Origin of the sequence: Dyadobacter beijingensis DSM 21582 (genome assembly GCF_000382205.1) — a bacterium.
Classification (GTDB): domain Bacteria; phylum Bacteroidota; class Bacteroidia; order Cytophagales; family Spirosomataceae; genus Dyadobacter; species Dyadobacter beijingensis.
Window position 1 is genome coordinate 1 of record NZ_KB907792.1, and the last position, 115343, is coordinate 115343.

Here is a 115343-nt window from a genome sequence, read left to right on the forward strand (position 1 = left end):
CTTTTTGCGGTCCGCCGCCGCGGTTCCAGTTAAAAAAGGTGGCTTGGGAAACTCCCAGCTGTCGGCATATCTCCTCGACTCGGGTGCCTGTCTCTGATTGTCGAAGCGCAAATGCTATTTGTGCTTAGGTGAATTTCGCGGACGCCGCGCGGACTTTTTCATAGTGACAAATTACAATTTTGACCTGTTTTTCCCACCGAAGATCTCTAGTTTTCAGCTGTCTCGTTTGATGGGGGGAGGTCACTCACCAACATATTGGAATATCTGACCGTTTTGGCATCCGGTTGGAAGAAAAAAAGCCTGCAAATCAGCGATTTGCAGGCTTTGATGTTTTTTGTTATTGATTTCTGCAGAGAGAGGATTTGAAACCAGGTGATTAACGAGCTGATAAACAGTAAGTTATAGGGTTTCAAAAATTACTTCCACGATTCACGATGTTAGCTCAAAAAGCCTCGCAAAAACTTATCTAACTGGCTGGTTTTCAATTCGTAACAAACCGTATTGTGTCCAAAGTTAAGAAATCTCTGTTTAAGGGCAAAAAATGGTTTGATTTCTTCTGCACTTTAGGTTCGAATCCCTCGTATCCGAGGGTTCGAATCCATTATTTCGGCAGACTAGCGATTATGCATCACATTCTAACTCCTCGTAAAGAGTAGGCTCGCGCCGTACACGGAGGGTACCGCCGATACAATGGGACAAAAAAGCTCAGGTTTATACTTTTAGTATAAAAGGATAGGAGGTGATTGGACCGGTAATGTCAGAAAAATAGCGTTTTTTGCCAGTCTCTATCATATGAAATTGACGCTTTGATATTTCATCATATGGTATTTGATATCTCGGCGGAGATTGACAATGTCCTTAATGTCCGTGGTGGTGGCAATGTTTACCGATTCCAGTTGCCATTTTGAGATCTTCGCATGCAAGAGATGCATTATTGCGAAAGGAACCAAATAGAACTTTCGGTTTGCAATCGTAATTTGAGGCCTTCTTTCCGGCTGGGATTTGTTGAATTTGGCATCATTAAATTTCAGCTTTTCTTTCGTTTTTTCAAACAAGCGCTCATAATATTTGACATCGGATATTTCAGAAAACCGGTTGCACTCTTCTGGTGAGAAAAATATCAAAAGTTCGGCATAGATGGCAGATATATCCTCTGACGGCCAGGAACCGTTATCTCCGCCTTGCATTGCGTCTATACCAAATCGTTTCGGATTTTTCAAAGCCCCCGACATTTGTTGGAGCACTTTTTTAATGGCCTGCGGATAAGACCCGGGTGACACAGGTTCGGCTTTAAGCCATGAACAAATTTCGTCACAATTTCGCCCGCGTAGTTCTACGAGGCTATTCAGCGTAAATTGCACAGCGGTCAACTCGCGGATATCGAGCCAGGTGCCTTCGAGAGGAGCGGGCTTTTTGGGTGACGTTGGGTTTTTAACAGGTTTGGCTGAGTTGGTTTGGGCTGCGATATTCAAAGGCAACTGTTCGTATCCTTCAAGTTCAAAAACAGCGGCGTTCGTTCCATCGCTGCGCCCATCCAGGGTAAACTCTTCTTTATATTTGGCAGACAACGTAAAACGAACAGCCTGATTTCCATTTGTAAGGTGGATTTCCTGCTGGCCCCGCAGCATATCCTTCCAAAGCGCCACAGTGTGACTGGCGGGTTCTCCCTGGCTTTGATCGATGTACAGGTCATTAGTTAGCCTCTTGCATCTCTTAACCATACCCAACGAGGTCAATGACAACACGGCGGTTCCCGGGTCGTCCGCGAGCACGTTCGCGTAACGGGCCGACCACCGGCTATTCAATTGTGGGCCATCACTTAGCAGGGCCATCAAAAATGTAGGTCCTATCCCTCTGATAATAGCCGATACGGGTTCCAGTTGCGCCAAATCTTCGCATATAAGCGCCGTGAGGGCAAGCCAACCCGTCGGAGCGAGGATAGTCAGACGGCGCTGGGCCACGGATATATGCTCAAACCACCTCCTTTCCGAAGGTAATTTCCCCGCCAGCCAATATTGTACAAGCTGGTTGCGGTTCAAATGCCACCGGTGATGCTTACGCTGGGCGACATCATACCATTTGCCTGCAAAAAAAGTAGCCATTCTGACTTCATTGTGAGAAGGATGATCCGTGACTCCGTCATAATAGTTATGAGGTTGGTTTGACAATTTTGAGTTTTCACTTTCCTTTGAAATTCCCGCGACAATCAAGGGTAAATGGTAAAGCCGGCCTGCATTTTCTTCCTTGCAGCTTGAATCAATGAGCCGTTCATATAATTTGTTTTTCAAGTGTGTATATTGCTCTTCTGACAAAGATGACTCGGGGAAAACCAGGATGTGAATCTGATCCAATTTCTCGTTCTGACGCCACACAAGGTCAATCACTTCGTCCAGGTAGGCATATGCGTCTTTCTGTCCAGCCTCCATCGTCGCGCGGTAAGAAAAGTATTGAACAGACTGGAACCGTTCGCTTCTCGGCTCAAAATTGTCCTCCGAGATATTAAATGGAAACGGAACGGCGATTACATTTATACTTTTCTGATGGTGATTGTACCAGGGAATGGTTCTCCACATAACCTCTACCTCCGACGTATGGAAGGTCAGGTGGTGTGACAGCGAGCGGGTGGTTATTCCGCCTTGCGGAGTGCGCATCTTAGGCAGTACTGCCCCATGGAATTTCGGTAAGGTGCTCAACGAACCGGTTGCCGTCAGCAAGAGATTTGCCAGGCAATGCACTATCTCCGTTGGAGCAGACGACTCACTGGCGACCTTCTCCAACAAGCCTATACCCGCGCATGCGGAATCTGCAATGGCCAGCAACTGAAGCAGCGCCTCGGTTAGCTTGCGATACGGAGCCATCTCATCGTTGGGCATTTTAGTTCCACCCTTCACTTGCACATCGTTGATGGTCCTGAGTACTTCGAGGTCCACAAAAGACTTTGTTTTAGGATCGACCCCGTTCCAAAAGTCTTCAATTGTATCTATAATCCCCTTGAACTTTTCAATGGATTTCGTATAAAAATGCCAGCCGTTCTCAGGGATTTTGGTATCCTCTTGCTTAAAGGGAGTTGTAAAGTAATTTGCAGATACCGTTCTATCCGATTTAGCCTCTACCAACTCGGTAGTCTTGCGAAGCCAATGCCTGGCGGCAAATCGAACTTGTTGTGAATATTCTGGTGTGCGCGACCACTGATAATCTATCAGGCAGTGCCGGTAGCAGCCGGTACGTTCCATGATGATCGAAACCAGTGCAAATGTGTCGGGGGGCCAGCAAAGCCAGTCTGTTGTAAAATCCCATCCAGGTCTGAGGCTTTTGGCTAGATCTGCGATTGTTAATTGCGGGTATTCGTTCAAATCTGGTTGCTGTCCCATAGCATATTCATAATGAGGGAGGTGAACGTATGTATGTAAACGTTTTTGTGTTTTTGGTGCGGGGATACCAAGTCACTTCAACAGTTACGCAACGAGTGATTCTATATCCAATCCGTCACTCCGTTTTTTTTGCTTCGGAATTGGCCTTTTTGGCGGCGACGAAGTTACTAGGGAACCGGTACCCAATAGTAAAAAACAACTCAGGGACCCATACTTTGGTGTGCAAAGCATCAAAATTGAGGTTGGTCTTAACAATGTCGCCTTCCTTGTACTCTCCATTCAATTTGTGCTTTTGTATCATCACGATGCCGCTGCTTAGGATAATGTTCTGGCCGACGATCATCGAAAGGCCTGCATGCCCCGACACCTCTAATCCTGCGCTGAGACCAAACCCACCCGTGAAGCCACCGTCAAAATCTCTCGAATCTCCATGAAATGGATAGGTAAAATTGATCGTCGCGGAAATATTGTCCCAAGGCTTCGGTCCGTTTTTGTTTTCTTTTTTAATGGTGTATTTGTTCGTGGCATTTGTGTCTGCCAATGCATAGTATTTTGAGAACCGGCTGATGGCATTAGGGGCATACGTTAATCCATAGTGGATAAGCCAACGGTCCCTTTGCGGTGTTTCAAAAATATAGGTTCGGGTATCGATTAATTTTTCATCGAGACCCAGTCGCTCGACTGTCAACGTAATGACTTCGTTGTAGGACAGCCGCCCTCCATAAGGAAAGTCCAGTGGCGCCCGGGTGTAAGATATCTCCTTAAGAAGATCGGTTTTACAAAGTCCGTCAGCCAGTGTTGGCAGAATTTGGTTTGCCTTTGTAACAAATTCCTTTACCTCCTTCTCATTTTTCGCATTTACCAGTCCATCTATGATGTCCTCCACATCCTCATTGCTACAACTGGTATCTGCTGCGGCCTGCCCTCCACCTTTTAGTGCGTCTATTGAAAATGCAGTGTTGTCTCTTCTACTCTTTTGCCATGAAATTTTATAATTGACTCTCTTCTTTTTATTTATTATTACAAACGATTTTGTGTTGAGGTCGATTTGCTGTCCTTTATAGTTATCATCTCCCAAATCGACGAATACTGTATCAGATCCTTGTGAAAGAGCATTGAGGGACAACCCGCACATTAGAATCAATCCGAAAAATAGAAAAGGAGTTTTCATATAAGTGTATTTAAATTGTGAAGAAAAGAATCAGTATTAAATCTGGGTATATTTATTTTTAATCTTTTATCCGTTAATCCATCGAGTCGACTTATCGCGGACATTATTATTTTGTGCTTTTCACTTCCTATATGATTGTAAATACAGGCCAAAAATCCGGAAAGGATTGCGCTCGCGCTGGATGTTCCGTTGGAGTTTTTTGTCTGAAAATCTGAATAATAGTTGCTTACTGGAAGTGCCACACTTGTTCCGGGCCAATAATTCGACTGCCTGTTCAATTCATTTCCAGAACTAATATATCCTGTAACAGAAATTACGTTTTCATACGATGCAGGAAATACGTCACGAGTTCTCACTCTTTCATTTCCACAAGAGGCAATGAGCAGACATCCATTTTTGACTAACTCATTAATTTTTTGTTGCAGCTTTTTTGCATCTGGTTCAGTAGGCATAAAAGTGGGTTCGCTACATGCAAAACTCATATTGATAACTTTTACGCCTTGTTGATTCAATGCATCCAAGGCCACTAGTAAATCATTTGCAGTGATTTTGCAAATTCCTTCCTGTATATTGAGAAAGTAAGAATATATTCCAGACACTTTTGGCGCAACCCCTACTTTACCATTTGCTTCATCCAGGGAACCAATAATGCAAGCCATTGTAGTTCCATGGCCGACGTCCGATAGGGGCGGGTGATCGTTCATATGTTTTACAATATTTCCGAGCGAAGGAATGTGAACCCCATTATCTATGATGCCAATCTTTACATCTTCGCCCATCGATATCTTCCACAATTCGGGTATTTTTAAGGCATTAAAAAGCGGGCTATTGCTTGTGTTGGCAACGGATATAGGCATATTCGACAGCTCCCGGCTTTTAACAAACCCTTCCTCACTCAGAAATTCGTTCTCCTCTGTGAGAATCCACTTACTATTGTGGTTGACTGTGTCCCCTATGACGCGGGCTCTGGCCTTTACTGTCTTTCCTGGGCTTAGGAAAGCAGGATTTTCGGCATTAACGGACGGCCTTCCCAGTCTTACGTTTACGAAATCATTGGCTGTGAGTATCATCCTATTCTTCGTAGAGGTGAAACCGAATCTGTGTTTTCCGTTGAATCCGTCGGCTGCTTCTGTGAGGTACGAAGCTGCATAACCTTATTAAGTAAATCAAACCAGAATGGAGCGCCCAGTGAGATTGCGATGGCAGTAATGAAAAAGCCCCAAAAATGTTTAAAGAACAATGCTAAAAACGCGCAAAGCTTTGTTTGAAAATCAAAATTGATAGGCTTACTTATTGGTTTTTTCAAATATTCCGATGGTATTAATGCTTCATCTACGTGTGGATGGTAGGATCGCGTTCGTGTTTTGGGATCATATTTGATATAAACCCTGTCCGGGAGCCAGCTACCTACTCCCAGAATATTGTTTGCTTTTTGAACATCTATATCCAACTTACTTTTTATTGCTAGCAATGTGTCAATAGACTGTTGTTGTTTTAGATATTGTTCTTGTGAACCGGCAGGATTGCTTTTATTCTGAATGTATGCTTCCGCCATGTTAACCAGCTGTTCCCTGGCATCTTTATCTATCGTGAGCTTGTTGATGATGGTGAAGGTGCCAGCATTGAATATCCATGCCATGAAAAAACCTACGGTAAAGAGTACTAGTTGTATTTTCCTTTTGTACCATTCAGTAGATTGCTCCATAGTTCGGTCGAACCAGGCTTCCAAATGAGTTCGGAATTTCCGTAGATCGCCGTTGGAGTCGTAGAAAAGACTTAAAACGAAATGGGCCGATTGTACATCCAGCGTTTGGTCATCCGCATTGGCTACACCTTGTTTTTCGGAGCCGGAATTGTCGAATTGAGTTAGCCGTTTGAGCTCTTCTTCTATTCGATTTGCATTTAGATGGCCACTGCCATTTAACTCATATAACAGCGTTCGAGAAAAACTCGTGGCCTTGAATGTCGAAGGCGTGCTGAAAATTCCCGTACTGCCCAAGTATTTGATTTCCGGATTATTGTAGAATTTTTCTATAATTCTGTTTTTGGGATTTTTCAGAATGTTAAGAGAATCTTTAAATCTGGGCCAGAACGTTTCGGGCTCGCTATCTACAAGCATTCGATTGACTGCTTCTTTTAGATTTAGCGCCCTTATTCCAAGATACTTTGAAATTATTTCGCCTATTACGGTCGCTAGCAGACTATAAAGAAGATATATGAATATCAAGCCAATTACGACATTGATTGCAACATTATCAGCCATAATTATCAGGTTTAGGAGTTCGAGAGAGGAAGGAAGTTTAAATCAGATACGCGGAAGCACTTAATGAATCCCGGGAATATTCAGCGTTCCAGCAAACCTGAGTAAATCGACAATCCTGAACGAATTCGGATCGCCATCAGTCACACCAAATCGTGGTCGCCAGTCAGGGTCGTTTAAGAATGAATCTTTGCTTTGTTTCAGGAGCCGAATGAATACTTCGCCCACAATTGAACCCCCAACCGGTCCCAGCTGATTTCCCTGGTTCATAACCTCTGCTTCTTTCAACACGTAATACCAGAGCGGCGTCCTTTTTAAAAGGAGGTTGTTGTTGGAGCGGAGAATTTCAGTGGTGCGTTCGTGAAGTTGCACCTGGTTCGGGGTTGGGTTTGCAAAAGGTGACCTCAGCAATTCCTCGTCAGTCAGCGGTGTAATCCCCAATTTCTTTGCAATCGCTTTTCCTGTACCTACTTTCAGGGCGATACTTCTAACCAGGTTTCTGGAAGACAAGGTTGCAAAGAATGAACCTCCCGGTGCGGAGCCGGGCAATTGCCCCATGCTGAACGCAACCCTCGTGTCTATTTTGCGCGCCATATTTTCCGCGGGTATACCATCGACGGTAAAGAAACTTCGCCAGTTGATGATCCAGTCGCTTGGCACGGTTCTCCCTGTGAATGTAAATGCCCAAAAAAACTCTGAATTATTAAAAACCTGGTTAAAGCGATAATTGTCGCGTATTTGGCTATGTCCAAACCGATATGCTGCAACGGAAAACTCAACCGGCATAAAAAACTTCTTGTTAGCCGGCATCAGCTTCGGCCCGCTCGCCAGCAGTTCGTCAACGCTTCCCGAGCCGATGATTTTTTTGAGATAATCGTGCATCAAAACCCATTGGTAATGCCGCCGAACTTCTGTTTGTGCTTTAACAAAGAGTTTGTCGGGGGCGAGTGCTGGTTCTTCCAGGCGAATTGCATCAACAACTGCATTGTGGAACTTGATAATGCTCATATGCATCTGTGCGACGAAAAGGTTTTCATCGTTGCGCGGATCGCCTATAATTGCTTTACCGTTGATGTTTCTCTGCAAATCAAAAGGCATAATCGGAATCGTGTTATCCGCTCCGCCCGGTACAGTATCGGCAACCAGAAGCTTAACACCTTCTGAATCATACAGAAATGAATCTACGCCCGGGCCGTCTCCGTACACGCTGTCCAGCTCGAGATTCGGCGTCCTGTAATTAATCAAGCTTCGCGCGTCTCTGGCGACATCAATATCTGAATCGACATCCAGGGTAATGTCGTGGTCAACAAATTGCCCGAAATAGGTGTAACCTGATTCGATCGTACTATTTTCAGTCCCGGCAGTTGCCGGGTCTTCAAGCATATTCAGGCCCAAATCTTCCAATAACTTTCGATTTTCGGGAGTGTAGCTAATACTCGACCTCGAATCAAACAGATAGCCGAATCGGTCGGCCCTGCTGTTTTCGACAAAGGATGGCGAGAAGCCAAACATTGTTCTTCGAAATCCGTGCGCCAATCGTTTTATTTTTACTTCGGGGACGTCTGGTTGTGTAGTTTCCACGATGGATTTTTTTTAGGGTGAATACCGATTTCAATTCGTCCGGCATTTCAAAGGTCGGCAGAGTCGATGGCCATTTAAATCCCTGATTAATACTATTTTGTATCCTAAAATTTAAGGATGACAAACTTTGTGAGAGGAGCATAACTTGTTATTTTTACTTAAATGACCTCCTCTATGAAAAAGCTGTTGTTCGCCTTAATTTTTTTGCCGTATACCGGATATTCCCAAACGTCGGTGATTGACAGTCTGAAAAGGTCGTTGCAGACAATAGGCGGCCTGCCAGAGGGGTATGCGAAGGATACAGCGTATTGCTCGGCGCTGAAAGCGGTGATACGTGCATATGTTGATATAGACATTGATTCCGCTTCGCATTATAACATGCATTTGATCCAGATGTCGGAAAGGCAGGGACTACAGAAGGATTTGATTTACGCTTATCAGTACGCAGGATATCTATACCAGGTGCGGGGAGATTATCACCAAAGTATCAGGTATCATTTCAAGGCGCTTCCTCTCGCTGAGAAATTGAAGCAATACACCCGTATGGCCGCGTCGTACGGATGGCTGGCACACGCCTACACGAGTTTGGGGGAATTTAACAGAGCTATCAGGTTTTGCGAACTAGGCCTGACAACGCTAAAACTGCATCCCGATTCATATGTGCAGTGCTCGATCCTCAATGTGCAGGGAGCAGTGCTTCGGCAGCAAGGAAAACTGGATCAGGCATTGAAGGTAAACCGGCAGTTGTACGACCTCGCCAGAAAGGATAATCATGCCTGGTACGAAGCTCAGGGATTGCATGCAATCGGATGGGTGTACAAGGAAATGAACAATATACCACTGGGACTTATCTACTTCCGGGATGCGCTGGTTCTCGCACAGAAAATGGGGGTCGTAGATCTGCAAGGGAGTATTTTGTTGAATATGAGTGACCTCTATTCAAAGCAGAAGGATTGGGAAAACGCGCTCCAATATTGTAATATGGCCAAGATCGCAGCTGTAAAAGTCAAGAACAGCAGCATTGAAGCGGAAGCATTTGAAAATTTTTATAAAATATACAAGCAAATAGACCAGCCGGCGAACGCATTGAATGCTTATGAAAAGTTTATCACATTAAAAGACAGTCTCTCCAAAGAAAAAACGGATCATCGGATAGAGACGTTACAGGCACAATATGATAATGTTCAGAAAACGAACGACCTCAATAATAAAGAAACGGAGCTGCTGGCCCATCGGAGAACGCGTAACGAACTGCTGGCCGGTATCATATTTATTTTGGTGATCGCCGGCATGCTTTTTCTGAACAATACGCGTCTACAAGCAAAGAACAAGCAAATTGACGGACAAAAGAAGCTCATTGAAATCGCCAGGGAAGAACTTTCGAATATTAACAAGACGCTTGAAAGCCGGGTTGAGGAACGTACTCACGAGCTCCTTCACGCAAACCAGGAGCTGATACGGAAGAACGAGGATATTAAGAATGCTCTGTATAAAGGCCAGGCGATTGAGCGTAAGCGGGTGGCCATCGAATTGCACGATAACCTCAGCAGCCTGCTCAGCGCAGTTAATATGAGTATTCAGCATATCAACTTTGAACATTTGTCTAAAACGGAGCAGACCAGCTACCAAACTATCAAGCACCTTGTAAAGAATGCCTATGCCGAGGTTCGGAATATTTCCCACAATATTTTACCCGCCGATTTAGAAAAAAAAGGGCTTGTCACCACCTTGGCGACGTTTGTAGCTAACCTGAATCAGAGTTCTCCAATACAATTTTCCCTGATGATCTACGGTCTGGACCAGCGTCTGCCGATAGAAATCGAATTCAACGCGTATAGTATTGTTCTTGAGTTGATAAACAACGCAATTAAGCACGCCAGCGCCTCATCGGTAGTGATCAGCTTGAAACGCACGGATTGCGAAATTGAACTGGCCGTAACCGACGACGGCATCGGGCTAATTGACAGCAATGCAAAAAGGGGAGTGGGCCTGCAAAACATTCAAGCCCGACTGGAGCATTTAGGAGGTGCTTTCACGAGTTCGCAGCAGGAGGAAAGGGGAACGAGGTTTGAAATAAAAATTCCCGTTGAAACGAAATTTTTCACCGGGAATCTACCGAGCGTCTGATATCAGCTGAGTTGTTAAGGTTTCGGAGGGCCTGTTGGATTCATATTAGGCATCGTTTCAGGAGTAGGTTCCCAGGCATTATCCCACGTCAGTTCAGGTTGGATTATATCCCAAAGCGGTTGATAACGATCGAAATCCTTCCTATTAAACTGAACGAGCATATCAATATTCAAAAACCTAAGGGGGGGATTTGTATCAGATGCAGGTGTTTTGGGAGTTTCCTGATTTGAAGGGACCGAGCCCTTGGCTGTACCGGGAATGAAAGAAAAGAAAATTGGCTCAACACCTGGCAGAGGTACACGTTCCGGCTGGCACATATGCAGCGTTAATCTTCCATCATCGGCTATTCCGAGATTAGCATTGCCCTGAAGGCGAACATACTTTACTGTTTCTGTCGACATCTGATTTTTGGATTAGGTGGAAAGGTTTATTTAAATCAAGTTGTACTTTATCGCGTACTTCACCAGCCCGACCGTGGTTTGAACGCCTAACTTTTGCATAAGATGCTTCCTATGCGTTTCCACAGTGGTAGAGCTGATAAAGAGCTTCTCGGCTATCTGAGTACCAGAATACTCCTGGGCAATCAATTTCAGGACGTCCAGCTCGCGAGGTGTGATTGCAATCTTCTGGGGCTTATCTGTCTCCGGTGAAAACTCAATTCCAGTGTCTTTTGCCAGCAGCATAAGGACCTCGGGGCTGTAAAACTTGTTACCCTGAACAATTGTGTGCAGAGCGGTTTCAAGTTCACTTTTTTCAGCGCTCTTTAAAACATAACCATCGGCCCCTGCTAAAATTGCTTCCTTCACGGCCTCTGGCCGGTCAGCCACCGTGAGCAGGCAGATCCTTACATCGGGAAACTGCTGCCTCATCTGCAGCGCCAGTTCGATACCACCCATGATGGGCATCTGCAGGTCTGAAACGACAATGTCTATGTCCTGCGTTGTTTCAAGGGCTACCAGTACTTGCCGACCATTTGTATGTGTCGACACGACTTCCACATCTTTTATGCTTGACATCAAAAGTGCCAGACTTTCCAGTAATATCTTGTGGTCTTCCGCAATAAGTATTCGCATAATGGGATGTTTAATGGCAACGTTTAACATTACGCTCTGGCAGCTGCTAAACGGCAGTGCGGCTTTAACTATTGACCGGGCGCCTCATTTCCCTTTCAGACAATACAAAGGTCGGTAATAGCATCTCCGATCAAAATCCCCTGTTCTCACGATTTTGCATCCTAGAATCCAAGGATATCGTTTACAACGTACTCAAAAAATCCAATAAAGCATATTTCTCATTAATAGCTTGGAAAGCAGCAAGCCTTATGAGGAGTAACCCATGTTTATATACGTGTGTGGTCAGGATGCATTACATCGCGGCTGTTCGGTTTGCCGGTAGTGTCATTTGGACCAATGTACCCGCGCCCTGTTTGCTTTCAATACTGAATTGAGCGCCGATAAGGTTTGCACGATAATGCATTGTGTGAGTGCCGACCCCCATTTTTTGTCGATCGGTTCCATTCAGCTTGGAAGCATCGAAGCCTTGTCCATCGTCTCTGATACGGAGGACGGTCTCCTGGGGGAAGTACATCAATGCTATTGAAATCGTATGGGCATCGGCGTGCTTTAATATATTGTTTAAAGCTTCCTGGACGATCCGGAAAACTATGACCTTTACGCCGGGCTCAAATTCCGTTTCCTCTCCATGCAATTCCAGGCTCACGCGGTGGATACCGGCAGCCTCAATCAAATTCAAATGTAGTCGCAGAGAGTTCGAGAAGGGTTGCTGACCCACGAATTCCGCATTGAGCCTTCTGGACAAGCCTCTAAGCCCGCTTGTCGCGTCATCGAGCAACTTTTTGGTGACGGTTACTACATCGCTATCCACATGCTTAACTTCGCCTATCATACTCAGGTTGATACGAACGATGGTCAGCAGTTGCCCGATATTGTCGTGGATCTCTTCTGAAATGTACCGGAAAGTCTGCTCTTGCATTTCAAGCTGTGCTTTTAGAATCTCCCGCTGGTATTGGTTGGTGATGTCGCTTACCTCCTGCATATGCGATCTCTGTCTGTTTTGATATTTCACAATGGCGATGATTACGACCAACGCAAGCAAAACCATCAAGAGAGCGCTTGACACTACAGCAATATATATTTCTTCATCCGTTGTGAGCATAGGAAGGCTATGATAAAGCTGAAATACAGAAAATAATTTAACCCCTTTATAATCAATGTAAAGAGCTGTGTTGCCAACACGGAGTTCATGGCCTGAATGTGCCTGAATGCACTATTGAAGAAAAAAATGCCGGAATGAAAGACCAGCACTCCGACTGCTATCCAGAAGATCGGCGTTGCAGCAATCGAGAAATTCATCACAGGCTGAATGCTCAACAAAGCGATGACGCTCCATGTAATAAGCAATGTCCCTGACAGGTTGAAATTCAAGCCCGGATGCTCCGTTACGGGGACGAGATAAATGGATAAGCAAATGCTGGCAAATAGATACAATGGAACTGAATAGGCAATGCAGGTGCGGACTTTTCGGTTATTGATGTTTAAATAGTAAAAATAGGCCAGTATCGCATACTCTATCGGGATATAGACATGGTAAACAATGTTATATTCCTTTTTTAGGTCCATAACAAAATACATGGCATCCACACAGATCTCCGTGAATAGTGAAGTGCCCAGTAAGTACGGAAATACCCGAAGGCTTATATGGGATTTCCAGCAGTAAATACTGGTTAAAAGGCTGACCGATAAAAGTAGGAGGTAGAATAGCTGATATATAGTCATGCATAAACCGGGCTACGGAATCCGTAGCCCAATTTACTATTTTTCCCCTTTTGTATGGTCTTGTACTTGCCCGTTACTTTTTGTCCAGGCTTGACTATGAATAAACTCGCGCAGCTCGGCACCATAGGCACTCGACATGTCTGAGTAAGCATCCCATAAGGAGGTGAACTTGTTTGGCCCTCCAACTTCGATTATAGCAGAACCCTCGGGTCCGAAAACAGCCGGTGCCTGCACCGCCGATCTTTTTGTATCATCCGTCTGAATCACTGATCCATTTGCAGACGTAGCTCCCAAATCGCTATTATATTGGTCGACTCCCACAAGCGCCAAAGAACGCTCTCCTTTGTGGTTTTTGCAGAAATAAAACTTTATTCCTTCGCAATGCTGTTGAGCGAGCAACCAATTTATGACTTCTCTACTGAAAATAACATGGCCATCAGCTGCTGTCAACGCGGATTTCAGAATAGCCTCCCATCCAGGTGCCAGATTCCCGGGTACGACATTTTCCTTGTCGGTGTCGTCCGTATCCTGAGCGTTCGCCGAATCGGGCGGCGTTAGTATAGGAGCTATTACGTCGTGCCAGTAGTTTCTTACCATCACATTGGCCGCTACCTGCGTGATGTGGGTGCCATACGGGTCATGATCATTACCACCATTTCCAGGATCTTTTGGCTCGTGCCTGTTTATGTAAACTTCAAGTTCTCTTTCCCGAAATCCATCCAGGGAGAAATAGTCCAGGCCGTTTGTTTTATAGCTAAACGGAAGGCTTTTTTCAACGTAAGCTTCATTTTGCTTTGCAATGTTCGAATCAGATTGAGGTTGGTCCATGATTTAGAGGTTTAAATGTTCAACTTACTTTGCGGTAACATAAGGCAGTAGAAAACTTTTTTACTGGTGGAGATATTAACCGTTAAATAAGTAGCTTAACAAGTATCTAACAGGGGATTGATTCGCAATGAGGATGTTGCCAATTAGTGCTTTTGCTTTCCACATGCCAGAGGATGAAAACGCTTCGAAAAGGAGAGGACTCAATTCGTTGACCATAATAGTCCTGCAAAAATTATTGGATATTAAATGCTTTACTCATGTGCTACGACCGGCAGCACTCGATTTTCATTCTCGCATTTCGGATGATTCTCAAACTTCTCCATAATTTCCAGCGCCATTGGTTGTATGGGTATCCTGGACGGAATGTCAGTCTTCTAGCACGTGAACAAGTTGCCAAACAGTTAGTTAAGTGCTTATGTATAGAAGTTTTTTTGAGATTTTCTTACTTCCACGAAACGCTACTGTTTTATCGGAGATTTGAATATTTTGGTACAGCTTAAAAACGTACAAAGCCCATTTAATGCGTTTAAATGGGGTTTGTGAATGCTTCGACATCATGTCCAGCAGAGTTTTTAGCGAGGGATTGGAACAAATGGCTCAAGTTGTTGTCCGTGAGGATGTTTGTCCTAAGTATACCTGTTCATCCATGTTTTGCGATCTTTACACTACCTTGCTAGAGCAGCTCAAACGGTCAGGTATAAGTGGACAACTAGGTGTCCGATGTTTCCCATTGGAAACTTATTATTAAGCAGATACTCTCCAAGCTACGTCAAGATATCTTCCCAAGAACAATTCCGCAGCAAGAGCCTCAAAATTAAGCCACAAAGCAAGCAACGCTGTCACAGTAGCTTAATATTTCGATCACTTCAGGCATTTTACGCATCGTAACCTTTCCCGCCGCCGGTCGGTGTCAGTAACTCTCGTGAAAGCTCTCGACACTACGCGATAAATTGAATCTCTGGAGTCGCGTATTACAGAGCTTTTAGATTTTTGATGTTGATCTCCTCGTAATGACCACTACTTTTCAAGTTCCGTACTCTCAGGCATTTCTCACGCAGATCCTCTAATTTACCATTAATTAAAAGATAGCGATCCATAGCGGCACCAAAATGGTATGCGGCATCATTCAAGTCGTCTTCCAAATAGACTATGTCATGTATTGATTTTTTGTAATCGTCGCCCGCTGAATGTAATTTGTTAGCCTTGTCGTACAGTAGCGCCGCCAATTCGTAATTATAATCCTTATCAAATAACGTATAGGACTTTTTTTCAATCGAATATTTATCCAACACCGTATTCTTTATATTTTCTGCCTGAACACGTTTAATACCAAATTTGTTAATTCCCCTGCCAGTCTCAAATGTAAAGTACTCGGCTAGCCTGTAATGATGATAAGCTAAAAAGCTATTTCCTACAACATAGTCATTGTCATAGACTTCCATAATTTGAATGATGCTGATTAATGCATGGAGATATGCGACACTATGCTCAAAACTGGTAAGCTCATCATACTGATTAGAGACTTCCAAATTCTTCTCATATAATTTGGCAGCATACGTCAACTCAAGGAGTCGTTGATATTGCGTAGCTACCGGATATCCAGGCATGATAATCCCATTAACTAAAGTTTCGTTTTCTTCTCCCAAGAGTCGTAGTTTGATATGTGCCAAGAGAATGATTGCTTCGCGAGTGTCCGGTGCATTGGACAAGCTGTTCCGAATCTTCCAGTTCTTAACAAGCTTTTCGCCGAATTCTTCTTTTTCGATGTCATTACGACCTGTTAAGTTTTCCTTGACCGCCTCGGCTTCCTCGACTGCCGATCCTTTAAGTTCCTGAACAGAGTGCTTGTCCGCAAGTTTGTCCTTAAACTTATGGAAGTCATGGATATCAGAGAACTCAGATGTTTGTGAGGCGAGATCGAGTATTCGCCTGACGATGCTTTTTTCCAAGGTAGTTACCAAATATTGGCTATGCTCTGCGTTTTCCTGGTTTTCGCTGATAACAAGCCTAACCAAATACAAAATTTTTCTCAGCTGAAAACTATGGCTTCGAGGCCTGCTACACAGATTGAAATAGTACCCGGACAAATAATAGAAACTTACTATACTATGAAAAGAAATCATCTCCTCTAGTTCCCTCCTAAGCGCCCAAAGTCTTTCGAAATTATCGCTTTTATTTTCGTAAAGTGCGTCTTTGACGACATCAATCATCTGGCTTATATCAGGCACGGTTTCATCTTTGTGATCGATACTAAGCTTTTCATATTGAAGCCTTATCCATTGACTATCTGTAACGAACTCACGTTGCCTTTCTCGAAATACCTTGCTAATCTCGTACGCCTTCATACCCGTCGCTAACTTCTCAAGCTGAGTGACATCCAGAACGTCTGCAATTTGAAAGCCATCCGATTTTGTTTTTAAATGCTTTAGCATGCTCAGCATGCAGTCGCCGATATGTGAAAAGTATATGGCAATATACTTATAGTGAATCTTGGATAGGGAGTTTTGGAAAGGTCTGATGGCTTCTGGTTTTAGAATATTTACAATTTTTTCTAAATTTAGGCCTACCAGTTTTTCTTGGAAAGACCCATCTTTAACGCGACCTTCCAATACATACTTTAGGCCCAGAATATAGGTTTGAATAGCCATAAGAGGAATTCTGTGATTACTCGCTAAAGCCGTTTTATATGGTTTAAGATTCTGCTCATTAAACGCTTTATTTAAATCATCAAAATACGGCTGCGGGATAAACCTTGGCCCTTTCCAATTCATCCATTCAAAGCCTTTAACGCTATTCTTTAAATACAACAAATTTCCTATAGCCAGGTAGAAATTAGAGATTATCGTATCGTTCCGACCAACGATTTTACCGATACCCTCTGCAAGCTGAAGAAATCCTCCAATCGTAATCCCACTTTTGATAGCTGTTATACCCTCGACACCCATCTTCTCTTGTAACACCATCTCAGACAAAAATGCCTGATTAACTACCTGCAATACATCGCTCAACGCCGAATTGACCGAAGTTGGAAAAAATGACTTTGGGCCCTCCAACCGCGTATGGACGTTAGACGCTTTATGATGTTTTGCCAAGGAGCCATTTAATGTCTCACGAACAAATGCCTTTGAATCCGCAACAGCGCCCGAATAAAGTGCTAGCGACTCTTCAAATGAATTAATTTTCTCGTATGTTAAGCCAAGCTTGAGTTTGAATTTTTGAAGCAATAGAAAACTCTGTAAATCGAGCTTGTTAAAATCGCCGTGAGGGATTGCTTCAATCGCATCAGAATATGCAATGATTGCGTCATCATATTCTTGATCGAAGAAATGCAGGTCGCCCAACATTCCATTCAAGAAGTTAATTGATGAAATAATTCTGTTCGAATTACCTCCATCAGTCAGTTTTCCATATGCATCTCTTAACTCCTTCAACTTAGCCCTCACCTGATGTTTGATGACGAACGACTCATCTAGGGTAAAGTTGAAAGCTGCTGACTCCTCTTCAAAGGTTTTTGACAGGAATACGATTTCATTTACTGTTTTACTATAAAATTTGTACTCGAATAGGCCGACCTCCGTCTCTTTTATGTGGTTTATAGATAAGTAGTCGATAATTTTCTTAATGTGATCCCGCAAAGCGGGGGTCTTATTTGCCGACAACACCTCGGGCATCAGTTCTAGATGAGATCTGGAAAATGCAAACGGGTGAAATTTAAAAATGTGATCGAAAAGATACGATGTAGAAACAACAAGATTATCACTATACTGTTTAAAACTATTCCCATACTTCACTAAGAACGGCCTGTATAGATAGCTGATAAAACCAATTCGTTGTTGTTGACGGTAATCGAAGTACAAATAGTTCTTTTTTTCAGTAATGGTAGCTTCTGGACTTGACTGATGTCGGATCAATATTCTTTTGTCATCGAAATCAAGTTGCTTAACTCTGATAAACTCATGTATCAATTTAATTAATTTTTTGGGAGACCCGTTACTCCGGTAAGTCAGATAAATAACAAAATTTTGCAATAAAATATTGATTTTGAGAGCTGCATCAGATTTTTTCAGTGCATCATTATAATTGTCAAAATGTGGTTTGTAAAGGTCTCTCTCACCATTATCCGCCAGCCAAGTATCCGTCTCAGGATTGATGAGATCAAGGAGATATTGCTCGATCCCAGCGCTAAGGGAAGATGTTCCAGGAATGTCTTCTTTTAGCAAACTTTCAATATAAAAAACATAGCTAAAGATACTACCTATTGAAGACTGCCGGTCGGCCACGTCAGCAAGCGAGGCCTCATACATTTCCCGTCCCGCAATAAAAACAAAAACTGACTTGGTAGTAGTAAGAAAATTTTTCAAACCTGCTATGATTTGCTGAATAGCACGTTTACGAGCACGAAGTTCATCGTAATAGGCACTATCATTGCTGTGCGACGAAGTGGATGCAAGATTATGGTCTACCATCTGACCTTCACCTGGAATATCAACTTTATCCAGTTCGTCAAACACGAAAACGAACTTCATATCCTCAATTAATTCAATAATTTGACTTAATTCCTTCTCGATTTCCTTAGAAGAAGCAATTTGATACACCTCAGTTTTCCTTTTCCCAGAAAATCCAATTTTTGTACTAAGCGACTCTAAACTGATTTCCTGTGCATCATTTTGTTCAAATGAGGTGGAAGCGTAACACCTTTTGAAAAGTTCGTCTATGCGACTCCAAGCGACCGGCAGTTCAAGCCAATCATACGCCAACACACAGATAACGAGCACAATTAAAAGAAGCACAAAGAAGCTCAAAAGTATTTTTAAAAGCAATACGGAGATTATCGATAACTCTCCCCCTTGCCGAGACGTGTGAAGAATGTCTTTTGCATCTTTAATATAATAGACGAAAAAGAGAAACAATCCTAAAAATGATATGCTCGAAATTTTTAAAAATGTACCAAGTAGAGACTTTATCTTTGACTTTTTTTCCAGGCCATAAAACTCCTGGCATTTTTCTCTCACTCCCGCAACCATTAAGATTAAAATATCGATTTCCCTCGGCTGTTTCTGGGCAATTGTGATTTTGATCTCGTTCAATTTGTCTTTCTTATAGTGAGCATTATTGAACATTTTCAATGTCCTGTTAACGAAACTTGTCTTACCCATCCCACGATAGCCCGTAACCAGAAAGACTCCCTTACCCGCTTCCAGCATTTGGACAAATTTATCGTGAAGCTCACCTCTACCGATATAAGGTTTGTAAAAATTTTTATCCTCACTACCGGCATGCGGGAGATTGTCAAATGTAAATTTGGAATGCATCTCGATAGCAACATCCAATATGTAGGTGGACGGCGGGGAGTTTTCAAGGGATTTCTGCATAGTTAAGAGGAAGTTCGAAGGGTTAAAGTGTTCATCCAATTTAACCGATACTTTCTTTCAAGAAATTTTGCGTACGCAGAACTTATTAAGCGGTACAAAGAAATTCTGTCTAGCTTGACGGCAATCGTTTTTGGTAAGCAAAAACATTTGTACATTCCGTAAGTCCCTACAAAAGTCTTGGAGCTTTTTCTAATGATTTCATGATTGAAAGTTTTTGAAGTTACGAGCCCGGCTTTGTGCTCAGGGCAATCGCCTTCTTCAATCGAAGAAAAAGTGACGGGGCATCGCCCCTTGGGTGCAAAGTCGGGAGGCGGTTTAAGGAGCGGCGACAAGCCGCGGTAAATAGCCGGAGACTTTGCATCCGTCACTTTTTGCTTCGTAACTTTCGTTGCACTGACTGACACGTGTGTGCGTGGTTTTGAATTCAGGAATGCATATCAACAGCTGCCTGTCTATTTCAAATGGTTAGATACTTAATCCCAGTCGCTTTCGACGAGACTTTTTCTTCTTTTTAACAGGCATTAAAGCTTGTGACATCTCCATACCCATTCGCTTTTCAATATTCTGCAATGAATAGTCTTTACCCAGGTCAGAGCCTTTCACTTTCATACGATTCTGTATATTGAAAAAAGCTACACCTCTTCCTCTATACGTTTTGAAACCATGGGCGAGCATTTGGTTAGCGAAGTCATCAAATGCGGATACCTTTGCCAGCGTTTGGTCGACGAGCTTCCTAAGGTTAATGATGGCAGTATCTTGTGTCGGAACCTGCTGTTTTACTTTCTGATTTAGGCTCATGTCAGGAGTAATTGTAAGCCCGAGCTCCATCTCCATTCGCCTTGAAAACTCTCCGGTCCGTGCATAGTTTTTGAAATGGTCAGCGGTGTTTTTGCCATTGTAATTGATACGGTTTGCCACGATGTGGACATGTTTATGTTTCGTGTCGTTGTGCCGGAATACAAGCATTTGATTTTCCGAGAAACCAAATTCCTTTGCAAACTCCTGAGCCAGCGTAGTCAATTTCTCTGTGGGCGGATCTTCGCCTGGTGGAAAGCTGAACGACTGATGCCATACATATTTATTAAGGTTTCTGTTCTTGTCCCTATTATCCAACATCTGCTTTGCCAGGTAATCCAAATCTAGTCTGCCGTCCTTCAACGTGCTGATGCCAAGATGCTGGATATAGATGAGCTCTCCCCGAACGTCGTCGTGCGTCATTTCCTTCGCTTGTTTTGCCGACAATTCTTTTTCATAGTAGCAATAGCTCAGTATTCCTTTTGCGAAATTTCCCAGTCCGACTTTTCCTATCATGCATCGAGACGTTTAAGCATTGCCGTAATCTTTTCTTCAATCATCCGATGTACTAGATCCGGATTGCTTGATGCATCGGATTTCCATGACGTCAGTAGGGCAGTGATTTCCGCCGGTTGGTAATGATTCTCATATTTTGCCAGCAGCTCCTTGGCACTACGAAACAGATTCGCGGTCGTATCCATAATGCTGGTTTTGTTATGAGAGTCCGGCAACACGCGGCGGATGTATAACCCCAGCTGACGCATCCATTCCTGAACCTTGTTGAGCGTCTTGGAAAATGCCCTGATCTCAAAGTCTTCAAATACCCATAAGGTTATGATTTGTGATAGTAGCCGCACGTACCGACTGCTTTGCATCCATTGTTGACTTTGCATTTGATGATCTTTCGTTTTCAAAACAGCAAGCGACAAAATGCCGCTGAGCTGTTCGAGTGTCTTGATCATTTCTGCCGTCCTGGCGGGAAGTGTCTTTTTTTGCGGTCGTTTGATGGGAGTATCCAATGCGAGTGTGAGAAAGAACTGACTTGCTGAAAGTCCGCTCTTCTCGATCAATTGGTTGATCCGCGCTTTTTCATCTTTGGTAACCCATACAGAAAAGTGGTCCCTTCTCACAATCTTCTCCTCTTTCATTGGTCTTCCTTTTCTTTTGCTTTCCATATTGTCTTTCAGATTAAGCTATGAGCCGCGAGGCGAATAGCAGGGGTCCAGGGGTTTTCCCATGGCCAGCCGCCGGGGAGTCGCTTTTTGCGACGTACCGGCGATAGCTGGCTGTGGAAAAACCACCGTGGTTCCCGAAAATGTTTGAGTTTGTTTGTCTTTGTTTGAAAATATTCGAAAGTCTGATCTCAGACACACAATGCGTTACTTCCGTCCAAGCGGAACAAGCATCTCCTTGCTCTTCTTGTCAAAAATATACTCTCGCCCGATCAGCAAATCCCCCTTATTCGCCTGAGGCCGAAGCTTCAAATAGTTGCTGCCATCTTTCTGCAAGATCTCTCCGTTCTCCATTAACAGTCGATAATTTGGTGCATTCTTGTAGGCCTCGACAATTCTGCGAAGCTCTCGATATTCCTCGCCGATTGATATCAGCCAGGAAAACAAACACAACGAAACAATAGCGACAACAGACCACGGAAGACTCACTGCCAAGCCATGCCAGAAAGCTAGCTTTTTGTCAGAAAAATGTACCGGACGTTGATTGCTTTTAATTGCAGCAGCCGCTTTGTCAATTGCGTCTATGGATTTATCCAGATCTGACTTCATGCGGTCAAAGTTTTCCTCGACCTCAGCAAGCAACAAGGCAGACCAATCATCGATTTCCTGCGCATACTTTTGTACGTACCTTCCTTTGATATGATTCAACTCAGTTCTATCAGTCATGGCAAAAGTTTTCACGGATTTCTTTTTTTAGCCTCAATTTTGCCCCGGGGCCGTAACTCTCCAACGGAAAGCCTTTCCTGATGCCATCTAAAATCTGGCTACCCAGCAACGAGTTGGCCTCGAAGTCGCCAAACCTTACATGCTCCAACCCTAGCATCGCACAGTTGGCGGCTAATTCATCGGAAAGCTTCGGGAATTGTCTGAAACTAAAAACATTTTCCCACACCAGGATTCGAAACTTTCCTCCTAGCACCTCGATCATTTTTTGTAGGTATTCGACACTTGGCCGGTACGCTCCACCGCCCCCTATCACGATATGAAAAATCGCTTCGGCGTCAACTTCCTCGCACCATTCCTCGAAATCCAGGTCGCGCGAAATTAGTGCAGGAAATTGTTCACTCTCAGGTGCTCCAAAATCAAAGTAGATTTCATTGCAGGGTGCGTCCATCAAGCTCTCGATATACCCGACAAAAATATCCCGGACAAGCATATCGCGGTTGTCAATCAATGACACGGTTTCTAACCGCTGATCGCCCAAAAAGGCTAGCTGTCTTGTTGATGTTTGTGTAGAACTGTCGAGGTCGACAAAAAGTGAAGTTTTGTCCTTTTCAGACAAGGCTCGCAGATAGGTGTGCAGGCTTTTCCCGACACCACCCTTTGCTTGAAGTATTAAATTGAATTTACGTCTCATTTTTCTTACCTAGTTTGGTTCCCCTAAAAAAATTGTCTTGCATATCCATCGTCTCACCATCCGACCATACCGCCTTGGATAAGTCTTTAACTCTTTCATGAGTAACCAGCTGCTCTCGTTTAGGAGCTGGTGAAGAATGAAGCCGCTCCTCTCTCATCGGAGCACTTGAGCGCGTCTCTGATTTTTTGCGGAAATAGAATCGACAATACCGCACGTCATCAGCATCGACCAGCTCAGGTTTTCCCAAATCTGAACAGATCATCTCGGCGACGTAATAAGATGAAAGTGATGTCATAACTAGCTCCGCATAGAACTCATACAGAATCTTCCGCCGTTTTTTGTCCTTTCGTTCGAAAAGATCGATGAGGATATCCTTATTGACTTTCACAGCGCAGACCCCGTTTGAATAAATGACGGCATTGGCTTGCCAGCGATATCCCCGGTTCGGTGATGGGCAAATAAATCGATCTCGTATCTTCACGATTGACACCTGGGATCCTCAAGTAGAAGATTAATTCGAATTTGTTTCCTCTCATAACATTTGTTGTTTAGAGGAACAAAAATCGAATTGATATTATTGAAAATCAAGATGTTCACCTGGTGGACAGGTTGTGTGAGCGATAGTTGGTCTCTATCTTAAAGGCATTCCTGCAAACAATTCTCGTAAGCAGCTTTTGGGATGACAGCTCTGGAAATCTGAATTAGTTTCTATTCTAAAACCCTTGTGTCAACAATGTAGGGTTCACGGAGTGTCAGGCCGATGAAACAAGATATCCAAAGGTTACAAATGCAATAGTTCAACTCAAAATTTGTGTGCTTTGTCGTATATTGCCTCAATAGGCAGCTACCTGATCAATATCATTTCAAATACTAGTGAGCCAGCCCAACCGAGCATAAATCAACCCTCGTTAGCTATTCAGGAAATATTCACCAATGTCATTCAACGAAAATTCACGCGTCAAAATCCCAGCAATACTTCACCTCGTGAAGTTGGGATACGAATATATCCCCCTCAGTCAGCACCATAGAAGGATCGATACCAACATCTTTGAAAGTATCTTCATCGAAAGCGTCTTCAAGATCAACGGAGGCGAAATCAGCAGGGAAGAAATTGTGCGAGTGTTGGATGAGCTGAGTCTGGAATTGGATTATGAAGACCTTGGTCAGAAATTCTATGATCGGATCACCGCGAAATCAGGCATTAAACTGATCGACTTCGAAAATTTCGATAACAACAGCTTTCATGTGACTGCTGAGTTAACCGCCCAAAACGGCGATGAGGAGTTCCGGCCGGACATTACCATTTTAATCAATGGTATGCCCCTCGCATTTGTCGAAGTTAAAAAGCCGCACAACAAAGAGGGCGTATTAGCCGAGCGGAGCCGCATTAATTCTCGTTTCAAAAACAAACGGTTTCGCCGCTTTGCCAACATTACACAGTTAATGGTATTCTCCAACAATATGGAGTATGAGGACGGGATCGTGGAACCGGTGTTTGGTGCGTTTTATGCTACATCCGCCTATGCTGACCTGAATTTCAACTATTTCCGGGAGGACGAGGATTTTCCTGTTCGTCAGAAGCTTCTCAACATTGATGAACAGCTTGAAAACAGCGTGTTGAAAGACAATAACCTGCAAGTGATCAAGCATAGCCCCGAATTTAAAACCAACAAGGAGCTAAATACGCCTACCAACCGTATTCTAACCAGCCTTTTCAGTCGGGAGCGTCTACAATTCATTTTACAATATGGCATCGCTTACGTGAAAGAAGAAACCGTTCCACAGAAGCACATTATGCGCTATCCGCAACTCTTTGCCACAATGGCTATTTCGGCGAGGCTAAGCGAGGGAAAGCGGAAAGGGATTGTCTGGCACACGCAAGGTTCTGGGAAAACGGCCTTGGCTTATTACAATGTGAAGCATCTGACTGACTATTATCAGCGCCAGCAAATCATTCCCAAGTTCTACTTCGTGGTGGACCGTCTGGATTTGCTCATTCAGGCCAGCACCGAGTTCTCCAATCGTGGGTTGAAGGTGAACCAAGTCAATTCAAAGGCCGACTTTATTGCTGATTTGCAAATCATTGGCGCGATTAAAAATCACAGCGGGCGGGCGGAAATCACGGTCGTGAACATTCAGAAGTTTAGCGAAGACGCCATAGCGAAGGATTTGCCCGAATACGATATCAACACGCAGCGCATTTATTTTCTGGATGAAGCACACCGAAGCTACAACCCCAAGGGAAATTACCTGGCTAACCTGATCAACTCCGACAGGTCGGCCGTGCTGATTGCGCTCACCGGCACGCCGCTGTTGCGTGAAGTGGCCAAGGAGTATGATTCCAAATTGCTGTTTGGCAATTACTTCCATAAATATTATTACAACCGCTCCATTGCCGATGGGTACACCCTGCGATTGATCCGGGAAGACATCCGGGCTTCCTTCAAAATGGAAATGAAGGATTTGATGCAGCAGATCAAACTGCGGGAGGGGGATATCAAAGCATCGGATGTGTATGCGGACAGGAAATTTGCGAGTGGTTTGCTAAACTACATCACGCAGGATTTGCAAGATTTCAGGGATTACTGGCGAGACGATAGCCTGGGCGCTATGGTGGTTTGCGATTCTTCCAAGCAAGCTAAAATGCTATTTCGATTGTTCGAGGAACAGTACGGTACCCAGGAAATCTACGCCGAAAATCTGGTGCGTATGGCGGCAGAGCCGTTTGTGCCTTATGGAAAAAGACCCAGGAAGATGCTCACCGCAGCATTGATCCTGCATGATGAGAATGACAAGACAATCCGCAAGGAGTTGATCAAAGCTTATAAGGCGGCGAAAGTGGACATCCTGTTTGTATATAATATGCTGCTTACCGGCTTTGATGCAAAGCGGTTGAAGAAATTGTACCTGACACGCGTCATACAGGATCACAACCTGCTGCAAACGCTCACGCGTGTGAACCGTCCATACAAAACCTATAAATACGGGTACGTAGTGGACTTTGCGGATATTTCCAAGGCATTCGACCGTACGAACCAGCTTTACTTCCAGGAGTTGCAGGATCAGCTGGGTGATGAAGCGGAGTTTTACAACCACCTTTTCAAATCGGAGCAGGAGATCAGGGAAGAGCTGGACAAGATCAAAGAAACGCTCTTTCATTATGACACTGAAAACAAGGAGATATTCTCGCAGCAGATCGCGGAGTTGACTGATAAGAGCGAGTTGCTGGAATTGGTGAAGGCATTACGGACTGCGAAGGAGCTTAAAAACATGATCGCCATCAATGGCTATGAGGGGATGGGCGAGCTTGTGAATTTTGAAGTGCTAAACCGGTTGCTGATTGAAGCGCAAAACCGACTGGATAACCTCAACTTCATCGAGAACATCGGCAATGACACCGCTACCCAAAACCTGCTCGTCGCTGCCCTGGAAGATATCGTGTTCCAATTTATCAAAGTGGGTGAAGAAGAATTGCGGCTGGCCGATGAGCTCAAAGAGCAATTGCGCAAGACCAGAACAGCATTGCAAGACAACTTCGACCAGCAGGATCCGCAGTTTGTAACCCTACGAGAAGAGTTGGAGCGAATCTTTAAAAAGAAAAATATTACGGAGACCACGCAGGAGGAGTTGGTAGCGAACTTACCTTTGCTGCGCAGAATTTACGACCAGGCCAAAGAGCTGAACCGTAAAAACGCGCTGCTGAAAGGCAAGTACAGTAACGACGAGAAGTATGCACGCATCCATAAGCGCTTGATAGAGAAAGGAGGATTGAATAGTAAAGAGATGCAGCTGCACCGCGCACTGACGGTTGTAAAGACGGAAGTGGATACAAAGCTCGAAGGTCAGGAGGATTTCCTGGCGAATGAAGCACTGTTCGACCGCTATGTGCTGAGACTGGTAGCCGAGCAATTTGTACAGCAGGAGAAGCTGGATCTGGACACACCGACTCGTAAAAACATCACCACACTTATTTCCAAGGAGTACTTTAATTTATACCACCCGCATTATTAACAATGACATTAGATATTACCTACACTACCAAAACCAAGCAGCTCATAGACAACCTGAAAAGTGTTTGTGCCAACTATGGTTTGGGTAATGACGGCAACGAGTTCAAGATCATTTCCCAGGTTTTCCTTTATAAGTTTCTCAATGATAAGTTTCGGTATGAGATCAAAAAACTCAAACCGGAACTGGGAGACAACAAGACTTTTAATGAGCAGCTGGAAGCAATGTCCGTCGGCGAACGCGAATTGCTGATGGACTTGCTCGATGAGAACGTCCCGCGCCTTAAACCACATCAGCTCATCACCTACTTATACAATATCCAGAACACAGGTGATTTCGCTAAAACTTTTGATGATACGCTGAGGGATATCAGCGTGGAAAATGCGGATGTGTTTTCCATTAAATCCTCAACCGGTGCGAAGGACAAACTGTTTGACGAGCTCAGCAATTTTATCACCGACTCTTCGCAAAGAGATGCATTTTGCAAGGCATTGATTAATAAGCTGTTTGAGTTCAGTTTTGAAGAGAGCTTCGACACTTACTTTGACGAGAAATACGATTTCTTCAAGGATATTTTCGAATACCTTATTAAAGATTACAACAGCGACAGTGGCGGTAAATACGCTGAATACTATACGCCTAATGCAGTCGCACGTATTATCGCGAATATCCTCGTGGCTGAGGATGAGAAAGGCAACAAGAAGTGCTACGATCCCAGTGTAGGATCGGGGTCGCTATTAATGTCTTTGGCGCATAAAATCGGCGAAGATAAATGCACCATTTATTCGGAGGACATTTCGCAAAAGTCGAGCACTATGCTCCGGCTTAACCTGATCCTCAACAATCTTACGCATAGCATTCCGAATGTAATCAAGACGAATACCATTTCTCAGCCCTTTTATTTAGGAAAACAGGGATTCGATTACATCGTCTCCAATCCACCCTTTAAGCTCGATTTCTCGGATTTCAGGGACGATCTTGAAAAAGACAGTTTCAAGGAGCGCTTCTTTGCTGGGATACCTAACGTGCCCAAAGCAAAGAAGGAGTCGATGGCAATTTACCTGCTTTTTATCCAGCACATTATTCATAGCCTAAATGATGCGGGTAAAGCCGCAGTTGTTGTGCCGACGGGCTTTATCACGGCGCAAAGTGGCATCGAAAAGAAAATACGGGAGCGGCTGGTCGATAAGGGCTGGCTGCGCGGCGTAGTGAGTATGCCCAGCAATATTTTTGCCAGCACAGGTACCAATGTGTCGGTGTTGTTTATTGACAAACAAGCGGACAGTGAGCACATTGTGCTGATGGATGCAAGTAAGCTGGGAGACCCTATAAAAGAAGGTAAGAACCTACGTACTGTGCTCAGCAAAACAGAGGAAGGAGACATTGTTGAAAAATTCAATAAGCGCCAAGCGGAGAAAGATCTTTCCGTAGTGGTGACTAAAGAACAGATAAAGGAGAAAAATTACAGTTTCAGCGCTGGCCAGTATTTTGAAGTGAATATCGATTACGCGGACATTACCGCCGACGAGTTTGGAGCTAAAATGCAGGGGTTTGAACAGAAGCTAAGTGATTTGTTCTCAAAGGGAAACTATTTGGATGAGCAGATCAGTAAACAGTTAAAAGTGCTTCGCTATGAGTAAGGCAACACCGAAAAGATTGGGAGACATTGTCAACTTTAAAAGGGGGTACGATCTGCCGTCTCATCTGAGAAAACATGGAAGTGTGCCAATCATTAGCTCTGGTGGTATTTCGGGGTACCATTCTGAATATAAAGCATCAGGCGAAGGTGTAGTGACAGGGCGATATGGTACTTTGGGTGAAGTTTATTACGTAAATGGGAAATATTGGCCTCATAATACGGCGTTGTATGCAACTACTTTCTATGACAACTCACCTAAATATGTTTACTACTTAATGAAGTGTCTCGGGAATTTGCAAACATCAGACAAAAGTACAGTTCCTGGAATCAATAGAAACGATTTACACGAGATTATTGTCCCTTACCTTTTTCAAGAAGATCAATTAAGAATAGCAACTACTCTTTCACTGCTGGACAATAAAATAGAACTCAACAACCGCATCAATGCCGAGCTTGAACAGATGGCCAAAACCCTGTACGACTATTGGTTTGTGCAGTTTGATTTTCCCAATGAAGATGGTAAACCCTACAAATCTTCTGGCGGTAAGATGGTTTATGATGAGGTGCTGAAAAGGGAGATTCCGGAGGGTTGGGATGTGAAGCCTCTGAGCGAGATTAATTTAGAACTAACAAGGGGGATTTCACCAAAATATACAGAAGATACCGGATTGCCTGTAATAAATCAGAGATGCGTCCGAAATAACACCGTAGATTTTTCTTTTTGCCGATTGCACGACGCCAAAGCAAAGCCAGTGCGTAAATTGGTTCAAGTAGGAGATATTCTTGTCAATTCGACTGGCGTAGGCACGCTGGGTCGCGTGGCCGTTGTGAAGCGACTAGAACATTCTCTCACAACTGCGGATTCTCACGTGACAATTGTCAGAGCAGATTCTAGCCAGGTAGAACCATATTATTTGGGAATTTCAATGTTAAATAGGCAGGCAGAGATTGAAAAGCTTGGCGAAGGCTCAACTGGTCAAACCGAGCTCAATAGAGAAAAGCTTGGTACATTAAATGTGCTTTTACCTAAACGGTCGCTACAAGATCAATTCGCAGATATAATAAAAACCGTTTTGAATAGATCCTCCGTGAATGAGCAACAAAACCAACAACTCGCTTCCCTCCGCGACTGGCTGCTTCCCATGCTCATAAATGGCCAGGTAACAGTCGGAGATGTTCCGAATCGTTCAGAGGAAGATTCGGAAGGGAGGGTGGAGACAATTGGACAAGAAGGGGTTCAAATGCATTTGTTTGCATGAATGTGACTTCGCGCATTGTACATGAAACTTGAAGTAACGGCTGCCTTTGGGTGGCCGTTTTCATTTTTAGATCGGCGTATGGACAGGAGCTACCGATGATTCATCAATCTGCCATGAATCAAATCTTTCTCCTATATTTGCCCTGCAAACTCATTAAGAACATTTTATGAAATATTTAAGAAAATCCAGGCCAAAATGGCCTTGGAGAGGCATACGGGTGCAAGTCCCGAGACCTGGACGAAGTGTTCTTTCGTTAGAGTTTGCGGTGACCTCTCCCTGTTTTCACCCAAATCCATTTCAGAATGCAAACTCAAGATGGTTCAGGTGTTGACGCGAAAGAACACTTCGCCAACCCAACGCAGGATGCAGGTAAAGCATCTAACCTCAGCACTCCGCTGACAACATCACAAGCCGAGTTTTGGTATCTCGTAGAATCGCAGGGCTGTAAGGAGCTGGCGCATTCGCTGAGGATGGTCCACGATCTGGCGCTTTATCATTCGGATATTCCGTTTGATACAGCGGAAAAGTCGGCGCTCTTTGATTTGAAAGTACTTTGGGAAGGTTTCGAGAAGATGGGAGAAAAAGTTTGAAAATGGAGGACTGCGGAGGCAGTCCTTTTAGTTTTCAGACCAATTTGCGACCTCTTCATAAATCGCCTTTTGCCAGCGCCTCAACTCCGTATCAACACAAATTCCGATCAGGCAGCATTGCAGGCCGGCACCTTGTTCCTTCGTCGGCAGGTAAACGCCCGCCACCCGGGATGGCACCTGACCCGGATAAATCATCCCGACCCGTTTCGCACCAAAATACTGATGGTACACATACATCTGCCGGAGATCATCCGGCGATGGATTTGATCCGTTCAAATTCTTCCATTTGGTGTCGATCACTATGCAGTGCTCCGTGTTGTGATCAATCACAATGTCGGGCCTGATTCGTGAATGCATTCCCCGGTCAGGCTTCCAGAACGACTTCGAACTCTGAGCCGTGATCGTAGTTTCCGGCCTGATATGCTTTCTCAGGCTCTTGTACACAAACTTTTCCCAGACCAGATTCATATCGAACATCAGCGCCAGAACATGGTTGCGACCTTTTGTTACATCGGGATGATATTGGAGGAGAATCAGACGCGCTATTTCAATGCACTTTCGATAGGGTTCCGTCTTCCGGTTATAGGTAATCGTGTCAAAGGTTTTTGCCGACACCATTACATCGGCCATTTCCGGGAAGCTTAACAGCAAGTTGCCGATATGGCTATGCAGATCGGCGCTCGTATTGATGTGTTTTAACAGCCGGATGGTCTTGTAAATGATCGCATGAAGCTTGTGTTGCGGATCATAAACGGCGTGGCCAACATAGAACCGTTCATGATGTGTCAGGTTTTGCTGAATGTGTTTCCCGAAGATCAGATTCCCTTTTAGAGCCGTGACGTTTCCTTCTTTTCGACGATACTTTTTTACCAAACCGCTATGTAAGAGATACTCAACTTCACTGATAAAAAGCTGGAAAAATAAATCCAGGACAGAATTCGCTTTCAGGCGCAATGCGGCGCTTGTGGGCGCATGGAGATTGAAAGCATCCACTTCGAGCAACATGCCGATCAGGACCTTTCGCCATTTTGCCTCATCTTCTGACTGGCTATTGCGTCGATCGGCCTTGGGTAATATTTCTATTATCAGATCCCCAACCTGTATCACTCCCACGTGCTCATTAAACCGGACGCCATTATGAATCAGTGAAAAGTAAGGCACACCGGTTCCATAGAATGACTGTAATGCGAGAAGTTTAGGTTGGTCAATGACAACGTCTTCGCACCGGTCGTTCAACCGAAGGCACTGATGCTCAAAGACTGTGATATGCTTATTCCGGCTTCGCAAACTATTTGTTTATTAATAGTTTCAATGCGTTCACAAATGCTTCGTCAGACATGGCGGAAGCGTTTTGCAAGGTGTAAACCGGCCGCTCGTTGAATGCCTCGGAATCCGAATAATCAAACTTTGCAAATAGGTTGGGCTCTGATACTTCCTCCACATTAATAAACCCCTGGCCAAGAACTAATCCGATCTTCCCGTAGTCTCCAAAAAAATATTCTTGCAACAGCGGGATGATTTTGTTTTGAAAGGTGAGTTTGAGATCAAAGAGGTTATGAACAGCCAAAAAGTAGCTATGCCCAATAAGATGGTCCCGGTCCAGCAGCTTTTCGATTCGTTTGTTGATAGTGATTAGAATATCCTTTAATGGGAAACCTTCTATATCTTTTTCAAGCAGTTCCGGATTAGGGGAAATCTCCTGGAAACTGAACCGGCGTCGCAATGCTGTATCCAACGCTTCGACGCTCCGATCGGCGGTGTTCATTGTACCGATAATGTACAAATTAGAAGGAACGCCGAACTTCTCTTTGCTATATGGCAAGAGGGCTTCCAGGTACTCAGAAGCACCGAGGCGTTTATCGTCTTCAATCAGACTAATCAGCTCGCCAAATATTTGAGAGACGTTGCCGCGATTAATTTCGTCGATAATCAGGACGTAGCGTTTTTCTTGTTTATCGACCGGTTCGGGAGATTTGTAAGAATTCAACTTTCTCAACAATGCAGGATAGTAAATACCAACTCCGGTTTTTTGCATTTGCCTTGTACCATAAAATTGTTCCTTTAATGTCCCGATACTTAAAGTATGTCCACTTCCACCACTGGCTTTTCTAAACCGTATCGATGTATTGGTAAATCCCAAAATTGTATATTCTTTGCCCTCGCGGACAAGAGGAAATTTCATCTCCTTATTCTCTTCCCATTCATTTTGCAGCATATCGAAGGCTTCATCGAATGTTATCCGCCCTGAGTCGGTTGAATTAGCAAAAAGCAAATTGTCGTTTGCTTTTGTGGCCAATTTCTTGAAAACGCCGGGTTGAATGTCATAGATAACTTGATTATTTTCACTTATTGCAGGCTTGATACCTTCAATAAAGTCTTCATAAGACATGTTTTGATGGAAAGTGCAAAATTCTATTTGCCCCGTTTGTTTCAATTCCTCGAAGCGGGTTTTAAGATCCTCCCGACTTTTGCCAGCCAGATCCCCATCATCCAGTCCATCGATGATGGCCACTGCCTTTTTAATCGTCAAATATGTCTTTCCTGTCCCGGGCGGGCCGTATAGGATTTGGTTCAATGGGAAATTCTGTACACCTGCGTCTGGCTCTAATTCCATGTTATTTATCTCATGGCTGGGTTTGTTCCCAAAAATCAAATCAATGTTCTTTTGAGATGCTACTCTCGTCATTGTAGACCTGTAAGCGCCTCCTTTTTCTACCTCAAACGGCTGAAAATTTTTCTCCCAGTCGACCGATAAGTGTTTGCCATCACCCGGGTTATCTGTCACCACCCCTATTGCGTGCACACCCAGAACAGATATGGTCTCTCCATTTTTCTTCCTCGTGAAGGAAGTTTTGGCAGCGATTTTGCTCCCAACGGGAATTTTCTTAATCACTTCGAGATGCTTATCATCATAGCCATTCTCCCAAATGCCATCCCGAATAAAACGTTGTAGTTGACTATCTTTTCCATCATTCCAGGTGAAGCCGGCACAGTAGTATTCTATTTCCATTAATTCTCTTGTCGTTCCTTAGAATATAATCGTTTAACCGCTAGTACACCTATTAGTGCCCTACCGACGAGAAATGGCCTCGGTAAACTTCATGAAGTTGTCAATAAATTCTCTTGGTTGTTTAACCGATTCGTAAACCTCGCATGCATCCGCACCCGAATCTAAAAGCCATTTTTTCCAAATAGCTCTCATTATCTGGTAGTCATTTGGGTGCTCCATAGCAACACCTTGTGCATTTCGTGACCTATCTGCGAACTCGACTACCATAACGCTAAGTCCCTTCAACGATTTGGTTGTTCGCTTGATCTGGTACTTAGGATTCTTCGAAATGAATTGCTCAATATCTCCTCCCACTTTGTTATATTCATCTCTCGCTTCTTTAATGACCGAATACCTTAATGAGTAACCAGAGGTATGATTGGCATTTTCTATATAACCATCTGTGAAGATCACCGCCACATTCTTCATGACTATATTTGCCGTCGTTTCGTCGCTTATCTTTTCGACTTTTTTGGGACGATTAACCAAAGACTGATGAATTGTTTGGTTAAAATATGTCCAGATATCGGTGCCTGAATAATTTCCCAATGAATACTTGTATAACTTACCAATTTCCTTTTTCAGTTTGGCTTGATCATTAGCAAGATTAGACCTAATGTAGTCCGATCGATCACGCGGTTTGTTTTCAAACGCATCAAAATTAATCTGCATGTCTTTCGCACTTACAATGCCCGCACTCAAAACTGTTCGATTCATGAAGTCAATTGTGAAAATGTCCTTTTGATTCATTTTTCTAGCGCCTATTGCGAGAAATTGCTTGATATTATCTACAAAAGAATTTAACAGTATTGTGTCATGCACTGGTTTGGGGTGAATATTAGGATCTATTCTATTTGAAAGGTCGGGAACGAGAAGGACATTGAAATTATTTAATACTACAATGTCTGGTCTGGGATCGGCAACCTGTTCTTCTGTCTTAGACCCTCCTGAGCCACATCCAAAAAAAGTTAGTGCTAAAAACAAATAACTAATACGCTCAATACTCATGATAAAACTAAATGACTTTGTGTTTAATCGATTTTATTTGCTTCCACCTGTCAACTTCTGTTATAGCTTCCAACGTTTTTCTTTCAGCTATAAGCGTTGAAAAAACTTCATGGAGGTATTTGCTCCATCCCTCAAGAAAAATATTAATCCTATCATGAAGCGCATCAACCGATATTGGTATTTTGTCATTGTCAATTTGACTTAAGTATATGTTCGACAGGTTTACTATGCGTTCCTTAAATCGAATCAAATCTTGATTTAACGCAATAAGACTATCATTCAATTTGATAGGAATTTCACGTATAAGCAGCTCCTTCGCTCTTTTTTCTAAACTCTTTTGAACGATGGAAGACTTGTTATCAGAAATCCTTACTCTCAGGTCGGCTATTTGGTTATTTTTGTCTTCAATAAGTTGCTCGTACTCTTTGATTTGCACCTTGCTTTTGTTTTGTTGAAGCGTTGGATTTCTTGCTTCCAGTAGTTCAAAGAGTTTATTTATGACTTTCTCAAAGAGATAAACACCCAAAGTACCCAATATAAAAACCAACCAAAAGTTATCAGTCGTCAGCAAATCAAGTGCGCTGAGCTGCTCGTTAGTGACGTTGGTCAAATACTCTATATTATTTACATTCTTTGCCACCTTATAAGCAATAAATGTATCAACCACCAATATTAATATTATCCCTTTATATGGCGAGATTTTAGACCAAATTTTGGATAGCAAATTATTCTCTCCATTAGCTGTATTGGCTTCTGATTTCTTTGTGAATAGGTTTATCATACCTAGGACTAATGGAATTGACACAAACAAAAACAGAAACATTATCCCCCCGGCTCCTTTGCTCCATACTTTCGTCAGGGCGTATGGATTAAATACGTCGGGTGTTTCAGTTGTGATAGACCGAGCAATCTGCTCCTTGATGTCCTGTTGAGAGAAAATAAAAATGTATGCGACTGACGAATAGAAAACAAAGATGTATAAAGCCAAAAACACTAGCATAGATATGCATAAAGTAAACATCGGCCAATTGATAGGTGGTTTTACAAACTCTATCTTGTGTTCTGAAATTTTTCGTTTCAAATCATTTATCTCAGACTCTACAAACGGGATTTTTGTTTCGATGATTAACTCATTTTCAATACCTAGCGTCTCTATTTCAGTCTCTATTCTTTCAATATCTTTCTGCTCAGATTCTAATAAGATCGCCGAATTTTCTTTTTGTTTTCTTATTTCAGATTCGGTATTAATTTCAACAGTAGAAATAACCAATTTCTGTTGTTCCTGTATTTTGTTGTACAGTCGCTTCTTTTTTTCCTCAATAACATCTACATCATTGATAAAATTATGATATAGACTGTCCATGGCCTGAGGAATGATCTGAAAATCCCCATTATTAGTTTTGGATCGGATGTAGCCAATATTTTTTAGCATGTCCTGATCAAAACTAGCCACCTCAGAATCTATCAGGGTATCGAGAATTGTCTTAAAATCAGTGAGCGATTGCTCTTCAAAGCTCTGCGGTTTTGTGCGCTTCTGCTCCGGAGTTGCGCCAGCATTAGTTATTGTGCGAGATGCCAAAGTAGTGCTTTCTATGTCGTCTATCGATTCCCCACCTGCCAGCCTTGAAGCACGAGTTTTGATGTCATTGAAAATGGCGATTAATTGAGACACTGTTTTTGGAAGGTTGGTAACTATAACAGATTCGTGATTGTTTGTTCTAGCGTTGACGCTCCAATTGTAGGATCCTGTTATCGCCAATTCCTCGTCGATCACGCAAAATTTCTGGTGCATCAAACCCCATCCAACATTTTTGACCCTGACCACTTCTACGCCAAGAGGTTGTAGTGCCTCAAAGTTTAATTTGTAGTTATCCGGTTGATCAGAGAGTATAATTGATATCTCAATTCCCTGGTGTGCCTTTTCTTCCAAGACACTGAATAACTCCTGATCGGTAAACCAGGACATTGCGACAAGTATTTGCTTCCTCGCATTTTGCAATTCTGATTTGATCCTTTCGAAGACCACAATATTGTCGGAAAGGGTATCTTGTATAAGTTCGTCAAATTCCATGAGCTAGGTTAGTTAAAATTGTATTGTTCGTGTTGAGAGTATTCCGTGAGAGCATAGGAATATTTAGCTTTGACCGATGGTCAAACTTTGTTGTCGGATTTGTCCGAGCCGTTTGCCAAATATCGCTGATGAAGCAGAACTTCGATATCTGTCACCTTGACAGGCTCTAAATCAAAAGATGTTTATTAATATTGAATCGATGTTGTAGCTAGGTCCAAATTCTCGATGGAGATGGCACTGGGCGCCTGATAATAACATCAGTATGGTCAACAATGATAAGCGGAGATTGATACTTAAACATGATAGAGTTTTAGAGGTTCTGTTGAATCTCTAATATATAAAGAAGTACACGGATATTTACTTAAAGGTAATAACAATTTATTATACGGTAAACGGGTGCATAAGTAGTAGCTACAAAGGGACGGCAACATATTGAAGCTCGAAATTGCGAGCACTGTCTTAAATTACATGGCTCGGTTATGAAGTGCCTCCATCGACCGGCTTGTTACGTACAATTGCACTCTTGCCATAAAGTTTCACAAATGAGGGTCTTGTCTGTATAAAAAAGTCCAGCCAATTCAACTATGGCTGGACTTTAATGGCTGGACTTTTGGGGTTAGTCTTCTATCTGGCTATCGAGTCAAGATGTCTTTCAGCCTTGCCATATCATCACTAATCTTCCGATCGACAATCTTCGCATACTGCTGGGTAGTTTTGATATTCCGATGCCCCAGCATCTTGGATACACTCTCGATTGGCACCCCATTCGTCAAAGTGACCGTGGTAGCGAAAGTATGGCGGGCCAAGTGGAAAGTAATATTCTTGTTAATCCCGCACAAATCAGCAATCTCCTTCAAGTAAGCATTCATCTTCTGATTGGAAAGTACAGGCAGTACGCGATTCTCATTCTCGCATTGAGGATGATCCTCATACTTCTCCATGATTTCCAGCGCCATCGGTAGAATGGGGATCCGGGATGGGGTGTCTGTTTTCTGACGCTTAGTTGTGATCCACTTTCCGCCATCAATCCCTTCGGCAATCTCAGTCCGCTTCAACTTATATATATCTGCGTAGGCAAGTCCTGTATAGCAGCAGAAAAGAAAGATATCCTTGACCAGCGCAAGCCGACCGTCGCCCATATCTTTCTCCCACACCTTCTTCAACTCAACTTCTGTCAATGCCTGCCGATCAACCTCTCGCTTCGAAAACTTGAATGCATAGAAGGGATCTCGTAGGAGCCATCCTCTTTTAACACATAGAAGAACGATCTTCTTAAAGTTCGCCAAATACTTCATCGTAGTGTTATGGCTGACCTTCTTAACTGCTTTAAACCAGAATTCATACTGTGATATAAATTCGTAGTCCAGCTTCCTGATCTCAAAGTCGTCCGCCTGGTACTTCCATTTGATGAAATCACGGGTATGCTTCATGCAAGTCTCATACCGCTCCAGAGTACCTGGCGCAAAATCGGCTCCGATCAAGGCAGCAATTTGATCGTTATGCTCGCGGAAAATGGGAAGGATAGTTTTCCCGCCTTCCGTTCTGCCTAGAAGAATATTCTTGATAGCCTCTGAGGTGACTTCTTTATTTTCCTCAATCAAGGATCGCTTAGCTTCGTAAATTTTGGTGGTGAGCGTATCGAGATAGGCATTCAATGTTTTGGTGTCCTCCTTGTTTCCGGTCGCACGGCCGGCACCCACGCTCCACTTGGATGGATGCCAAATGCGTTTGGTCGAGATGTCTTTTGGAATGCCATTGACGGTAACGCGACAGTAAACATAGCGCATGCCGCCCGCTAATTCTGGTTTGGGTCTTTTCAAAAAGAAAATCAACCCGAAGCTTGTTTCCAACATAGTACAAAATGTTTAAGATGAACAAAAATCGAATTGTTACCATTGAAACGCAAGATGTCCACGCGGTGAACAGGTTGCTAACCAGCTAGTTAAGTGCTTATCTGTGGAAGTTTTTTTGAGATTTTCTTACTTCCACGAAACGCTACATTTTTATCGGGAATTTTTGAATATTTTGATATAGCTCAAAAACGCAAAAACCCCGTTTAAAGCGTTTAAACGGGGTTTTTGAATGTTTTGACATCATGTCCTGCAGAGAGAGAGGGATTCGAACCCCCGGACCTGTTACAGTCAACGGTTTTCAAGACCGTCGCAATCGACCACTCTGCCATCTCTCTATCTGTTCCGCCGTGTGCGAAACGTAGTGCAAAAGTAAAGGTTTTATGTTTTAACGCAATATTTTGGGCTAAATTTTCTGAGAGAAATTTGTAAGTCGCTTGTAGTGAGGTGTGGTAGCGAGCGGGAATTTTTGGGAGAGGTATTGCGGCTGGACGGTGGCGGGCAGTTGGCACAGTTTTTGAAATCTTTGTGTTAATCCACATTTTAAAAACCACATTAAACTCAACAATCATGAGAAAAATCTCTTTGCTCGTTCTTCTGTCGGTGCTCAGCAGTGCGGCGTTTGCGCAATCTTTTTCCATCGGGCCCAAAGCCGGGGTCAACATCAGCAACTACACCGGAAGCGATATCGAATCCGATGCCCGCGTTGGTTACCATTTAGGCGGGATCATGAATTTTGGGATCGGGCAGGTGTTTTCGATCCAGCCGGAAGTGCTGTTCTCTACCCAGGGTGCTAAAATCAAGGGTAGTACCAAGCAGGAATTTAAAACAACCTACGTTTCCGTACCGGTTATGCTGAAATTCCGCTCGAAAGGTGGGTTCTACTTTGAATTCGGACCGCAGGCGTCGTTTAAAACAGGGGAGGACATTCCCGATCAGACCATCGACCATTTTGCCAAAAACCTCGACCTCGCCGGTGGTATCGGTCTGGGCTATCAGGCTAATTTCGGCCTCGGTATCGGAGCAAGGTACATAGCCGGTTTCTCCAAAGTAGGTGACTTCGATAAAACCGCCGCCATGAACCCCGACTTCAAAAACAGCGTAATCCAGTTCAGCTTGTTCTTCGCCATTCCGGCGCATAAGTAGGCAGAAACGATATTCATCACACACTACAAAAGCAGGGGTAACTCCCTGCTTTTTTGTATTTATTTCAGGACGAAAACCCGATTTGCTTCAAAAACTGCTCCCGATAGTTGCTCCCGATCGGGATTTCAGTGTTTTGAATGAAGACGCGATTCCCTTCAATATGGTCGATTTTGGACTTATTGATGATGAACGACCGATGAATGCGGAGGAATTTGGACTTCGGTACCAGTTCTTCAAACCCCGAAAATGTCATCGCCGGCAACAACGTATGCTGCGAGGTCGTCACTTTCGTGTAATTGCCGTTTGCTTCCGCATATAGCAGGTCGTCGTGCCTGATTTTGAATATCTTACCGTCGGCTTTCAGGAAGAGGTAATCGTCGTCCTTTGGCTCACTGGTATCGACCGGAAGGGAGGCGGTAGTTTGTATTTTCTCCATCGCCTTGTCTACCGCCACGATGAACCGTTCGAGCGAGAAGGGTTTGAGCAGGTAGTCGCAGGCGGAAAGGTCGAATGCGTCCACGGCATATTCCTTGTAAGCAGTCGTAAATATGATCTGCGGGGGTGATTTGAGGGTTTTCAGGAATGCAATACCATCCATCACCGGCATATTGATGTCCAGAAATACAATGTCGGCTTTCCGTTCCATCAGCGCCGCTTTCGCTTCGAGCGCGCTCCCGCACATCCCTGCCACGCGCAGGTAGGGCAGGTGCGCGCAATACGTGCGTATGATGTCCCGCGCAATGGGTTCGTCGTCAACAATCAGGCAGTCAATCGGGCTCATATTATCGCAGGTTCAGGCGCAGGTTGATCGTGTAAGTCGTCTTTCCGTTGTCAATCGAAAGGTCATGCTGGCCGGGGTAAAGGAGTTGCAGCCGTTTCCGCACATTGGCCAGGCCGAATCCACTGTGTTTTTCCAACGTTTTTACCTCCCCAGCCACGGGTTGATGGGAGTTTTTTAGGTAAAAAAGAATCGAATTTCCCCATATTTTCAAACTCATTTCAATAAAAACCTTTGGCTCCGCCGTGTTTTTTGAATGCTTGAATGCATTTTCAATAAACACGATCAGCAGCATCGGCGCAATACGGACGTCGGAATTGCTAACCGGTTCGAGATCTGTCCGGAGGTCCAGCCGGTCGCCCATGCGGAGGTGCTCGAAATCGATATAGTTCTGAATATAAGCGAGTTCGTCTTTTAGCGGGACGTAGGTTTCATTGGCCTCATACACCGAATACCGCAGCAGATCCGACAGTTTCAATATCAACGGCGGGATTTTTTCGTGCTGGGTAATGGACAGCCCGTACATATTGTTTAATGTATTGAACAAAAAATGCGGGCTCAGCTGCGATTGCAGCAAATGCAGCTCGCTTTCGCTTTGTGCAGCCTGCGTTCTGGCCGCTTCCAGTTCCTTTTGGGTACTCATTCTGAACAGCTTGATCAGCGCGCCCGCGCAGAGCCCCATCGCCAGGAACGGCATCCAGTACAGCAGCAAATTCATTGCCGGAAACGAATGAAACTGGAAATCGGCATGGATAAACAGCCATACCGCACACGCTGCAATGCCAATGGCCAGCCCGTTGAGCACATTTCTGGGAACCATCCGCTGCCGCGCCGACCAGATCGTCGCCAGATGCCGGCCAATATAAATGCACCCGAAAAGCACCATTGTCCCTGCTGTGGCCAGCGCCTCATCATGAGCGGCCCCGATCGCATTCAGATAGGTATCGATGCCGAAGAAAACCGGCACCGCGCAGGCGGCCGTCAGTACGACGTAGATGCCCGTTCGGGTCGTTTCCTGGCTCGTGAATGTATTTTTCATAATCAATCAAATAATGCCCTGCGACCTGTTGTCTGAGGTAAATATGCACCATTCGGGCCATCCCGCAGCCGAATAAGGCCGGACTGCGCCGGTTTCCTGACAGACAGTGCCTTTGACAGGTCGGAACGGTTCGTCAGGCAAAAACCGGTTTCCGTCATGGCTTCGGGAAGTTACAACACATTTATTTCACGAGGCTGCGCGGTCGGGTAATATTTGCCTCATCACTTGACCAAACACCAGCCATGAAAACGCTTTTCATTATCCTGACTATCCTCATTACCCAATTCGTCGCATCCGCCCAGTCCGCACACTCCATTTCCGGAACGGTGAAAGACTCCGGCAACGAAACCCTGCCCGGCGCGACGGTAAAGCTCCTCAAAGTCGCCGATTCTACGCTCGTAGCGGGCGTAGTGACCGATATCAATGGTTATTTTGCATTTGCCAATCTGGAAAATAACATTTATCTCGTCGCAATTACCGCATTGGCGCAGAAAGAATTTGTAAGTAGTCCGTTGGAAATCAACGAGGAACACCCGGCCGTAGCATTGCCGGTGATTATTTTGCTTCCCGCCAAAAGCATTGAGCTGAACGAGGTGACGATCAGGTCGCGCAGGCCGCTCATCGAGCAGGAAATGGACCGGACGATCGTGCATGTGAGCGCGATGATCGGCAGTGCCACCAGCAATACTTTCGATGTATTGGGAAAAACGCCGGGCGTGTCCGTAAATGCCAATGGCGAGATCAGCCTGAACGGCAGAAGCGGCGTGATGGTGCTCATCGACGGCCGCAGCACCTACATGTCCGGCTCCGACCTGGCCGCTTATTTGAAATCATTGCCTGGCGGCGTGCTCGACAAAATAGAGCTGATGGATAACCCGCCAGCCCGCTACGACGCGGCAGGAAACGCCGTGATTGATATCCGCTTGAAAAAGAACCGCCTCCACGGGATAACCGGTAGTACTTCGCTGGGCGGCAGCCAGGGCCGCTATGCGCGGAGCAACGACGCCATTAACCTGAACTACAACCACGGTAAACTGAATGTATTCACCAACCTGGGTTACGGCTACGAAAAGAATTACACCGACGACGATTTTACCCGCCGCTACTATACCGAAACCGGTGCATTACAATCGAAGGTTGCATTGAAAAACGACCAGCAATATGCCTCCAACGGCTATAATGCCAACTTCGGCCTGGACTGGTCCATGACGCCGAAAACGGTGTTGGGCGCGATCGCCAACTTTAACGGCTCGTCGCGCAGGGGCGATTTTGCCTACGAAAGCACGCAGCGCAATGCGATTGACCAGCGTACCGGTTCCGGAAGCGGGCGTACGGTTTCTAAAGATATTCGCCATAATACCAGCTTGAATGCCAATTTGTTACACAAATTCAATGACAAAGGCCGTGAGCTGGCTGTGGATGCGAATTACCTCAATTACGATACGCGGGGCAACCAAAAGATCGAAAATCGCTTGTATGACGCAGACGAAACGGTGACCCGCCAGGAGCAGTTCCTCTACCGAACGCCTTCGCAAATCAATATCTATACATTCAAAACGGACTATGCGCATCCGTTCAAAAATAAGGCGCGTCTGGAAGCGGGCTTTAAGGCTAGTTATGTGGATAACGATTTTATATTCAATCATTTCAATGTCGTGGACGGCGCGGCGGTGATCGATAACCGGCGCGCCAATCACTTCCGATACCGCGAAAACATTCAGGCTGCCTACGCTACGGCAGAAAAACGGTGGGAACGCTTCGGCATGCAGGCGGGGCTTCGGCTGGAAAATACCGCCGCCAGGGGCCATCAGCTGGGTAACGACTCGGTGCAGGCCATGCGTTTTACCAAAAATTACACCAAACTTTTCCCCAGCATTTTCCTCAACTATAAACTGAATAAGGACAATGCATTCGTCCTGATGGCCGTAAGAAGGATCAACCGCCCGAACTACCAGATGCTGAACCCGTTTGTGTTTTACCGCGACCAATACACTTACAGCGCCGGCAATCCGCAGCTCACGCCTCAGTACCAGGACCGCGTAGAGCTCAAATACCAGCACAAAAGCTTCCTGAACATGGGTTTGAGCTATAACCGCTTCACCGACGGCATTTTCACGACGATCGAGGCACGCGGGGATACGTTCATCAGCCGCCCCGACAACATTACCCGCGGCTTCATGGTACTCCTGAACACGACCTTGTCGACAAATATCACCGGCTGGTGGTATACCAACACCACGCTCAGGCTGTCGCGCATTTCGATGAAAGGCCCCATTTACACCGAATTGCTCCATTTTGCGACCAATGTGGCCCGTTTGGAACTGAATAATTATTTCAACCTCGGCAATGGGTGGAATGCGGAGTTCGGCGGCTACTACGCCAGCCGCGATGTGAACGGACAGGCGCTTACAGCGGGCATGTTCCGCATAAATGGTGGCATTCAAAAGAAAATCTGGAAAGGAAAAGGCACTGCATCGCTCAATTTCGAGGATTTGTTCCATTCCTGGGTATATCACAACCGCTCGTTCAGCATCCGTCAATCGGATTACCGGCAGGTAAACAGGACTGACACGCAGCGCATTGGCATTGCATTGAACTACAAATTCGGGAAGGAAACTTTCGCCCGTAAACGCCGTCACAACAACAATGCTTCCGACGACGAGAAGGGCAGGGTGGAGTAAAAATGCCGGGCCTGTTCATGAGAATCTTCCGCCTCGCCGGGAGATTTTTATGTTTGCAAAAGGTAGATTCAGCATATCAAACGGTTTTCCCCGCGAACCAAAACGTCGATTCCCATGCTCGCTGCTTTACGTGCCAGTTTCCTGACATTTATTTGCCTGATCGCCATTTTTCAAACCACGCGTGCGCAGCAGCCCGCGCAGGTGCAGGTGGATTTTGGGAAAAAAGTGGGGCCGATGAATCCCGCGTGGGCGTGGTTCGGGTATGACGAGCCCAACTATACGTATATGAAAGACGGCAAAAAACTGCTGTCGGAAATTGCGGCGCTCAGTCCTGTGCCCGTGTACGTACGCGCGCACTGCCTGCTATGCACGGGTGACGGCACGCCAGCACTCAAATGGGGTTCCACGAATGCATATACGGAGGATAGCAACGGCAAACCAGTGTACAACTGGGCCATCGTCGACAGCATTTTCGATACCTATGTGCAGAGGGGTATGAAACCCCTGGCGCAGATCGGCTTCATGCCCGAGGCATTGTCCAGCAACCCGCAGCCTTACCAGCACGACTGGAAGCCCGGCGACCCGTATTTCAAGATCATCACCGGCTGGGCATATCCGCCGAAAGACTACCAGAAATGGGCCGACCTGGTTTACAACTGGGTGCGGCATTCGGTGGAGCGGTACGGGCAAAAGGAGGTAGAAAGCTGGTATTGGGAAGTGTGGAATGAGCCCAACGGTTATTGGAAAGGCACGATGGATGAGTTTTTTAAATTGTACGATTATTCAGCCGACGCCGTCAAACGCGCATTGCCTACCGCCCGCATCGGCGGCCTGAACATCGCGGGTACTTCGGGCAAAACCGGTACGCAATGGCTCGAAGCATTCCTGAAACATTGCGCGGAAGGCACCAACTATGTTACCGGTAAAAAAGGCTCGCCGCTCGATGCCGTGCTGTTTCATGCCAAAGGCTCACCGAAACTGATCGACGGCATCGTGCGTATGAATATGAGCCCGCAGCTGCGCGACATTCAAACCGGTTTCAAATCCGTATTGGCTTATCCGCAGTTTAAAAACCTGCCGCTGATCGTCGGCGAGTCCGACCCGGAGGGTTGCGCGGCGTGCGGGATGGCGACCAACCCGTCCAATGCCTACCGCAACGGAACGATGTATTCCAGCTATACCGCCGCCACTTTTGCCCGCAAATATGCCATGGCCGATCAGTACGGGGTCAATTTTCTCGGCGCGGTATCATGGTCGTTCGAATTCGAAAACCAGCCCTGGTTCTACGGGTTCCGCGATCTGGCTACGAACGGCGTCGATAAGCCGGTGTTGAATGTGTTCAGGATGTTCGGGAAAATGAACGGCGACCGGGTCGAAACGCGGAGCGACCGGATGTACCCGCTGCAGATGGTGCTCGATTCGAGTATTCGTGGGGAAAAAACGGAAATCGGGGCGCTGGCCTCGAAAGCGGCACGTACCGCCGCCGTGATGCTTTGGAATTACCATGACGACGACCGTCAGGGCCCCGCGGAGCCCGTTGAGCTACAACTCACAGGCATCCCCGCCGCCAACATAACCCTCACCGAGTACCGCATCGACAACGAGCACAGCAATTCCTACGAGGTATGGAAAAAAATGGGCTCGCCGCAGCAGCCCACCACGGCGCAGATTGCGATATTGGAAAAAGCCGGGCAACTTAAGACACTGGGTACACCCAAAAAACTGAAAGTAACCGGAGGAAAGGCGAAAGTATCTCTTGCATTACCCCGCCAGGCAGTTTCGCTCGTCAAGCTGGATTGGTAATGCGGGCCGGATGGTCATTTATCAAAAGGATTAATGCAGGCTAAAATCACCAGCGCGAACGAAAGCACCGAGGCGTAGGTGCGGATGGCATGGAGCCTGTTCCATGGCATTTCAAACCGCAAACGATGTGCGGCAAGTTCCTTTGCGGTGGCATGGGCAAGGTCCGTTTTGGCCAGGGCTTCGTTCAATGGCACATTACCCATTGCAGTCACCCCGAAAGTGCCGACAAGGTAAACCAGGCTCGCGGCCAGCAACCAGTAAAACCGCCCCGTCCCGAAATGCTGGTATGTGCTAAGCGGGAGTAAAAGCACTGTTCCCATAAAACTGAAAAAGAATACCGGATTGAGGATAGCGCGGTTGATGGATTGCATCGCCGCCAGATAGTTGGCGTCCGGTAGTGCGCCCAGGCCGGGGTTTACCGAGCAGGAGTAGCTGTAAAACAGGCCGGCAATGAGGCCGCTGGCGAGTGCCGTTACGAGCAGGAAAAGGTTGATTGTCGTCATAAGTCTTTTTTCTTTCAAATGTCGGGCCGGCATTGGCAGAAAAATAGAACAAAAGCGACAGGTCACAAATAGCGTTCGCTGATCTCGCGCGCGAACTGCGCGAATTCGTCGAAGGTACTGGGCTTGGTTACAAAGTTGGTGACACCGGAAAGGTAAGCCGTGCGAATGAGCGAAGGGTTCGACGACGTGGACAGCATTACGATAGGCATTTCGGCGAGGCGCGTGTCCGCACGAATGGCTGCTACGGTTTCCAGGCCATTCATTTTGGGCATATTCATGTCGATAATGATAATGGACAATGCCGGCTCCGCGATGTCGCGGGCCAATGTAAGCAAGTCAAAACCGTTTTCTACCTCGACAATTTCCACCTTCGCACCCGATTCCTGAATGGCCTCCTTGACAAAGAACCGGTCGTCCTGATCATCGTCTACCAGGTAGATCGTTTTGGGGTCGTTCATTCGGCATTTAATTAACCCAAAGCAGAACCGGGTTCCGGGCAGGGTGGATGATTAACTAAGTGTAACGTAAAGTTAAACCCGAAAAATAATAACCCAAACCGTGAAAAGACTAAATTCCCGAATTCCGGGAATTTAGTCGCGTCCGAATCGGATCACCCACATCCAGTTCATGGGCCAGTGGGAGTTGATGCCGTCGTGGCTTAGTAATATGTTGTTGACAAGTTCGTACCCGATCAGCGACCCGCCTTTCCGGGCCACATCTTCCTTGGCGCGATGGTAAAGTTGCACCCACGTTTCGTGCGAAACGAGCTCCTGAGAAGCATTTTTGAGTTTTTTCCAGCTGGAATTTTCGGCACTGTCGCCGTAGCGTTCGATCAGGTAGTGCTTGAAACTTTCGTCGTTCAGCGTGATAACAGTTTGTTTTTCGCTTTCCATAGCCGTCATGTTAACTTTTGTGGATTAGTAGCAAATTGTAACCGCACTGTCTATTAAAACTATACCAATTTATTGTACTGCCTTGTCGAATTATCTCACAAATATGTCAATACTTATCCTTTGGCCCTTTTGAGTAATTTTCAGGCTATCAATCCGATCATCTTAGCGCTTTGCAACGCTTCGATAGCATTGTCCGCGCGGAGTTTTTCCAGTATCCTTTGTCGGTGAGTGTTGACAGTATGGACACTGATGTCCAGCAATGCGGAAATTTCTTTACTCAATTTTCCCTTTCCGATCATGCCCAGGATCTCTTTTTCGCGTGCCGTCAGCCTAATTTTTTCTTCCGAGGGTCTGTCCGGAAGTGCCGTCAGCTCCCCCGTATGGAAATTAATGAGCTGGCTCGTCACCTCCCTGATTGTCTGGTCCGGCGAAATGTCGATCACCCCGAGCGACAGCCAGATATTCCCCGAAGCATCCAATTCGAGCACCTGGTGCTGCTCGCTAACTCGTATAAGTTGTTCATTGCCAGCGAATATCCGGTAGCCTGTCACCATTTTGAAATGCTTGCGCAAATGCACGGGCTGCTGCATCATAAACTTCATCGCCTCGTAGCCATTGTGCGCCAGCACAGGAAGATCGTCGGGATGTGTGCGGGCATCGAACAGCTCGTTCGCGATGCACGATTGCGTTTCCCGGAAATCATAGCCATGTAACTGGTAAAAGTTGCGCGAAACATACACATGCGTCCGTTTTTGAAGGTCGTACACCGTCACCCCGCTGCTGCTCAACTGCGCCATCGCTCGGATCAAAGCCAGCTGCTTGTCGAGCCGATCGGGCTCCACGCCTTCGAAATCGTAATATCGGTTCAGCAATTGAAGGTAATCCGGCGCCGTCCGTGGCGGCTTGGCCGGCAGGTTTTGTAATGATAAATCAGTATTTCCTCTCATGTGCGTCCCGGTTTTCTTTGCAGGTATATTTCAAGGACAACTCTGAGGGCATTTCACCTTGGCAGGTCCGTATTATTTTTTTGCCAAAATCATCATAGCCATGAATTTTTCAGTAGTCCGCGGGGCTGATACCGTGTGGGGAAAAAGTTTCGCCCGTGTGCTTGCCGCACAAAAACGCAATCTTATCCTGATCGGCGCACGCGGGCCGGAGCTCGAAATACTCGTCCGGGAAATCATTCAAAATCACCGCGTGCTGGTTCATTATCTCGTCGTGGACGATGCCGATACGGGCAGCATCATTGCCGCTTGCGAAAAAATCAACGATCGTTTCGATGTCGATCTGCTGATAAACTACGCCGAAACCGGCTGGACTATGCGCCTGGACGATCACGACATCCGCTCGCTGGATAGAAAACTTAAAACAAGTCACGCAAGCGGCATATTGTACCTGCATCAGCTCTTGCCTAACCTTCTGCTGCACGCCCACGCGCGCGTGATCGATCTTTGGTGCCATTCGCAGCCGATGGCACAGTGGGAGCAGGCGATGGTGGGCTATCATATGCGTTTTGCGGAGCATCTTCATGCAGAAATGCGTAATTCAGACTTGCAAATCGGCGGTTTCGCATTGCCGGCAGCACACGGAACGACCGCAGAGACGCGGGCGCTGGAAATCCTGGAAGGCGCTTTGCCCGAAGTGGTACCAGGCCGTATCACGATGCATTGATCCGTATTTATTTCGGCGAAAATCGGTTTGCTAGCCTGCGAATGATAGATTTGCAATGTTACTACATCAACATTGTCCATGGAAAACATTCAGATTCGCCAGGCCCGCCTCGACGAGCTGCCTACATTGCTTGCATTTGAACAAAACCTGATCGCCAGTGAGCGCCCGCTCGACGATACTTTTGTGGCGGAGGAATTTCACTACTATGATTTGGAAAAAATGATCCGCAGCGACGATGCCGAAGTGCTCGTTGCCGTGCTAGGCGACCGCCTGATAGCCAGTGGTAATGCACGGATTTTGGAAGGAAAGCATTATAATCGCTTCAAACGCTACGCATTCCTCGGTTTTATGTATACCGAGCCCGATATGCGCGGCCGCGGGATCAACCGTTTGATCATTGATGCGCTTGTTGTATGGGCACGCGGCAAGGGACTCGACGAGGTGCGCTTGCAGGTATATTCCGAAAACATACCCGCCGTTGCTGCCTACGAAAAGGTCGGTTTCCGGAAAATGCTGACCGAAATGCGGCTGGCTACCGGCGTTTGAATTACCGCTTCCAAAGACATAATCCCTTTAAACAGCCATGAACTTAGCCGACATTGCGGCATTGCGCCTCGCCAACCAGCAGCTACTCGATACCCGTTTTACCGATCCGGCCGCATTGGTAGCCTGGATGGGCGCCGTGCAGGCGCAGGATTTCGCGATGGCCAAATGGGCATTGGGGCTGCGCCTGAAAAAGGACACGGATGCTGGTGTGGAAAAAGCGATCGACGCCGGCGGCATTATCCGTACGCACATGATGCGCCCGACCTGGCATTTCGTGACGAAAGAAGACGTCCGCTGGATAATGGATCTTACGGCCCCGCATGTGGTGAAGCTCGCCGGCACGATGTACCGGCAGTTGAAGCTGGATAAATCGGTTTTTACGATTACGAATGACCTGATCGGTAAGTTGCTAGCCGATGGCGATGAGCTGACGCGCGAGGAAGTCATCGCGGAAGTGAACAAGGCGGGCATCGAAACGGACCCGCTGCGTGCGACGCACATCATGTTCCAGGCCGAGCTCGACCAGATTATCTGCAATGGGGCGCGGCGCGGGAAGAAATTTACGTACGCGCTTTTCGACCGTAAAGTGCCCGCCGCAGCGCCGGTGCCGCGCGAAGAAGCGTTGGCGGCATTGGCGAGGCGGTATTTTACGAGTCACGGACCCGCTACCGTTCAGGATTTCGTATGGTGGAGCGGCCTGTCCGTGACCGACGCGCGGCAGGCTTTCGAAGCAATCCGCGGCGAATTTGAAACGGCCAGGGTGGGAGACCGTGAATACATTTTCACGGGTTTTTCCGAAATACCGAAAGTACCTGCGAAAGCGATGCTCATTCCGCCTTACGACGAGCTGACCATCGGTTATGCCGACCGCCGCGCGGCCATGGACGATGCCGTAGCGCAAAACCGCGACTCCGGAAATGGTATTTTCAAACCGGTAGTGATGGTAAAAGGAAAAGTTGTCGGACTCTGGCGACGAACGGAAAAGAAAGACTCGGTTGCTATCGAAATTAATCCGCTCTCGCGCCTGCCCGTGTCAGCCGAGAAGTCCCTGGAAGCCGCAGGAGCCGCCTATGCGCGGTTTATCGGTAAAAAGAATGCGGTTTTTGAGTGAATGCCGGCTCAGAGTCCGCGTTCGATCTTGTAGTACTCGATATGCTCCTTGAAAAAGGGCTCCGAGAATTTTTTGAAGCCGAAACGTTGGTAAAAACCTAACGCATCCGTGCGCGCGTCGCACCACATGCGCGTGTAGCCCTGCATCTGCGCGAAGTCAATGGCGTGTTGCAGGAGCCTGGAACCCAGTCCTTTGCCTTGCAGTCCGGGCAAGGTGGCGAATTTTCGGAATCGGATGTCGGCGCCCTCGCCGAAGAGTGAAATGACGGAAACCAGGGCGCCATCGAGGTACAATCCGAAATGCATTCCGTGCTCGTCTTCGGGGACTTTTACAAACTCGCGGGGTTTGTCCGGCCAAAGGACCAGGTGCCGGATATCGATCAGGTCATCAGCATTAACTTTTTGAATTTCAATGAGATCCATGCCTTTTATTTGATAGGGAAAATACTTAACTACACGGGTATTTTTTGCAAAAATACGCCTGATGCAACCCATTTCAAGATGAAACAGCCGGCAGCGACTCCAAAAAGAAAGGGCCAATCCCATATTGGCCGCAGGAAACCAGGTATTTCAAATAACGACCAGCCATGCAGACCACCCGCCACGAACCTGATCCCTTTTTGACCCACGCAGAACCCGTTTTGATGGTGAAGGACGTGGCCGCGACAGTGAAATACTGGCACGACGTGCTGTGTTTTCCCGGCCACTGGACCTGGGGCACGCCGCCCAATCACGGCGGCGTTTCCTGGCAGGGCGCATTCATCCAGTTTTCACAAAATGAGGAGGCCGCCGGGCGCATGCGTGGGCAATGCATATGGATTCGGGTGAAGCGGATCAGGCAGCTTTACCAAATGCATCAGGACAGCAAGGCTGAGATCGTCATGCATCTGGCGAAACAGCCGTGGGGTTTTGTCGAATATGTGGTAAAAGACCTGAATGGCAACTACGTTACCTTCGCATCACCGGAAAAAGGCGACGATGAGCCAAAATCGGAACCGCTTCCGGCCGTTGTGCGCGTTTTGGGTCGCAAACTAACGACGGCGGAATACCGAAGTCTCGCCAAATCCGTAGGCTGGACCAGTCCGCAGCCGGACGAAATCCTCCAAAAGAAGCTGGATGCGGCACTTTTCACCGCCGTCGCCGAAAATTCAGAAACGGGTGAAGCCATTGGCTGTGCATTGATTCTGGGCGACGGGCTCAGCTTCTTTTACATTAAGGACGTCATGGTCCACGGCGACTGGCAGCGTAAGCAAGTAGGCTCGACCATCATGCGGGAAGTAAAACGCTGGCTGGACGATAATGCCCCCGACGGATCATTGGTAGGCCTGTTTACTGGCGATGGCCTCTCGCAGTTTTACCAGCAAACAGGCTTCGGTCCGGCATTCGGTATGGTACGCATGATCGAACGCCCGCAATCAGGCTAGCGGCTTTGCATTACAACACGCATTGACGCCAAACACGCCATTTCCCGATAATCACCAGCCGAAACCGTAGTCTTCCCCGTGGTTACTCGATCCGCCCCAGAAGCTGCCGTGCTGCCAATCGAAGTAGATCGCATTGATAGGGCCGCTGGTGCGGGGTTGGTAGCTTGGCTTGTAACCCATCCGGCTTAGTTCCTTCCGCGTCCAGTCCGGCATCGATTGGTTGAGGATCAAGCCGCCCGGTTCTTTTTCATGTTTTCCAAAGCTGGCATACATCTGCAACGTTTTGAAACTGGGCGCTTCGGATGCTTCCTGCACCGTCATGCCAAACTCTACGACATTCAAAAAGAACTGCAACAACAGCTGGTCCTGCTCGTCGCCGGCCTGCTTGGCAAATGAAAGGAATGGTTTTCCGTCTTTCAGCGCCAGACTGGGGGTAAGGGTTACCCTCGGCCGTTTGCCCGGCTCTACTACGTTGAACGGGTTCTCGCGCGCATCCAGCACGAACGACTGCATGCGTTGGCTCAGGCCTACGCCCGTATTGCCCGCTATGCACGCAGGCACCCACCCACCGCTGGGTGTAATGCTCACTACCCAGCCCTCTTCGTCAGCCGCTTCCACGGAGGTGGTTCCCGCTGTGAATTCCTCCATAAATTTTTCGTCCAATCCGTTCTTGTTACGGTTAGTCGATGCCTGGAAATTGCCCCAATTCTTGATTTGGTCAGCAAACGGGTTCTTTTTGCCTTCAAAAGGGTAGGGGTCACCAGGCATTGTTTTCGAATCGTTCTGTTCCCAATTGATCTGCTTGATCCGATCTTTGGCATATTCTTTCGAAAGCAGGCCTTTCATCGGCTCTTCCGGGGCAAAGGCCGGGTCGCCATAATAAAAATCCCTGTCGGCGAATGCCATGTTCATCACCTGGTACAGCGTGTGCACATAGCGGGAAGAATTGTATCCCATGCCTTTCAGGTCAAAATTTTCCAGCATGTTAAGCGCCTGCAACATTACGGGGCCCTGCGTCCATTGCTGCATTTTGTATACGTCGATACCTTTGTAGTTGACCATCAGCGGCTCTTCGATCTTCACTTTCCAGGTGGCCATATCCTTTTCCGTGATCAGGCCGCCCTGTTCCTGGCAGCCCCGGGCGATTTCTTTGGCGATATCACCTTTGTAGAACCGGTCATATGCTGCATAAATGGCCTCCTTGCGGTTTTTGCCGCTTTTTAAAGCTTGCTGCTCAGTGTCAACCAGCTTCTGCAATGTGGCGCGCAAATCCTTCTGAACAAATATCTCGCCTGCATCAGGTGCTTCCCGCTTCTGCCCTAAATGCGGCAGGAATACCTTTGTAGAATACGGCCATTTTTTAATCTCGTCTTTGCCTTTTTCAATCGAATTGGCTGTTTGCGCTTCGATCGGATAGCCCTCGGCCATTTGCATGGCAGGCGCGAGCACGTCTTTCAGGCTCATTGTGCCGTATTCAGCCAGCATGGTCATGAGTCCGCCGGGCGTACCGGGTGTCGTAGCGGCCAGCGGGCCGTATTCAGGCGGGTAGCTCATTCCCTTGTTTTTGAAAAACTCGGGTGTGGCACCAGTCGGTGCAACCCCCATTGCGTTGATCGCAATGACCTTTTTCGTCTTCGGATTGTAGATCAATGCCTGCGTTTCCCCGCCCCAGCTCAGCACATCCCACATGGTACAAGTGGCTGCCAGCATCGCGCACGAGGCATCGATTGCATTGCCGCCTTTGCTGAAAATCATCGCCCCGGCCGTCGCGGCCAGCGGCTTGCCCGTAATCCCCATCCAGTGCTTTCCGTGCAAAGGCGGTTTCTGGGTAGTAACGGGAAAGTTGTTGAACGACTGCGAAAAAGCACTCAGCCCGCAAAGCATCAGTCCGATCGTCGAGCGTAAAACGAGTTTTGGTTTCATATGAAGGTGGTTAGGAAGCATTGGCTTTCCATGCGTTACAAGGCGTAAATATTGCACGAATGAAGGCCAGGCACAAATTACTAAACCATGCTCTCCTGTCAAAATCAATCAGTACCAGTACAGGTGTAAGTAAATCTGAGAACCGCTCATTTTTTTGGAAGCTTCCCTGGAATGATATTATAAACAGTCCTTCAATAGAAACTCCTGCTCGAATTGATCCATTGTTTGCCCCAAGTACAGAGAAGAAGCAAAAAAGAAGCCGCCTTTAGACAGGTTAACATCTCGCGCCGGTTCCTCAGGATTGGCTATCCCAAGCTTATTGCGCAAACGCTCGTTCTGATCGTAGAGGATCTGATATTTCATAAAAATAGTGTGTATTGACATTATTGACCACCAAGCAGCGATTGTCCAGCTTGGTAGCCACCTGAATTCAAAACAGACTCCCCTGCACCAGCACATTATCCGGCAGTCCCAGCAATGGCATGCGTGCGATTTCCTGGCATCTGGAGCCGTTGACGAGTGATCTTTTCAGCAGGATCATTTCCGTGACGCGGAAGGATGAACGGAATTTTTTGTGCATCCATTCCCGTGCCGCATTCGTTACCTGTGCGGGCGTCATGTGCCGCGCGACCGTCACGTGCGGGTCCGTGCAGAACCTGAATTCGCCGGACGACCATTTCGTCAGATGGTCGAACGTTTCAGTTTTCAGGCCCTTGACGAGGTTGCCTACTTCGGCTGATGCGCCTTCCGACAGATCGATATAGAACGTGCCGCCTTCATAGCGGTTAAACCCGTCGAGCTCGATGCGGAAAGGGGCCGCGCGGCGGGCTACCTTCTCGAAACCCTGGATAAGCCTGTCGAGTTTGTTCTCGTGGATAATGCAGTTGAAAAGCGTCAGGTGCGGGCGCAGATTGGCTGCCTGCCCGCAACCGTAAGCTTTCTGAAAATACTGCTTGACGCTTCCGATCGCCGCTTCGGTGACGGGATCACAGGAAAATACCAGGAGATATTCATACATATGCTCCCGGATATTCCTGATAGTACTCAAATCATTGCTGTTGAAATGAATAGCTTTCATGTTGATGAAGTGTAATAAAATTTTCGCGATAAAAATTTCACTTGTAAAAATAGAAAAGATATTTTTAATATCAAACAATTGGTTTTTAAAATATCATAAAAAATACGATTGTCGTGGCACGGAGTGAGTTGAAGGATACGCAGGATATTTATAATAATGCATAGACTTTCGCGTTTCGATTTTGTAACCGAAGATCAACTCCTTTAACCTAAATCAGGCTTCCTATGAAAGCAATCTGGTTCGTGTTCGCGTGTGTATTATCATGTCATGCGGTGGTTGTCTGCGCTCAAACGGGTCCCCGCATTCCCGATCCCGCCGCCTATGCATTGTCGATGGCGCCCGACGCCCGGGCCAGCGGAATGGGCTTTGCCGGCACGGCTACCAGCGGGGATGCGAATGCGATGTTCTGGAATCCGGGCAAGTTGCCCGACGCACCAGGCGCTCTGGGCGTTTCGGCGACTTATTCGCCGTGGCTGCCTTACCTCATGGATGATGCCTGGGTCGGATATGCTTCTATGTACAGGAAGCTGGCTAAGGGACAGGTGGTGGGAGCGTCCGTGGATTATTTCAATCAGCCGAGATTGTCGTCAGCCAACACATTGTCGCCCGGCCGTGATTTCGCTGTGAGCGCGGCTTATGCGAAGCTGCTCGTCCCGACGCCCGCCCCCGGGCGTAATGTGAACCAGCGGCCGTACCTGGAAGGCATTCTGGCGTCATTTTCCGACGCTCCCGGTGGTTTCAAGGAAGAAATGCAGGAGGTCGTAGTGTCTGTCGGGGCGGAATATTGGTATCAGGAAAAGTTTGCGCTCCGCAGCGGATACCGGGCTGAAAACGCGGAAAAAGGAGGTCGCAAATTCCTCACCGTCGGAGCCGGCGCCCGATTCCTCGATCATTTTGGTATAGACTTCGCCTACCTGTTTCCAACCGGTGTCAACGACGCCATGAAGAATATGTACAAGGTCGGCGGCCTGCTTTATTTTTAGGAGGCGTTCCCCGCCATTGATCAGTTCAACCGCGCTTTCCGTCAGTTGAAACGTGCTTTCCGGCATCGCGGGCGGAATAGGTTTCGGGAATGGGGCCGGAAGTGAGAATTTTGCATCGATATGAACGATGCGATCCGCCCCTTACTGGTTCTTTTACTGTGCGTTACGGCCGCAATGGCGCAGCCGGAATGGAAGTGCGTGGCGGCCAAAGATGGCATCAAGGTTTTTGCAAAACCCGTGCCTGATTCGAAGATCAAAGCGATGAAGGCGGAATGCATATTAGATGCCAGTGCCGACGAGCTGGTTGCTTTGCTCATGGATGTGAGCGCAGCCGAGCGGTGGGTATGCCATACCAAATCCTGCGTATTGATCAAAAAGGTGTCGGATACGGAGCTATTTTACCATACGGAAGTGAGCCTTCCCTGGCCGCTGGATAACCGCGACTTTGTCACGCACCTGAAAGTGCTCCGTGACCCGAAAACCGGCGTCGTGGTAGTGGAAGCACCGGCAGTACCCGGTATAGTTCCCGTACGGGAAAGTGTGGTGCGCGTGTCGCATTCTGTGAACCGCTGGCTAATCCGGCCGCTACCGCACGGTAAGTTGTCCGTGGAATACACCTTGCTGGTCGATCCGGGCGGACATATCCCGGCACACGTTGTGAATATGTTCGCCTGCCGGGCACCTATCGAGACGTTTCAGCGGATGAGAATCGTGCTTGCCGAACGCCGGCGGTCCGTGGCCGGCGGCGAATAGTTGAACTTTTGGCATGCATTTTTTGCTATTTTTTATCATTATTTTCCTAAATTGGCAAAGGAGAGTTTTAACGTGATTTTGCCATAGAAAAAATAAGGATCTGAAACTCAAAGCAAAAATATCATATCATGGGAAAAGGAAAAGATCTTTTCGGACACTATAACGACCTCGCCAAGGATAAGGGCCCCGGTAGCGAAGAAAGTAAATATGCCGGTATTCTTTTCCAGTCGCTGCTGATGATCGGCGAGCGACGTACTTTCGAACTGCTGGAAGAGGCAGACGAAAAAGGTAAAAAATTGAAACTTGAATATGCCAATGGCGCAAAACCTAGCTCGGGCTGCCCTTGCGGCGTGACATTGGTATAATGTAAATCGAGATCGACACGAGGCCCGGCTGATAATGTAATCAGCCGGGCCTTTTTGCGTACGGTTGGGCGCGGTTCGTCAATTATTTACGCCGGTTTGTACATGCAAGCCATATTTCGCGCCGATTCATGTAAATTGTAAGATCATATCGCCGCTTGTCCCGCATGACCGCTACGCCACATCCAGCCCCGGATTTCAGCCCGCCGCCCGGCCGGTCGCACTGGTTTTTCAGGTACAAGCTCTACCACCTGCCTTTTTGGGTCGCGTATCATTATGTGTGGTGGGTGGTCGCGCTCGGGAACCCCGTCAAGGTGGTGGAGGCATTGTTCACTGTCTCGATCTTTAAGTTCCTGTTTTACGTAATCTGGCAGGCGCTGGCGGTTTATTTCAACCTCTATTTCCTCGTTCCGCGGTACCTGGAAAAAGGAAAATATGTGCTTTACCTCACATGGCTCGTAGGGACGATCCTGGTCACCGCCGCGATGATTGTGCCAGGGTATTACATAGGTGCCTGGGCGGCCGGGAAGACGTTGGAAGAGTTTTACGGGGCGGACAATTACGGGTTCTTTCGTATGATGATGGGCGGCCCGTTATCGTCTACGGTCGCTGCCACGACGTTCGCGATGAGTATCAAGTTGGCCAAAAACTGGCTGGAAACGCAGCGCAGGCAGCAAGCATTGGAAAAGGAAAAGCTGGAAACCGAGCTCAATTTTCTCAAATATCAGTTCAACCCGCATTTCCTGTTCAATAGCATCAATTCGATTTTTTTCCTGATCCATAAAAACCCGGACATGGCGTCGGCGTCGCTGGCCAAATTTTCGGAATTGCTGCGGCATCAGCTGTACGAATGCAACGACCACCAGATCCCGCTCAGTAAGGAAATCGCTTACCTGGAAAACTTTATCGAACTGGAAAAACTGCGGCAGAACGACACGCTGGAAGTTCATTTCAATGTGGAAGAACATATCGGGCGGGAGCTGGCCATCGCACCATTTATCCTGATGACTTTCATGGAAAATGCTTTCAAGCATGTGTCGAGGCACGAAAACGCGCCGAACCGCATTCAGGGTGATTTGCGGCTGGACCAAACGCAGCTTATTTTCGACCTTGTCAATACCGCCTCCTCCGGGGAGCAACCGGAAGTGCTCAATTATGGCGGCATCGGGCTAAAAAACGTTCGCCGGAGGTTGGATTTGATTTATCCCGGTCGCTACCGGCTGGATATCCGCCGCGATTCCGACCTTTTTGCCGTGCATTTTGAGACGGAACTGGATCAGCTGGAAACGGTGGAAACGCCGCAAATGTCTTTAAATCAATTAGATTAGATGATCAACTGTGCGATAATCGACGACGAACCGCTGGCGCGCGAGGGTTTGGCCGACTATGTGAAAGAGGTGGATTTTCTCAAACTCACAGGTTTGTGCGAGAACCCTGTTGAGCTCATCAGCCTCATGGACCGCGAGCCGGTGGACCTGATTTTCCTGGACATTCAAATGCCCAAAATGAGCGGTATCGATTTCCTGAAAATCGTGCAGAATCCGCCGATGGCGATTATTACGACGGCCTATCCCAGCTATGCCCTGGAGGGTTTTCAGCTCAATGTGATGGATTACCTGCTCAAACCGATCACTTTCGAACGTTTTTTCAAATCGGCCGGCAAGGCGCGCGATTACCACAAGCTCCTGCACCGGCCGGCGGCGGCGAAAACGGAGGAAGACTACTTTTTTATCAAATGCGGGAGCAAGTACGAAAAGATATTTTTTGACGACATACTCTATATCGAAGGCCTTCAAAATTACGTGACGATCCACACGCGGAAGGGAAAATACATTACGCTCCTTAACCTGAAACACCTCGAACAAAACCTCGATAGCCGCCTTTTCATCCGCGTGCACAAGTCGTATATCGTGGCGATCACGAAAATCGAGGGAATCGATGGAAATGAAATCTTCATTCAGCCCCATCGCATTCCGATCAGCCGAAACTACCGTGAACAAGTGATCGAGCAGGTGGTGAACCGAAAGCTCATGGATAAGAATCGGTAGCTCATTTTATGTTGAAGCGTAGTACCCCGATTTCACCGCTAGCGGCCTCTGCTTTTTTTGTAATATCCCTGTCAAATGGGCGCAAGAGGTTGTTTCCCGCCAAGTCTTCCAGTCGGGTTTCGATCAGGATTTGATAGGAGCCGGCCTTCCAGCTATCGGTCGGGATGAAGGCAACCTGTTTTTCATGGTCGCCGGTTTGCCATTGTCCTGAAATTTTGACGCCAGACTTACCCTGCACGCTGAAAACTTCCTGCAACAGGCTGTGATCCATCGATTCTTTGAAACTAATTTCCAAAGGCTGCCGCGTGGCCGCGGCAGGAGGTCCGAGCGTCCAGGATGCGGGTGTCGGGGAAAGCGAATCCTTCTCCGTCGTGACGAATGCCTTTCGAAATGGCTTTTCTAATGCCTTTCCGCGTGTATCCGTCCACGCTTCGGAAACCCAAACCTCGTAATGAGTGCCTTGCTGCATGGGTGCGCCGAGGCGTTTGTTGGGTTGCAGGTCGCGCTTGATGCGGCCCGGATCGAGCCAGAGGGTGAGAATGGTCCGGTCGGGGTTCCATAGCTCCGGTTGCAGGTCGAGGAATGCGGCTTCCACGGTGTCGCGCCGGTTTTTGATCAGTTTCACGTACCGGTTCGAAAGTCCTTCGCGCATCGGGTGATCAAAATGCAGGTAAATTTTCAGGAGGTTTTCAGGTAAGGTGTCCGCCGATGGATAAATAGCCGTAACACTTAGCGCATTACCTGTTTTGTTTTCAGGTATTTCAAAATCTCCCGCACGCTGCCCGCGCACATACACATGATAGCGCATTCCGGGCGTGAACGGAATGAGTGGGCTGAATTCCAGATCGTCGCCCTCACGATTGTAGGAGCCGAAAATAGGCACAGGCATCGGCTTGCCCGCGAGGCTTACCATGATGGAGGCCGAAGTGGAATCGTCCGGAACGTTGCCAATCAATGCCGCCGGAATAATGATCGAACGGGCCCGCTCCTCTTTCCACCGGATCTCGATCCGCGCATTTTCCGACGAACGGTTGCACGATACGAGGCACACAAAAAAAGCCAGGCCGGACATGTACGCCGGCCTGACCACGCTCTTAAGCCCAATATTACAAATACCTTTCACTCGAAGTCCACAAATCAAGACTGCCGTTGGAACGGCGTTGAAGCAGGATCATGCGCGAATCGTCGAGCTTGTCCATCTGGATCACATTCGTTACCGGCAGCGACACGAAATCGACCCCGGCGGTAGCGAAACTTTCCTCCACAGGCGTCGTTAATGCACCCTGGTAAGCCTCGATGCTTTTGTATTTCACCTTGAAAACCGGCCGTGCCGAGTTGGACATCATCAGGAACGACTCCCCGCCCTTGCTTACGGTTACCATATCGATCGGTGAATTGCCGCTGCCCATTTCCGCCACCGTACGTCCTTTTACATGCGAGCCGGGTTTCAGCTCATCGAGGGGGAAGAGCACCAGCGGCGTACAGGTATAGCTCGCGACAATGTATTTTTTACCCTTGATTTCCGCCGTAGTGAAAGTGCGGATCGGCGCCAGCGTTTCGTATTTGCCGTGGGCGGCGTGATAGATTTCCAGCGTCGACTGGTCTTGTTTATTTGAGAAAGGGAATGGGATGCTGCGGAACGTGGAAGCGAATTCCTGGCCCGAAAGCCCGCTTACAAGCACTTTGCCGTCCGCGAATCCGATATCCGAAATGGCAGCAACCCGCACGGAATTCCCGCGTTTGTCCTTTGCGTCTTCGGCGGGCGCATTGTTAAGCGCGAGGCTCGAAAACGGCACATTTTTCGTGTTGACCGGTTCAATTTTATCACCGGAGATTTTCAGCAGTACCGGCGTGCCGTCACCGCTTTGCACGGCGCAGTAAATGTTTTTCGAAACCGGGTTCACCGCCATGTCCTGGATGCTGATATTGGCAGCTTCGGTTCCGAGCAACGCGGCTATTTTCTGATCGACGTTCTTGATTTCAACGGGCTGCGCCTGTGCATTGGCCGCGTCCTTGGTGTCGATCGCGAACACCGTCGCGCTTTTCGAATCGCCCACGAGCAGGACGCCCTCCGGCCCGAAAGCCAGCCCGCTGATCGATTTGATCTCCGGCGTACCCACCGTCATCCCGAACTTGCCGGCGGCAGGGCCTGTCGTGTTCCGCGACGTGTTGGCCAGCAGCACCAGTCCCGCCAATGCGGCTAGCAAAAAGTAAACTTTTTTCATGATCTATGTGCGTTTAATGAGTTGACAATGAATGGGAAATGCATTGATTAGCACAATTTTAAAAGCGCTCTTACAGCCAATCCTACCGGTTAAAAAAATCTTAATTAAACAAAATGCAACCAGCCGCGTTGTCTCTCTCAATGCGGGTGTTGATCCGCGTGGTTTCAAGTTACGACAATGGATTCGCAATCTTACCAGTTTAAAAGGTCAAAAAGAGTGCTGGCGGTGATCGCCGCGGCGGCCGTTACCGGGGTTATTATCCGCATTGGTGGCCGATACGCTCAAAGTCATCACGGAGCATTACGAAGAGGCATTCCTCGAAAACTTGTGGCATAACCGCTACCTGGTGTTTATTATTCCGCTTACTGGCCTCACTACCATTCACTTACTGCGCCGCTTCCTGTTCGGTGGCAAAGCCAACAAAGGTATCAAGGAGGTGCTCGATACGATCAACAAGAATGCGCACACATTATTCGGTGTACCTGACCAAATGCGTACTGTTTTTCAAGAAGTTCTTCGGCTCGCTGCAAAATGATTACGTCCGCATTATCGGCGGTTCACTGTTGATTTCCACCCTCATTTTCTTTGTTCCTAACCTGTATGGGGAGGGTTATGAGGGTATAAAGCACGTTTTTCAGCATGCAGGCACACCTTCGCTGGTGCTCATTTTGCCGCTATTGGCTGTTTTGCTGTTAAAGCCTGTGGCTACTTCGGTAACACTCGGCGCGGGTGGTGATGGCGAGCGGCAGCAATTTCCCCGTATTCAGTTTATACTTATCAGGTAAAACACGCCTAGGAGCCTATTTTTGCTCAATAACCGCCATCACCAGCGTGGCCGCATTGTGCGCGGCGACGTTGTAAAACTGGTCCATATCCTTCTTCGCTTTGCCGTCGGCCTTGTCGCTCAGGCTGCGGATGATCAGGAAGGGCGTATTTTGCTGGTAGCAGGTTTGGGCAATGGCCGCGCCTTCCATTTCCGTGGCGGCGGCGTGCAGGTCTTTGAGCAGCCTGCGGGTCGTTTTTTCGGAAGAAACAAACACGTCGCCGGTGACGATCACGCCCTTCTTCACGGCGGGTACAAAGCTGCCGTTATCCCGCTCCACTTTGGCAAGTTTCAGATTTTGGGACACCGCAAGCGCCTTCTTCACGAGCGCGGGATCGCATTGGAACTTCAACGGGTTTTCTGTTTTGGTAAATGGGTTTTTCGTAGCCCAGTAATGCATGCCGGCGTCGTCCACCTGCCCGAAATCGTGGTAGGCAATTTCCGTCCCGATCACCAGGTCGCCCGGTGCTAATGCCGGGTCCACACCGCCTGCAATGCCCGAAAACACAATTTCGCGCGGTTTGAAATGCTGGATCATCAGCACCGTCGTAACGGCGGCATTCACCTTGCCGACGCCCGTTTCGGCCAGTACAACCTGCCGGCCGCGCAGCTCACCGCGAATGAAGCGCACCTGGCTGATGACGGTATCCTGTTTTTGGGTCATCTGGCTTTCAAGAAGGACCAGTTCGGGCGGGAACGCGCCCAGTATGCCCGTAATGTCCTGGGACTGGGCTTTAAAGACAATGAGCAAAAAAAGGAACGTGAGCAGGGAGTTTTTCTTCATATTAGTTAAAAAATCAGCGCCAGAATGGCAAATAGGTCAATGATAAGGAGGGCGATACTGATGTCCCTGGCGCGGCCGGTGAGCAGTTTCAGGGCCGTCCAGCTGAGGAAACCCCAGATAATGCCCTGGGTGATGGAGTAGGTAAAAGGGATCAGCACCATAGCGAGGAACGCCGGGAATGCCTCGGAAAGGTCGTTCCAGTTGATGCGGATAACGGGTTTCATCATAAATACCCCCACCAATACCAATGCGGGCGCCGTGGCAATGGCCGGTACCGCGCTCAGCAAAGGTGAAAGGAACAGGAATGGTAGGAACAAAACAGCCCCGGTAATGGCTGTAAGCCCTGTTTTGCCGCCCTGTTCGATCCCAACGGCCGATTCGATGTAGGCCGTGCCGGGACTGCTGCCGACAAGGCCCGCGATGGTCGTCGAAATGGCGTCGACCATGAGCGACCGGCGGATATTGCGTGGTTCGCCGTTTTCGTCGAGCAGGTTGGATGCTTCGGCCAGCCCCACGAACGTCGAGAGGCTGTCGAACATATCCGTGAATACGAATGCCAGAATAATCGGCGTGAGGCTCCATTGCAGGGAATGCACGAAGTCCAGTTGGAAAAGCAGGCTGAAATCGGGCCGGGCGACGAGCTCTCCGATGTTAATGACCGTCTCCGCACCGCCCCACCACCGGCCGATAGGCCAGGCAAGCAGGCTTGTAGCGACAATGCCGATCAGAATGCTGCCTTTTACATTGCGGATGAGCAATATGACGGTAATGAGCAGCCCGACGATAAAGGTAATGGTGGGTGCATTCAGGTTTCCCAAACTGATCATCGTCGCGGGGTTAGGCACGATGAATTTCGCATTGGCAAAGCCTATCAGCGTAATAAACAGCCCGATGCCGGCCGCAATACCGAAGCGCAGCGGTTTGGGAATGGCTTTGACAATATAGGAACGGATATTAAACGCCGATAAAATCAGGAAAAACACCCCCGACCAGAACACCGTCCCGAGCGCGACCTGCCAGCTCAGCCCCTGGGTGAGTACGGCAGTGAATGTGAAAAACGCATTCAGCCCCATTCCCGGCGCTACGAGGATCGGGTTGTTGGCATACAATCCCATCATAAGGCTGCTGAAAAACGACACGAGGATCGTCGCGGTGAGCACGGCCGGGAACGGCATGCCGGTTTGGCTCAGGATCGACGGGTTCACCACGATGATATAGGCCGTTGCCAGGAATGAAGAAATCCCTGCCAGGATTTCGGTGGAGATTTGCTCTTTGCGAAGCCCGGAGAAAGAGAACATATCGTTTAGGTTTAGGTCAAATATATTCATTTAAATTCAATAGGAGGGCTTTTTTACGACCTGTAAGGGACTGGGGCGCGAAAATTGGTCATTAGTATTTCAGTAAGTTCCTATTTTGCATTGCTTTAAAAATTGTTCTTTTATCACCTGAACCATACATGCTTAACATTTCAAAACGGTGGGGGATAGCCCTGCTTGGCGGCGCTTCACTGGCGTCTGTGCTCCTGACCGGCTATACCTACACCCGCAACACCGCCTCCGATCGTCCGGACTCGCTGCAACTCGCCTCGTTTGTCGAACCCGGTTTTCCCTACATTTCCACGTCGGTGGATGCCCGCAAGCTGGGTGGCGGTTTCCCGAAGGATAACCAGGCAGCGCGCACCCTCGCATTGCAGCTGGGCGACAGCGCATATGCCTGCTTCGACACCGATTTGCTGCGGTGGTCGGTGGCGTGGACGGGCAAATTCCTGCCGATGGTGCTGATGGCGCAGGTGTCGTACAAGGATTTTTTTAACAAAAACAATAACATTGCCACTGTTCCGGGCACGCCTGTGCTCGCTACGGGCGCCTACGCGGGCTGGTCCACGGGCAAGCCTGCCTACCGGACGGACCAATCGCTGCCGCCGACCTGGAAAGCGCTTCCCGCGGAGCAGGGAAGATACAATGGCGTTTACATTTACGGCAACCGCTCGGTGTTGTCCTATTCGGTGGGAAAGGCGGAGATTTACGAAATGCCGGGCAGCGCGAAGTTCGATGGCGGCGTGGTATTGACGCGTAGTTTTCAGGCTGCGAACGCGGGTCCTGAGCTCTACCTGACGGCCGCGGAGATCGGTAATGCCACGGGAAGCGAGGTCAAAGGACGCATTGCATATGTGTACCAGGGAGCCGGGAAGGACACGGTAACTGCCGTTGCGGTTTTGGGTAAAGGAAAGGCGGACTGGCAGCCGGGAGTGGAAGAGGGGAAATATTTAACGGTAAAAGTACCGGCGTCCGCGAATGCCAGGGAAGCGACCGTCGCGATCTGGAAAGGGCTTTCGAAGGACAAAAAGGCATTTGAAAAATATTGTAAAACAAAACCCGCCGCATTGCCCGATTTCAAAAAGGGCGGCCCGGCATTGTGGAAAGAAACGGTGGTAACCCAGGGGAAACTGGCGCCGGATACCGCCGCATTTGTGACCGATCAGCTCACATTGCCATTGAACAATCCGTGGAAAAGGAATGTGCGTGTGGCCGATGTCGCTTTTTTTAAGGACGGCCGGGCTGCGGTAGTAACTTTCGATGGCGACGTTTGGACGATCGAAGGGACTGATCGGAGCCTGCAAAATATCAAATGGAGACGATTCGCATCGGGCCTGCATGAGCCGATGAGCATCGAAATCGTGAAAGACAGCATTTATGTTTTCGACCGGAACGGCATCGTGCATCTTCGTGACCTGAACAACGACGGCGTAGCGGATTATTACGAGAATTTTTCCAATGTAATGGGCCAATCGGCCGAGTCGCGCGAGTGGGCGGCCGACCTTGTAACGGCACCGGACGGTACTTTTTACATCGCCAAAGGCGGCAGCCTGAGCAATGGGCCAGGGATGACCAAGGTGACCGGCAAAGGTTTTCGAGCAGGTTCTGACCAGAATGGCGCGATCCTCAAAATCTCGAAAGACGGCAGAAGCGCGGAAATGGTCGCGACGGGGTTGCGCGGGCCCTACCTGGGCATTCACCCTACAAAAGGCATTCTCACCGCTTCCGACCAGCAGGGCAATTTTGTGCCATCGACCCCGATTTTTGTCATTCATCAAAACGATTATTTCGGCGTAGAACCGACGCTGCACCGCAAGGATAACCCTGCGGTAACGCCGCCATTGACATGGATCCCTCACAGCGTAGACCGCTCGGCGATTAGCCAGGTGTGGGCTACCAGCTCGAAAATGGGGCCATTGAATGGTAACCTGATCCATTTCTCATTCGGCCGGCCGGGGCTTTTCCGGGTGCTGATCGACAGCACGACGAGCATTGTACAAGGCGGCGTTTCGGTGATCAATGCCAATTACCCGGCGCCGACTTCGAAAGGCGCGATGAACCCGGTGGACGAGCAGTTATACGTCGCTGGTTTCAACCTGTGGGGATCGAGCTCGAACGGCATCAGTGCATTGCTGAGGCTCCGCTACACAGGCAAGCCGAGCTATTTACCTAACCATTTCCGCGCCGGAAAGCAGGGTATTATGCTCCGTTTCGATTCACCGCTCGACAAGGCCACTGCCTCCGATCCGCGGAACTTTGAGGTGAGAAGATGGAATTACAAACGCACCGAGGAATACGGCTCGGGCCATTTTAAACCCGACGGCTCGACGGGGCAGGAAATCATGCACGTGGCGGCGTCTTACCTCTCGGCGGACAAGAAGAGCGTGCTGTTGCTCGTGCCGGAAATGAGCGAAATCATGCAGATGGAGGTGACGTACCATTTGCAGGCGGCCGACGGCAAAAAGGTGAACGACCAGTTTTGGTTTACCGTTAATGAATCGACCGACGTGGATTTGAAGGGTTTTGAAGGCGTAGACCTGGCCTTATTGAATGCGAAACGTCCGGAAGCGACGCCGGTTGCCGTGGCCGAAACAGCGGCGTCTGCGGAAAAAGGCCGCGAGATTTTCCAGAAAATGGCCTGCGCAGGCTGCCATTCCGAAGGGACCCGCACGAAAGGCATGTACGGCCCGCCGTTCCAGAACCTCTACAAGTCGGAGCGGACATTCGATGACGGTACGAAGGTCGTGGCCGACGAAGCCTACCTGCGCGAATCGATCCTGACGCCTTCGAAACGCATTGTGAAGGGTTATAATGAAGAAATGCCGTCGTTCGTGGGCGTGCTTTCCGACAATGATATCGAGTCGGTGATTTTGTATATCAAATCGCTTTCAGGGAAATAACCGTGGCACGGCCACCGTGGCCGCTCCACGGCGGCACCGGCTGTTTTACAGTAGTTACGAAATATCATCCAGGCTGAACGGCAGGCGGCGGATGCGCTGGCCCGTTAGGTCGAAGATCGCATTGGCGAGGGCCGGGGCAAACGGAGGCAACCCCGGCTCACCCACGCCGCCGGGTTTTTCGTCGTTTTCCATTATGTGCACTTCAATAGGCGGAATGTCGGCCATGCGGGGCATCGGGTAGGTGTCGAAATTCTGCTGTACCGCCTTGCCGTCCTCGAATGTCGTTGCGTGGGTGGTGGCCGCGCCCAGTGCCATCACGATGGCGCCTTCAACCTGTGCGCGGATAATGTCGGGGTTGACGTACCAGCCGCAGTCCATCAATGCAACCACTTTTTCGATTCTCACCTTACCTTCCGCATTGCGCATCACCTTTACGGCATGCCCGCATATGCCCGTGAAGGATTCGGTAAATGCAACGCCCCAGCCGGTTTTCCTGCCGCGCGACGACCAGCCGCACAGCTCTGCCAGTTTGTCGACGAGCGCCCGGTAACGCGGGTCGGGGAGGTGTTCGCGCCGGAACCGGACCGGGTCTTTGCCCGCCAGATGCGCCATTTCATCTATAAAACTCTCGCATGCGAACCCGCTCGTGGACGCGTACACGGAACGCCACCACATGACAGGGATAGGCGAATGCGTGCCCGTGCCGCCGAAACTATAATGTGGGATGCCCTTACGGTAGGCGGGGAGGAGGCCGTCGAGGTCGCCGGTATTATAGCCGGGAATGTCGGGCACGCCGGGCGGCTGGGGCGACCATTGCTGGCCAAGCCATTGGGTAGCCATATTGGCCTGGAATGCATGCAAGTGACCTTTGGCGTCGAGTCCGCCCTTCAAAGTATAGAATGCGCCGGGGCGGAACGGGCCGGCGGTCATGTCGTCTTCCCGTGTCCACACCACCTGCACGGGTGCCTGAATTTCTTTGGAGATGAATGCGGCCTCGTAGGGATAGTCGTTGAAGCCTTTTCGCCCGAAACCGCCGCCCAGGAAGGTCATATGCACCGTCACGCGCGCGATCGGGATTTTGAAATGTTCGCTCAGGTCGGCTTGTATCCAGTTGGCTTCCTGGATGGGTCCCCATATTTCAATATTATCCTGCCTGACGTCGGCAATGCAGTTGAGCGGCTCCATGCAGCTGTGCGACTGGTAGGGCGTTTCATAGGCTACTTCCAATTTTTTAACGGTACGGGCATACTCGACTTCGAATTTGGGTTGCTGCCCGAGTTTTTGCAGGTTTTCCCGCATTTGTTTTTCCAAAGACGCGGTATTCTGGTGTTCAAAACCAAGGTCTTCCCATTCCACTTTCAACAACTTCCGGCCTTGCATGGCTGCCCAGAGCGAGTCCGCAACGACAGCTACCCCTTCGCAGAACTGGTAAAAAATGGGCCTGTTTACCTTTAAAACCTGTATCACGCCCGGTACTTTGCGCGTTTCGGAGTCGTCGAAGCTCCTGACTGCTTCGCGGAAGCGCTTGCTCCGTTCGATGACGGCGTATTTCATGCCGGGAAGTTTTTTGTCCAGACCGAAAATGGCTGAACCATTGGTTTTCAATGGAATGTCTTTCCGTGGCGCAGACTTGCCGATGATTTTGTAATCGGCACGTTTTTTCAGTGAAATGTCGGTTGGAGGTGTAAGCAGGGCGGCTTTGGGTGCCAGTGCGCCGTAGGAGAGTTTTTGATTGGAAACGCGATGGATCACCGCGCCGTTTTCCGCAAAGCATTCCTCTTTGGGGACTTTCCATTCGGCTGCCGCGGCTTCGACCAGCATTACCCTCGCACAAGCACCCGAGCGCAGCAGGCGCGGCGCCCACCCGCGTACGGAAAAACTGCCCTCTTGCGGCTGCGGACCGTATTTTTCGGGATTGGCAGGTGCGAAAATAATCTGTACGTCTTCCAACCGGACTTCCAGCTCTTCGGCCAGCATTTGCGGGAGGGCCTGGAAGGTGCCCTGGCCCATTTCCGACCGGTTGCACACTAATGTAATCTTGCCCGAAGCATCGATCGAGATCCACGACATGAGCTCCGTGCCGGGGGCGATGCCGCTTGTGCCGGGATTGATGATATCCGGCAGGTTTTGTCCATCCGCCGGCAGATAAGCGGCCAGGGTCAACGCCGCTCCGGACCAGGCAGCCTGGCGCAGAAATCCCCGTCTGGAAATGTCCTGTAATTTCATGGCGGAAGGTTAATGGGAATAGCTTGCGGCGGTTTTAATGGCTTTGCGAATGCGCGGATAGGTTCCGCACCTGCATATGTTACCGTTCATGGCGGCATGGATCGCCTCATCGTCGGGATTAGCATTCCCTGCCAGCAATGCCGCGGCCGACATGATCTGTCCACTTTGACAATAACCGCATTGAGGCACCTGCTCGGCGATCCACGCACGCTGTACCGGATGAGAATTATCGTCTGAAAGCCCCTCGATGGTCGTTACCGGTTGCTCCCCCACTGCGGACACCGGAAAAGAACAAGACCGCACGGGAGCTCCGCTTAAATGCACCGTACAAGCCCCGCACTGCGCGATCCCGCACCCATATTTAGTCCCGGTGAGGCCAATCAGGTCGCGGATCACCCACAATAATGGCATCTGCTCATCCGCATCGACGGAGTACTTTTTTCCATTGACAGAAAGCTGGTACGAAGGCATAGGCGACGTTGTTGGAAGTTAGGAATGTCTGAATGTAAACCACCCGCCCGCCGACGGCAAATCGGATTGATAACGTGCACGATTGGCGGGATGAAATGCACCCTGGAACCGCTTGTGCCTGCGGCGATGCCGGCTAATTTTCTTTTGATAAGCGATCGCCGCCGGTCGGACATTTGATTTGGAGCAGGTAGGGGGAGTGGCGCAAATTGAGGGGAAAGTATCAGCAAACTCTTCCTTACAATGGATTTAAGATTCTACGAGAATATTCCCAGTGGTCTTGGACAGATTTTTTGGTTTAAGAGCGAGGGAAGGGACACCATTTATAAAGCCATTATTTTTCGTCCGACGGGCGATCCGGATACTTTCGAGCTGGTATTGGGAGAATTAAATCCGGACGGGTCTATCGATACGATCATGCGGAGCAACAACGGTGACTCGGACCGTGTTTTATTTACTGCGGCCAAAGCCGTTGCATTTTTCCTGAGCGAATATTCCGATAGCTATGTGGTAATTGAACCAAACACCACATCGCGCGCCCGTTTATACCGGATGGTTATCGATAAGGAACTGGACGATTTGGGGGAATATCTTAATATTTGCGCGTTTGACGGTCATCTATTCGAGTCGTTTCAGCGCGGGAAGAATTATGTCAGATATGTGATTTCAGTACGATTTGATTGATCAGTAACCTAAAAACTTGTCAAATGGCAGCGAAGACCGACAACGAACAGAAGCGGGACGCAAATTGGCTGACCGCCGAAAAACTGCAAGAACTCCGTCCCATCATCGAAGCATCCGCCCAGGAAAAGGTCGACCAAATGGTCGCCCAATGGACGCCTGAATTTCGGGAGGCATTACGAAAACACAGGGAAGAGCGGAGAATGCGGTTGTAAAAAAAAGGAGGCGGTTTCGACCGCCTCCCTCGGGTTAACTTTATTAACTTATTAAGCTACCATCGTCGAAAGTCTGTTCAGATCCAATGGCTTTTGTTCAATGCCGAATGCTTCCCGGAGGCTACTCATGGACGATTTCTCATCATGCACCATTTCCAGCAAATTTCCCAGATAATCCGCTTTACGGCGGTTCAGGAAGGTGTCGGCTTCGGGAGAGTTACGGTAGATGGCGGTGAAGCCTTTACCCTGGCGCTCGATGATGCCCCAGGCGACGAGGGCGTCGAGGAATTCGAGGGACGTGCCGCTGTGCAAGCCGAGTTTCTGTCGGATTTCGGATACAAACAGCGGACCGTCAGCCAGTTCGGTGAACAGTCCCAGCCTGACGGCGGTCATCAGCGGTTTCGCAGACCAGAATCCGGTTCCGATCCGGATGATGTTTACTGGCGTAATTTCTTGCTCTTGCTCAATTTCAATGGTAATCATGGCTAGTTGAAGTTAATGTTCCGGGAGGCAGGCGCTCCCACTGGAATAAAACATGCGCGAAAATAGTTTGGGAAATTCAACATACAGACAACCAATGTGATGAATTGCCGAAAACAGGGGTTAAACCGTTCGAAAACCGGTGTAAGCTGCCCGGTGTTTTAACGACTATTTCGCAGAAACCTTTCAAATAGTTGCATGAAATTTGATTTGGGCAGAGATTCAGGGCTTTATGATTACCTGGCTGGCTGTGGAGCCGTCGGTAAATACGGCGCGCACCAGGTATCGCCCCGCTGTCAATTTTTGCAATTCTGTAGGCGCAGGCAGGCGGCCGGCTTGCAATGCGAGTTTGCCTGAGAGATCGAAAAATGCAATCTGATGGACCTTTTTGTTTTTGGCGTGCAATGAAAACGGCATATCCGGCGTGAGTGGATTGGGAAATGCGACGGCTGCCGTTTCGCCCGATTCAATCCAGCAAACGCGGCTGTACGCAAACGTATGGTCATGGTCGATCATTTTTAACCTGTAATAGGTGATCCCGGTGCGCATTGCCTGATCTGTAAATGCATAATCTGTGTCCGCAGTGCCCATGTTGCGGCAATAGACGTCGGCAATCCTTGTCCAGTCCTTCGCATTCTTGCTCCATTCGATTTCGAAATGATCACTGTTTGTTTCGGTGGAAGTGGTCCATTCGAGCAGATTTGCCTCGCCTTCGTGCCTGACGGCGAACGAAGCGAGTGTGACAGGCAGCGGGTTACGCGGGTCTTCTTCTGCAAATAGCTGTGCGAATTCGGGGAACATGCCTGCGGCTTGCAGCTGGCTGCTTGGCACAAAGGTCCCGTCATCTTTTGACGCATACAAAATCGCCGGAAGAGTCCCTTCATAATGGGCAAATACCGGCAGCGAGTCCGGCTTGGGCGTAGTCAACAGGAAATCGTTTTCCCAAATATCGAAAATGCTGATATCCGGATCGATTTGCGGTGGAATCTGCGGGTTTTGCGGCAGGTTAAGCGGGTCGCCGCATGCCGTCACGTCAAATGTTACATCATGCGTCGACTCCAGGTCCCGGCGACTGGGGTAAGTCCGTGTGCAAATGACCTGGTACTGGCCGGGATGCTCCGCCTGAAAAGTAATCTGATCGCCGGTAGTCGTAAAAGTTTGCTGCGTAGGAAGCACCAGCCAGTTATGTATATACTGCCCACCCGACGGCGTCGCCAGCGAAACGGAAATATTCGCCGTGTTCCCTTCCGTAGCGCGGCTTTGATTGAACGGGTAGCAGACATTGTAAACGGAAATGACGGGCTGGGGCGGAATCGGGAGGGCAGGGCAAGTGGTACCCCCGGCGAGGAGGTTTTCGGACTGGCCGATGAGTGTCCAATCTAGAAATCCTGCGTTGATATGAGCGCTATTTTCATTTCTGCCATAAATTTGTGCGAACGGCGTCTGCCTCGCCGGGCCCGTTACGGCATTTACAGCGTCAACGTCAAGTAATTTCCGTTGATTTTGTGTATTTACCGGCCCGGTGTAATCAATAGAACTAAAAGTTGGGACGAAGCAAAATGGGAAAGTTGATGTTTTTGAAAATAGCTTGTTTGGAACAGAGTATTGCGTAACCCCGCCGGGCAGAAAGTCGTCATTGAATGAGCTGTTGTAAGTGAGGGCAACGCCGAGTCTTTTCGCAAATATGCCCCATGTAGCAAATCGACAAACATTTGTATTTTGGCCAGGCACATTTGTGTGTACATCAATATTGCTGTTCTGCAAGCCAAAAGGTGTCCAGCTTCTCAGTATCCTGCTCCCGTAGCTAAATCCGGCTAGGTCGCCATTTTCCTGAGCGATCATACTTCCATTTATCACTGCAACATTTCGGCAACTTACGGGATAGCCCCCGTTTCCGAGATTGTTGAGATTTGTCCGGAAGGCATTATATGCTGGCGATTTCGACCCGACCCCTCCGGTCATCGCTCCGCCCCAGTGCATGAGCATCTGAGAAGCAGCCGGTGTTGCCATTGCATTGTAATAGTCCCTCCATCCCTTCGCAAAAAATTTCAGGGTCACCTGGGTAAGAAGTGTCGGACTGGATTCCCATAGGAGCTGGGTCATACCAACCGGAACATTGGCACCCTGATGCGGGGTGTCAAAACATATCAGCAGTTTTACATGGTGCTGGATACCATCCACTTCCATTTTGCGGATGGCATATCGGGCTACCAGCCCGCTCATACTGGCACCTATGACTACATTATCGACGTTGCCCTGTTTAATGGAATTGATTTGCTGTATAACTGTCTGCATCACCTGTGCATTATTTTCAATGGCGGCTCATGCGTCATCATAGTCGACCAGCACTAGATCGTACCCCTCGCTTAGCCACTGACTCAACGGTGTTCTAAAACGCCCTTCTAGTACGTCCAGATTTTGATCATTAGCCATGTCAAATCCTTCTGCTACGATCACTGCCTTGTCCAAAACAGCGTCGCATCCGTTAATGATCCGGATTGTTGCGCCTGCAACCTGAGTCCTGGCATTTTGAAGTGTAGAATCTATTGTCAAAATAGGAGCGGAGGCGTGAAACTCCATCGATGGTGGCACGCGGTCAAGTTGACGGACATCGACATATGTTTGAAATTCGCAATTTATTGATTCACTAACTATTTTGATGTTGATAGAATGTCTGCCGATGGTGTTAAAGCGGTGGTGGATTGACTGTTCGCCTGGGACACAAGATTGGAAACCGAGTCCGTCACCGAAATCAAGAGCTATCCGGGCTGTTTGTACAGAATGGTTTGAAATAAAAAATTTCGAACTGATTTTAAACCAGACATCGGCTTGGTATATGTCTTGCTGCAAGGCAGCGACGTATATGATTCTAAACTTATCATAAGCCAAAAAATTGGCTGCTCGTCCTGCCATTTTCCGAGTCTCGTTATCGCGTAGCTCCTTATCAGTCAGATAAATGGCTTCTAAGTCGATGACGCCGATCGGAATTGTGTCATTGCGGGTAAGTTTGGACGGATTGGTTTCCATCAATTGTTCCAATCGCGGTATGTGCTTATCATGATCGCGCAAATCGGCATCGAGAAGGCGTTGATAGAGGTTATGCCACTCCTCGACTGAGACGGGTGTCGGGGCGTTAGCTAATCCCTTGGAGACACTTTTCAAATAAGCTATTTCATGAGGTGTGGTAACCGCGGCATTCATAAAAAGAACATTTTTAAAGCCGGTAAGATCAAGCTTATCGAGTGCTTTCTGCCGTACGGTTTGGTAATCCTGGCCTAAAATATAAGAGCATGGCAAGAGGTAGGACATCAGGATCAGGCATAGCTTTCCTGTGTCAATTTTTTTTAAATGCGTCATCGTGTATGTATATATTTATTTGAATTAAATTTTACTTAGGTTCCAGCTCGAAATCCCATTGCGTTTTTTTACCAATTTCGGCAAAGCAGCAGCTGTGTGTTTGCTGCCCATTCCTGAACAGTTTTGAAAGTTTATAGTGGTTGTAGTATTTTGGATTATCAATTGAAAATTCCGGTATAAAGGTGTCCAGTGCATTATATTTTTTTGCCACATCCAGATTAACGGTGTACGTGCCGTCCTTTCCTGTTAATGTTTTAAAAATTGGAATTCCTCCTTGAAATGATCTCGTTCCTGTCACCAAAATCATAACACTATCCACCGGCTGCTGATCCTGATCGACAACTTTACCGAATACAATTGTGGTTCGGTCTTCTTTGCAAGAGAACAGGAGTCCTATTAGTGCTCCCGCGAAGCATAATAGATTGAAGACTTGAAATAGATGTTTCATCAATTCATCGTTTTAGATTTAGCGCATTCGATTCAAACATTGGTTTCCAGGTTACTTAGGCGCGAGCTCAAAATCTCATCGCGTTTTTTCGCCAATTTCTGTAAAACAGCAGCTGCCGACTTTCTGAGCGTTTTTGTAAATGTTTTCTATTTTGTAGTGCGCTTCAAATTTGGGGTTTTCTGACAAATACGGAATGAATATGTTCAGTGTGTGATATTTTTTTGGAACATCAATCGTAAGAGTATATCCACCCAGACTATCTGTAAAAGTGTGATTCAGTCGTTCCGGAATAGCGCGCGATCCGGTCGCAATAACCATGATGCTGTCCACTGGCTGTTGTTTTTGATCAACAACTTTTCCGAAAACGACTGTTGTTTGATTATCCTTGCAAGAGCAGATCGTCAGCAACATTATTGCTAAATGAAATAAATTTCGCATTTGAACATAATGGTTCATCTGAGTGTATATGAAAGATTTATGTATAATAATAGGGTTCGCGCCGTCTTTACTTGGGTGCTAGCTCGAAATCCCACTGTGTTTTCTCACCAATATCCGCAAAGCAGCAACTTGTTGTTTGCTGACCATTCCTGTACATTTTTGAAACTGTGTACCGGGTATAAAATTTTGGATTGTCAAATGACGAGGGAGGAATGAAAGAATTCAGCAGTCCATATTTTTTGCCTACATCAAGTTTGATGAAGTACTGGCCATCCTTTCCCGAAAAGGTCTGTGCAAGCGGTACTGCGTGAAATGATCTTGATCCAGTGACCAATATCATTATACTATCCACTGGCTGCTGATTCTGATCCACAACTTTGCCGAAGACGATGGTGGTTCGATCCTCTTTGCATGAAAACAGGATTATCAATAGTATCATTATTGAATATGACCCATTGAACCTTGGCGTATGCCTCATATTTTAAGTTTGTCTAGATTGAGATCTGCGGCATGGACAACCGGACAAATATTGTTCAAATTTTATCCACATTTATTGATCGATTAAGGGTAATGTTTTGTCGGTGGAGAATGGTTAATTAACGGTTTTGAATGCAGTACCACCGGGCGGTTCTCCCTGTTTTGTAAATGCATTTTTGGCAATTGGAATGGACAAAGCAAAAAAATCCCCTCCTCCAAACGGAAGAGGGGATTCCATATATCTAAAGCAGTAATCTTAGAAGCTATACCGCAAGCCGATCTGTACCTGGTAGGGATTACCCGAAGGCGTTACCACACCAGCCGTGTTTACGCGGTATACGTATTGGTTTTTGGCCTGGTCGAATGCCGGGCGGGCGGGGTTGCCGTTGGCGGCCGGAACGCCGAGTGCGTAAAGCGCTTGTGTACCCAGGGATTTGTTGCGGCCCCATTCCTTGTTGAGGAAGTTGGCGAAGTTGAAAATGTCGGCTGAAACTTCGATCGCGTGCGTGCCGGCGATTTTGATCCGTTTCGAAGCGCGCACGTCGAATACACCGTAGAAACCGTTGATACCGCCGTTTCTTTCGGCGATTTTGCCTGAGTTTTTCGTGATATAATCCTTAATGCTCTTGCTCGCATCCGGGTTGTCGAGAATCGCCTGGAGACCGGTTCTTACATTTTCTGGCACGTTAGGGTCGTTTTTGTCGAATACGAACGCGAGGTCGTTAGTCCCTACGAAGTCGCCGTTGGTGTTACCGCCCGAAAGCAGGGTGTAGCGCGTGCCGCCGATGCCGGAGTAACGTACGCCCACGCTGATGCCCCAGAAGCTCGGCGCCGATCCGTAGAATACCACTTTGTTGCGGAACTGGTTGTCGGAGTACGACATCAGGCTCAGGTTACGCGGATCGTCCCTAACCGGCAAGGAAAGCGTCGCACTGTTGGCCACGTTGCCGTTGAACGACGTATTGTCTTTCACATCATTATAAGTGTAGCTCAATGTAATCTCCCCGTCACGGAAATACTGGTATTTCACGTCGGCTACAAATGTGAATGCATTCACCTTGCCCTCGCTGTTCAGCTCCAATACGCGACCGAATTGGGTCGATTTTCGCCCTTTGAGCCAGTCACCGGCACCGTTGGTCGGCATATTGGTACCGCCAGGCACGTATACACCGCGGTTACCTTCGTTGGCGAGGCGGAAGAACGGATCATCTACCATGTTTCTGTCAACATACATATAGTTGTTGCGACCCAATGTCATGTAGCCGGTGATACCTACTTTCAGCTTATCGGTCAGGTATTTAGAGTATGAAACGTTGGCTTTGTACATGATCGGCACGCGGGCGTCCTTGCCGTTCGTGTTGATCGTCGGAAGCTGGAATTGCGCCAGGGTCGGGATGCTGTTGTAGTTCGAGCGGTAAGCGGCGAAGTCCGGGGTAGGGATGTTCGGGCTGCGTACGTCGACCGTCGCCAGGTGCTTTCCGTCAAATGTAAGGTTGTTGATTACCACGTAGTTGTTGATGTCCGAAGCAAATACGCCGGCTCCCAGACGGAAAATGTCGGTATGCTTGTCGTTCACGTCCCAGGTGAATTGTACACGCGGCTGCACGACAAACGATTTGATTTTATAGTCGGTGCGGATCTGCAAGGCGTCGTACAAAGTCTGGTTCAATGGCGAGCTTGGATAATGCGCGTAATCGAGGCGAAGACCGGCTACCACATCGAGGCCGGTAGCCAGGCTGGTTTTTAACTGACCGTAAACGCCTGCGTTCCAGATTGTTCCTTTTACAGACCAGTCGTCCATCAGAGGCACTTCACGGTAGTAACGATAAGGTTTCAGGTCGTTGAACTGGTCGAGGGCAGTTTTGCCGTTAGGCGCATCCACAGTGTAGTGGAAACGACCGTTCACTTCCGATCCGTAGGTCGAATTCGAGCGGGTCATCATGATGTCCGCACCGAAAGTGTACTCCACTTTGTCGGTATTATAATACAGGTTATTAACCAATTGAAGCACATGGTTGGTAAAACGCTCCTGCGCAAAACGGTGCCCGCCCATCTGGATGTTAGTCGAACGGGAGTTGCCGTCGCTCAAAACAGAGTTCACGTTCTCCACGATCGCTCTTGGAATGTTAGCCGAAGGCAGCTGGTCGCCGGGGGCACTTTTTTGTTTTACAAACAAATGCTGCACTTTCAGCTCGTTGGTTACTTTGGAATTCAGGGTCGAACGGAGCGATGCGAGCAGGCTGTTGTCCTGGTTGAAGTCGTTCCCGTATGATTCGTAGGCGTTGATCGTCGTGTTGTCCGCCAGACCGAGCTTGTTGCGGTCGTTGGTGTAATTGTTACGGATGGTCAGCAAGTTACGGTTGTTGAGCTGCCAGTCGAGGCGGAGGAATGCCGCGTCGGAGCCGCGTTTTTTGTCGAATGTTCCAAACTGCGGGGTATTGGCCATGCCGTATTTGGCACGGGCGATTTCTACAAAGCGGTCGAGGGTCGAGCGGGTCACGTTGAAACGGTTTTCGTCAACCGGGCTGAGAATGTCTGCGATAATCAGCGGACGGCTGTCCTGCTGGTGGTCCCAGGCCATGAAGAAATGCAGCTTGTCTTTCAGGATCGGCCCGCCCAGTGAGAAGCCAAATTGGTTGGTAGCGAACTTGTTATTGATTTTGTTACCGCGAATATCATAAGGGCTCGACAACCAGTCGGCGCGGGTGTAGTTGAATGCGCTACCGCTGAGCTGGTTGGTACCCGACTTCGTCACGGCGCTGATCGTACCACCGCCGCTGCGTCCGTAAGTAACATCGTACTGGTTGGTAACTACCTGAAATTCACGTACCGCCTCGATGGAAATCGAATACGGCGCACCGCTTCGGCTGGTAGTTGCCCCTGCCGATGTCGGGTTTTTAGAACTCATACCGTCGATGGTGTAGCCTGTCGAAGAACCGAGCTGGCCGGAAATGTTGCCGCCGCGGCTCAATGGCGAGAGGTCCATCAGCGATGTAAAGTTCCGTCCGTTTACCGGGAGCCGGGTAATGTCGCGGGCCGAAATGGCGGTGGAAGCACCGATGTTTTCAATCTTGTTCTTGATACCCGAAGCCACAACGCTCACTACTTCAAGCGTTTGACCCGCTTCTTTCATGTTCAGTCTCACCTTCACGGCATCGCCCTGGTGGAGGAGATAACCGGTCAGTTTTTGCTCGCCAAAGCCTATGTAAGTGGCTGTAACTGTGTAAGGTCCGCCCAATGGAAGTTCCTTGAAGGCATATTCGCCTTTTGCGTTGGTGACGGTACCCGTCGTAAAGCCGGTCGATTCATTTTTTACCTGGACCGTAGCACCGGCCAGGGCCGCATTCTGGTCGTCGGTAACCGTACCGGCAATCGACGCCTGCGTAGTTTGAGCCCTGAGTGCCAAGATGTTGCCGAAGCAGCAAAGCAATGTCAGGACAATAGGAAGTAAAAATCTCTTATGCATGAGCATGTTGTTGGTTAAACAAAATTTGCCGCAAAAGAAGAGGATCTACTTGTCCAGGGTGTTATTGAATTGTTATGTAATTGTAAAGTCGTAAACGCTCCCGATTCTACCCTTCGGCGTATTCGGCACCGAAGCGGGCAGTTACAGGCCATGCGCAGTTTGCCGTAGACGGAGGTTACCTACAACGACCGCCGCAGGATCACCGAAAACGGGTTCGCCACGTGACGGCTCACGCCCGTCAGGATCATGTCCGCCGCGGATCTGCCCATGGCTTTCCAATCCGATGAAATGGTGGTGATGCCGTTCAGCATTGCTTTTTTTGCATCATTGTCCTGGTAGGAAACAATCCCGACATGCCGGCCTGCGATCATGCTGGTATTGTTGATAATGGTGCGAACGAGGAACATCAGCTGTTCGTCGGAAAGGACGATGAATGCCTCGCCGTCGCGGACCATGTCTTTGGTAAGCGCTGCTGAAATGCGGCAAATGAGGTTGCGCTTCGAACAGGCGCTTGTGAAGGCGTCGCGCAGCGCAGGCGGGTAGTAGGTAAGTTCGGGGAAAATGAGGTTAATGCACTGGTATTTGCGGAGGCTTGGCGCGAGCTCCTGGATTGCCTGGTCGATGTCCCGGCTGAAATGCTCGAAAACGGTCCCGAAATGGCCTGCCAGGCCGGGTACTTCCTTGTCGAGGATGATGAGCTTGTCTTTCGGCAGGCGCTCGATGGCCTGATAGCCGCTTTCGGGATCGTCGAGGAAATGGGGGATCACGGCGATATGCGAATAGGAGGCCTGTTTCCGCCGGATCAGCGCGCGGAAATGTGCCGCACTATGGTGGTAAATATGAAAATCGATAATGGCTTTGTGTCCGATGCGTTCGATCAATGCGTCGTAGACGGCTTTGTTGTATTCATTCAGCTGATTGAACAGCACCAGCACTTTCAGCTCGGGCGCCGGGTCCAGGCGGTTGATGTAGTAGCTTTTTCCATGCTGCGAGGCCAGTATTCCCATGTCCCTCAGGTTATTATAACTTTTTTCAATGGTGCTCCGCGATACCGCGTATTGGCGGCTGAGCTCGTTGATCGACGGCAGCCGGTCACCACGGTCCATCAGGCCTGTTTTGGTGGCGTGCAGGACGGCTTCCACGAGCTGCTGGTACACGGGCTCGGACGAGTTCCGGTCGACGGTGAAATGGTCTTCGAAGTTGATTTTTCTCATGATTTCTGCGCAGGGCCTGATCGCGGAGCTTAATTTAAAAATAATGCGGGCGCGGAAACGCGAATCAGGACAGAAAGGCGGAAATCAGCCGCGGAACCCGGTATTTTCTCTTTCAAGGTGTATTTCACAAAATGCTTCCGAAAGCTTTCCAGCCAGGGTTAGGTTAGCGGGCAAATCTTCCGGTTTCGTGCGGTAAAAGGAGCTTTCCATCGATTTTGTTTGTGGTTTTTGCCAATTGATGGGAACTTGTAGAGAAACAAGCACCCAGCCATTGATGAAATCCCGGAACAGCCTTACCATTCTCACGCACGTAACCATATGGTCGCTGCTGGGGTTCATACTGCTTTTTTACCCGCCTATCTCGTGGAGCATCACGGTACCACCTAATTTCTGGGTAAAGCAAGCGCTCAACCTGGCGATCATGCTTGCCGCGTTTTATGCCAATGCATTATACGTTGCTCCCAGACTGCTTTTCGAACACAAAAGCAAAATCCGGTTCGGTATATGGCTCGTGGGTGTGGTGGGTGCTTTCATGGTCGTAGCGCGGGCGATCGAGGTGAAACTGAACGTGCTCGCCGATATGTCGAAAGCGATGAATAAGCCGCCAAAAAGTTCATTTGGGCTTGATTATCACCTTTTCATGATCATGCTGCTTGTGATGGTGACCAGCACGAGCCTCGCGATGGCCCGGCGCTGGCAGACGGATGCGCAAATGCGCGAGCGGATCGAGAAACAACACATTGCCTCCGAGCTGTCCTTTTTGAAAGCGCAGATCAACCCGCATTTCTTTTTTAATACCCTTAACAACATTTACTCGCTTACGTACTCCGACATCCCCGTGTCGCGCGAGGCGATCCTGAAACTGTCGCGGATGATGCGGTACGTGCTGTACGACACATTGAGCGATGCCGTGCCGCTCCAACAGGAAATATCTTTTTTGAAAGATTACATTGCGCTCATGGCCCTGCGCCTGCACGAATGCACGACACTGGAATTTAAAGAGCCGACCCCCGACAAAGACTACTGGATCGCGCCGATGCTGTTGCTGCCGTTTGTTGAAAATGCATTCAAGCATGGGTCGAGCACGATGCTGCATTCGCGGATCGAAATAGCGCTGAAAGTGGGCGAGGGGGTATTGTCGCTCCGGGTTTTTAACCATATTGCAGCCGAAAAGGATGGTTACCAGCTCGATCAGGGCGGTATCGGCCTGGCGAACACGCGCAAGCGGCTGGACCTTTTGTATGCCCACAAGCACACGCTGGTAACCCATGAAAATATCGAACAGAGAACTTATGAAGTGTTGCTGACCTTGCAGCTCGACCATGAAAACGTGGCGCAGGTGGCCGAGCCCGTATGAAACTGAATTGCATTACCGTCGACGACGAGCCGCTCGCGCTGAACCTCATCAGCGCATTCGTGGAGCAGACGCCTTTTCTCGAACTGAAAGGTAGGTTTGGCAACGCCGTGCAGGCCTTGCAGGCGCTTCACGAACAAACGATCCATTTGATTTTTCTCGACATACAAATGCCGGACCTGAACGGAATGGAGCTCGCGCGCGTGCTCAGCCAGTCGGGTGCGTCGGTGCAAACGCGCATTGTGTTCACGACGGCCTACAACCAGTTTGCCGTCGAGGGCTACAAAGTGGACGCGCTCGATTACCTGCTCAAACCGTTCGGTTACGACGAATTCCTGCAAGCTGCGGCCAAGGCGCGGAAGTATTTCGAAGTGTTGCAGGACAATTCGCCGGCGGAAGTGTCTGATAATTATATGTTTGTCAAATCGGATTATAAGCATATCCGCGTCGATTTCGATGCCGTGACGCATATCGAATCGGTGAAGGATTATGTCAAAATCCATCTTACGCCGCCGCTGGGCCCGGTAGTCACACTGAGCAGTTTAAAATCCATTGAAGAGAAATTGCCGCCTGCGCGTTTTTTGCGCATTCACCGGTCGTTTATCGTATCGGTAGCGAAGGTGGATTCGGTGAGTAAAAATGCTGTGCAGCTGGGGCCGGTGGAGATTCCGGTGGGCGAGCTGTATAAGGATGCATTCAAGACATTGCTCGCCCGCTGGATCTGAGAAGCGGTCCTGTCGGCGTTAGTCCATATCCTTGTAATGCCGCACTTTCTGAAACATTTCAATGAGCGTGGTCACTTGCAGTTTTTCGAACAGCCGGGCCTTGTAGGTACTCACGGAGCTCTCGGTCAGGTCCAGTTTGGAGGCGATTTCCTTGATCCAGAACCCTTCAATGAGCATGTCCATGATCGTGATTTCCCGGGCTGAAAGTTCGAGCAGCGGATTGTCGGCCTGGTAGTTATGCTTATCGAGTTGGTTGAGGAGCTCCACTTTAATGCGCGGGCTCACGTACCGGCCGGTATCCACGACGGACAGGATAGCCGCGCGCAACTCTTCGGTATTAGAATTTTTGGAAACAAAGCCGTTCGCGCCGGCTCGCAGATAATGTATGCCGTAAATCCTTTCTTCAATGGCCGAAAATATCAGTACGGAGACGTTTTTCTGAACACCTCGTAATGCCGGTATCATTTCGAAGCCCAATCCTTCGGGAATCTGAACATCCAGAATAATCAGATCCTGCTGTCTTGCGCTGAGCTCGGATATGGCGGCAGGGAACGATCCCGCTTCGTGAATGGCGGCATCTTTGTATAAGTCTTGTACGAGAATTTTGGTGGCCAGTCTGATAATCTGATAATCTTCGACAATTAAAATGTTTTTCATCCAGACATTTTCAAATACAAAAAATCAATTCCATTTTTTAGTGGAAGGTCCAGTGAAATTATCAGTTTAAAACGAGATCCCGCGGCACAAGAAGTACAATGCTTTCAAGGTCGTTGAACGCTAATTCTGTTCAAAATCAATGGATAGCTGAGGGTGATTGTTTGCCCGCATTTCAACAGGCGTTTCAATATCAAAACTAAATTCGGAAAATAAAAGGAAATTAATTGTTCTGATAATTATTTTGACAAAAGTTGTCGTTTTCGCTACCTTTTGTATAGTTCTTGTCAATAGGAAAGTTCAGCATTTCCTTGCATGATTCCGGCAATTCAGACAGAACTTTGAGCGCTTCACTGCTTCCTGACGCTGGCATATATACGGCAGACCGTAACGTCATCATGTTCAAGTACTAATAGAAGCGGTTAGCGAGCGGTTGATAAGGGCTGGATCGCGGCAGTAAAGGCATTTTTTCAGCCAACGAACGGGCTGCTCGCTCTCATTCGTCCGAGAAGCGCCCATCCGGGCCGGACCGGCGATTACTTCCGAGGGCACGGAAAGGACAACCATGATTATATTCACGGCACGATTCGCCGGGGAGGGAAGTTATATTCTGTTCTTCTGCAAAGCTGCCAGTACATTGGCCCGGTAGGTGACGCCGATCGGTATCTTCCGCCCACTGTTGGTGGTTATTTCATTACCTTCAATTTCGCGGATTACTTTTTTATTGACAATGTAGGAGCGGTTAACCCGTAAAAATTGCGCGGGTGACAATGCTTCTTCTATTTTCGCCATCGTCATATGAATAATCGCGACGCGGTCTGCCCAGTACAATTTAAGGTAATCGCGCATGCCTTCAATGAAATGTATTTCGCTTGGTGCTACCTTAATGAGTTTCTTATTCTCTTTTAATAATAGGAAATCATTTCGTGTGCCAGTAAAGTCCGTATCCTGCTCGGATTCGTGTACATCCTTCGTCGATGAAAACGGTTCGCGTACCGGCTCAGGGCTGGCCGGCAAATGCCGTGGTGCCCGGCCCGTATCGACCTTGTTGACGGCTTTCAGGAAACGTTCGAACGAGACGGGTTTGAGCAGGTAATCGGTAAGCTCGTGCTCGTAACCCTCCAACGCGTAGGAAGGGTCGGCGGTGATCATGATAATGGCGGGCCGAGCGGCCGGAAGTAGTTTCAAAAGCTCAAATCCCGTCATTTCTGGCATTTCAATGTCGAGGAACACAATGTCCGGCTTTGTCTCACGGATCAGGAAAAGGCCATCCGTGGCGCTTTCCGCGAAGCCGGCCAGTTCCAGGAACGGGACCTTCCGCACATAGGATTCAATCAGTCGGCGTGCATCAGCCTCATCGTCTACAATAATACACCGCAACCTGCCGGGAGAGAACATATGCTGAACTTAACTTCGATTCTAAATTTCATTCGTCTGCAATAATATAGGTATTGGTCGAAATAAATGCATGATTCGGCGAAATTATTTTAGTCCGAGACGCATTTAGGATTACTTTAAACCCGCAAAGAATAGAGACTTGTTGAAAGAGAAAATGACACTATTGGCCATGAGAAAAAGACATAACAAAATTGCATTGACAGGCGGGCCTATGACGTGCCAGCCTCTGCTACATATTAACCGCGATTATACTTCATTTGCAAACATAGCCGGTGAGCCGGCGCTGCACAGTTTAGCTTCATGGAAATTAAACTGACGATCTCCAACTTCCAGGTACCCGCATTCCGTTGATTTGGTTGTTCAATTTGGATGTTTCTTCGAAAGGAATAATTTTTATATGGTCAACTATATACGCGTCGGTACTGGAAAACGTTACCTTTTATAAGTAAAATGGGTGCTTAAAAAATGAAAAGCTTCTGGCATTTTGTCAGGAGCTTTTTTGTTTTGCAATTATATTTTCTGCGTATTTAGCAATTAGATTAAATGAAAATGAATTCAGTTTGTAGCTAAAAATTGACACGATAGATTTGTATTGCAAAGACCCATATTTTTTCTTCAAGCATTGGCTTTTGTGCCTGCTGCATAGAACGCCATGGCATTCGCGGACAGCACCGACGGTTCTGGATACACGTTTGTGTGAGATCGCTGTTAATACATAATTTTTCGTATATAGATAAGCGTTCATAATGATGCTGCCGATGCCATATGGCGAAAAGCTGCGTATGGCGGCGAAGCGCCAGGCACCAGAGGCTTTGGTGAAGGAATGCAAGGTGATTACCAATGCTACATGGGTAAAATGAAGTTTCCAGCGAGACCGATTTCGAGTTCTAACCTCCCCTGAACGCCCTGCAAGTCAATTCCTGCGAGTCGCTTGACCCGTAGGGATTAACCGCCTTGTTTGGCGTTTTTCAAGTCGTCGTTGGTGATTTTACGGCCAGAGCCTTGCTTGAACAGCCCGCCGAACTCCCAGTTAAGCGACAATTTGACCGACCGCAGCAAGTATTGGTTGCGCATTACCGAATGGAATTCTGGCGAACTGATCACCTCCTTTTGCGGCCGGTAGGCGCCAAACGGGCTGACCGTCGTGAGCGTGAGTGTGAGTTTGCGTGCAGGGAGTTCTTTTTTAGCTGAAAAACTATAATAGAACCATGCCCCCTCGAAGCCCTGCAGCTCGATGCTCCGGGCATCGTAGTCGCCGTATGCCTGCACGCTGAAATGCTTCGGCAGCTTCCAGCTCGTGTTGATGTTAATGCCCCAGGCTGCTCCTTGGTTGTCGATACCGAGCGCGCCGCTTTTAAAACGCGCATGTCGGATGTTGGCGTTGGAATTGATTTTCCAGTCGGGCAGCGGCGAGAACGACGTCGAAACATTGATACCGTACTGCGCATTGGAAGCGAGGTTCTGTTTGGTAGTCGTCGCTACGCCCTGGCTGTCCATTGTCACGATGCTCTCGATGGAGTTGTTGGTTTTCCTGCCAAATGCGGAGAAGTTCAGGAAGAGGTCGGAGTTCATTTGCAATGCGTATGTGAATTCCATCTGGTTCAGTTCCTCTGGTTTCAGAGAGGGGTTACCTACGACGATATTCTTCGGGTCCTGGCTGTCGCGATTCGGGTTCAGGTCCCAGATCGACGGCCGTGAAATGCGTTTGGTATAGCTCAATGTGAGGTTGTTATTGGCATTCAGTTTTTTGAAAATCGTGGCGCTTGGCACAAAATTCCAGAAATCGCTCGTGAAATGTACGCCGGCATCACGCTGGGTACCTTCGAGGAAAGTGCCTTCCACACGCGCACCTGCATGCAGTGCCCAACCATTGTTCCATTTGAATTTTAGCTGACTGTAAGCCGCCAGCACATCCTGGCGGTAATCGAAACGGTCGGTACGCGACGGCACGATCGTGACTTCGTTGGGCGAGCCGTCTTCGCTGGCCTGCACCTCGTATTGGCTTCCCACGTTGCGCAAAATCGCCTTCATCCCGCTTTCCAGCGCATGTTTCCCCGACGGTGTGAGCGGCAGGATATAGTCGCCCTGGAATGTCCATTCGCGGTTGTGGGTGTTGTTGTTATTGATTTCACGGTAAATGAGAAACTGCTCATCGTCGCGCTGGAAGGCATTATAGTCGTAATTGTCGATCGATCGGTTATGCTGGGCCATGAGGTATAACTCTTCGCCGGGCTTCCTGAATTTTTTAGTATAACCCAAATTCAGATCAATGCCTTTGTTTGGCGCTTTGGTTTTTACAGACTGGAAAAACTGGTCGGCCACCTGACCGTCGGGCGTAAGCCGGCTGTTGCGTTGCTCGCTGTTCTGGGGCCAGTTACCGAGCCATCCATTGACCGAAAAATTAAATACATTGGCGCTGTCGGGCAGGTATTCGATCTGTAAATCGCCCGAGCTGTGCGGCTTTGCATTGTCCCGCACGATTTCCTGGCGCACCTTGCCGGTTTCCACGCCGTTTTCAAAAGTTGTACGGTCGACGCTCGACAGCTCCTTGTTGCGGAAGCGGTGCAAATGCAGGGTGGAGCTCACATTCCATCTGTCGCGGTTAAGCGCAATGCGGGGGTTAATGGCTTGTTCAAGATTCCCGCCTACGACCTCGATCGTTCCGCTCGTGCTCTGGCTGCCTTTTTTGGTAATAATATTGATAACCCCGGCCGCACCTTCCGCATCGTAACGCGCGGAAGGGCTGGTAATCACCTCCACCGACTTGATAGACCCGGCAGGCATCATATTAAGGGCATCGGCTGCATTCCGCGCCATTTGTCCGGAATACTTGCCATTGATGAGGATACGCAGGTTGGAATTTCCGCGCATGGTCACATTGCCGGCGGCGTCTACATTCAGGATAGGGGCTTTGCGGAGCACGTCGGCGGCTGTTCCACCGCTGTTGCTGATGTCCTTTTCTGCATTATAAATGAGCATACCGGGCTGCTGCTCTACGAGCTGCCGCGTTCCGGTGACAGTCACGGCGTCGAGCTGCGTCACGTCCGGGACGAGGCGGACGGTCCCGAAATCGTAGGGCGCTGTGGAGGTGATTTTAAATGCGAGGCGTTTCTGGCGGTATCCCACGAATGATAGGTTAATGAAATAAGAGCCGGTTTGAATGTCGGTAGATTTGAAAACGCCGTTTTCGTCGGAATAGGTAAGCGCTACCACTTGCTGGCGGTCGTCGAGAATGCTGATCGTGGCAAATTCGATGGCTTTCGAGGATGCAGAATCCACGAGGGTACCCTTGATGAGGAAGCCGGGCAAGGTTTGTGAAATACTGATTTGAACGCAGGTAGCTACGATCAGAAGGGAGAGCAGAGGTCGGAAAAAGTACTGAAATCTCATGAAAGAATACGGCGTTGGTACGCCAATGTGTTGAAATATTCGAGGCATGATGATGCCCTTTGAAAGGGAGTAGCACAAAGGCCCATTTCCCGAAATCCGCTGAGTAAAAATCGGGCTAGCAAACGGTATACATGCGGTGTTGCAATTGGTAATCCGCTATTTTCAGCACCGGATTACACGATTCATCACACACTAAATTTCCCTGCCATGCTAGCAGCTCCTTATGCCCGGTTCATCGATCCGTTGAGTGATTTTGGTTTTAAAAGGCTATTCGGCACCGAAGCTAACAAGGACTTGCTGATCGATTTTTTGAACGAGCTGCTAGCGGGCGAGCGCACGATCAGGGATCTGACCTACAATCAAAATGAAAGTGCCGGCCAGCGCCCCGTAGACCGCAAAGCAATTTTCGACCTCTGCTGCACCGGAGCCGATGGCGAGCAGTTCATCATTGAGGTACAACGGGTGAAACAGAAGTTTTTTAAAGACAGATGTTTGTACTATGCAGCGTCGCTCATTCGCGACCAGGTAAAAACCGGCGAGCCAGATTGGGGATACGAACTGAAACCGGTGTATTTGATTGGTTTAATGGAATTTACATTTGAAGGGGCCAGGCCGAACGAATACATCCACCACATCAGACTGACTAGTAAAGAAGAAAGCACCGTGTTCTACGACAAGTTCGGTTTCACTTTTATTGAAATACCAGCATTTAGTAAAACGGAAAGCGAACTCGTTACCGGACTGGACAGGTGGCTGTATTTGTTGAAAAATTTGAGTAACTTGAATCATGTTCCGACTGTACTGAGCAAGCCGGTATTCGACAAAGTGTTAAGGATTGCAGAAGTTTGTAACTTTAATCAGCAAGAAAAAATGGCTTGGGACGCATATTTAAAAGCTAAATGGGACAACGAAAATTCCATGAAGTACGTGAAGGAGGAAGCCTGGGAAACAGGGCTGAAAGAGGGCCGCGAAGCAGGTCTTGAAAAAGGCCGCGAAGAAGGCCGCCGGGAAGAAAAGCTGGTAGTTGCCCGCAGTATGAAGGCCAAAGGCTTCGAGCTGCAAACCATCATCGAAATTCTCGGCCTCACACGGGAAGAAATTGAGCAGGCGTAACGGGTACCGACTCTAATGGCTATACTCGGTAAGATTGGCGCGCAACGTGGAAAGCGCACGGGTAATGTGGTATTCCACAGCCCTTTCGGAAATCAGTAGCCTGGCAGCGATCTCCTTGTTGCTCAGTCCCTCTTCCCGGCTCATTTTATACACACAACGGCATTGGCAGGGTAGGGTATCCACCAGACCGTCCACCTTGCTTTTCAGGTTGTTATACAAAATGTCGTTTTCCGTGCAATGCGTACGGTCGCAGTAATGGGCGAAGGCGATCTCGTTATGTTCCCGCCGCGATTTGGTATTCCGCAAATACTCAAAAACCTTGAATTTGGCCGAACGGAGCAGGTAACGCTCCACAGATGTCGTAATTTCAAGCTCGTCTTTTCGCTCCCAAAGCGATTTGAAAATCTCCTGTACCATACCTTTCGCCGGCTCCGGGTCGCGGATTGTGTTGTAGCAAACCGCGAAAACCTTCTCCCAATGCGCCACATAGATATGCTTGAAAGACTGTTCATCTATGCGGAAAGGGACATTATCTGGCTTGGTGGCGGTCATGTAATGGGGAATGCGGGCGAAGTGGATGGTCAAATATAGTTCATTATTTATAATAAGTCCAAATAGTCACGATTCGTTTCACTTATGGGAACGACTGTTTGGCGGACGATTCCCCGCATCTTGCTGGCGTTTCACCTGCCGATCCGGACGGTTGACCTGCCGCCGCATTTCAAACACAGCATGTTATGGGGAATTTTGGCCTGTCAATTAAAAAATTAGCCAATGAAAGCACTACTATTAGCCATGACATTTCTTTTCGCTGCCAACCTTTACGCACAGGAAGGCACGCAAACGATCCGCGGGACCGTCCGCGACGAAGTTTCCAAATCGCCCGTGATAGGAGCGTCCATATTGCTGATCCGGGAGCAGGGGGCAAGCCCGATGGGCGCGGTAACCGACATCCGGGGCGATTTCAGCATTACCGGTGTGCCGATGGGTCGCCAGTCTTTCCAGGTTTCGATGGTGGGTTATGAAACGCAGCGGCTGTCGGGTGTTTTGCTTACGGCCGGGAAAGAAGTGGTGCTCAATGTGACCCTCACCGAAGCCGTGCAAAACCTGGACGAGCTCGTGATTACTGCCGATCGGAAAAGTGATAAAACGAAGACGAACAACGAGTTATCGCTCGTGAGCGGACGTTCGTTCAATGTAGACGATACTAAACGGTACGCAGGCGCACTGGGCGATCCGTCGCGGATGGCGGCCAATTTCGCAGGCGTGGTATCCGGCGACGATTCCCGGAACGACATTGTTGTGCGTGGTAACTCGCCGTCGGGTACGCTCTGGCATCTGGAGGGATTGAATATCCCCAATCCAAACCACTTCGGCTCGTTCGCGGCGACAGGCGGGCCTGTGAGTATGCTGAATAACAACGTGTTGGGTAAATCCGATTTTCTTACCGGCGCTTTTCCCGCGCAGTATGGCAACGCACTCTCGGCGGTGTTCGACCTGCAACTCCGCGAAGGCAACAATCAGAAGCACGAACTGATGGGACAGGTCGGGTTCAATGGTTTTGAACTGGGCGCCGAAGGGCCTTTTTCTAAAAATTCGAAAGCTTCTTTCCTGCTCAATTACCGCTATTCCACGCTCGGGTTATTCAAGGCGTTGGGCCTGCAATTCGGTACTGGAACGGCCATTCCAGATTACCAGGACCTGAATTTCAAAGTAGCGGTGCCGACCGGTAGCAAAGGTAAACTGACGCTTTTCGGCATTACCGGCAGCAGCGACGTCAATTTCCTGGGTAATGAAGTGGATACCACGCTCACGAACCTCTACGGCACAGAAAACACGAATACCCGCGTCAAATACGGTACCAATGTGTTCGGATTGGCCTATGAGCACAACCTCACACCCCAAACTTTCGCAAAACTCACCCTCGGCATGAGCACCACCCGTGAGCGTTTCAGCGGCGACTCCATCAGCCATGTTACCCGGGAGGCGTTTCTGAGCGGAGAGGCACGCTACAACACGTCCAAGTACTCGGCGGTTTTAAATTTGAGACATAAAATGAATGCAAAAAGCAGCCTGTATGGCGGCATAACCGTCGACTTGCTCGATTTCGACCTGTACAGCCGCTCCATTCACCAGGCCGGGCTGATCGACACCGTACGGGTGAATGTGAAAGGAGAGAAGACGGTGCTCACGCAGGCATATGCGCAATGGAAGTACCGCTTTTCGCAAGGATTGATATTTACGACCGGCGTTCATTTTCAGCATTATAACCTCAATAGCAATGCGGCCATAGAGCCCCGCGCCGGGTTGCAATATGCATTCGGGAAAGGGCAGTCGGTAAGCCTCGGTTACGGCCTGAACAGCCAGGCGCAGAACATTTACACCTATTTTGTGCAAACACCCGGCGAATCGGGACCGGTACGCACCAACAAGGACCTGGGTTTTACGAAAAGCCATCATTTCGTGCTCAGTTACCAGAACCGCCTGACGGAAAACCTGCTCCTGAAAATCGAGCCGTATTATCAGCGGTTGTTCGATGTGCCGGTTGAGCAGCGGGCGTCCACCTATTCCGCATTGAATATGGGCGCGTCGTTCGGGCCGTCGGACAGGGATAGCCTGGTCAATGAAGGTACCGGCCGCAACATGGGCGTGGAGCTGACTTTGGAGAGGTATTTCAACAAAGGCTACTACTTTCTGCTGACGACCTCCGTGTTCGATTCGAAATACAAGGGAAGCGATAAAGTGGAGCGGAACACAGCTTTTAATACCAGGTATGTCCTCAATGTGCTGGGAGGCAAGGAGTTCCGGCTGGGTAGGGATAATGTACTGAGCGCTAATATCAAGACTTCGCTGGTCGGCGGTAAATACATTACCCCGCTCAACCTTTCGGCATCGCGGCTGCGGGGAACGGCGGTGTACGACGAGAACCAGGCCTATTCGCTTCGGCAAAGCGCCTATTTCAGGACGGATATCCGCTTTTCGTACCGCCGCGAAATGCGCCGGAGCACGATGGAATTCTCGATGGATTTGCAGAATGTGACGGCCCGAAAAAACATTTTCCAGCAAACCTACAACCCGCGCACCAATGAGCTCGTGAAGCAATACCAGCAGCCATTTTTTCCGGTGCCGTATTTCAGATATACATTTTAATTGAAAATCAGCGGGTAAACGAGTAGTTTGCCCGCTGATTTTCGCCCGCGAATGAAAGAAAAGCCCTACACGCTCGACGACCGCAAATGGAGAATGATCGGTATCCCGCTCATGGGCCTCACGATCGCCATCATGGTCAATTTCGACGAGTTCATGAAACTGAGCCGGCTTTTCTTCCTCAGCGTATTGTTTTCAACCCTGCTGACGCTCACCTTCTGGGAGGGTAACCGGTTCATTATCATTCGGATGCGGCGGATTTTTCCGGAATACGGGCAGATCGCCAGGCGGGTAGCGGGGCAATCGGTGCTGGCCGTCAGCTATGTGTTCCTGATATCGTTCTTGCTCAATGAGTTGTATTATAAACCGGTTTACCATGTGAGTGTGCTGGGGATGGGTTTTCGGATCAGTATCGTGCCTACGGTGATCGTTTACCTGGTTTATGAGGCGGTTTATTTCTTTGAATTATGGAAAATGAATGTGCGAAAAACAGAGGCGCTGATGCGCGAAAATGTGCAGTCTCAGCTGGAAGTGCTTAAAAACCAGCTTGATCCGCATTTCTTATTTAACAGCATGAATACGCTCGCGGCGCTGATCGACGATGAGAATACCGCCGCCCAGGATTATCTCGAAAGGCTCTCTGACGTGTACAGGTACGTGCTCGTGAGCAGGAACAAGAATACGGTGCTGCTGAGCGAGGAAATTGCATTCGTAGACGCCTATGTATATTTAAATAAGATCCGCTTCCGGGAGAATTTACAGGTTGAAAAAAGGCTGTCGGCAGAGGTCCTTGCGCAGCATATCACGCCGCTGAGCCTGCAAATGCTGATCGAGAATGCCATTAAACACAATGTGGCCTCGCGCGAAAATCCCTTGAAAATCGTCATTCGTGAAGAAAACGCCGGATATCTCGTGGTAGAAAACAACATTTCGGAAAAGACGATCCTGGAAAAATCGACGCGCGTGGGCTTGCAGAACATCATTAATCGCTACGCCCTGCTGACCGATCGGGAGGTGGAAATTATCCGTGGTACGTCGCAATTTGTCGTGAAAATTCCGCTGCTGGGTCAGCTGGTTGAATAAATGCTATGAAAATACTGATTATCGAAGACGAATACCCGGCCGCGGAACGGCTCGAAAAGCTGATTAAAAAGCTCGACCCGCGAATGGAAGTGGCAGCGGTGCTGGAAAGCGTGGAGGCTGCCAGGCAATGGTTCGCGAATGCGGAACCGGTGGACCTTATTTTTTCCGACATTCAGCTGGCCGACGGCCTGAGCTTTCAGATATTCGAAGAATTTCCCGCACACAGTCCGATCATTTTTACGACCTCCTACGACGAATACGCGATCAAGGCATTTCGTGTGAAAAGCATCGATTACCTGCTCAAACCCATTAAAGCGCCCGAATTGGCCGACGCGATCCGGAAATACGAAAATATCCGGGAGGATTTCTCCCCCAAAGCTTACGCACGAAAGGTGGAAACGCTGCTGGATAGCCTGGAAATGACGAAAAGGCCGTTTAAAACGAGGTTTTTGGTGAAAAACGGGGAGCAGCTGATCCCCGTCAACCAGGAGCATGTCGCCTATTTTTATACTGCCAATGAAATGGCCTGCCTCGTAGCCACCGACGGCCGTCAGTACCTGGTGGACTACAAGCTCGAAGAGCTGGAATCGCTGGTGGACCCGATGAATTTCTTCCGGCTGAACCGCCAGTTTATCGCCCGCATCGACGCTATCCAGAAAATCCACACTTATTTTAACGGAAAACTAAAAATTGAGCTCCGTCCGCAAACTTCGCAGGAAGTGGTCGTAAGCCGTGAAAAAGCGCCTGCATTCAAAGCCTGGCTGGAAACATAGTCGGATTTTCAAATGTGTAACTCATTCGAGCGGTTTGGTAGATTAAATATTACAGCGGCAGTGTATTTCTGATTTGTATCCGCTTTTTTACCTTTGTTGTGACCAACCCTCCATTTATCTGTTGTTCCAATGTTCCCCGGGATGGACCGACAAGCTACACATGATGAAAATTCCTTCGCGCACATTGTCCAGGGCATTCGTAATCTGGACTATTTTACTCGTTGTCATTTTAGGATCGTTCGTTTTCGTGTTGCTGCTCACCCGTGGCAAATCGCAGACAATCCGGGAGAATATCCAGGAACTCCATAAGGACGTCAATACCTATCAGAAGATCGATACCTGCATTTCGCTGCTTTATGTGGCGGAAAATAACAGCCGGCTGTTCATTATCACGCAGGATTCGGCGTACCTGCGAAAGTTCGCCCGTGAGCTGCAAACCGTTTCCACTATCCTTACCGAATTCGAAACCGAGCGTGCTAACCGTTCGTCGGCGTTATCGGGGCTGATGGAAAGCAAACGGATAAGCAACGACGCATTCATCCGCATGAAGATCATGGTCGATAGCCTCTTTGCACTTTCTGTACAGCGTAGCGAGCTGGACCATCAGGAACTTTCGAAACAAAACCGGCCCGCGATCCGCGTAAAAAAGACATCAAAGGTCGATTCCGTCGTCGTGGCAGAACCCGGCAAGAAAAAGCGCGGATTGTTCAAAAGGCTCGCCGATGCCATTTCCAACAAACCTGAATCCGGGGTTACCCGTGAAAAAACCAGGGTAATTGTTCAGCGCGATTCGCTCGTGATGCCTTACCTGCTCTCACGCGAGCCCAATCTAAGCCGCTACGAAGAGTATAACCGGGTCAAAAGGCAGCTGAACGATGCCGAGCAAAAGCTGCTGTTCCTTAACGGCGAGCTGTTCGCGAACCTGCAAATGACCCTCAAAGCGTTGAAAGCTGCGGAAGAGGAAAAGGCGCGGGAATTCCGGCGCTTGCTGCTCACCCAGACCTCCAACGAATTTGAGCAGGTCAATCATCTGATATGGGTTGGCGCCATAGTGGTGCTTCTGATGACGATCATCATCATCCGAAACGTCGTGAAACTGTATCGAAACGACGTCACCATCCTGAAATACGCGGCGCTTGCTACCGAAACCGCCCGGCAAAAGGGGGAATTTCTGGCGCAGGTAACGCACGAAATCCGAACGCCGCTGAATGCGATCATCGGTTTTTCGCAATTGATGGAAACCGAACGGCTCGATGGCCAGATGAAGGAAAGTGTCGACGCCATTCAAAGCTCCTCGCGCATCCTGCTCACGCTTGTGAACGAGCTGCTCGATTTTTCCAAACTCGAACGGGGCAAGCTGACCCTGCAATATGAGCCGTTCAACCCGGTGGAACTGGTGAACGAAGTAACGGCATTGATGAGCGTGCTGGCGGGAGAGAAAAACATTGAAATTGTATCCAAAATCCAGATCGGGCGGCAGGTTTACCTCGTCGGTGATGGCTTTCGGATAAAACAGGTGGTAATTAACCTGCTCAGTAACGCAATCAAATTCACGCCCGCGCATGGAAAAGTAGTTGTCGAAGCGGCGCTCGATACGGCAGACGGGCAGAAGAAATACCTGAAAATCGGGGTGAAGGATTCGGGCATAGGCATTGCGCAGGAGCATTTGAAAGTTATTTTTGAAGATTTTAGCCAGGTAAACGGCCTGGCCGTCAAGCAGGGGACCGGGCTGGGACTGGCGATCTGCAAGCGGATCGTGGAGCTGCATGGCGGGAAAATTTCCGTGGAAAGCGCCGTTGGCAAAGGTTCGGAATTCAGGATAGCGATCCCGATGCAGATGGCTGAAAAAGCGAAGCCACTGGCCGTTCGAAGCATTCCAGCACCGGTAGCGCCGGTTGATCTGAGAGGCAAAAAGACGCTCGTAGCCGACGACACCAAGCTGAACCTCGTGCTCATGAGCCGCCTGCTCGAAAAGCACGGACTGCTCTTCGACCTCACGGGTTCGGGAGACGAAGCACTCGAACTTTTCGAAAAGCAACCGTATGATCTCGTCATCACCGACATTCATATGCCCGGCATGGACGGTGCCGAGCTTACCCGCCAGATCCGCCGTAATCCCGATGCCGTCAAGGCGTTAACCCCGATCATAGGCTTCACCGGCGACCTTTCCGACCGCGACAAGGATTTCTATGCGGAGCTCGGGATCGACGGTGTGCTTGGTAAGCCGTTTTCGGAGAAAGAATTTTTGTCGGTGCTGGGCGCCGTTTTTGGAACGCAGCATCCCGCCGCCGGTAAATAGGCTGCGGGATGGTCTTTTGAATGCAGGTTTATCCATCAAAAGACCAGATCGACATGGCCAAAACAGATTTTAAATCCGTAGACGAATACCAGGACACCTTCGATGGCGAAAAAAAGGCACGTTTGCAGCAAGTGCGGGACACGATCCGTGCCGCGGCGCCGCTGGCAGAGGAAGTGATCAGCTATCAGATCCCGGCCTACAAGCATTTCGGGTTCGTTGTCTATTATTCGGGTGCAACCAACCATATTTCGCTGTCTTACCCGTTCAGCGCAGCGTTGCTCGCTGAATTCAAAACGGAGCTTTCGAAATACAAAGTGAGCAAGTCGGCCATTCAAATGCCTGACAAAGATCCGCTTCCCGTGGATATGATCCGGCGGATCGTGGAATACCGGGTGAAGGAAAACGAGCTCGCCGAAGCTGCAAAACCGCAAAAAGCCAAAAAGAAGTAAGCGACGGGGGCGAGTATGATGTTTCTCAGGATCGTACCTAAGCAATGTCAGTTTCCGGACGCAAGCAGCCCTGTACTTTTGGATGAATTATCAAGACCTCATCCAGATATGACGCCGCATACCTTCCATATTCCCGTCCTCGGGCTGGGATATTCCATCGATACACCTATCAAAGTCGCCAAATACGGCATTTCATCCGTCGCCTCGATCGTCGATGATGAGCTCATCGAGCGCATGCGCGTACATTATGCCCGCCAGCGCGGCGCGGATGAAGCGCCTATTTCCAAAAACATACCCGATTACCGCAGCCGCCGAATTACGGCCTATCTCGATCTGATGCAAAGCATCGTCAACCAGGAGTTTGGAACCATGCAGCAACAGCCGTTCGGTGAGGGAAACGATATTGATCGCTATTTCAGCTTGTTACCGGCAGGTTCTTCGCTTAAAGCCCGTTACAAAGCCCTGCTTGCAATGCCCGCCGGTGCGGCGAAAACGTTAGAGGATGCCGCGCTTCGCCAATGCATGGTGCAGGGCGAGATCGATGTGAACATCATGTCGAAGGTTGATAAAATGAATCTCGATGCCGACGGTAACGTGTTGGAAGAGATTTACACCGACGCTTTGGCTGCATTACGTGGTTTCGCGTTGAGCACATTGCGTTCTTCGGTGATCCTTTCGGCCGGGATGAATCCGCGTTTGTACAGCTACCTCGAAGCATTCCCGGACTTCTTGCCAGATACCAACGGCAATTTTCACAAAAAGCTCATTCTCAAAGTAAGCGATTACCGTTCTGCGTTGATCCAGGCTAAATTTCTGGCTAAAAAGGGCATTTGGGTTTCCGAGTTCCGCATCGAATCCGGCCTGAACTGCGGCGGGCATGCATTCGCTACCGAAGGCCACTTGCTGGGGCCTGTTTTAGAGGAGTTCAAAAACAGGCGCACGGAAATGTTCACGGAACTGTTCGCCCTTTACGAACCTGCACTCGAAGCCAAAGGTATTTTGCTCACGCACGCGCCGCATACACGCATCAGCGTGCAGGGCGGCATCGGTACTGCCGCTGAAAATGCCTTTTTACTCGAACATTACCACATCGAAGCTACGGGTTGGGGCAGCCCGTTCCTGCTCGTGCCCGAGGTGACAAATGTGGATGAAGACACATTAAATGAACTTGCTGCGGCCAAAAGCGATGCCTACTACGTCAGCGACTCTTCGCCTTTGGGAGTGCTTTTCAATAATTTTAAAAACAGTACTGCCGAAAAGCAGCGCCTGGAACGTATCACCAAAGGCCGCCCCGGCAGCCCGTGCCACAAACGTTACCTGGTATCCAATACCGAATTTACCAAAGACCCCATCTGTACCGCCTCCCGTCAGTACCAGCAGTTGAAAATCAAACACTTGCTGGCATTAGAGCCACGACCGGCAGACCTGCAAATGCAAATCGACGCGGTGACGGAAAAGCTGTGTTTGTGCGACGGCCTGAGTACGGCTGCGCTCATTAAAAATGACATGGTCAAACCGCGGGAAAACAAGGCGGTAGCCATTTGCCCCGGACCTAACCTGGCCTTTTTCTCAGGTATTTACTCTTTGGACGAAATGGTAGGGCACATCTACGGTAAAATTGACCTCCTCGCCAAAAACCTGCGACCGAATATGTTCATCAACGAGCTCAACTTGTACGTCGATTATCTTAAAAAAGACATCGAACGTCACACCACCACGCTGAACGACAAGAAATCCAGATACTTCGCCAAATTCCGTGCCAACTTGCTCGAAGGGATCGGGTACTACAAAAAACTGATCCCGGAAATTACCAATCAGACGGTCGCGTACCGCCAGGAAATGATGGCCCAGCTGGAAGCGATCGAAGGGAAACTTTTATAGTTTGCCCGTCTTGTCCGAATCGCCGGAATGAAAGATCCGAATGGCAGCGTTGTAGTCCGGGTGGGTTTTCCGCAGCAGCATGGAAGCATATACTACCAGTTCGGAACGGATCAACTCGCCGTTTTCGCCGACGTTCAGATCTACGACAGTGACCTGCCGATCCTGTTTGTCGATCGACGTGTCCTGGATAATGCTGAACCATCGGTTGAACTTGGCCTGCCGGGCATGCCCCCTGCCATCGCGGTGGTCGCAGTAATAAATGACAATCGCGTCGTTCTCGGTCAGAAACCTGTTCAGGATGTCCAGCACCGTATTTCTAAGCCGGATGTCCTGACGCATGGACGGTTGATCCGTTTCAATAAAAAAGTTATGGGCTGCTTCTATCTCGGGGTTGTCAGGGAAGAATCTCGGGTCCCGGGATATATCCACGGTGACAGTAACATTTTGTTCCGTCTTAAACTGGAACCTGCTTCCAGAACATTGATAGGGGTATATTTCAAAATAGTTTGATTCCAAGTGCATCAAATTCCTCTTTGGTCATTTCTCCCCTGTTGTACGCTTCAATGTCCCTTCGGGTCTGCATCATTCCTTCAATGATGATTTTAAGGGTAAGCTTCTGCGGACGTTTTTCGGTTGCGGCAGTTTCCACTGTCTCCGGGGCTTCGGCAGGTAGTATTTGTTCCATGGTTCGATATGATTTAGTTGACTTTTCAATCAAAACTAAGGAAACAAGTGGGAACATTTGCACGCCAAAATTGCCCGATGATCAACGGAGGTGTATGGCTTAATTAACGGCGGGAAAATGACTTTTAATGGGGCATACAGTTTATTATCCTGCGTTAATTCCGCATCCGGGCGAGCTTTTCGTATTCCAGCACGGTGATCTGGCTCCCCTTCATGTCCACCAGGCGCTCGTCCTTGAAATCCGAGAGCGTGCGAATCACCGTTTCGGTGGCAGTGCCCACCATAGAGGCGATGTCTTCACGTGTGACGGCCATGGAAAAGGGCTTCGAACGGTCTTCCTGGTAGCGCTGCACAAGCATCACGAGCGCCTGCGCCACGCGCTTGCGTACGGAGTTGTAAGCCAGCTGTAAAAGCCGCTCTTCCCGTTCCTTGATTTCATTGGAAAGCATTCGGATGAATTTCGAAGCCACTTCCCGGTTGCCTTGCAGCAGGTTGAAAAAATCGTCTTTCGGGATCATCGCCACTTCCGATTTCTCCAATGCGATGGCCGTTTCTTCGTATGGGGCGCCTTGCAGCAGGTCGAGGTAGCCGAAAAACTCGCCTTCTTTCAGCAGGTCGGTAATGTACTCTTTTCCGTTTTCATTCGATTTATAGGCTTTTACCTTTCCTTTTTGCAGGAAAAATACATGCGACGGAAAGCTGCCTTCCGTGTAGATGGTTTCTTTTTTACGCAGAATCTTCACCTTTTTGTCCTCCGCCAGCTTCATGATCGGGTCGAAGGCCTGGGCTTCCCGGATAAACTGGTCGAGGCCGTCGGCCGAGCGTTCGAACTGCTTTTTCAGCCTGTCGCTCTTTTTGAGGCGCATTTCCACGGCATTCAGCAGTTCCACGTCGTCGTACGGCTTGGTGAGGTAGTCGTCGGCGCCCATGGTCATGCCTTTGCGGTAATCTTCCTTTTCGGCCTTGGCGGTGAGGAAAATGAACGGAATGGAGGCCGTGCGCTCGTCTTTGCCGAGCATATGGAGCACGCCGTAGCCGTCCAGTTCGGGCATCATTATGTCGCAGATGATGAGGTCGGGGTGGTGCTGGGCGGCTTGCTGCACGCCCTCCTTGCCGTTTTGGGCGGTTACCACCTCGTAGTTGGCCAGTTCGAGGATTTCGGCCGTATTTTCCCGCATTTCGGGATTGTCTTCGATTAAAAGTATCTTTCTCGTTTCCAAGGTTGGTGCAGTTTGTGTCAGGAATCGGTTTTAACGGATGCTGGTTCGCGGTTGGGCAGCTCGACAAAAAATGTCGTCCCTACGCCAACCTCGCTCTGAAACCGCACGGTGCCGCCCATGAGCTCGATGTAGTTTTGTACGATATTGAGGCCCAGCCCCGTTCCTTGCGCATTGCCCGCATTGTTGGCACGGAAAAAACGGTCGAAAATGTGGCCCTGGTCCGTTTGCGGAATGCCGATGCCCTGGTCCTGTATCTCGATGCGGATCAGCCCGCCCCAGTTTTTGATCCTTAAAAAAATGGATTTACCGCCGTCGGAATACTTGATCGCGTTCGAAAGCAGGTTGAAAAGCACATTACGCAGCAGCTGCTTGTCGAGCCAGGCCGTCGGTTCGCCCTCGTACGCAAAATGCATTTGCTGCCCGTCCTTGCACAGCCCTCTGATCTCCTCGATCAGGTTTTTGCAGAACTCATTCAGGTCGGTCAATACCGGAATGGCGTGAATGCGGCCCTCTTCCAGCTTGCCGATCGAGAGAAAGTCATTGAGGATTTCAGTCAGGTTCGTTACGGTCGATTTGATGCGCTGAACGTGTTTGTGCCGTTTTTCCTCGTCTTCCGTGCGCGTATAGCGGCCTATGAGCGATGCCGACGACAAAATCGTGGCCAAAGGCGTCCGGAACTCGTGCGAGGCGATGGTGACAAACTGGCTTTTCATATTGTTCAGCTCTCGTTCCTTCGTCAATGCACGCACCACTTCCTCCTGCGACTGCTCGATCCGCTTGATCGCCGCGGCCAGCTCTTCCGTCCGCTGCTGCACGCGCTCTTCCAGCTCCGCATTCAGTTTTTGTATTTCAAGATTGGCCTCGATAATGCGGCTTTCCTGCTTTTTTCGCTCGGTTATGTCGATGACGAAGCTAACGACAAACTCGCCGTCGCTGGTTTTGAATGGACTGAGGCTCACCTCCACGGGAAATTCGGTGCCGTCCTTGCGGCGGGCGAAAAGGTCCATCATATGCCCCATACCACGGGCGCGGGGCGCTTCGAGGTACTCGTCGCGGTAGCCCACGTGGTTCCGGTTGAACCGCATCGGGATCAGCGTTTCCACTTTCCGATTGATCAACTCGCGGTCTGTGTAGCCGAAAAGCTCCTTCGCCTTGGGGTTGAGCATTACAATATTCGCCTGCTTGTCCACCACCACGATCCCTTCGGTCGCGTGCTTGAACAAGGCATCCAGCATTTCGATATGCCGTGTCATCACCTGCGTATGAATTAAAATATCCGTATCAAACATACCAAAGTACAGGACACAGGTGAACACCGCAAGAATTCATGATTAAACTGTTTGGCTGAATAGCGAGGTTTGAGGTATATCGGACCACAGGCGGGCATCGAAAGCCATGCATACATTGCGCACGAAAGCCTTGCCTTTCTCCGTGATCCTCAGTCGGAACGGCTCTATTTCCACCAGCTCGTCGTACGCCATTTCCGACAGTCTTTCGAGGGCCTGGTATACTTCCATGCAATTTTCGGAAGCCCCCGCCCAGGAAGTTTCGAAGCCGGTCATGAGCCGGAGAATGTGTTTGCGCATAATAAGGTCCTCGCGGCTCAGCTCGTGGCCGCGGAACACCGGCAGCTCGCCGGCGGCCAGGCGCTTGTAATAATCTTCCACCTTCTTTTCATTCTGCGCATAACCCCACCACGAATCGGAAATGGAAGAGGCACCGAGGCCGATCAGCAGCTGCGTGCGGGTATCGGTATAGCCCATGAAATTCCGGTGAAGGCGCTCTTCTGAGGCGGCTTTGTAGAGCTCATCGGATTTGAGCGCAAAATGGTCCATGCCAATGTCTTCGTAACCAGCCAGTTCCAATGCATTGCGGCCGGTTTCGTAGATGGCCATTTTGTGGTCGGCGTCGGGGAGGTCATTTTCGGTATAACTGCGCTGGCCGGGCTTGATCCATGGCACGTGGGCATAGCTGTAAAAAGCAATACGGTCCGGGCGGAGCTGGATCACCCGCAGCATGGTTTGCATCATCGAGCAGTTTTTTTGTTGGGGTAAACCGTATACAATGTCGTAGTTGACAGAATTGTAACCTATTTCCCGCGCTTTCAATGTCAGATGTTTCACCTGCTCAAACGTCTGGTGCCGGTTGATCATCGCCAGTACGACCGGGTTGAAATCCTGCACCCCGATGCTGATGCGCCGGAAACCGACAGAATATAATGCTTCCAAATGCGCGTCGGTCGTATTCCCCGGATGCGCCTCGAAACCGAAACGGGCATCGGAATGCACCAGTGAGTCTTCCAGCAGGCCTTTGACCAGTTTCACAAGGTTAGCCGGACTAAAAAACGTGGGCGTGCCGCCGCCGAGGTGCAGCTCCCGGATCACCGGTTTTTCTTCACCAAAAAGCGCCCGGTACATTTTCCACTCCTTCAAAACGGCCTGGATGTATTTGCTTTCCACGGCATGGTTGATCGTAATGCGCGTGTTGCAGCCGCAGTACGTGCAGAGGCTTTCGCAAAATGGCAGGTGAATGTACAGGCTAATGCCTTCCTTCTGATTGGAAACCGTAAATGCATCCTGCACCAGCTCTTTCCATTTGGCAATGCCGGGAGGCGTTTTCTGCCAGTACGGAACGGTCGGGTAGCTGGTATAGCGCGGCCCCGGAATGTTATATTTGAATAGCAGGTCCTTGTCCATTGGTCAAAGTTTTGATGTGGATGATCAATCAAAACTACCCACGAGCGGAGGGTAAAAACATGATGTTTGTCATGTTAAAAACAGACTTTCGGGGTCGCTAGCGACAGATCGTAATGCTTGTCGGGGTGGGAGAAGGGGTGGGATAGGAGGTGGTTATCCCGCGGGCCACGAGCCAGATCCCCGCTATGGCAACGAGCACGGGTGTGAGCTTGCGGATGCGCGTACGCAATGCCGGTGTGAGCTGCTGCCGCGCAATGCCCAATGCCAGCATCGCCGGCATGGTACCCAGCCCGAAAAGCGCCATGAAAGCCCCGCCGCCCCATGCACTGCCCGTCGCCCCGGAGCTCAGAAGCGCCATGTACACCATGCCGCAGGGTACCGCGCCATTAAGCATTCCTAACACGAGCATGCCCGACAGGTTTGTTTTTTTCAAGTAAAAAGTCATCTGCTGCTTTATCCGGCCTATCGTTTTTTGCCAGAATACAGGCATATGAAGCCGCCGATCCAGGCTCGCCGGCCAGAGCACATACGCCAGCATCGCCAGGCCCACGCCGACGGAAGCATATTTCAGCAACCCCAACCAGGCCAGGGAAGCGCCAAGTGTGCCGATGAGTATTCCAAACATCGCGTAGGTGAGCGCACGTCCCCCATTGTAGATGAGCACGCCTGCTATCTGCCGCGCGCGCGTGGCCCTGTGCACAGGTAATGCGAGCGCAATGGGCCCGCACATGCCCACGCAATGGAAGCTGCTGATGAGCCCCATCGAAATGGCGAGGTAGGGGAGGACGGTGATCATGGCATTACCGGCCGATCACGACCACGCCTTCGTTCCAGTACGTTTGCGCGCCGGCCCGCCAGTCTACCTGGATTTTATAGCGGCCCGCAGGTATTTCCGTCAGTGCCAGGGCCTGCCCGTGGTTCTGCGCACGGACGACGAATTGCCTGTCGTTACGGTCGTCGGACGGGCAATAGAGGCTGATTTTTCCGGAAATGGCCGAGTCGGAGAATACGCTCGGGTAGTGGATTTCCAGATGATGCTCCGCCACATTCCAGGATATCGGTTCCGTGAGCGCGGCTGCCCGTTGGGTTTTGTCGATTTTGCCCTGGAATTGGAGTTCTTCCTCATAATAATCGGCCGATGCGAGGTCGATCTTCTGCCCGGCGCTCATGCTCACCAGCAGCAGGATCATGGATACGAAACTCATGTAAACAGCGGCAATGAGGGCTTTCCAGTTGATTTTCATGGGTATTCAAAATATAGGTTAATACATTATTCTTCGGGTGCGATGAACGTCGTCTCGAAAGTTTCCAGCTGCCGGCTACCTTGGGAAACAGACATTTTCAAGACCGTCTTCCGGCTTTTCAGCTCGGATTTCGGGATCACCACGAACACGGTCCCCTCGGACATCCCCGCAGCTTCGAGCGTCAGGTCCGGTGACCCGGCGAACAGCAGCTTTCCGTGCGGGGAGTCGAGGCGTATGGAGGGCTTAATGGTGGCGTTGGTTTTGTTAAAAATTTTGAATGTGTAAAGGTTGCTGATCGTGCCGTCGGCATTTTCGATATATCGGCTGCCCGGTGCGCGGAAAAGTGTCGTTTGGGTGTCGGTGCGCGTCGCTACCACGAAACCCAATGCCGACCATAGCAGCACGAGCACAGCTGCATAGCCCCAGGTACGCGGGGTGATCACCTTCGCGCTTTTCTTTGTGATGGCATTCTCGGAAGTATAGCGGATCAGGCCCCGCTCGAAACCGACTTTGTCCATCATCGCATCGCAGGCATCGATGCAGGCCGTACAGTTCACACATTCCATCTGCGTACCATTGCGGATGTCGATGCCGGTAGGGCATACGGCCACGCATTGGAAGCAGCTGATGCAATCGCCTTCGGTGCGGATTGTTCCTTTGTGCAGCTTGCCGCGCGGTTCGCCGCGCTCATGGTCGTAGGCGACATTGATGGAATTGCGGTCGAGCAAAACGCTTTGCAAGCGCCCATACGGGCACACTACCGTGCAAGCCTGCTCGCGCAGCCAGGCGAAATTCCAGTAGAATATGGCTGTGAATGCGACAATACCGGAAAAGAGGGCCAAATGGTCTTGCAATGGCTCCGAAATGATCTTGTACAAAGCATCGGTTCCCAGCACATAAGCCAGCAACAGGTTGGCGATAGCAAAGGAAATGAGGAGGAAAAGGGTGTATTTCAAACCTTTTTTCAGGATTTTGTCCGTCGTCCACGGCGCTTTGTCCAGCAGTTTCTGCTTTCCGGTGTCGCCCTCGATGGCGTATTCGATTTTACGGAATACCATTTCCATGAAAACCGTCTGCGGGCACGCCCAGCCGCACCATAACCGCCCGAAAACGGTCGTGAAAAGCACGATGAACACAAAAAACGACAGCATCATGAGCCCGAACAGCCAGTAGTCCTGCGGTCCGATAAACACGCCGAAAATGATAAACTTCCGTTCCACCACATTCAGCAGTACGAGCTGCTGCCCGTTGATCCGTACAAACGGCACGACGAACAGCAGCGCGATAATGGCTACACTGAATGCCACACGGCGGTTATGCCATTGCCCGGCGGGGCGTTGGGGATAGAGGGGCCGTGCGTCGCTAATCGCTTTCATAATGGGTTATTTTTTTGCCACAGTCGCATCGCTGAACAATTCTCCCTGCGGCTCTTTCGCAGTGGCCGGTTTGGTGCCTTTGAGCGAGAGGACAAAACTCGCTACCTTCTGGATGTCGGTCGGGGAGAGCTGTTTTTCCCAGGAGATCATCCCTTTTTCCGGCACGCCGTATTTGATCACTTTGAACACATTATGAATCCCGCCGCCGTGCAGCCAGTAGTCGTCCGTGAGGTTGGGGCCCACCGCGCCGCCGCCTTCGGTACCGTGGCAGGCAGTGCATTTTTCCTGGAATATTTTCATCCCGGCGTCCACGCCGGCCTTATCGCTAAGCAGCGTCACGGAGTTTTCGTCCATGCTGGCACCCACTTTTTCCATGTAAGCCTTTTTCTCGGCTTCGGCCGTCGCGATTTCCTTATCCAGCTCCGCGATCTGCAAATCGCCGAACCCGCTGAAATAGACGGCCGCATACACCACCGCGAAGAAAATCGTCGTGTAAAAGAGGAATTGCAGCCAGGGCGGCATGCGGTTGTCGAGCTCCTGGATGCCGTCGTAGTCGTGGCCGTCGATCAGGATCTGCTTCTCGTCGTGCAGGGCGACACCGATGCCCCGGAATTTTTTCCACCAATGCGCACTGAAAATATGCGTAGGCTCGGTTTGGGAAGCGCTGGCCGTTTTATTGAGTACGCTCATCGCATTGGCCAACAGGATCGCCAGCTGAACGATGATGAATACCAACGCCGCCAGGACGACATAGAGAATAAGGTCCAGCCCGGTGATGGCGCGGACCGGTTCGGCCGTTTCCTGCGCGGAGGCAGGCAATGCCATGCCGGCGAGCAACAGCAGCGACAATACGGTTTTCTTCAAAACACCGTCATTCAGCGGAATGCTGCGCATTTTGTCGAGTTTCCTCTTGTCCAGCCCCCACACGTAAAAGAGCAGGCCGACGAAGAAAGCAAAGAATATCAGCAGCGATATGAGTGGGTAAATGCCCACTCCGGCAATGGTTTCGAGGTAATTGCGGAATTTCATAGATGTTTAATTTTGAATGACCGAATGGTTGAATGATTGAATATCCGGTCATTTTTTAATATCAGTCCCGAGTCGTTGCATGTATGCGATCAGCGCGATGATCTCTTTGTTGGCGGCGGTTTTGATGCCGCTTTGTTTCAGGCGTTCCTGGATTTCACTCTCCTGTTTCGCGAGATCGGCGTTCGCCTGGTGTTCGTAGCCTTTTTCGTAAGGCACGCCCAGCGTCTGCATGGCTTTGATTTTCGCAACGGTCGTGGTGGTGTCGAGGTCGTTTTCGAGCAGCCAGCCGTAGCGGGGCATAATGGAGCCGGGCGACATGCTGGTCGGGTCTTCCATGTGGTTGTAATGCCAGGAGTCGGGGTATTTGCCGCCGATGCGGTGCAAATCCGGCCCGGTGCGTTTGGAGCCCCATTGGTGCGGGTGGTCATATACGAACTCGCCCGATTTGGAATACTCCCCGAACCTTTCGATTTCAGACCGGAACGGGCGGATCATCTGCGTATGGCACACGTAGCAGCCTTCACGGACATAAATGTCGCGGCCCTGCAATTCCAGCGGCGTATAAGGTTTCACGCTCGCAATGGTAGGTACGTTGGATTCGACGAGGAAGGTCGGGATCATCTCGATCATCCCGCCAATGGCAACGGCCACGAGGGAGAATACCGTTAATGCAAGCGGCTTGCGTTCCATGAGCCTGCGGTGCCAGTATTCGCTCTTTTCGGCGTGCCAGATGGCGTTCAGCGGCATCGCTTTGGCCGTTTCGGTCGGTACGAGCTTGCCTTTCAGTGCCGTCATCCAGAGGTTGTAGATCATCACTACGAAACCTGCGAGGTACAATGTGCCGCCCACGCCGCGGAGGAAATAGAGCGGTTTCAGTGCGGTGACCGTTTCGAGAAAGTTGGGGTATTTCAAAAGTCCTTCCTGCGTGAATTCCTTCCACATCGAGCTTTGTACCCAGCCAGCCCAATACATGGGAATCGTATAGAAGATAATGCCCAGCGTGCCGATCCAGAAATGGAAATTGGCGGCCTTCGTGGAGTATAACGGTCTGTTATATAGGCGTGGGAAAAGCCAGTACAAAATACCGAATGTGAGGAAGCCGTTCCAGCCGAGCGCGCCTACGTGTACGTGCGCTACGATCCAGTCGGTATAGTGGGCGATGGCATTTACATTTTTCAAGGAGAGCATCGGGCCTTCGAAGGTGGCCATACCGTAGGCGGTAATCGCCACGACCATGAATTTCAGCACCACATCTTCCCGGACTTTGTCCCAGGCGCCGCGCAATGTCATCAGGCCGTTCATCATACCTCCCCAGGAAGGCGCGATGAGCATTACCGAAAACACGGTTCCGAGCGTCTGGGCCCATTCCGGTAATGCGGTGTAAAGCAGATGGTGCGGCCCCGCCCAGATGTACAGGAAGATGAGCGCCCAAAAGTGGACGATCGATAACCGGTAGGAGTAAATGGGGCGGTTGGCCGCTTTGGGCAAAAAGTAGTACATCAAACCCAGGTAGGGCGTCGTCAGGAAGAATGCGACCGCATTATGCCCGTACCACCACTGCACCAATGCGTCCTGCACGCCTGCGTATACCGAGTAGCTTTTCATGAACGAGATCGGCAGTTCGATGCTGTTCACCACGTGCAGCATCGCCACGGTCACAAATGAGGCGATGTAAAACCAGACGGCGGCGTAAATGTGCTCGACGCGACGGTTAATGGTGGTCATAATGATGTTGACCAATGCAGAAACCCACACGACGGCAATGGCGATATCGAACGGCCATTCCAGCTCGGCATATTCTTTGGAAGTGGTGAACCCCATCGGCAGCGAGATGGCCGCGCCGAGGATAATGGCCTGCCACGCCCAGAAATGAAAGCGGCTCAGTACCGGGCTCCATATCGGCGTCCGCAGTACACGCGGCACGGAATAGTACAAGCCGGTGAAAAAGCCGTTTCCGACAAACGCGAAGATGACCGCGTTGGTATGCAGCGGCCGTATCCGGCTGAATGTGAGGAACGGCAGGTCGAAATTCAGGTTCGGGAAGACCAGCTGCAAGGCGGCCAGCAGGCCCACGAGCATACCAATGAGCCCGAACAGGATGGTAGCGATGGCGAAGTCCCGGACAATGCGGTTGTCATATTGAAATTCATCCAACTCAACAGCGGCGAGGCCAGGATGGGGAACGTTTGACATAACTTGGGAGAGATAAGTGGTAAAAATCAGTTCGGGTGAGCGGCGTCAGATGGTGTTGGTTTTCTCGGAATCGTCGAGCAGGATGCGTACCGAAGGCGTATAATCGTCGTCGTAGTGCCCCTTTCGTACCGACCAGATAAATGCGCCCAGGAATCCCAGCGCTACGAGCAAACTGGCGAGGATCAGCAGATATAATGCGCTCATGATGAGGATCGGATTAGGTGATTTTTGATAGGCCAAAACTACCTGCGGCACGGCTGGCAAAGGATGACAACCGCTAAGCCGCATTTATGACCTTGGTCAGTTTTTCAGCCACCTGCGCGCAGCCGCGTTGCTGGCAAGCGTGGTAAAGGCGACGATGGTAATGGAGCTAACGGGCATCAGTATCGCCGCCATGACGGGCGACAAATGACCGGTAATGGCGAACGACAGGCCCAGGATGTTGTAGATCAATGAAATGGCAAAGCTCTGACGGATAATGCGCTGGCCGCTGCGGGCGAGGGCGACGTAGCCGGGGAGAAGGCTGAGCTGGCTGCCCTCCACGATGGCGTCGCAGGAGGGAGAGAAGTTGTTGATATTGTCGGAAACGGCGAGGCCGACGTCGCTCTGGCGTAATGCACCGGCGTCGTTCAGGCCGTCGCCGACCATCAGTACGTGGCGGCCTTCGTGTTGGAGTTCGCGCACGAAATCCAGTTTCTGTCCGGGTTTTTGGTTAAATAAAAGCAATGCGTTCTGGCCGAACAGCGGGGCAAGCACTTCACGGTCGGTAGGGCGGTCTCCTGAGAGCAGGTAGGTGCGAATGCCTGCCTTGCGCAATGCGGAGAGGGTTTCGGGTAACTCGGGGCGGTACTTGCTGCGGATGGTGAAATAGCCTTTAACAGCACCGCCCATCGACACATACACCCGGCTCGATGGCTCACCAACATCGTCCACATCAGCGCCCACCCAGTTCGCGGAGCCTACTTTCACCGTCAGCGCGCCCCATTGCGCGATCATGCCCTTGCCGCTCGTTTCAGAAAAGCCGCTTAGTACCCTCCGGCTTGCAGGAACATCCGCCAGGTGTTTCGCCAGCAACCGGCTCAGCGGGTGCGAGGATTGTCCCACCAGCGATTTGATCATCACCAGTTCTTCGCGTGTCGGCGGATCGCCCGCAAAGTTGATTTCGGCGTCGTCGGGCAGGGTAATGGTGCCTGTTTTATCAAAAACAACAGTGTCGATGTGTGCCAGCCGTTCGATGCTGTGGGCGTTTTTGGGATAAAAACGGTTGCGGCTGAATACGCTCAGCAAATTGCCGTTTGTAAATGTAGACGACAGCAGCAATGCGCATGGGCAAGCCACGAGCAGGGTGGTAGTGAATGCGAGAAAGGCGGTTTCCGGTTTTTGAAATACAAAACACCAAACTATAAATGTGACCGCAGCAATGCCCAGCACGGTCAGCGAAAAATACCGGTTAATGCGCGCGGCGAGGGATTTGCCGGCATCGTCTTTTTCGCGTGTGAATGCTTCGTTGTTCCAAAGCTGGGTCAGGTAGCTCTGCGACACCTCCCGCAGCACTTCCAGTTCAATGGCCGCGCCTTTTTGCTTGCCGCCGGCGTAAATGGTATCGCCTTTGCGCCGCTCGACGGGCTGCGATTCGCCCGAAACGAAGCTGTAATCGATCAACGCTATGGGGCTTTGCAGCACGGCATCGGCGGGGATCAGCTCCTCGTTGCGAACGAGCATCTGGTCACCTTTTTGCAGAGCGGTAATGGGTTTGCGGGTTTCCAGGCCATTTTCCAGCACGGAAGTCGCCACCGGGAAATAGGATTTGTAATCACGGTCGAACGAAACGCCGGCGTAGGTTTTGTCCTGAAAATACCGGCCTACGAGCATGAAAAACACGGCCCCGGCAAAGGAATCCAGGTAGCCGGGACCGGTTTGGGTAGCCAGTTGATAAATGCTGATGGAAAAAACGCAGGTCAAGGCCAAGGCAATCGGCGCGTCGATGTTCAGGTAACGGCCCTTCAATGCGGCCCAGGCCGATTGGTAGAAGTCCGCTGCGCAATACAATAGTACCGGCAGGCTCAATGCAAGGTTCAGTACCCCGAAAAGCGTCCGCAGGTTCTGGTCCGACGTGTTTTGTCCCAAATGAAAATACTCCGGGAAGCTCAGCATCATGATATTCCCGAAGGCAAAGCCGGCAATCCCGATTTTGTAAAGACGCGTGCGGTTCCATTTGCCGGCCTTCCTGCCCGACAGATCGTCCAGGCTCAGATAAGGCTCGTACCCGATGCGTGCAAGCAGCGCCGCCAGCTCGCTCAAACGCAATGCGTTGCCTTCGAATGTGATCCTGACTTTCTTTTCAGGGAAATTGACGACTGAGCTACGTACTGCCGGATGCAGCCTGTAAAGGTGTTCGAGCAGCCATATGCAGGAGCTGCAATGCATTTTGGGCAGGTACCAGCATACGGTGGTCAGTCGCCCGTCCGTGAACTCGATCATCTTGCCGTGCACCTCTGGCAGGTCGAGATGATCGAATTTGTTGGTGTAAAACGCCGGGTCGGGCGAAATGCCCTGCGCGCCGTCGATGGTATAATACTGACATAAGTCACTTTCTTTCAGCAAGCCATAGACGGTCAGGCAGCCGTCGCAGCAAAAATCGTGGTCGTCGGCATGTAGCACCTCGTCGCGGCAATCCTCGCCGCAATGGTAGCATACGTGCCGGGTATGGGAAATGGCCTCCGGGGCCGTCAATATGCGCATGGTCATGGAATGGTTACCTTTCTCCAAAATTGGAGCAAATGACCAGGGGAAGGGATGACGGCGGGGCAGGAGGAAAAGTGACTTTTGTCAGTAATCGGCGTGGGGCATCAATCCCAATTGACGGAAATGGATAGTCATCCTTAAATTGCGCTCGTCTATTTTTTCAACAACTGCGGAAGTCCCACTTTCCGCATCGATGCCGCTGCGGCGTTGATGCCGAGATTTTTCATGATGTCGGAAGTGAGGTTGGAGGTGGAATCGCGGGCGAAGAGGACTACCGGCCAGAGGTCGCCGCCGTTCGGGTTTAGGTCCATGCGGAGCAGGAACGCGTATCCTTTTTGCCTACCCGCGAAAATGATGGCGTCGTTCACCTTCTGTTTGATCGGCTCGAACTTTTTGGCATAATACTCGCGGAGCTGTGCCATGGAATTGGTCTCGAAATCTTCGTAGGACTTTTTCAGGTTTTCGAGCTCCGCAGCTTTGTCGCGGAGGATGGCTTCGTCGGCTTTACTGGCAATGAGCTTGTCGAATGCTTCCGATTTGAGGCGGAATTCTTCGTATTTTCCTTTCAAAATCTTATCATACTGGTCGCTTTTTACGACGATCTCTTCATTCAGCTTCTTGAATTCCGGCATGTTTTCCAGGATATGCTGCTGGTCGACATACCCGATCTTCTGCTCCGGCGCCTGGGCGAAGCTTGCATTGACAGATAACAACACCATCAGAAAAAGTGCAGACAAGTTTCTCATTTTGAAAGGTTTGTTTAAAAGGTTTGCGATATTACAAGAACGGTTACATAGCAATCCTGTTGTTTCAGGAAATATTAAATTTTAAAAATATATTCCCCTTGGCCGTCGGCTCGGGCCGACGGAAATAAAAATGAAGATTCCTAAATGTTTTTTTAATAATAGATTGTTTAATAATTTATTTTAGTAAGTTTATCAGGTGAAAAAACTAAACTCTTCAATCGGACTCTTATTGATTGGCTGGCTTTGTCTGGCCTCCGTCGCACGGCGCGATGTGCCACTGTTCCGCGCGGTAAATGCTGCCAGTGCCTTGCAGCCCGCCGGTCTTGCAGAAGGCCCCGATTCAAGCCGGTTTACTTATACCAAACTGGTTTCCGGCCTCGACGAACCGATGGAAATGGCCATTTTGCCGAACTACGACGTCGTGGTGGCGGAACGGAAAGGCGCTGTACGCTATTTCAGCAATGCGACCAAAGAGCTGTCGACCATTGCGCAGTTCAACGTTTTCAGCGGGATCGAGGATGGGCTGCTTGGCGTGGCCGTCGACCCGGATTTTAAACGTAACAACTGGATTTACTTCTATTATGGAGCAGGAGGGGAAAAAAGCGTGAGCCAATTGGCGCGTTTTGAATTAAAAGGCCAGAGCCTAATACAGGATTCGAAGAAAGTTTTACTCGAAGTGCCTACCCAGCGCAAGTATTGCTGTCATTCGGCGGGATATCTTACATTTTCAGATGGCTTGCTCTACTTATCCATTGGTGATAACACCAATGCCGAGGAAATCGAGGGCCATACGCCTATTGATGAGCGTCCGGGCCGTGAACTGTCCGACGACCAGGCTGCTACCGCGAACAGCAACGATTACCGGGGTAAAATATTGAGGATCAAGCCCGAATCGGATGGTACATACAGCATTCCCGACGGTAACCTGTTCCCGAAAGACGGGTCTGTCGGCAAGCCCGAGATCTACGCGATGGGCGTTCGCAACCCGTTTCGCATTTCCGTCGACCCGAAAACCAGATACCTGTACTGGGGTGATGTAGGGCCGGATACGGAGGTGCCCGGCAGCGAGGGCAAGATGAGTTACGATGAGATCAATCAGGCGCGCAAGCCAGGTTTCTTCGGCTATCCCTACTTTCTCGGCGATAATGAGGTATTTCCGGACTATGATTTTGCCACCAAAAAGGAAGGCCCGGGCAAAGACCCGCAAAAGCCTTTCAACGACTCCCCGCATAACACGGGCCTGCGCGAGCTCCCGCCGGCGCAGCCCGCGTGGATCTGGTATGGCAAAGTACCTTCCAAAAAGTATCCGCTCGTCGGTAAGGGCGGTGCCAGCGCCATGGCCGGGCCGGTATATTATAGTGACTTATATCCCAATGCGCCCTACAAATTGCCCGATTATTATAACGGCAAGTTGTTCATTTTCGAATGGATCAGAAAGTGGATCATGGCCGTGACGATGGATGCGGATGGCAATTATGTGAGCATGGAGCCGTTCCTGCCGCAGCTCAGAGTGGTAGCGCCGATCGACATGCAGATTGCACCCGACGGGGCCATTTACCTGTTAGCGTACGGTACCAATTGGTTTGCCCGCAACACCGATTCGGGCATTATCCGGGTAGAATATGCCGAGGGGAACCGCAACCCGGTCGCCGCCGTGTCGACAGGTAAAACGATCGGTGCCGCGCCATTTACTGCAACGCTTTCCGCCAAAGGTTCCAAAGATTACGACGCGGGCGATCAGCTGCATTACGAATGGAAGATCGGGGCTAAGAAGCTGACGGGCGAAGAAATCACACATACATTTTCCAAACCGGGTACCTATAATGTGGTGCTCACGGTTTCGGACCAGCATGGGGGCAAAGGCACGGCTACGACTGAGTTCAAGATCGGTAACACGCCGCCCGACGTGAAGATCAGTACAAAAGCAAACCGGAGCTTTTATTGGGACAATGCACCTTTTGACTACAAAGTCACTGTAACCGATAAGGAAGACGGTAAAATCGATCCGTCGAAAATTCACGTGAGTTTCAATTACCTGGCATTCGGGAAGGACCTCGCGGGGGCATTGTCGGGTTCGGAAGGGGAGAATATCAAATATGCCGGCACAGCCAAATTGTACGCCTCGCTCGATTGCAAGGCTTGCCACACGTTGGAAACCAAGTCGATCGGGCCGGCACTAAAGCAGATTTCGAAGCGGTATGCAGGTCAGACAGGCGCTGCGGAGCTGCTGGCGAAAAAGATTATTTCCGGCGGGAGCGGAAACTGGGGCTCGTACCCGATGCCGCCCCACGCCGATTTGCCCGAAAAGGACGCCCGGGAACTCGCAGGCTACATCTTGTCATTGGGTAACTCCGGCGCAACGACCCCGCTAGCCGCGAACCACAAGCTGACCGAACACATCGGCAAAGGCAACGAGGGCGCTTACGTACTGCTTGCCTCGTATACCGACAAGGGTGCGAACGGCATCGGGCCGCAGAAGACCGCGAGCCATATCGTGCTGCGCAACCCGCTGATCCAGATGG

93 protein-coding genes and 1 tRNA gene (1 of these 94 running past the window's edge) are annotated in these 115343 nt (G+C 49.3%); 32 read left to right on the forward strand and 62 right to left on the reverse strand.

The genetic code is table 11. The annotated features are described in order from the left end of the window. From H144_RS34105 to H144_RS32730, 6 genes are all read right to left on the reverse strand, one after another. Positions 1–118: transposase (locus H144_RS34105; protein WP_157505242.1), on the reverse strand; the 118-nt coding region annotated here is incomplete at its 3' end. Between the two features lie 670 nt (positions 119–788). Further along, positions 789–3371 (reverse strand): hypothetical protein, encoded by a 2583-nt coding sequence (locus tag H144_RS0128380; protein WP_019945515.1) that lies wholly within the window; start codon positions 3369–3371, stop codon positions 789–791. 115 nt (positions 3372–3486) lie between these two features. Next, entirely contained in the window at positions 3487–4542 is a 1056-nt protein-coding gene (locus tag H144_RS0128385; protein WP_019945516.1) for a hypothetical protein, read from the reverse strand. Then, complete coding sequence (locus tag H144_RS0128390; protein WP_019945517.1) at positions 4539–5612, reverse strand: S8 family peptidase; 1074 nt, start codon at positions 5610–5612, stop codon at positions 4539–4541. Before H144_RS0128390 ends, H144_RS0128385 begins: the two co-directional genes overlap by 4 nt. After that, positions 5609–6805, reverse strand: coding sequence for a hypothetical protein (locus H144_RS0128395; RefSeq protein ID WP_019945518.1), 1197 nt, complete (start codon positions 6803–6805; stop codon positions 5609–5611). The genes H144_RS0128390 and H144_RS0128395 overlap by 4 nt, the downstream gene beginning before the upstream one ends. Positions 6806–6865: 60 nt before the next feature. Further along, positions 6866–8383, reverse strand: a complete 1518-nt coding sequence (locus H144_RS32730; protein WP_157505227.1) for a peroxidase family protein — start codon at positions 8381–8383, stop codon at positions 6866–6868. Positions 8384–8557: 174 nt separating this feature from the next. On the opposite strand from H144_RS32730, the gene H144_RS0128405 reads away from it, so the two are divergent. After that, positions 8558–10510 carry a tetratricopeptide repeat-containing sensor histidine kinase gene (locus tag H144_RS0128405; protein WP_019945520.1) on the forward strand — a complete coding sequence of 651 codons (1953 nt, stop codon included), beginning with the start codon at positions 8558–8560 and terminating at the stop codon, positions 10508–10510. A gap of 14 nt (positions 10511–10524) precedes the next feature. On the opposite strand, the gene H144_RS0128410 is transcribed toward H144_RS0128405, so the two are convergent. The 10 genes from H144_RS0128410 to H144_RS0128460 form a co-directional block, all read right to left on the reverse strand. Beyond that, positions 10525–10911 carry a hypothetical protein gene (locus H144_RS0128410; protein ID WP_019945521.1) on the reverse strand — a complete coding sequence of 129 codons (387 nt, stop codon included), beginning with the start codon at positions 10909–10911 and terminating at the stop codon, positions 10525–10527. Positions 10912–10941: 30 nt separating this feature from the next. Further along, positions 10942–11583 (reverse strand): response regulator, encoded by a 642-nt coding sequence (locus H144_RS0128415; protein ID WP_026351066.1) that lies wholly within the window; start codon positions 11581–11583, stop codon positions 10942–10944. Between the two features lie 292 nt (positions 11584–11875). Continuing rightward, positions 11876–12685, reverse strand: coding sequence for a sensor histidine kinase (locus tag H144_RS0128420; RefSeq protein ID WP_019945523.1), 810 nt, complete (start codon positions 12683–12685; stop codon positions 11876–11878). A 656-nt stretch (positions 12686–13341) separates the two neighbouring features. Further along, entirely contained in the window at positions 13342–14133 is a 792-nt protein-coding gene (locus tag H144_RS0128430) for a hypothetical protein (RefSeq protein ID WP_019945525.1), read from the reverse strand. Between the two features lie 971 nt (positions 14134–15104). Beyond that, positions 15105–19505 carry a hypothetical protein gene (locus H144_RS0128435; protein WP_019945526.1) on the reverse strand — a complete coding sequence of 1467 codons (4401 nt, stop codon included), beginning with the start codon at positions 19503–19505 and terminating at the stop codon, positions 15105–15107. Between the two features lie 465 nt (positions 19506–19970). Then, on the reverse strand, positions 19971–20816 hold the full coding sequence (locus H144_RS0128440) for a relaxase/mobilization nuclease domain-containing protein (RefSeq protein WP_019945527.1): 846 nt from the start codon (positions 20814–20816) through the stop codon (positions 19971–19973). Further along, positions 20813–21475, reverse strand: coding sequence for a plasmid mobilization protein (locus H144_RS0128445; RefSeq protein ID WP_019945528.1), 663 nt, complete (start codon positions 21473–21475; stop codon positions 20813–20815). The genes H144_RS0128440 and H144_RS0128445 overlap by 4 nt, the downstream gene beginning before the upstream one ends. Positions 21476–21679: 204 nt before the next feature. Then, positions 21680–22213 carry a hypothetical protein gene (locus H144_RS0128450; protein WP_229208020.1) on the reverse strand — a complete coding sequence of 178 codons (534 nt, stop codon included), beginning with the start codon at positions 22211–22213 and terminating at the stop codon, positions 21680–21682. Continuing rightward, positions 22191–22889 carry a P-loop NTPase family protein gene (locus H144_RS0128455; protein WP_019945530.1) on the reverse strand — a complete coding sequence of 233 codons (699 nt, stop codon included), beginning with the start codon at positions 22887–22889 and terminating at the stop codon, positions 22191–22193. Before H144_RS0128455 ends, H144_RS0128450 begins: the two co-directional genes overlap by 23 nt. Further along, on the reverse strand, positions 22879–23370 hold the full coding sequence (locus tag H144_RS0128460; RefSeq protein ID WP_157505228.1) for a hypothetical protein: 492 nt from the start codon (positions 23368–23370) through the stop codon (positions 22879–22881). The genes H144_RS0128455 and H144_RS0128460 overlap by 11 nt, the downstream gene beginning before the upstream one ends. A 452-nt stretch (positions 23371–23822) precedes the next feature. Here H144_RS0128460 and H144_RS0128465 point away from each other — a divergent pair, with 452 nt between their 5' ends. The 4 genes from H144_RS0128465 (at position 23823) to H144_RS0128480 (ending at position 30385) form a co-directional block, all read left to right on the forward strand. Next, positions 23823–26900, forward strand: coding sequence for a type I restriction endonuclease (locus H144_RS0128465; RefSeq protein WP_019945532.1), 3078 nt, complete (start codon positions 23823–23825; stop codon positions 26898–26900). Positions 26901–26902: 2 nt separating this feature from the next. Beyond that, positions 26903–28537 carry an HsdM family class I SAM-dependent methyltransferase gene (locus H144_RS0128470; protein ID WP_019945533.1) on the forward strand — a complete coding sequence of 545 codons (1635 nt, stop codon included), beginning with the start codon at positions 26903–26905 and terminating at the stop codon, positions 28535–28537. Continuing rightward, entirely contained in the window at positions 28530–29795 is a 1266-nt protein-coding gene (locus H144_RS32735; RefSeq protein ID WP_084600044.1) for a restriction endonuclease subunit S, read from the forward strand. Before H144_RS0128470 ends, H144_RS32735 begins: the two co-directional genes overlap by 8 nt. A gap of 302 nt (positions 29796–30097) precedes the next feature. Next, positions 30098–30385 carry a hypothetical protein gene (locus H144_RS0128480; RefSeq protein WP_019945535.1) on the forward strand — a complete coding sequence of 96 codons (288 nt, stop codon included), beginning with the start codon at positions 30098–30100 and terminating at the stop codon, positions 30383–30385. Positions 30386–30412: 27 nt separating this feature from the next. On the opposite strand, the gene H144_RS0128485 is transcribed toward H144_RS0128480, so the two are convergent. The 6 genes from H144_RS0128485 to H144_RS0128510 all read right to left on the reverse strand — a co-directional run bounded on the left by H144_RS0128485 (position 30413) and on the right by H144_RS0128510 (position 38701). Beyond that, positions 30413–31672 (reverse strand): McrC family protein, encoded by a 1260-nt coding sequence (locus tag H144_RS0128485; RefSeq protein WP_019945536.1) that lies wholly within the window; start codon positions 31670–31672, stop codon positions 30413–30415. A 1-nt stretch (position 31673) separates the two neighbouring features. Next, a complete protein-coding gene (locus H144_RS32740) occupies positions 31674–33395 on the reverse strand; it encodes an McrB family protein (protein ID WP_019945537.1) in 1722 nt (573 codons plus the stop codon). Between the two features lie 60 nt (positions 33396–33455). Beyond that, positions 33456–34442, reverse strand: coding sequence for a hypothetical protein (locus H144_RS0128495; RefSeq protein ID WP_019945538.1), 987 nt, complete (start codon positions 34440–34442; stop codon positions 33456–33458). 7 nt (positions 34443–34449) lie between these two features. Further along, entirely contained in the window at positions 34450–36513 is a 2064-nt protein-coding gene (locus H144_RS0128500) for a phospholipase D-like domain-containing protein (protein ID WP_019945539.1), read from the reverse strand. Between the two features lie 632 nt (positions 36514–37145). Beyond that, positions 37146–38366, reverse strand: a complete 1221-nt coding sequence (locus H144_RS0128505) for a site-specific integrase (RefSeq protein ID WP_019945540.1) — start codon at positions 38364–38366, stop codon at positions 37146–37148. 250 nt (positions 38367–38616) lie between these two features. Continuing rightward, positions 38617–38701, reverse strand: a tRNA-Ser gene (locus H144_RS0128510). A 232-nt stretch (positions 38702–38933) separates the two neighbouring features. Between H144_RS0128510 and H144_RS0128515 the strand changes: the two genes are divergently transcribed. Then, positions 38934–39509 (forward strand): porin family protein, encoded by a 576-nt coding sequence (locus H144_RS0128515; protein ID WP_019945541.1) that lies wholly within the window; start codon positions 38934–38936, stop codon positions 39507–39509. Between the two features lie 64 nt (positions 39510–39573). On the opposite strand, the gene H144_RS0128520 is transcribed toward H144_RS0128515, so the two are convergent. Both H144_RS0128520 and H144_RS33610 read right to left on the reverse strand, forming a co-directional pair. Next, entirely contained in the window at positions 39574–40290 is a 717-nt protein-coding gene (locus H144_RS0128520) for a LytR/AlgR family response regulator transcription factor (RefSeq protein ID WP_019945542.1), read from the reverse strand. Between the two features lies 1 nt (position 40291). Beyond that, positions 40292–41326, reverse strand: coding sequence for a sensor histidine kinase (locus H144_RS33610; protein ID WP_019945543.1), 1035 nt, complete (start codon positions 41324–41326; stop codon positions 40292–40294). A gap of 242 nt (positions 41327–41568) precedes the next feature. Between H144_RS33610 and H144_RS0128530 the strand changes: the two genes are divergently transcribed. Continuing rightward, complete coding sequence (locus H144_RS0128530) at positions 41569–44007, forward strand: TonB-dependent receptor (RefSeq protein WP_019945544.1); 2439 nt, start codon at positions 41569–41571, stop codon at positions 44005–44007. Between the two features lie 114 nt (positions 44008–44121). Then, entirely contained in the window at positions 44122–45810 is a 1689-nt protein-coding gene (locus H144_RS0128535) for a GH39 family glycosyl hydrolase (protein WP_019945545.1), read from the forward strand. A gap of 14 nt (positions 45811–45824) precedes the next feature. On the opposite strand, the gene H144_RS0128540 is transcribed toward H144_RS0128535, so the two are convergent. The 4 genes from H144_RS0128540 to H144_RS0128555 form a co-directional block, all read right to left on the reverse strand. Then, positions 45825–46313 carry an anthrone oxygenase family protein gene (locus tag H144_RS0128540; protein WP_033403429.1) on the reverse strand — a complete coding sequence of 163 codons (489 nt, stop codon included), beginning with the start codon at positions 46311–46313 and terminating at the stop codon, positions 45825–45827. Between the two features lie 62 nt (positions 46314–46375). Next, positions 46376–46771, reverse strand: coding sequence for a response regulator (locus H144_RS32750; protein WP_019945547.1), 396 nt, complete (start codon positions 46769–46771; stop codon positions 46376–46378). A gap of 132 nt (positions 46772–46903) precedes the next feature. Beyond that, positions 46904–47206 (reverse strand): hypothetical protein, encoded by a 303-nt coding sequence (locus H144_RS0128550; RefSeq protein WP_229208022.1) that lies wholly within the window; start codon positions 47204–47206, stop codon positions 46904–46906. A gap of 140 nt (positions 47207–47346) precedes the next feature. Continuing rightward, the gene (locus tag H144_RS0128555; protein WP_019945549.1) at positions 47347–48153 is read right to left on the reverse strand and encodes a helix-turn-helix transcriptional regulator; all 807 of its coding nucleotides are present in this window, start codon (positions 48151–48153) and stop codon (positions 47347–47349) included. A 100-nt stretch (positions 48154–48253) separates the two neighbouring features. Here H144_RS0128555 and H144_RS0128560 point away from each other — a divergent pair, with 100 nt between their 5' ends. The 3 genes from H144_RS0128560 to H144_RS0128570 all read left to right on the forward strand — a co-directional run bounded on the left by H144_RS0128560 (position 48254) and on the right by H144_RS0128570 (position 50534). Then, entirely contained in the window at positions 48254–48877 is a 624-nt protein-coding gene (locus tag H144_RS0128560) for an SDR family NAD(P)-dependent oxidoreductase (RefSeq protein WP_157505229.1), read from the forward strand. Positions 48878–48955: 78 nt separating this feature from the next. Beyond that, on the forward strand, positions 48956–49423 hold the full coding sequence (locus H144_RS0128565; protein ID WP_019945551.1) for a GNAT family N-acetyltransferase: 468 nt from the start codon (positions 48956–48958) through the stop codon (positions 49421–49423). A 37-nt stretch (positions 49424–49460) separates the two neighbouring features. Beyond that, positions 49461–50534: a winged helix DNA-binding domain-containing protein gene (locus H144_RS0128570; protein WP_019945552.1), complete on the forward strand. Its 1074-nt coding sequence runs from the start codon at positions 49461–49463 to the stop codon at positions 50532–50534. An 8-nt stretch (positions 50535–50542) separates the two neighbouring features. Here H144_RS0128570 and H144_RS0128575 read toward each other — a convergent pair whose 3' ends face one another. Then, a complete protein-coding gene (locus tag H144_RS0128575; protein WP_033403461.1) occupies positions 50543–50956 on the reverse strand; it encodes a GNAT family N-acetyltransferase in 414 nt (137 codons plus the stop codon). 164 nt (positions 50957–51120) lie between these two features. Here H144_RS0128575 and H144_RS0128580 point away from each other — a divergent pair, with 164 nt between their 5' ends. Further along, entirely contained in the window at positions 51121–51957 is an 837-nt protein-coding gene (locus H144_RS0128580; RefSeq protein WP_033403430.1) for a GNAT family N-acetyltransferase, read from the forward strand. A 51-nt stretch (positions 51958–52008) separates the two neighbouring features. Here H144_RS0128580 and H144_RS0128585 read toward each other — a convergent pair whose 3' ends face one another. The 3 genes from H144_RS0128585 to H144_RS0128595 all read right to left on the reverse strand — a co-directional run bounded on the left by H144_RS0128585 (position 52009) and on the right by H144_RS0128595 (position 54958). Then, complete coding sequence (locus H144_RS0128585; RefSeq protein ID WP_051100205.1) at positions 52009–53841, reverse strand: gamma-glutamyltransferase family protein; 1833 nt, start codon at positions 53839–53841, stop codon at positions 52009–52011. 216 nt (positions 53842–54057) lie between these two features. Continuing rightward, on the reverse strand, positions 54058–54243 hold the full coding sequence (locus tag H144_RS0128590) for a hypothetical protein (RefSeq protein ID WP_019945556.1): 186 nt from the start codon (positions 54241–54243) through the stop codon (positions 54058–54060). Positions 54244–54310: 67 nt separating this feature from the next. Continuing rightward, positions 54311–54958: a 2'-5' RNA ligase family protein gene (locus H144_RS0128595; RefSeq protein ID WP_157505230.1), complete on the reverse strand. Its 648-nt coding sequence runs from the start codon at positions 54956–54958 to the stop codon at positions 54311–54313. 224 nt (positions 54959–55182) lie between these two features. On the opposite strand from H144_RS0128595, the gene H144_RS0128600 reads away from it, so the two are divergent. The 5 genes from H144_RS0128600 to H144_RS0128620 all read left to right on the forward strand — a co-directional run bounded on the left by H144_RS0128600 (position 55183) and on the right by H144_RS0128620 (position 59104). Beyond that, positions 55183–55941 (forward strand): PorV/PorQ family protein, encoded by a 759-nt coding sequence (locus tag H144_RS0128600; RefSeq protein WP_157505231.1) that lies wholly within the window; start codon positions 55183–55185, stop codon positions 55939–55941. A gap of 120 nt (positions 55942–56061) precedes the next feature. Further along, a complete protein-coding gene (locus H144_RS0128605; RefSeq protein ID WP_026351068.1) occupies positions 56062–56694 on the forward strand; it encodes an START domain-containing protein in 633 nt (210 codons plus the stop codon). Between the two features lie 128 nt (positions 56695–56822). Next, positions 56823–57059 carry a hypothetical protein gene (locus tag H144_RS0128610; RefSeq protein WP_019945560.1) on the forward strand — a complete coding sequence of 79 codons (237 nt, stop codon included), beginning with the start codon at positions 56823–56825 and terminating at the stop codon, positions 57057–57059. Positions 57060–57223: 164 nt separating this feature from the next. Next, entirely contained in the window at positions 57224–58384 is a 1161-nt protein-coding gene (locus tag H144_RS0128615) for a sensor histidine kinase (protein ID WP_019945561.1), read from the forward strand. Beyond that, entirely contained in the window at positions 58385–59104 is a 720-nt protein-coding gene (locus H144_RS0128620; RefSeq protein ID WP_019945562.1) for a LytR/AlgR family response regulator transcription factor, read from the forward strand. 1 nt (position 59105) lies between these two features. Here the strand turns inward: H144_RS0128620 and H144_RS0128625 are convergent, their stop codons facing one another. Beyond that, positions 59106–60176 (reverse strand): Ig-like domain-containing domain, encoded by a 1071-nt coding sequence (locus tag H144_RS0128625; RefSeq protein WP_019945563.1) that lies wholly within the window; start codon positions 60174–60176, stop codon positions 59106–59108. 34 nt (positions 60177–60210) lie between these two features. Then, positions 60211–61329, reverse strand: coding sequence for a hypothetical protein (locus H144_RS0128630; protein ID WP_019945564.1), 1119 nt, complete (start codon positions 61327–61329; stop codon positions 60211–60213). Positions 61330–61597: 268 nt separating this feature from the next. Here H144_RS0128630 and H144_RS34485 point away from each other — a divergent pair, with 268 nt between their 5' ends. Together H144_RS34485 and H144_RS0128640 are read left to right on the forward strand one after the other, a co-directional pair. Next, positions 61598–61864 (forward strand): hypothetical protein, encoded by a 267-nt coding sequence (locus tag H144_RS34485; RefSeq protein ID WP_157505232.1) that lies wholly within the window; start codon positions 61598–61600, stop codon positions 61862–61864. Then, positions 61788–62114, forward strand: coding sequence for a chloride channel protein (locus H144_RS0128640; protein WP_084600045.1), 327 nt, complete (start codon positions 61788–61790; stop codon positions 62112–62114). The genes H144_RS34485 and H144_RS0128640 overlap by 77 nt, the downstream gene beginning before the upstream one ends. A 15-nt stretch (positions 62115–62129) precedes the next feature. Here H144_RS0128640 and H144_RS0128645 read toward each other — a convergent pair whose 3' ends face one another. Beyond that, positions 62130–62936, reverse strand: coding sequence for a 5'-methylthioadenosine/adenosylhomocysteine nucleosidase (locus tag H144_RS0128645; RefSeq protein ID WP_019945567.1), 807 nt, complete (start codon positions 62934–62936; stop codon positions 62130–62132). Positions 62937–62941: 5 nt separating this feature from the next. Further along, complete coding sequence (locus H144_RS0128650) at positions 62942–64234, reverse strand: NCS2 family permease (protein ID WP_019945568.1); 1293 nt, start codon at positions 64232–64234, stop codon at positions 62942–62944. A gap of 158 nt (positions 64235–64392) precedes the next feature. On the opposite strand from H144_RS0128650, the gene H144_RS0128655 reads away from it, so the two are divergent. Beyond that, positions 64393–67152 carry a DUF6797 domain-containing protein gene (locus tag H144_RS0128655; RefSeq protein WP_019945569.1) on the forward strand — a complete coding sequence of 920 codons (2760 nt, stop codon included), beginning with the start codon at positions 64393–64395 and terminating at the stop codon, positions 67150–67152. A 54-nt stretch (positions 67153–67206) separates the two neighbouring features. Here H144_RS0128655 and H144_RS0128660 read toward each other — a convergent pair whose 3' ends face one another. Then, positions 67207–69378, reverse strand: coding sequence for a xanthine dehydrogenase family protein molybdopterin-binding subunit (locus H144_RS0128660; protein ID WP_019945570.1), 2172 nt, complete (start codon positions 69376–69378; stop codon positions 67207–67209). A 9-nt stretch (positions 69379–69387) separates the two neighbouring features. Further along, positions 69388–69849 (reverse strand): (2Fe-2S)-binding protein, encoded by a 462-nt coding sequence (locus tag H144_RS0128665; protein ID WP_019945571.1) that lies wholly within the window; start codon positions 69847–69849, stop codon positions 69388–69390. Between the two features lie 240 nt (positions 69850–70089). Between H144_RS0128665 and H144_RS0128670 the strand changes: the two genes are divergently transcribed. Further along, the gene (locus H144_RS0128670) at positions 70090–70530 is read left to right on the forward strand and encodes a DUF6934 family protein (protein WP_019945572.1); all 441 of its coding nucleotides are present in this window, start codon (positions 70090–70092) and stop codon (positions 70528–70530) included. Between the two features lie 23 nt (positions 70531–70553). Further along, positions 70554–70742 carry a hypothetical protein gene (locus H144_RS0128675; RefSeq protein WP_019945573.1) on the forward strand — a complete coding sequence of 63 codons (189 nt, stop codon included), beginning with the start codon at positions 70554–70556 and terminating at the stop codon, positions 70740–70742. 51 nt (positions 70743–70793) lie between these two features. On the opposite strand, the gene H144_RS0128680 is transcribed toward H144_RS0128675, so the two are convergent. From H144_RS0128680 to H144_RS0128715, 7 genes are all read right to left on the reverse strand, one after another. Then, positions 70794–71225, reverse strand: coding sequence for a methyltransferase family protein (locus H144_RS0128680; protein ID WP_019945574.1), 432 nt, complete (start codon positions 71223–71225; stop codon positions 70794–70796). 219 nt (positions 71226–71444) lie between these two features. Next, positions 71445–73517: a T9SS type A sorting domain-containing protein gene (locus tag H144_RS0128685; RefSeq protein ID WP_019945575.1), complete on the reverse strand. Its 2073-nt coding sequence runs from the start codon at positions 73515–73517 to the stop codon at positions 71445–71447. A 27-nt stretch (positions 73518–73544) separates the two neighbouring features. Next, a complete protein-coding gene (locus tag H144_RS0128690; protein WP_019945576.1) occupies positions 73545–74579 on the reverse strand; it encodes a hypothetical protein in 1035 nt (344 codons plus the stop codon). 31 nt (positions 74580–74610) lie between these two features. Next, a complete protein-coding gene (locus H144_RS0128695; RefSeq protein ID WP_019945577.1) occupies positions 74611–75027 on the reverse strand; it encodes a hypothetical protein in 417 nt (138 codons plus the stop codon). 75 nt (positions 75028–75102) lie between these two features. After that, a complete protein-coding gene (locus H144_RS0128700) occupies positions 75103–75465 on the reverse strand; it encodes a hypothetical protein (RefSeq protein ID WP_229208023.1) in 363 nt (120 codons plus the stop codon). Between the two features lie 733 nt (positions 75466–76198). Then, the gene (locus H144_RS0128710; protein WP_026351070.1) at positions 76199–79408 is read right to left on the reverse strand and encodes an outer membrane beta-barrel protein; all 3210 of its coding nucleotides are present in this window, start codon (positions 79406–79408) and stop codon (positions 76199–76201) included. 179 nt (positions 79409–79587) lie between these two features. Then, positions 79588–80622, reverse strand: a complete 1035-nt coding sequence (locus H144_RS0128715) for a GntR family transcriptional regulator (protein ID WP_019945581.1) — start codon at positions 80620–80622, stop codon at positions 79588–79590. A gap of 274 nt (positions 80623–80896) precedes the next feature. On the opposite strand from H144_RS0128715, the gene H144_RS0128725 reads away from it, so the two are divergent. Both H144_RS0128725 and H144_RS0128730 read left to right on the forward strand, forming a co-directional pair. Further along, entirely contained in the window at positions 80897–81979 is a 1083-nt protein-coding gene (locus H144_RS0128725; protein ID WP_033403469.1) for a sensor histidine kinase, read from the forward strand. Continuing rightward, positions 81976–82701 (forward strand): LytR/AlgR family response regulator transcription factor, encoded by a 726-nt coding sequence (locus H144_RS0128730; RefSeq protein ID WP_019945584.1) that lies wholly within the window; start codon positions 81976–81978, stop codon positions 82699–82701. Before H144_RS0128725 ends, H144_RS0128730 begins: the two co-directional genes overlap by 4 nt. 18 nt (positions 82702–82719) lie before the next feature. Here the strand turns inward: H144_RS0128730 and H144_RS0128735 are convergent, their stop codons facing one another. The 3 genes from H144_RS0128735 to H144_RS0128750 all read right to left on the reverse strand — a co-directional run bounded on the left by H144_RS0128735 (position 82720) and on the right by H144_RS0128750 (position 88143). Continuing rightward, positions 82720–83358: a response regulator transcription factor gene (locus H144_RS0128735; RefSeq protein WP_019945585.1), complete on the reverse strand. Its 639-nt coding sequence runs from the start codon at positions 83356–83358 to the stop codon at positions 82720–82722. A 600-nt stretch (positions 83359–83958) separates the two neighbouring features. After that, positions 83959–84753 carry a LytR/AlgR family response regulator transcription factor gene (locus tag H144_RS0128740; protein ID WP_019945586.1) on the reverse strand — a complete coding sequence of 265 codons (795 nt, stop codon included), beginning with the start codon at positions 84751–84753 and terminating at the stop codon, positions 83959–83961. Positions 84754–85698: 945 nt separating this feature from the next. After that, positions 85699–88143 (reverse strand): TonB-dependent receptor, encoded by a 2445-nt coding sequence (locus tag H144_RS0128750; protein WP_026351071.1) that lies wholly within the window; start codon positions 88141–88143, stop codon positions 85699–85701. 207 nt (positions 88144–88350) lie between these two features. Here H144_RS0128750 and H144_RS0128755 point away from each other — a divergent pair, with 207 nt between their 5' ends. Beyond that, entirely contained in the window at positions 88351–89256 is a 906-nt protein-coding gene (locus H144_RS0128755; RefSeq protein ID WP_019945589.1) for an Rpn family recombination-promoting nuclease/putative transposase, read from the forward strand. 12 nt (positions 89257–89268) lie between these two features. Here H144_RS0128755 and H144_RS0128760 read toward each other — a convergent pair whose 3' ends face one another. Beyond that, positions 89269–89841, reverse strand: a complete 573-nt coding sequence (locus H144_RS0128760) for an RNA polymerase sigma-70 factor (RefSeq protein WP_229208025.1) — start codon at positions 89839–89841, stop codon at positions 89269–89271. A 189-nt stretch (positions 89842–90030) separates the two neighbouring features. On the opposite strand from H144_RS0128760, the gene H144_RS35255 reads away from it, so the two are divergent. The 6 genes from H144_RS35255 (at position 90031) to H144_RS0128790 (ending at position 98888) form a co-directional block, all read left to right on the forward strand. Further along, positions 90031–92406, forward strand: coding sequence for a TonB-dependent receptor (locus H144_RS35255; protein ID WP_026351072.1), 2376 nt, complete (start codon positions 90031–90033; stop codon positions 92404–92406). A gap of 51 nt (positions 92407–92457) precedes the next feature. Next, complete coding sequence (locus tag H144_RS0128770) at positions 92458–93486, forward strand: sensor histidine kinase (protein WP_019945592.1); 1029 nt, start codon at positions 92458–92460, stop codon at positions 93484–93486. A 5-nt stretch (positions 93487–93491) separates the two neighbouring features. Next, entirely contained in the window at positions 93492–94259 is a 768-nt protein-coding gene (locus tag H144_RS0128775) for a LytR/AlgR family response regulator transcription factor (RefSeq protein ID WP_019945593.1), read from the forward strand. Positions 94260–94419: 160 nt separating this feature from the next. Next, positions 94420–96558, forward strand: coding sequence for a hybrid sensor histidine kinase/response regulator (locus tag H144_RS0128780; RefSeq protein WP_019945594.1), 2139 nt, complete (start codon positions 94420–94422; stop codon positions 96556–96558). A gap of 53 nt (positions 96559–96611) precedes the next feature. Next, positions 96612–97007 (forward strand): iron chaperone, encoded by a 396-nt coding sequence (locus H144_RS0128785; protein WP_051100207.1) that lies wholly within the window; start codon positions 96612–96614, stop codon positions 97005–97007. Positions 97008–97115: 108 nt separating this feature from the next. Continuing rightward, positions 97116–98888: a hypothetical protein gene (locus tag H144_RS0128790; RefSeq protein WP_019945596.1), complete on the forward strand. Its 1773-nt coding sequence runs from the start codon at positions 97116–97118 to the stop codon at positions 98886–98888. Here H144_RS0128790 and H144_RS0128795 read toward each other — a convergent pair. The 13 genes from H144_RS0128795 to H144_RS0128855 form a co-directional block, all read right to left on the reverse strand. Further along, a complete protein-coding gene (locus H144_RS0128795; protein ID WP_019945597.1) occupies positions 98883–99227 on the reverse strand; it encodes a DUF6169 family protein in 345 nt (114 codons plus the stop codon). The two genes, H144_RS0128790 and H144_RS0128795, sit on opposite strands and share 6 nt — an antisense overlap. 157 nt (positions 99228–99384) lie before the next feature. Further along, positions 99385–99573, reverse strand: a complete 189-nt coding sequence (locus H144_RS0128800; protein WP_157505234.1) for a hypothetical protein — start codon at positions 99571–99573, stop codon at positions 99385–99387. Between the two features lie 154 nt (positions 99574–99727). Further along, a complete protein-coding gene (locus H144_RS0128805) occupies positions 99728–100792 on the reverse strand; it encodes a response regulator (RefSeq protein ID WP_026351074.1) in 1065 nt (354 codons plus the stop codon). 17 nt (positions 100793–100809) lie between these two features. Then, positions 100810–102045, reverse strand: a complete 1236-nt coding sequence (locus H144_RS0128810) for a PAS domain-containing sensor histidine kinase (protein ID WP_229208026.1) — start codon at positions 102043–102045, stop codon at positions 100810–100812. Positions 102046–102123: 78 nt separating this feature from the next. Beyond that, positions 102124–103488, reverse strand: coding sequence for an oxygen-independent coproporphyrinogen III oxidase (gene hemN / locus H144_RS0128815; RefSeq protein WP_019945601.1), 1365 nt, complete (start codon positions 103486–103488; stop codon positions 102124–102126). A 97-nt stretch (positions 103489–103585) separates the two neighbouring features. Continuing rightward, complete coding sequence (locus tag H144_RS0128820) at positions 103586–104284, reverse strand: sulfite exporter TauE/SafE family protein (protein WP_157505235.1); 699 nt, start codon at positions 104282–104284, stop codon at positions 103586–103588. A gap of 4 nt (positions 104285–104288) precedes the next feature. Further along, on the reverse strand, positions 104289–104732 hold the full coding sequence (locus tag H144_RS0128825; protein WP_019945604.1) for a FixH family protein: 444 nt from the start codon (positions 104730–104732) through the stop codon (positions 104289–104291). Between the two features lie 26 nt (positions 104733–104758). Beyond that, positions 104759–106108, reverse strand: a complete 1350-nt coding sequence (gene ccoG, locus H144_RS0128830) for a cytochrome c oxidase accessory protein CcoG (protein WP_019945605.1) — start codon at positions 106106–106108, stop codon at positions 104759–104761. Positions 106109–106114: 6 nt separating this feature from the next. After that, positions 106115–107137 carry a cbb3-type cytochrome c oxidase N-terminal domain-containing protein gene (locus H144_RS0128835; protein ID WP_019945606.1) on the reverse strand — a complete coding sequence of 341 codons (1023 nt, stop codon included), beginning with the start codon at positions 107135–107137 and terminating at the stop codon, positions 106115–106117. 48 nt (positions 107138–107185) lie between these two features. Further along, positions 107186–109330: a cytochrome-c oxidase, cbb3-type subunit I gene (gene ccoN / locus H144_RS0128840; RefSeq protein ID WP_019945607.1), complete on the reverse strand. Its 2145-nt coding sequence runs from the start codon at positions 109328–109330 to the stop codon at positions 107186–107188. Between the two features lie 45 nt (positions 109331–109375). Continuing rightward, positions 109376–109534: a cbb3-type cytochrome oxidase assembly protein CcoS gene (gene ccoS / locus H144_RS0128845; protein WP_026351075.1), complete on the reverse strand. Its 159-nt coding sequence runs from the start codon at positions 109532–109534 to the stop codon at positions 109376–109378. 96 nt (positions 109535–109630) lie between these two features. Next, positions 109631–112072 (reverse strand): heavy metal translocating P-type ATPase, encoded by a 2442-nt coding sequence (locus H144_RS0128850; RefSeq protein WP_157505236.1) that lies wholly within the window; start codon positions 112070–112072, stop codon positions 109631–109633. A 155-nt stretch (positions 112073–112227) separates the two neighbouring features. Beyond that, on the reverse strand, positions 112228–112821 hold the full coding sequence (locus H144_RS0128855; protein WP_084600046.1) for an OmpH/Skp family outer membrane protein: 594 nt from the start codon (positions 112819–112821) through the stop codon (positions 112228–112230). Positions 112822–113050: 229 nt separating this feature from the next. Here H144_RS0128855 and H144_RS0128860 point away from each other — a divergent pair, with 229 nt between their 5' ends. Then, a protein-coding gene (locus H144_RS0128860) for a PQQ-dependent sugar dehydrogenase (RefSeq protein ID WP_229208027.1) crosses the window boundary here: on the forward strand, positions 113051–115343 show its 5' portion. 383 nt of this gene lie beyond the right edge of the window; only the first 2293 of its 2676 coding nucleotides appear in the window; it begins with the start codon at positions 113051–113053; its stop codon lies off the right edge, out of view.

What these genes read in the sequence shown, in the direction of transcription:
- H144_RS0128380 (WP_019945515.1), bottom strand. Translation starts at nt 3,371, where the DNA reads ATGGGACAGCAACCAGATTTGAACGAATACCCGCAATTAACAATCGCA.
- H144_RS0128385 (WP_019945516.1), bottom strand. Translation starts at nt 4,542, where the DNA reads ATGAAAACTCCTTTTCTATTTTTCGGATTGATTCTAATGTGCGGGTTG.
- H144_RS0128390 (WP_019945517.1), bottom strand. Translation starts at nt 5,612, where the DNA reads ATGATACTCACAGCCAATGATTTCGTAAACGTAAGACTGGGAAGGCCG.
- H144_RS0128395 (WP_019945518.1), bottom strand. Translation starts at nt 6,805, where the DNA reads ATGGCTGATAATGTTGCAATCAATGTCGTAATTGGCTTGATATTCATA.
- H144_RS0128405 (WP_019945520.1), top strand. Translation starts at nt 8,558, where the DNA reads ATGAAAAAGCTGTTGTTCGCCTTAATTTTTTTGCCGTATACCGGATAT.
- H144_RS0128410 (WP_019945521.1), bottom strand. Translation starts at nt 10,911, where the DNA reads ATGTCGACAGAAACAGTAAAGTATGTTCGCCTTCAGGGCAATGCTAAT.
- H144_RS0128415 (WP_026351066.1), bottom strand. Translation starts at nt 11,583, where the DNA reads ATGCGAATACTTATTGCGGAAGACCACAAGATATTACTGGAAAGTCTG.
- H144_RS0128420 (WP_019945523.1), bottom strand. Translation starts at nt 12,685, where the DNA reads ATGCTCACAACGGATGAAGAAATATATATTGCTGTAGTGTCAAGCGCT.
- H144_RS0128430 (WP_019945525.1), bottom strand. Translation starts at nt 14,133, where the DNA reads ATGGACCAACCTCAATCTGATTCGAACATTGCAAAGCAAAATGAAGCT.
- H144_RS0128435 (WP_019945526.1), bottom strand. Translation starts at nt 19,505, where the DNA reads ATGCAGAAATCCCTTGAAAACTCCCCGCCGTCCACCTACATATTGGAT.
- H144_RS0128440 (WP_019945527.1), bottom strand. Translation starts at nt 20,816, where the DNA reads ATGATAGGAAAAGTCGGACTGGGAAATTTCGCAAAAGGAATACTGAGC.
- H144_RS0128445 (WP_019945528.1), bottom strand. Translation starts at nt 21,475, where the DNA reads ATGGAAAGCAAAAGAAAAGGAAGACCAATGAAAGAGGAGAAGATTGTG.
- H144_RS0128455 (WP_019945530.1), bottom strand. Translation starts at nt 22,889, where the DNA reads ATGAGACGTAAATTCAATTTAATACTTCAAGCAAAGGGTGGTGTCGGG.
- H144_RS0128465 (WP_019945532.1), top strand. Translation starts at nt 23,823, where the DNA reads ATGTCATTCAACGAAAATTCACGCGTCAAAATCCCAGCAATACTTCAC.
- H144_RS0128470 (WP_019945533.1), top strand. Translation starts at nt 26,903, where the DNA reads ATGACATTAGATATTACCTACACTACCAAAACCAAGCAGCTCATAGAC.
- H144_RS32735 (WP_084600044.1), top strand. Translation starts at nt 28,530, where the DNA reads ATGAGTAAGGCAACACCGAAAAGATTGGGAGACATTGTCAACTTTAAA.
- H144_RS0128480 (WP_019945535.1), top strand. Translation starts at nt 30,098, where the DNA reads ATGCAAACTCAAGATGGTTCAGGTGTTGACGCGAAAGAACACTTCGCC.
- H144_RS32740 (WP_019945537.1), bottom strand. Translation starts at nt 33,395, where the DNA reads ATGGAAATAGAATACTACTGTGCCGGCTTCACCTGGAATGATGGAAAA.
- H144_RS0128495 (WP_019945538.1), bottom strand. Translation starts at nt 34,442, where the DNA reads ATGAGTATTGAGCGTATTAGTTATTTGTTTTTAGCACTAACTTTTTTT.
- H144_RS0128500 (WP_019945539.1), bottom strand. Translation starts at nt 36,513, where the DNA reads ATGGAATTTGACGAACTTATACAAGATACCCTTTCCGACAATATTGTG.
- H144_RS0128505 (WP_019945540.1), bottom strand. Translation starts at nt 38,366, where the DNA reads ATGTTGGAAACAAGCTTCGGGTTGATTTTCTTTTTGAAAAGACCCAAA.
- H144_RS0128515 (WP_019945541.1), top strand. Translation starts at nt 38,934, where the DNA reads ATGAGAAAAATCTCTTTGCTCGTTCTTCTGTCGGTGCTCAGCAGTGCG.
- H144_RS0128520 (WP_019945542.1), bottom strand. Translation starts at nt 40,290, where the DNA reads ATGAGCCCGATTGACTGCCTGATTGTTGACGACGAACCCATTGCGCGG.
- H144_RS33610 (WP_019945543.1), bottom strand. Translation starts at nt 41,326, where the DNA reads ATGAAAAATACATTCACGAGCCAGGAAACGACCCGAACGGGCATCTAC.
- H144_RS0128530 (WP_019945544.1), top strand. Translation starts at nt 41,569, where the DNA reads ATGAAAACGCTTTTCATTATCCTGACTATCCTCATTACCCAATTCGTC.
- H144_RS0128535 (WP_019945545.1), top strand. Translation starts at nt 44,122, where the DNA reads ATGCTCGCTGCTTTACGTGCCAGTTTCCTGACATTTATTTGCCTGATC.
- H144_RS0128540 (WP_033403429.1), bottom strand. Translation starts at nt 46,313, where the DNA reads ATGACGACAATCAACCTTTTCCTGCTCGTAACGGCACTCGCCAGCGGC.
- H144_RS32750 (WP_019945547.1), bottom strand. Translation starts at nt 46,771, where the DNA reads ATGAACGACCCCAAAACGATCTACCTGGTAGACGATGATCAGGACGAC.
- H144_RS0128550 (WP_229208022.1), bottom strand. Translation starts at nt 47,206, where the DNA reads ATGGAAAGCGAAAAACAAACTGTTATCACGCTGAACGACGAAAGTTTC.
- H144_RS0128555 (WP_019945549.1), bottom strand. Translation starts at nt 48,153, where the DNA reads ATGAGAGGAAATACTGATTTATCATTACAAAACCTGCCGGCCAAGCCG.
- H144_RS0128560 (WP_157505229.1), top strand. Translation starts at nt 48,254, where the DNA reads ATGAATTTTTCAGTAGTCCGCGGGGCTGATACCGTGTGGGGAAAAAGT.
- H144_RS0128565 (WP_019945551.1), top strand. Translation starts at nt 48,956, where the DNA reads ATGGAAAACATTCAGATTCGCCAGGCCCGCCTCGACGAGCTGCCTACA.
- H144_RS0128570 (WP_019945552.1), top strand. Translation starts at nt 49,461, where the DNA reads ATGAACTTAGCCGACATTGCGGCATTGCGCCTCGCCAACCAGCAGCTA.
- H144_RS0128575 (WP_033403461.1), bottom strand. Translation starts at nt 50,956, where the DNA reads ATGGATCTCATTGAAATTCAAAAAGTTAATGCTGATGACCTGATCGAT.
- H144_RS0128580 (WP_033403430.1), top strand. Translation starts at nt 51,121, where the DNA reads ATGCAGACCACCCGCCACGAACCTGATCCCTTTTTGACCCACGCAGAA.
- H144_RS0128585 (WP_051100205.1), bottom strand. Translation starts at nt 53,841, where the DNA reads ATGCTTTGCGGGCTGAGTGCTTTTTCGCAGTCGTTCAACAACTTTCCC.
- H144_RS0128590 (WP_019945556.1), bottom strand. Translation starts at nt 54,243, where the DNA reads ATGAAATATCAGATCCTCTACGATCAGAACGAGCGTTTGCGCAATAAG.
- H144_RS0128595 (WP_157505230.1), bottom strand. Translation starts at nt 54,958, where the DNA reads ATGAAAGCTATTCATTTCAACAGCAATGATTTGAGTACTATCAGGAAT.
- H144_RS0128600 (WP_157505231.1), top strand. Translation starts at nt 55,183, where the DNA reads ATGAAAGCAATCTGGTTCGTGTTCGCGTGTGTATTATCATGTCATGCG.
- H144_RS0128605 (WP_026351068.1), top strand. Translation starts at nt 56,062, where the DNA reads ATGAACGATGCGATCCGCCCCTTACTGGTTCTTTTACTGTGCGTTACG.
- H144_RS0128610 (WP_019945560.1), top strand. Translation starts at nt 56,823, where the DNA reads ATGGGAAAAGGAAAAGATCTTTTCGGACACTATAACGACCTCGCCAAG.
- H144_RS0128615 (WP_019945561.1), top strand. Translation starts at nt 57,224, where the DNA reads ATGACCGCTACGCCACATCCAGCCCCGGATTTCAGCCCGCCGCCCGGC.
- H144_RS0128620 (WP_019945562.1), top strand. Translation starts at nt 58,385, where the DNA reads ATGATCAACTGTGCGATAATCGACGACGAACCGCTGGCGCGCGAGGGT.
- H144_RS0128625 (WP_019945563.1), bottom strand. Translation starts at nt 60,176, where the DNA reads ATGTCCGGCCTGGCTTTTTTTGTGTGCCTCGTATCGTGCAACCGTTCG.
- H144_RS0128630 (WP_019945564.1), bottom strand. Translation starts at nt 61,329, where the DNA reads ATGAAAAAAGTTTACTTTTTGCTAGCCGCATTGGCGGGACTGGTGCTG.
- H144_RS0128640 (WP_084600045.1), top strand. Translation starts at nt 61,788, where the DNA reads ATGCGCACACATTATTCGGTGTACCTGACCAAATGCGTACTGTTTTTC.
- H144_RS0128645 (WP_019945567.1), bottom strand. Translation starts at nt 62,936, where the DNA reads ATGAAGAAAAACTCCCTGCTCACGTTCCTTTTTTTGCTCATTGTCTTT.
- H144_RS0128650 (WP_019945568.1), bottom strand. Translation starts at nt 64,234, where the DNA reads ATGTTCTCTTTCTCCGGGCTTCGCAAAGAGCAAATCTCCACCGAAATC.
- H144_RS0128655 (WP_019945569.1), top strand. Translation starts at nt 64,393, where the DNA reads ATGCTTAACATTTCAAAACGGTGGGGGATAGCCCTGCTTGGCGGCGCT.
- H144_RS0128660 (WP_019945570.1), bottom strand. Translation starts at nt 69,378, where the DNA reads ATGAAATTACAGGACATTTCCAGACGGGGATTTCTGCGCCAGGCTGCC.
- H144_RS0128665 (WP_019945571.1), bottom strand. Translation starts at nt 69,849, where the DNA reads ATGCCTTCGTACCAGCTTTCTGTCAATGGAAAAAAGTACTCCGTCGAT.
- H144_RS0128670 (WP_019945572.1), top strand. Translation starts at nt 70,090, where the DNA reads ATGGATTTAAGATTCTACGAGAATATTCCCAGTGGTCTTGGACAGATT.
- H144_RS0128675 (WP_019945573.1), top strand. Translation starts at nt 70,554, where the DNA reads ATGGCAGCGAAGACCGACAACGAACAGAAGCGGGACGCAAATTGGCTG.
- H144_RS0128680 (WP_019945574.1), bottom strand. Translation starts at nt 71,225, where the DNA reads ATGATTACCATTGAAATTGAGCAAGAGCAAGAAATTACGCCAGTAAAC.
- H144_RS0128685 (WP_019945575.1), bottom strand. Translation starts at nt 73,517, where the DNA reads ATGCAGACAGTTATACAGCAAATCAATTCCATTAAACAGGGCAACGTC.
- H144_RS0128690 (WP_019945576.1), bottom strand. Translation starts at nt 74,579, where the DNA reads ATGACGCATTTAAAAAAAATTGACACAGGAAAGCTATGCCTGATCCTG.
- H144_RS0128695 (WP_019945577.1), bottom strand. Translation starts at nt 75,027, where the DNA reads ATGAAACATCTATTTCAAGTCTTCAATCTATTATGCTTCGCGGGAGCA.
- H144_RS0128700 (WP_229208023.1), bottom strand. Translation starts at nt 75,465, where the DNA reads ATGCGAAATTTATTTCATTTAGCAATAATGTTGCTGACGATCTGCTCT.
- H144_RS0128710 (WP_026351070.1), bottom strand. Translation starts at nt 79,408, where the DNA reads ATGCATAAGAGATTTTTACTTCCTATTGTCCTGACATTGCTTTGCTGC.
- H144_RS0128715 (WP_019945581.1), bottom strand. Translation starts at nt 80,622, where the DNA reads ATGAGAAAAATCAACTTCGAAGACCATTTCACCGTCGACCGGAACTCG.
- H144_RS0128725 (WP_033403469.1), top strand. Translation starts at nt 80,897, where the DNA reads ATGAAATCCCGGAACAGCCTTACCATTCTCACGCACGTAACCATATGG.
- H144_RS0128730 (WP_019945584.1), top strand. Translation starts at nt 81,976, where the DNA reads ATGAAACTGAATTGCATTACCGTCGACGACGAGCCGCTCGCGCTGAAC.
- H144_RS0128735 (WP_019945585.1), bottom strand. Translation starts at nt 83,358, where the DNA reads ATGAAAAACATTTTAATTGTCGAAGATTATCAGATTATCAGACTGGCC.
- H144_RS0128740 (WP_019945586.1), bottom strand. Translation starts at nt 84,753, where the DNA reads ATGTTCTCTCCCGGCAGGTTGCGGTGTATTATTGTAGACGATGAGGCT.
- H144_RS0128750 (WP_026351071.1), bottom strand. Translation starts at nt 88,143, where the DNA reads ATGAGATTTCAGTACTTTTTCCGACCTCTGCTCTCCCTTCTGATCGTA.
- H144_RS0128755 (WP_019945589.1), top strand. Translation starts at nt 88,351, where the DNA reads ATGCTAGCAGCTCCTTATGCCCGGTTCATCGATCCGTTGAGTGATTTT.
- H144_RS35255 (WP_026351072.1), top strand. Translation starts at nt 90,031, where the DNA reads ATGAAAGCACTACTATTAGCCATGACATTTCTTTTCGCTGCCAACCTT.
- H144_RS0128770 (WP_019945592.1), top strand. Translation starts at nt 92,458, where the DNA reads ATGAAAGAAAAGCCCTACACGCTCGACGACCGCAAATGGAGAATGATC.
- H144_RS0128775 (WP_019945593.1), top strand. Translation starts at nt 93,492, where the DNA reads ATGAAAATACTGATTATCGAAGACGAATACCCGGCCGCGGAACGGCTC.
- H144_RS0128780 (WP_019945594.1), top strand. Translation starts at nt 94,420, where the DNA reads ATGATGAAAATTCCTTCGCGCACATTGTCCAGGGCATTCGTAATCTGG.
- H144_RS0128785 (WP_051100207.1), top strand. Translation starts at nt 96,612, where the DNA reads ATGGCCAAAACAGATTTTAAATCCGTAGACGAATACCAGGACACCTTC.
- H144_RS0128790 (WP_019945596.1), top strand. Translation starts at nt 97,116, where the DNA reads ATGACGCCGCATACCTTCCATATTCCCGTCCTCGGGCTGGGATATTCC.
- H144_RS0128795 (WP_019945597.1), bottom strand. Translation starts at nt 99,227, where the DNA reads ATGCGTCAGGACATCCGGCTTAGAAATACGGTGCTGGACATCCTGAAC.
- H144_RS0128800 (WP_157505234.1), bottom strand. Translation starts at nt 99,573, where the DNA reads ATGGAACAAATACTACCTGCCGAAGCCCCGGAGACAGTGGAAACTGCC.
- H144_RS0128810 (WP_229208026.1), bottom strand. Translation starts at nt 102,045, where the DNA reads ATGACACGGCATATCGAAATGCTGGATGCCTTGTTCAAGCACGCGACC.
- hemN (WP_019945601.1), bottom strand. Translation starts at nt 103,488, where the DNA reads ATGGACAAGGACCTGCTATTCAAATATAACATTCCGGGGCCGCGCTAT.
- H144_RS0128820 (WP_157505235.1), bottom strand. Translation starts at nt 104,284, where the DNA reads ATGATCACCGTCCTCCCCTACCTCGCCATTTCGATGGGGCTCATCAGC.
- H144_RS0128825 (WP_019945604.1), bottom strand. Translation starts at nt 104,732, where the DNA reads ATGAAAATCAACTGGAAAGCCCTCATTGCCGCTGTTTACATGAGTTTC.
- ccoG (WP_019945605.1), bottom strand. Translation starts at nt 106,108, where the DNA reads ATGAAAGCGATTAGCGACGCACGGCCCCTCTATCCCCAACGCCCCGCC.
- H144_RS0128835 (WP_019945606.1), bottom strand. Translation starts at nt 107,137, where the DNA reads ATGAAATTCCGCAATTACCTCGAAACCATTGCCGGAGTGGGCATTTAC.
- ccoN (WP_019945607.1), bottom strand. Translation starts at nt 109,330, where the DNA reads ATGTCAAACGTTCCCCATCCTGGCCTCGCCGCTGTTGAGTTGGATGAA.
- ccoS (WP_026351075.1), bottom strand. Translation starts at nt 109,534, where the DNA reads ATGAGCGCATTATATCTGCTGATCCTCGCCAGTTTGCTCGTAGCGCTG.
- H144_RS0128850 (WP_157505236.1), bottom strand. Translation starts at nt 112,072, where the DNA reads ATGCGCATATTGACGGCCCCGGAGGCCATTTCCCATACCCGGCACGTA.
- H144_RS0128855 (WP_084600046.1), bottom strand. Translation starts at nt 112,821, where the DNA reads ATGAGAAACTTGTCTGCACTTTTTCTGATGGTGTTGTTATCTGTCAAT.